General features: G+C 62.0%; 98 protein-coding genes and 3 tRNA genes (1 of these 101 running past the window's edge). 60 read left to right on the forward strand and 41 right to left on the reverse strand.

Going from position 1 to position 114227, the window contains the following annotated elements:
* Positions 1 to 303: aldehyde dehydrogenase family protein (locus ACT3UQ_RS06850; protein ID WP_444636767.1), on the reverse strand; the 303-nt coding region annotated here is incomplete at its 3' end.
* Between the two features lie 62 nt (positions 304 to 365).
* A complete protein-coding gene (betC, locus tag ACT3UQ_RS06855) occupies positions 366 to 1901 on the reverse strand; it encodes a choline-sulfatase (RefSeq protein WP_444636768.1) in 1536 nt (511 codons plus the stop codon).
* A gap of 40 nt (positions 1902 to 1941) precedes the next feature.
* Here betC and ACT3UQ_RS06860 point away from each other — a divergent pair, with 40 nt between their 5' ends.
* The gene (locus ACT3UQ_RS06860; protein ID WP_444636769.1) at positions 1942 to 2856 is read left to right on the forward strand and encodes a formylglycine-generating enzyme family protein; all 915 of its coding nucleotides are present in this window, start codon (positions 1942 to 1944) and stop codon (positions 2854 to 2856) included.
* Between the two features lie 21 nt (positions 2857 to 2877).
* On the opposite strand, the gene ACT3UQ_RS06865 is transcribed toward ACT3UQ_RS06860, so the two are convergent.
* Positions 2878 to 4854 carry a BCCT family transporter gene (locus tag ACT3UQ_RS06865; protein ID WP_105650328.1) on the reverse strand — a complete coding sequence of 659 codons (1977 nt, stop codon included), beginning with the start codon at positions 4852 to 4854 and terminating at the stop codon, positions 2878 to 2880.
* A gap of 579 nt (positions 4855 to 5433) precedes the next feature.
* On the opposite strand from ACT3UQ_RS06865, the gene ACT3UQ_RS06870 reads away from it, so the two are divergent.
* Positions 5434 to 7038 (forward strand): DUF222 domain-containing protein, encoded by a 1605-nt coding sequence (locus ACT3UQ_RS06870; protein WP_444636770.1) that lies wholly within the window; start codon positions 5434 to 5436, stop codon positions 7036 to 7038.
* 149 nt (positions 7039 to 7187) lie between these two features.
* Positions 7188 to 7769 (forward strand): dihydrofolate reductase family protein, encoded by a 582-nt coding sequence (locus ACT3UQ_RS06875; RefSeq protein WP_096284672.1) that lies wholly within the window; start codon positions 7188 to 7190, stop codon positions 7767 to 7769.
* A 96-nt stretch (positions 7770 to 7865) separates the two neighbouring features.
* On the opposite strand, the gene ACT3UQ_RS06880 is transcribed toward ACT3UQ_RS06875, so the two are convergent.
* The 3 genes from ACT3UQ_RS06880 to ACT3UQ_RS06890 all read right to left on the reverse strand — a co-directional run bounded on the left by ACT3UQ_RS06880 (position 7866) and on the right by ACT3UQ_RS06890 (position 12002).
* Positions 7866 to 9374 carry a carboxyl transferase domain-containing protein gene (locus tag ACT3UQ_RS06880; RefSeq protein WP_444636771.1) on the reverse strand — a complete coding sequence of 503 codons (1509 nt, stop codon included), beginning with the start codon at positions 9372 to 9374 and terminating at the stop codon, positions 7866 to 7868.
* A complete protein-coding gene (locus tag ACT3UQ_RS06885) occupies positions 9371 to 10570 on the reverse strand; it encodes a CaiB/BaiF CoA transferase family protein (RefSeq protein ID WP_444636843.1) in 1200 nt (399 codons plus the stop codon). The genes ACT3UQ_RS06880 and ACT3UQ_RS06885 overlap by 4 nt, the downstream gene beginning before the upstream one ends.
* 70 nt (positions 10571 to 10640) lie before the next feature.
* Positions 10641 to 12002: an SLC13 family permease gene (locus ACT3UQ_RS06890; RefSeq protein WP_444636772.1), complete on the reverse strand. Its 1362-nt coding sequence runs from the start codon at positions 12000 to 12002 to the stop codon at positions 10641 to 10643.
* Between the two features lie 146 nt (positions 12003 to 12148).
* On the opposite strand from ACT3UQ_RS06890, the gene ACT3UQ_RS06895 reads away from it, so the two are divergent.
* On the forward strand, positions 12149 to 12859 hold the full coding sequence (locus tag ACT3UQ_RS06895) for a FadR/GntR family transcriptional regulator (RefSeq protein WP_444636773.1): 711 nt from the start codon (positions 12149 to 12151) through the stop codon (positions 12857 to 12859).
* A 54-nt stretch (positions 12860 to 12913) separates the two neighbouring features.
* Here the strand turns inward: ACT3UQ_RS06895 and ACT3UQ_RS06900 are convergent, their stop codons facing one another.
* Entirely contained in the window at positions 12914 to 13810 is an 897-nt protein-coding gene (locus ACT3UQ_RS06900; RefSeq protein ID WP_444636774.1) for a LysR family transcriptional regulator, read from the reverse strand.
* Between the two features lie 127 nt (positions 13811 to 13937).
* Between ACT3UQ_RS06900 and ACT3UQ_RS06905 the strand changes: the two genes are divergently transcribed.
* Positions 13938 to 15353 carry a M20 family metallopeptidase gene (locus ACT3UQ_RS06905; RefSeq protein WP_444636775.1) on the forward strand — a complete coding sequence of 472 codons (1416 nt, stop codon included), beginning with the start codon at positions 13938 to 13940 and terminating at the stop codon, positions 15351 to 15353.
* Between the two features lie 8 nt (positions 15354 to 15361).
* Complete coding sequence (locus ACT3UQ_RS06910; RefSeq protein ID WP_444636776.1) at positions 15362 to 16714, forward strand: MFS transporter; 1353 nt, start codon at positions 15362 to 15364, stop codon at positions 16712 to 16714.
* A 150-nt stretch (positions 16715 to 16864) separates the two neighbouring features.
* Here ACT3UQ_RS06910 and ACT3UQ_RS06915 read toward each other — a convergent pair whose 3' ends face one another.
* The 9 genes from ACT3UQ_RS06915 to ilvD (ACT3UQ_RS06955) form a co-directional block, all read right to left on the reverse strand.
* Positions 16865 to 17104 carry a hypothetical protein gene (locus tag ACT3UQ_RS06915; RefSeq protein WP_444636777.1) on the reverse strand — a complete coding sequence of 80 codons (240 nt, stop codon included), beginning with the start codon at positions 17102 to 17104 and terminating at the stop codon, positions 16865 to 16867.
* Positions 17105 to 17234: 130 nt separating this feature from the next.
* Entirely contained in the window at positions 17235 to 19685 is a 2451-nt protein-coding gene (locus ACT3UQ_RS06920; RefSeq protein ID WP_444636778.1) for an NB-ARC domain-containing protein, read from the reverse strand.
* A 475-nt stretch (positions 19686 to 20160) separates the two neighbouring features.
* A complete protein-coding gene (gene hpaD, locus ACT3UQ_RS06925; protein WP_255248377.1) occupies positions 20161 to 21270 on the reverse strand; it encodes a 3,4-dihydroxyphenylacetate 2,3-dioxygenase in 1110 nt (369 codons plus the stop codon).
* Positions 21271 to 21305: 35 nt separating this feature from the next.
* The gene (hpaE, locus tag ACT3UQ_RS06930) at positions 21306 to 22811 is read right to left on the reverse strand and encodes a 5-carboxymethyl-2-hydroxymuconate semialdehyde dehydrogenase (protein WP_444636779.1); all 1506 of its coding nucleotides are present in this window, start codon (positions 22809 to 22811) and stop codon (positions 21306 to 21308) included.
* 77 nt (positions 22812 to 22888) lie between these two features.
* Positions 22889 to 23548 (reverse strand): GntR family transcriptional regulator, encoded by a 660-nt coding sequence (locus ACT3UQ_RS06935; protein ID WP_105554371.1) that lies wholly within the window; start codon positions 23546 to 23548, stop codon positions 22889 to 22891.
* Positions 23548 to 25050: a fumarylacetoacetate hydrolase family protein gene (locus tag ACT3UQ_RS06940; RefSeq protein ID WP_105554372.1), complete on the reverse strand. Its 1503-nt coding sequence runs from the start codon at positions 25048 to 25050 to the stop codon at positions 23548 to 23550. The genes ACT3UQ_RS06935 and ACT3UQ_RS06940 overlap by 1 nt, the downstream gene beginning before the upstream one ends.
* Positions 25051 to 25235: 185 nt before the next feature.
* Positions 25236 to 25535, reverse strand: coding sequence for a hypothetical protein (locus tag ACT3UQ_RS06945; protein WP_141393498.1), 300 nt, complete (start codon positions 25533 to 25535; stop codon positions 25236 to 25238).
* 341 nt (positions 25536 to 25876) lie between these two features.
* The gene (locus ACT3UQ_RS06950; RefSeq protein WP_444636780.1) at positions 25877 to 27496 is read right to left on the reverse strand and encodes a hypothetical protein; all 1620 of its coding nucleotides are present in this window, start codon (positions 27494 to 27496) and stop codon (positions 25877 to 25879) included.
* Between the two features lie 208 nt (positions 27497 to 27704).
* On the reverse strand, positions 27705 to 29624 hold the full coding sequence (gene ilvD / locus ACT3UQ_RS06955; RefSeq protein WP_444620731.1) for a dihydroxy-acid dehydratase: 1920 nt from the start codon (positions 29622 to 29624) through the stop codon (positions 27705 to 27707).
* An 84-nt stretch (positions 29625 to 29708) separates the two neighbouring features.
* Between ilvD (ACT3UQ_RS06955) and ACT3UQ_RS06960 the strand changes: the two genes are divergently transcribed.
* Positions 29709 to 30488 (forward strand): helix-turn-helix transcriptional regulator, encoded by a 780-nt coding sequence (locus ACT3UQ_RS06960; RefSeq protein ID WP_444636781.1) that lies wholly within the window; start codon positions 29709 to 29711, stop codon positions 30486 to 30488.
* A 256-nt stretch (positions 30489 to 30744) separates the two neighbouring features.
* Here the strand turns inward: ACT3UQ_RS06960 and ACT3UQ_RS06965 are convergent, their stop codons facing one another.
* The gene (locus tag ACT3UQ_RS06965; RefSeq protein WP_444636782.1) at positions 30745 to 31494 is read right to left on the reverse strand and encodes an alpha/beta fold hydrolase; all 750 of its coding nucleotides are present in this window, start codon (positions 31492 to 31494) and stop codon (positions 30745 to 30747) included.
* Between the two features lie 118 nt (positions 31495 to 31612).
* Between ACT3UQ_RS06965 and ACT3UQ_RS06970 the strand changes: the two genes are divergently transcribed.
* Genes ACT3UQ_RS06970 through ACT3UQ_RS06990 form a run of 5 tightly spaced genes read left to right on the forward strand, consistent with a single transcriptional unit; the run spans position 31613 to position 37280 of the window.
* Complete coding sequence (locus tag ACT3UQ_RS06970) at positions 31613 to 32338, forward strand: NUDIX hydrolase (protein WP_444636783.1); 726 nt, start codon at positions 31613 to 31615, stop codon at positions 32336 to 32338.
* 46 nt (positions 32339 to 32384) lie between these two features.
* On the forward strand, positions 32385 to 33668 hold the full coding sequence (nadA, locus tag ACT3UQ_RS06975) for a quinolinate synthase NadA (RefSeq protein WP_444636784.1): 1284 nt from the start codon (positions 32385 to 32387) through the stop codon (positions 33666 to 33668).
* Positions 33665 to 35278 (forward strand): L-aspartate oxidase, encoded by a 1614-nt coding sequence (locus ACT3UQ_RS06980; RefSeq protein ID WP_444636785.1) that lies wholly within the window; start codon positions 33665 to 33667, stop codon positions 35276 to 35278. Before nadA ends, ACT3UQ_RS06980 begins: the two co-directional genes overlap by 4 nt.
* Entirely contained in the window at positions 35275 to 36141 is an 867-nt protein-coding gene (nadC, locus tag ACT3UQ_RS06985) for a carboxylating nicotinate-nucleotide diphosphorylase (RefSeq protein WP_096288521.1), read from the forward strand. Before ACT3UQ_RS06980 ends, nadC begins: the two co-directional genes overlap by 4 nt.
* Positions 36138 to 37280, forward strand: a complete 1143-nt coding sequence (locus ACT3UQ_RS06990; protein WP_444636786.1) for a cysteine desulfurase family protein — start codon at positions 36138 to 36140, stop codon at positions 37278 to 37280. Before nadC ends, ACT3UQ_RS06990 begins: the two co-directional genes overlap by 4 nt.
* 110 nt (positions 37281 to 37390) lie before the next feature.
* On the opposite strand, the gene ACT3UQ_RS06995 is transcribed toward ACT3UQ_RS06990, so the two are convergent.
* Positions 37391 to 38329, reverse strand: a complete 939-nt coding sequence (locus ACT3UQ_RS06995; RefSeq protein ID WP_444636787.1) for an NAD(P)-dependent oxidoreductase — start codon at positions 38327 to 38329, stop codon at positions 37391 to 37393.
* Positions 38330 to 38462: 133 nt separating this feature from the next.
* On the opposite strand from ACT3UQ_RS06995, the gene ACT3UQ_RS07000 reads away from it, so the two are divergent.
* The 6 genes from ACT3UQ_RS07000 to ACT3UQ_RS07025 all read left to right on the forward strand — a co-directional run bounded on the left by ACT3UQ_RS07000 (position 38463) and on the right by ACT3UQ_RS07025 (position 44588).
* Positions 38463 to 39515 (forward strand): D-2-hydroxyacid dehydrogenase, encoded by a 1053-nt coding sequence (locus ACT3UQ_RS07000; protein ID WP_444636788.1) that lies wholly within the window; start codon positions 38463 to 38465, stop codon positions 39513 to 39515.
* Positions 39515 to 40333, forward strand: a complete 819-nt coding sequence (locus ACT3UQ_RS07005; protein WP_444636789.1) for an IclR family transcriptional regulator — start codon at positions 39515 to 39517, stop codon at positions 40331 to 40333. Before ACT3UQ_RS07000 ends, ACT3UQ_RS07005 begins: the two co-directional genes overlap by 1 nt.
* Before the next feature lie 200 nt (positions 40334 to 40533).
* Positions 40534 to 42012 (forward strand): MFS transporter, encoded by a 1479-nt coding sequence (locus tag ACT3UQ_RS07010; protein WP_444636790.1) that lies wholly within the window; start codon positions 40534 to 40536, stop codon positions 42010 to 42012.
* Positions 42009 to 42788, forward strand: a complete 780-nt coding sequence (locus ACT3UQ_RS07015; RefSeq protein ID WP_444636791.1) for an SDR family oxidoreductase — start codon at positions 42009 to 42011, stop codon at positions 42786 to 42788. Before ACT3UQ_RS07010 ends, ACT3UQ_RS07015 begins: the two co-directional genes overlap by 4 nt.
* Positions 42781 to 43824 (forward strand): zinc-binding dehydrogenase, encoded by a 1044-nt coding sequence (locus tag ACT3UQ_RS07020; RefSeq protein ID WP_444636792.1) that lies wholly within the window; start codon positions 42781 to 42783, stop codon positions 43822 to 43824. Before ACT3UQ_RS07015 ends, ACT3UQ_RS07020 begins: the two co-directional genes overlap by 8 nt.
* Before the next feature lie 329 nt (positions 43825 to 44153).
* On the forward strand, positions 44154 to 44588 hold the full coding sequence (locus ACT3UQ_RS07025; protein ID WP_219844269.1) for a hypothetical protein: 435 nt from the start codon (positions 44154 to 44156) through the stop codon (positions 44586 to 44588).
* Between the two features lie 42 nt (positions 44589 to 44630).
* Here ACT3UQ_RS07025 and ACT3UQ_RS07030 read toward each other — a convergent pair whose 3' ends face one another.
* Positions 44631 to 46046 carry a D-alanyl-D-alanine carboxypeptidase family protein gene (locus tag ACT3UQ_RS07030; protein ID WP_105570160.1) on the reverse strand — a complete coding sequence of 472 codons (1416 nt, stop codon included), beginning with the start codon at positions 46044 to 46046 and terminating at the stop codon, positions 44631 to 44633.
* A 241-nt stretch (positions 46047 to 46287) separates the two neighbouring features.
* Here ACT3UQ_RS07030 and ACT3UQ_RS07035 point away from each other — a divergent pair, with 241 nt between their 5' ends.
* Entirely contained in the window at positions 46288 to 46800 is a 513-nt protein-coding gene (locus tag ACT3UQ_RS07035; protein WP_444636793.1) for a GNAT family N-acetyltransferase, read from the forward strand.
* A gap of 1 nt (position 46801) precedes the next feature.
* On the opposite strand, the gene ACT3UQ_RS07040 is transcribed toward ACT3UQ_RS07035, so the two are convergent.
* The gene (locus ACT3UQ_RS07040) at positions 46802 to 47173 is read right to left on the reverse strand and encodes an ArsR/SmtB family transcription factor (protein WP_105554390.1); all 372 of its coding nucleotides are present in this window, start codon (positions 47171 to 47173) and stop codon (positions 46802 to 46804) included.
* Positions 47174 to 47336: 163 nt separating this feature from the next.
* Between ACT3UQ_RS07040 and arsB the strand changes: the two genes are divergently transcribed.
* Genes arsB through ACT3UQ_RS07060 form a run of 4 tightly spaced genes read left to right on the forward strand, consistent with a single transcriptional unit; the run spans position 47337 to position 50807 of the window.
* The gene (gene arsB / locus ACT3UQ_RS07045; RefSeq protein ID WP_444636844.1) at positions 47337 to 48389 is read left to right on the forward strand and encodes an ACR3 family arsenite efflux transporter; all 1053 of its coding nucleotides are present in this window, start codon (positions 47337 to 47339) and stop codon (positions 48387 to 48389) included.
* Between the two features lies 1 nt (position 48390).
* Positions 48391 to 48813 carry an arsenate reductase ArsC gene (locus ACT3UQ_RS07050; RefSeq protein ID WP_444636845.1) on the forward strand — a complete coding sequence of 141 codons (423 nt, stop codon included), beginning with the start codon at positions 48391 to 48393 and terminating at the stop codon, positions 48811 to 48813.
* A 21-nt stretch (positions 48814 to 48834) separates the two neighbouring features.
* Positions 48835 to 50286: an FAD-dependent oxidoreductase gene (locus ACT3UQ_RS07055; protein WP_444636794.1), complete on the forward strand. Its 1452-nt coding sequence runs from the start codon at positions 48835 to 48837 to the stop codon at positions 50284 to 50286.
* Positions 50287 to 50330: 44 nt separating this feature from the next.
* Positions 50331 to 50807, forward strand: coding sequence for an SRPBCC domain-containing protein (locus tag ACT3UQ_RS07060; protein ID WP_105554394.1), 477 nt, complete (start codon positions 50331 to 50333; stop codon positions 50805 to 50807).
* A 6-nt stretch (positions 50808 to 50813) separates the two neighbouring features.
* On the opposite strand, the gene ACT3UQ_RS07065 is transcribed toward ACT3UQ_RS07060, so the two are convergent.
* The 3 genes from ACT3UQ_RS07065 to ACT3UQ_RS07075 all read right to left on the reverse strand — a co-directional run bounded on the left by ACT3UQ_RS07065 (position 50814) and on the right by ACT3UQ_RS07075 (position 52950).
* Complete coding sequence (locus ACT3UQ_RS07065; protein ID WP_105554395.1) at positions 50814 to 51143, reverse strand: YciI family protein; 330 nt, start codon at positions 51141 to 51143, stop codon at positions 50814 to 50816.
* A 228-nt stretch (positions 51144 to 51371) separates the two neighbouring features.
* A complete protein-coding gene (locus tag ACT3UQ_RS07070; RefSeq protein WP_105570165.1) occupies positions 51372 to 51830 on the reverse strand; it encodes a MarR family winged helix-turn-helix transcriptional regulator in 459 nt (152 codons plus the stop codon).
* Positions 51814 to 52950: an LLM class flavin-dependent oxidoreductase gene (locus tag ACT3UQ_RS07075; RefSeq protein WP_096288554.1), complete on the reverse strand. Its 1137-nt coding sequence runs from the start codon at positions 52948 to 52950 to the stop codon at positions 51814 to 51816. The genes ACT3UQ_RS07070 and ACT3UQ_RS07075 overlap by 17 nt, the downstream gene beginning before the upstream one ends.
* A gap of 436 nt (positions 52951 to 53386) precedes the next feature.
* On the opposite strand from ACT3UQ_RS07075, the gene ACT3UQ_RS07080 reads away from it, so the two are divergent.
* Positions 53387 to 53665 (forward strand): helix-turn-helix transcriptional regulator, encoded by a 279-nt coding sequence (locus tag ACT3UQ_RS07080; RefSeq protein ID WP_096288557.1) that lies wholly within the window; start codon positions 53387 to 53389, stop codon positions 53663 to 53665.
* Entirely contained in the window at positions 53662 to 55062 is a 1401-nt protein-coding gene (locus ACT3UQ_RS07085) for a type II toxin-antitoxin system HipA family toxin (protein WP_105570167.1), read from the forward strand. Before ACT3UQ_RS07080 ends, ACT3UQ_RS07085 begins: the two co-directional genes overlap by 4 nt.
* Positions 55063 to 55636: 574 nt before the next feature.
* Here ACT3UQ_RS07085 and ACT3UQ_RS07090 read toward each other — a convergent pair.
* Together ACT3UQ_RS07090 and ACT3UQ_RS07095 are read right to left on the reverse strand one after the other, a co-directional pair.
* Positions 55637 to 56305: a response regulator gene (locus ACT3UQ_RS07090; RefSeq protein ID WP_444636795.1), complete on the reverse strand. Its 669-nt coding sequence runs from the start codon at positions 56303 to 56305 to the stop codon at positions 55637 to 55639.
* Positions 56306 to 56320: 15 nt separating this feature from the next.
* Positions 56321 to 57670: a sensor histidine kinase gene (locus ACT3UQ_RS07095; protein WP_444636796.1), complete on the reverse strand. Its 1350-nt coding sequence runs from the start codon at positions 57668 to 57670 to the stop codon at positions 56321 to 56323.
* A gap of 140 nt (positions 57671 to 57810) precedes the next feature.
* On the opposite strand from ACT3UQ_RS07095, the gene ACT3UQ_RS07100 reads away from it, so the two are divergent.
* Together ACT3UQ_RS07100 and ACT3UQ_RS07105 are read left to right on the forward strand one after the other, a co-directional pair.
* Positions 57811 to 58737: an ATP-binding cassette domain-containing protein gene (locus tag ACT3UQ_RS07100; RefSeq protein ID WP_444636797.1), complete on the forward strand. Its 927-nt coding sequence runs from the start codon at positions 57811 to 57813 to the stop codon at positions 58735 to 58737.
* On the forward strand, positions 58734 to 59528 hold the full coding sequence (locus tag ACT3UQ_RS07105) for a hypothetical protein (RefSeq protein ID WP_444636798.1): 795 nt from the start codon (positions 58734 to 58736) through the stop codon (positions 59526 to 59528). The genes ACT3UQ_RS07100 and ACT3UQ_RS07105 overlap by 4 nt, the downstream gene beginning before the upstream one ends.
* Before the next feature lie 105 nt (positions 59529 to 59633).
* Here ACT3UQ_RS07105 and ACT3UQ_RS07110 read toward each other — a convergent pair whose 3' ends face one another.
* From ACT3UQ_RS07110 to ACT3UQ_RS07120, 3 genes are read right to left on the reverse strand one after another with little or no spacing between them, the layout of a single operon-like run.
* Entirely contained in the window at positions 59634 to 60071 is a 438-nt protein-coding gene (locus tag ACT3UQ_RS07110) for a DoxX family protein (RefSeq protein WP_444636799.1), read from the reverse strand.
* A complete protein-coding gene (locus tag ACT3UQ_RS07115; protein WP_105554403.1) occupies positions 60064 to 60486 on the reverse strand; it encodes an organic hydroperoxide resistance protein in 423 nt (140 codons plus the stop codon). The genes ACT3UQ_RS07110 and ACT3UQ_RS07115 overlap by 8 nt, the downstream gene beginning before the upstream one ends.
* Positions 60487 to 60533: 47 nt before the next feature.
* Complete coding sequence (locus ACT3UQ_RS07120; RefSeq protein ID WP_181150563.1) at positions 60534 to 60974, reverse strand: MarR family winged helix-turn-helix transcriptional regulator; 441 nt, start codon at positions 60972 to 60974, stop codon at positions 60534 to 60536.
* Between the two features lie 219 nt (positions 60975 to 61193).
* On the opposite strand from ACT3UQ_RS07120, the gene ACT3UQ_RS07125 reads away from it, so the two are divergent.
* The 3 genes from ACT3UQ_RS07125 (at position 61194) to ACT3UQ_RS07135 (ending at position 63004) form a co-directional block, all read left to right on the forward strand.
* The gene (locus ACT3UQ_RS07125) at positions 61194 to 61631 is read left to right on the forward strand and encodes a hypothetical protein (RefSeq protein WP_444636800.1); all 438 of its coding nucleotides are present in this window, start codon (positions 61194 to 61196) and stop codon (positions 61629 to 61631) included.
* A 94-nt stretch (positions 61632 to 61725) separates the two neighbouring features.
* Positions 61726 to 62331, forward strand: coding sequence for a DUF305 domain-containing protein (locus ACT3UQ_RS07130; protein ID WP_444636801.1), 606 nt, complete (start codon positions 61726 to 61728; stop codon positions 62329 to 62331).
* A gap of 34 nt (positions 62332 to 62365) precedes the next feature.
* The gene (locus ACT3UQ_RS07135; RefSeq protein WP_444636802.1) at positions 62366 to 63004 is read left to right on the forward strand and encodes a CueP family metal-binding protein; all 639 of its coding nucleotides are present in this window, start codon (positions 62366 to 62368) and stop codon (positions 63002 to 63004) included.
* Between the two features lie 87 nt (positions 63005 to 63091).
* Here the strand turns inward: ACT3UQ_RS07135 and ACT3UQ_RS07140 are convergent, their stop codons facing one another.
* The 4 genes from ACT3UQ_RS07140 to ACT3UQ_RS07155 form a co-directional block, all read right to left on the reverse strand.
* The gene (locus ACT3UQ_RS07140) at positions 63092 to 66454 is read right to left on the reverse strand and encodes an efflux RND transporter permease subunit (protein WP_444636803.1); all 3363 of its coding nucleotides are present in this window, start codon (positions 66452 to 66454) and stop codon (positions 63092 to 63094) included.
* Between the two features lie 172 nt (positions 66455 to 66626).
* A complete protein-coding gene (locus ACT3UQ_RS07145) occupies positions 66627 to 66767 on the reverse strand; it encodes a hypothetical protein (RefSeq protein WP_444636804.1) in 141 nt (46 codons plus the stop codon).
* 438 nt (positions 66768 to 67205) lie between these two features.
* Positions 67206 to 67757: a DUF6036 family nucleotidyltransferase gene (locus tag ACT3UQ_RS07150; protein ID WP_444636805.1), complete on the reverse strand. Its 552-nt coding sequence runs from the start codon at positions 67755 to 67757 to the stop codon at positions 67206 to 67208.
* Complete coding sequence (locus ACT3UQ_RS07155) at positions 67754 to 68341, reverse strand: helix-turn-helix domain-containing protein (RefSeq protein WP_105554408.1); 588 nt, start codon at positions 68339 to 68341, stop codon at positions 67754 to 67756. Before ACT3UQ_RS07155 ends, ACT3UQ_RS07150 begins: the two co-directional genes overlap by 4 nt.
* A gap of 474 nt (positions 68342 to 68815) precedes the next feature.
* On the opposite strand from ACT3UQ_RS07155, the gene ACT3UQ_RS07160 reads away from it, so the two are divergent.
* Complete coding sequence (locus ACT3UQ_RS07160) at positions 68816 to 69364, forward strand: OsmC family protein (RefSeq protein WP_444636806.1); 549 nt, start codon at positions 68816 to 68818, stop codon at positions 69362 to 69364.
* 66 nt (positions 69365 to 69430) lie between these two features.
* On the opposite strand, the gene ACT3UQ_RS07165 is transcribed toward ACT3UQ_RS07160, so the two are convergent.
* The 3 genes from ACT3UQ_RS07165 to ACT3UQ_RS07175 form a co-directional block, all read right to left on the reverse strand.
* Complete coding sequence (locus ACT3UQ_RS07165) at positions 69431 to 70921, reverse strand: malate:quinone oxidoreductase (protein ID WP_444636807.1); 1491 nt, start codon at positions 70919 to 70921, stop codon at positions 69431 to 69433.
* A 59-nt stretch (positions 70922 to 70980) separates the two neighbouring features.
* Positions 70981 to 72822: an ABC transporter substrate-binding protein gene (locus ACT3UQ_RS07170; protein ID WP_444636808.1), complete on the reverse strand. Its 1842-nt coding sequence runs from the start codon at positions 72820 to 72822 to the stop codon at positions 70981 to 70983.
* Positions 72823 to 72995: 173 nt separating this feature from the next.
* A complete protein-coding gene (locus ACT3UQ_RS07175) occupies positions 72996 to 73934 on the reverse strand; it encodes a 2-hydroxyacid dehydrogenase (protein WP_444636809.1) in 939 nt (312 codons plus the stop codon).
* A 173-nt stretch (positions 73935 to 74107) separates the two neighbouring features.
* Between ACT3UQ_RS07175 and ACT3UQ_RS07180 the strand changes: the two genes are divergently transcribed.
* From ACT3UQ_RS07180 to ACT3UQ_RS07215, 8 genes are all read left to right on the forward strand, one after another.
* A tRNA-Lys gene (locus ACT3UQ_RS07180) sits at positions 74108 to 74180 on the forward strand.
* A gap of 534 nt (positions 74181 to 74714) precedes the next feature.
* The gene (locus ACT3UQ_RS07185) at positions 74715 to 75884 is read left to right on the forward strand and encodes an NAD-dependent formate dehydrogenase (RefSeq protein ID WP_444636810.1); all 1170 of its coding nucleotides are present in this window, start codon (positions 74715 to 74717) and stop codon (positions 75882 to 75884) included.
* Positions 75885 to 75982: 98 nt separating this feature from the next.
* A complete protein-coding gene (locus ACT3UQ_RS07190; protein ID WP_444636811.1) occupies positions 75983 to 76876 on the forward strand; it encodes a LysR family transcriptional regulator in 894 nt (297 codons plus the stop codon).
* 42 nt (positions 76877 to 76918) lie between these two features.
* The gene (locus ACT3UQ_RS07195) at positions 76919 to 77464 is read left to right on the forward strand and encodes an HPP family protein (protein WP_105650368.1); all 546 of its coding nucleotides are present in this window, start codon (positions 76919 to 76921) and stop codon (positions 77462 to 77464) included.
* Between the two features lie 283 nt (positions 77465 to 77747).
* Positions 77748 to 77820: transfer RNA gene (locus ACT3UQ_RS07200), tRNA-Lys, on the forward strand.
* A 66-nt stretch (positions 77821 to 77886) separates the two neighbouring features.
* Positions 77887 to 78381 carry a thioredoxin-dependent thiol peroxidase gene (bcp, locus tag ACT3UQ_RS07205; protein ID WP_105554415.1) on the forward strand — a complete coding sequence of 165 codons (495 nt, stop codon included), beginning with the start codon at positions 77887 to 77889 and terminating at the stop codon, positions 78379 to 78381.
* An 89-nt stretch (positions 78382 to 78470) separates the two neighbouring features.
* Positions 78471 to 78555: transfer RNA gene (locus tag ACT3UQ_RS07210), tRNA-Leu, on the forward strand.
* Between the two features lie 184 nt (positions 78556 to 78739).
* Positions 78740 to 79309, forward strand: coding sequence for a MarR family winged helix-turn-helix transcriptional regulator (locus ACT3UQ_RS07215; protein WP_105570181.1), 570 nt, complete (start codon positions 78740 to 78742; stop codon positions 79307 to 79309).
* 4 nt (positions 79310 to 79313) lie between these two features.
* Here ACT3UQ_RS07215 and ACT3UQ_RS07220 read toward each other — a convergent pair whose 3' ends face one another.
* Together ACT3UQ_RS07220 and ACT3UQ_RS07225 are read right to left on the reverse strand one after the other, a co-directional pair.
* Positions 79314 to 80783: an SDR family oxidoreductase gene (locus tag ACT3UQ_RS07220; protein WP_444636812.1), complete on the reverse strand. Its 1470-nt coding sequence runs from the start codon at positions 80781 to 80783 to the stop codon at positions 79314 to 79316.
* Positions 80780 to 81598 carry a tryptophan-rich sensory protein gene (locus tag ACT3UQ_RS07225; RefSeq protein ID WP_444636813.1) on the reverse strand — a complete coding sequence of 273 codons (819 nt, stop codon included), beginning with the start codon at positions 81596 to 81598 and terminating at the stop codon, positions 80780 to 80782. Before ACT3UQ_RS07225 ends, ACT3UQ_RS07220 begins: the two co-directional genes overlap by 4 nt.
* 118 nt (positions 81599 to 81716) lie before the next feature.
* On the opposite strand from ACT3UQ_RS07225, the gene ACT3UQ_RS07230 reads away from it, so the two are divergent.
* The 9 genes from ACT3UQ_RS07230 (at position 81717) to ACT3UQ_RS07270 (ending at position 89123) form a co-directional block, all read left to right on the forward strand.
* Entirely contained in the window at positions 81717 to 82184 is a 468-nt protein-coding gene (locus tag ACT3UQ_RS07230; RefSeq protein ID WP_444636814.1) for a MarR family winged helix-turn-helix transcriptional regulator, read from the forward strand.
* The gene (locus tag ACT3UQ_RS07235) at positions 82181 to 83281 is read left to right on the forward strand and encodes a polyprenyl synthetase family protein (RefSeq protein ID WP_444636815.1); all 1101 of its coding nucleotides are present in this window, start codon (positions 82181 to 82183) and stop codon (positions 83279 to 83281) included. The genes ACT3UQ_RS07230 and ACT3UQ_RS07235 overlap by 4 nt, the downstream gene beginning before the upstream one ends.
* Before the next feature lie 3 nt (positions 83282 to 83284).
* The gene (locus ACT3UQ_RS07240) at positions 83285 to 84163 is read left to right on the forward strand and encodes a phytoene/squalene synthase family protein (RefSeq protein ID WP_444636816.1); all 879 of its coding nucleotides are present in this window, start codon (positions 83285 to 83287) and stop codon (positions 84161 to 84163) included.
* On the forward strand, positions 84160 to 85749 hold the full coding sequence (crtI, locus tag ACT3UQ_RS07245) for a phytoene desaturase family protein (RefSeq protein WP_444636817.1): 1590 nt from the start codon (positions 84160 to 84162) through the stop codon (positions 85747 to 85749). Before ACT3UQ_RS07240 ends, crtI begins: the two co-directional genes overlap by 4 nt.
* Positions 85746 to 86096, forward strand: coding sequence for a lycopene cyclase domain-containing protein (locus ACT3UQ_RS07250; RefSeq protein ID WP_105554422.1), 351 nt, complete (start codon positions 85746 to 85748; stop codon positions 86094 to 86096). Before crtI ends, ACT3UQ_RS07250 begins: the two co-directional genes overlap by 4 nt.
* Positions 86086 to 86421 carry a lycopene cyclase domain-containing protein gene (locus ACT3UQ_RS07255; RefSeq protein WP_444636818.1) on the forward strand — a complete coding sequence of 112 codons (336 nt, stop codon included), beginning with the start codon at positions 86086 to 86088 and terminating at the stop codon, positions 86419 to 86421. The genes ACT3UQ_RS07250 and ACT3UQ_RS07255 overlap by 11 nt, the downstream gene beginning before the upstream one ends.
* Positions 86418 to 87278, forward strand: coding sequence for a prenyltransferase (locus tag ACT3UQ_RS07260; protein ID WP_105554424.1), 861 nt, complete (start codon positions 86418 to 86420; stop codon positions 87276 to 87278). Before ACT3UQ_RS07255 ends, ACT3UQ_RS07260 begins: the two co-directional genes overlap by 4 nt.
* Before the next feature lie 32 nt (positions 87279 to 87310).
* Positions 87311 to 87829, forward strand: coding sequence for an isopentenyl-diphosphate Delta-isomerase (gene idi / locus ACT3UQ_RS07265; protein ID WP_444636819.1), 519 nt, complete (start codon positions 87311 to 87313; stop codon positions 87827 to 87829).
* Between the two features lie 133 nt (positions 87830 to 87962).
* A complete protein-coding gene (locus ACT3UQ_RS07270) occupies positions 87963 to 89123 on the forward strand; it encodes a N(5)-(carboxyethyl)ornithine synthase (RefSeq protein WP_444636820.1) in 1161 nt (386 codons plus the stop codon).
* Between the two features lie 99 nt (positions 89124 to 89222).
* Here ACT3UQ_RS07270 and ACT3UQ_RS07275 read toward each other — a convergent pair whose 3' ends face one another.
* The gene (locus ACT3UQ_RS07275; RefSeq protein ID WP_444636821.1) at positions 89223 to 91871 is read right to left on the reverse strand and encodes a helix-turn-helix transcriptional regulator; all 2649 of its coding nucleotides are present in this window, start codon (positions 91869 to 91871) and stop codon (positions 89223 to 89225) included.
* Positions 91872 to 92206: 335 nt separating this feature from the next.
* The gene (locus ACT3UQ_RS07280; RefSeq protein WP_444636822.1) at positions 92207 to 93535 is read right to left on the reverse strand and encodes a glycosyltransferase family 2 protein; all 1329 of its coding nucleotides are present in this window, start codon (positions 93533 to 93535) and stop codon (positions 92207 to 92209) included.
* 337 nt (positions 93536 to 93872) lie between these two features.
* Here ACT3UQ_RS07280 and ACT3UQ_RS07285 point away from each other — a divergent pair, with 337 nt between their 5' ends.
* From ACT3UQ_RS07285 to ACT3UQ_RS07295, 3 genes are all read left to right on the forward strand, one after another.
* Positions 93873 to 95234 (forward strand): nucleotide sugar dehydrogenase, encoded by a 1362-nt coding sequence (locus tag ACT3UQ_RS07285; RefSeq protein ID WP_105554429.1) that lies wholly within the window; start codon positions 93873 to 93875, stop codon positions 95232 to 95234.
* A 91-nt stretch (positions 95235 to 95325) separates the two neighbouring features.
* Positions 95326 to 96345: an NAD-dependent epimerase/dehydratase family protein gene (locus ACT3UQ_RS07290; RefSeq protein WP_105554430.1), complete on the forward strand. Its 1020-nt coding sequence runs from the start codon at positions 95326 to 95328 to the stop codon at positions 96343 to 96345.
* Between the two features lie 143 nt (positions 96346 to 96488).
* Positions 96489 to 97886, forward strand: coding sequence for a polysaccharide deacetylase family protein (locus ACT3UQ_RS07295; RefSeq protein ID WP_444636823.1), 1398 nt, complete (start codon positions 96489 to 96491; stop codon positions 97884 to 97886).
* A 93-nt stretch (positions 97887 to 97979) separates the two neighbouring features.
* Here the strand turns inward: ACT3UQ_RS07295 and ACT3UQ_RS07300 are convergent, their stop codons facing one another.
* Positions 97980 to 98441: a hypothetical protein gene (locus ACT3UQ_RS07300; RefSeq protein WP_105554432.1), complete on the reverse strand. Its 462-nt coding sequence runs from the start codon at positions 98439 to 98441 to the stop codon at positions 97980 to 97982.
* A gap of 117 nt (positions 98442 to 98558) precedes the next feature.
* Here ACT3UQ_RS07300 and ilvD (ACT3UQ_RS07305) point away from each other — a divergent pair, with 117 nt between their 5' ends.
* The 4 genes from ilvD (ACT3UQ_RS07305) (at position 98559) to ilvC (ending at position 104060) form a co-directional block, all read left to right on the forward strand.
* Positions 98559 to 100262, forward strand: a complete 1704-nt coding sequence (gene ilvD / locus ACT3UQ_RS07305; protein ID WP_444636824.1) for a dihydroxy-acid dehydratase — start codon at positions 98559 to 98561, stop codon at positions 100260 to 100262.
* A 287-nt stretch (positions 100263 to 100549) separates the two neighbouring features.
* On the forward strand, positions 100550 to 102433 hold the full coding sequence (locus ACT3UQ_RS07310) for an acetolactate synthase large subunit (RefSeq protein WP_105554434.1): 1884 nt from the start codon (positions 100550 to 100552) through the stop codon (positions 102431 to 102433).
* A gap of 3 nt (positions 102434 to 102436) precedes the next feature.
* Complete coding sequence (gene ilvN, locus ACT3UQ_RS07315) at positions 102437 to 102955, forward strand: acetolactate synthase small subunit (RefSeq protein ID WP_096288635.1); 519 nt, start codon at positions 102437 to 102439, stop codon at positions 102953 to 102955.
* Positions 102956 to 103037: 82 nt separating this feature from the next.
* On the forward strand, positions 103038 to 104060 hold the full coding sequence (gene ilvC / locus ACT3UQ_RS07320; protein ID WP_096288637.1) for a ketol-acid reductoisomerase: 1023 nt from the start codon (positions 103038 to 103040) through the stop codon (positions 104058 to 104060).
* A gap of 186 nt (positions 104061 to 104246) precedes the next feature.
* Here the strand turns inward: ilvC and rfbA are convergent, their stop codons facing one another.
* On the reverse strand, positions 104247 to 105134 hold the full coding sequence (gene rfbA / locus ACT3UQ_RS07325) for a glucose-1-phosphate thymidylyltransferase RfbA (protein ID WP_444636825.1): 888 nt from the start codon (positions 105132 to 105134) through the stop codon (positions 104247 to 104249).
* Positions 105135 to 106142: 1008 nt separating this feature from the next.
* Between rfbA and ACT3UQ_RS07330 the strand changes: the two genes are divergently transcribed.
* The 5 genes from ACT3UQ_RS07330 to ACT3UQ_RS07350 all read left to right on the forward strand — a co-directional run.
* On the forward strand, positions 106143 to 106919 hold the full coding sequence (locus ACT3UQ_RS07330; RefSeq protein ID WP_444636826.1) for a hypothetical protein: 777 nt from the start codon (positions 106143 to 106145) through the stop codon (positions 106917 to 106919).
* A complete protein-coding gene (locus tag ACT3UQ_RS07335) occupies positions 106916 to 110440 on the forward strand; it encodes a PKD domain-containing protein (protein WP_444636827.1) in 3525 nt (1174 codons plus the stop codon). Before ACT3UQ_RS07330 ends, ACT3UQ_RS07335 begins: the two co-directional genes overlap by 4 nt.
* Positions 110441 to 110509: 69 nt before the next feature.
* Positions 110510 to 111952, forward strand: coding sequence for a glycerophosphodiester phosphodiesterase (locus ACT3UQ_RS07340; protein WP_444636828.1), 1443 nt, complete (start codon positions 110510 to 110512; stop codon positions 111950 to 111952).
* Between the two features lie 67 nt (positions 111953 to 112019).
* Entirely contained in the window at positions 112020 to 113042 is a 1023-nt protein-coding gene (gene rfbB / locus ACT3UQ_RS07345; protein ID WP_444636829.1) for a dTDP-glucose 4,6-dehydratase, read from the forward strand.
* On the forward strand, positions 113039 to 114227 hold the 5' portion of the coding sequence (locus tag ACT3UQ_RS07350; RefSeq protein ID WP_444636830.1) for a sugar nucleotide-binding protein. 233 nt of this gene lie beyond the right edge of the window; 1189 of the gene's 1422 nt are visible here — the first part of the coding sequence; its start codon is at positions 113039 to 113041; its stop codon lies beyond the right edge, outside the window. Before rfbB ends, ACT3UQ_RS07350 begins: the two co-directional genes overlap by 4 nt.

Consider the following 114227-nt stretch of genomic DNA (forward strand, 5'->3'; position numbering starts at 1 on the left):
TTTGCGTTCGGCCAGCCGATGAGCGACGCGCAGCAGGAAGTCACCGCGTTCCGGGGCGGGGAGCTGGGACCAGGTCCCGGTGTCGAAGGCGCGGCGGGCCGCGGCGATCGCGGCCTCGGCGTCCGCGGGCCCGGCCTCGGAGACGAGGGCTACCGGCTGACCATTGGCCGGGCAGAAGATCTGCCTGGTCGCGGCCGAGCTGGCCGGGCCAAAGCTGCCGTCAATGAACAGCGTTTCGCCGCCGTGCAAGCGCGGATTCTGGTTGCTTGGAAGGGGCTTGGCTAATTGAGGTTGCAGGTTCATGTGTTCTCCAGAGAAAGTTTCGAAAGTTATCGGTAGCGGCAGCGCCGGGTGCGGCAGTTGCCCTAGCGCTCGGGGTCAGTGATGGTTCCGTATTTCAGCGCGTTCCAGAAATCGCCGCGCACGTAGCGCTGTTCGGGCTCCGGATTGTAGTCCCAATGGTGCACCTTGCCCTGCTGCAGCGAGTTAGCGACCACCCGGCGGCTTGACTGGCTGGCCAGGATCTTGGACTCCAGCCGGGGCAGGTCGTACCGGGATTCCAACGCGCCGCGCAATGCCGCGACGACCTCGGCATGCTGCGGGTCGGTGGCTGCATTGCGCAGCTCATCGGGGTCGGCCGCCAGGTCGAAGAGCTGCTCCGGGTCTCCCGGGCAGAGCACGAACTTGTAGTTCCCGCGGACGATGGTCAGCTGCGGACGCAAGGTCCCTTCGGCCAGGTATTCGATGACCACATCGCGGTCTCCGGCGCCGGCTTCGCCGCGCTGCGCGCGGCGCATCGATTCCGTCAAGGAGCTGCCCGGAAGCTGCGCCGCTTCCATGCCGGCCAAGTCCAGGAGCGTCGGCGCGAGATCGAGCAGGGACACCGGCTCGGCGAAGCGGCCGGTGGGCACCAGATGCGCCGGCCCCTGCATGATCAGCGGGACCCGCGAAGACTGCTCATAGGGGGACATCTTGAACCACAGCCCCTTTTCACCCAGCATGTCGCCATGGTCGCTGATCACGATGATCACCGTGTTGTCGTCGAGATCCAGTGCTTGCAGCTGGGCGCGGATGCGCCCGATCTGGTCATCGATGTAGCTCACCGCCGCGTAGTAGGCGCGGCGCGCCCGGCGCACGCCGTCGATGTCCGGATAGCGCTGGTCGAAGCCGCTCATCGCGCGCAGGCGATGGCTATGCGGATCCTGGGCGGGGTCGGGAACCTCGGGGTGCGCCGGGTCGGGAATCTCGCCGTCGGCAAACCGGTCCCAGTGCTCGCGCGGCGGCTCATAGGGATCGTGCGGGTGGATGAAGGAGGTGACCATCAAGAACGGCAGGTCCTCGCCCGCGGCCTGGTTCGCCCGCACCCGGTCGTTGAGATGGCGCAAGGAACGGAACGTGACCTCATCGTCGAAGTCCTGCTGCACGCTTGCCTTGGACACCCCGGCCTCGAAGACCGCGGCGGCATCGTGGTACCACTGCAAGCGCTGCTCCAGCGGGCGGGTCCAATCCGGGATCATGTCCAGATCCGCCGGGTAGACATCCGTGGTGAGCCGCTGCTCGAATCCATGCTGCTGGTCCGGGCCGATGAAGTGCATCCGGCCAATGAGGGCCGTGTGGTATCCGGCCCCGCGCAGCCGGTGGGCGAAGGTGGGAATCGAGGCGGCGAAGTCGTCGCCGTTGTCGAAGCAGCCCAGATCCGAAGGCATCTGTCCGGTCATCATCGAGGCGCGTGACGGGGCGCACAGCGGGGTGTTACAGTAGGCGCGGTCGAAAACCGCCCCGGATTCGGCCAATGCGTCGATATGCGGCGTCTTGGCTGCCTGATCTCCGTAGGCGCCAAGCGCTTGGGCGGCCATCTGGTCGGCTTGGATAACAATGATGTTAGGTCGTTTGATTGACATCGTTTTTTCCTTTCGTAGTAACTGAAATTGGAGCTAGTTGATGAGTGCATGCTGTGGAGCCCAGCGATCGGGGAATACCCCTCCTGCGCGGCCGGTGCCGGCTGCGGCCCAGCAGGCAAGCCAGCTGGAGACCCTTGCGGCCCGGGCTCCGGAACAGCTGCGCCTGCTCGGATTGGCCGGCGGCAGCTTCCTGATGGGCAGCGAGGACGAACTGGCCTACCGGGCAGATGGCGAAGGCCCGGTGCGTGAAGTAGCCGTGCCGCCCTTCGCCATCGCCGCCACCGCGGTAACCGTCGCGGAATTCGCCGTTTTCGTCTTGGCCACCGGATACCGCAGCGATGCGGAAGTCCACGGGGATTCCCTGGTCTTCGCCGGGAACTTGTCCAACGAAACACGCAGGCTTGCAACGCCCGACGAGCATGCCCCGTGGTGGTGCACGGTCGCCGGGGCCAACTGGCAGCGACCCGAAGGTCCGGACTCGGATGCCCTGAAGCGGGCAAACCATCCGGTGACCCACGTATCCCTGCGCGATGCCCGAAGCTACGCGCAGTGGGTCGGAGCCCGGCTGCCCAGCGAGGCAGAGTGGGAATTCGCCGCCCGGGGCGGGCTGGAGCAGCAGCCTTATCCCTGGGGCGCCGAATTCGAGCCCGGGGGACAGGCCCGGATGAAGACCTTCGCCGGAGAATTCCCGCATGGCCCCACCAGCCCGGTCGGCACCGTGGAGGTGGCCGCATATCCGCCCAACGGATTCGGCCTCTACAACATGACCGGCAACGTCTGGGAATGGACCTCGGGGACCTTCTCCGCTGAGGATCCGCGTCCCGCCGTGCGTGGTGGCTCGCACATGTGCCACGCATCGTATTGCCGGCGATACCGGACCTCGGCACGCACCGCCGTCACCGCCGAGACCTCGCTGGCCCATACCGGATTTCGCTTGGCCGCCGACGTGAGCTGAGCTGCGCCGCCGGCGATCGGCTCAACGCCGCGGTTCGCCGCCGGGTTTATCCGGGGAGTCCACCACCGGCTGCAGTGAAATCTCCCCGGTTTTCGGATCCCAGCCGTCGGCCCACTCGCCCGTGGCGTAGCTGTACCCCACCGGCTGTCCGTTCTCGTCCGTGCGCTGATACCACTCGGTGTATTCCTCGCTGGTGGAATCCACATCGGCACCGGCTCCTTCGCCGGGCGTCGTGGCGACCACGTGCAGGGCGAAGTCGTCCCCGTAGCGGTCGACACCTTCGAATACCGCGTTGTTGATCGCATTTTCGGCGTAGTGGTGCCGCAGCGCGAACGGATCGGTCCGCAAATCGCGGAACCAGGCGACGATGATCAGCAGCATGATGAAGGCAAATGGGACCGCGCTGACGATGACCAGTTGCTGGAGCCCTGCCAAGGCGGAGGAATCACCGAGCAAGAGCATGACGACGGCGATCCCGGACATCACCAGGCCCCAGAAGACCACGATCCACCGGCTGGGTTCCTGATTGCCCCGGGAGGTCAAGATGCCCATCACCACCGAGGCCGAGTCAGCGGAGGTGATGAAGAAGATCGCCAGCACCACGATGGCCACGTACGGCAGCCACTGCAGGTACGGAAGGTTCTCGATCATGGTGAAGAACACCTGCGGGGCGGGCATATCGGCGCTGAACCCCGGCATTCCCTGCTGGTACATCCAGATCGAGGTGCCGCCCATGATGCCGTAGGCGACAAAGAGCAGCGACGAGGGAATCAGGATCGTGCCCAGCAGGAACTGCCGGATGGTCCGCCCCCGCGAGATGCGTGCGATGAACGAGCCGACGAATGGCGACCAGGAGATCCACCAGGCCCAGTAGTACACGGTCCAGACGGACTGGAACTCCTGGGTCTCCGCGCCCCAGGACAGCGAACGCCCCATCAGCTCGAACATCGAACCGAGATATTCCATCAATGACGAGGGCAGCAGATTGAGCAGAAACAGCGTGGGGCCAAGGAACAGCACCAGCCCGACGATGCCCACGGTGAGGATGATGTTGATGCTCGACAGATACCGGATGCCCCGCGAAACCCCGGAAACCGCCGAGATGATGAAGGCAACCGTCAGCAGGAGAATCAGGATGACCAGCATGTTATTGGTCAGTTCACCCGCGCCGGTGACGATGGTGATGCCGGTGCCGATTTGCATCGCCGCAATGCCAAGAGCCGCCGCGGTGCCAAATAGTGTGGCCACGATCGCGAACACATCGATGAGTTTGCCGGCGAAGCCTTCCGAATATCGCTGGCCGAATAAGGTGCGGAAGATGGAGGACATGAGCAGTGCCCGGCCGCGGCGGTACGCCGCGTAGGCGATGGCACCGCCAACCAGCGCGTACATGGCCCAGGCATGGAAGCCCCAGTGGAAGTAGGTCTGCGCCATGGCGCCGTGCATGGCCTCGGTAGTTTCCGCTTGGTGCGTCAACGGCGGAGGGGCAATGAAATGCGTCAGCGGCTCGGACGGGCCGAAAAACAGTACTCCGATGCCGATGCCGGCCGCAAAGAGCATCGCGACCCAGGAGAAAGTGCTGAATTCCGGCTTTTCTCCGTCCTTGCCGAGGCATATTTTTCCATAGGGAGAGATCGCCAGGCCTATCAGGGAGACCAGGGTGATGATAGCGACGGTATTGAACAGCCAGCCCAGGTTGAGCGTGGACCAGGAGAACGCGGCGGAAGCTATATTGGCAACGCCGGCCGGATCGAGGATTCCCCACACGACGAATCCAATGGTCAGTGCCCCGGTGAGGCAGAGGACAAACTTGCTGACCTGGTAGCGACGACGCTGTTCGTCGATTCCGATACCCGGAACAAGCGCCGGGTGGATATTATGCGGATATCCGGGTCGGCGAAAATCGAGATTGGGCAACCGCCGCCGAGACTTTTTCCGTTTTCGGTCCTGCGCAGTTTCCGCCCCAGGGGTGGGCCGGGTTTCATCGGTTTTGGACATGGAAATTCTACCTTTGGTGATGCAGGGGCACCCTGGCGGCGTGGGAACAGGCATGGCGGATGAGAGAGCGAACGACATGACTGAACGGCCAACGGGGGCGCGGTGCGGTTAAGGAGCTGGGATGAGTGAGCCGGCATCGAAGCCATGCTCAAGTGGAACCAAGCCATCGAAGCCTGGTTCAAAAGTGCCTACACGGGTGCCGTGTGGCTACGGCTCGCAGCCCCACCAGCCAATGGCATTGGATTCCCAGGAATCATTCTCGTAGCCTGCGGTTCGCCGAGGAGAGTTTATGCGAAGCTTCTCAGCTGCATTGATGCTGGACAGATTGCGCGCAACAGAGATCGACCAGTCCGTGGACTGTGTGTGGAAATCGACGTGGCGCATGACACAAGACCCTAGACGTGGCGCATCACGGAGTCAAGGAAGCCTGGAAAAATCTTCGTACCAAGAAGCCGCGTTCGGTCCTCGATCGGTTCCTGCGCCAGCGGATGTTCCAGCGCGGCGCCCGATCGAACGCACTTATCCACAGATTTTTCTGGCGCATCCCGGCAGGCCGCGCATCGGAGCACACTGGTCTGCATGAACACCACCGACCTGGATCAGGCCCTCGACGGGTACGGCCAGCTGCTGGAGACGCTGCAGCCGACCGACGCCGAGGCGTGCCGCCGGATCGACGGGGCCGCGCTGCGGGCGGTCATCGAACAAGAGACCCAGGTGCTCATCGGATTGCGGCGGGCGTTGCAGGACACCGCAGACCCACGTCTGGCCCTGGAACTTCTGGCCGCCGCGAAGCGGATCCAGGATGAATGCACCCGGATGAGCCTGGTGGCCGCGGATCGGCTGGCCGCCACCAACGCGCACCAGCTGGAAGCCGAAGAGCTCAACGAACTGCGCGTCCAGCCCGCCGACACCACCCGCGCCGCACGCCGCGCTTCCGGGCGCTCCTGCTTCAAAGACCCTGCAGAGCTGCTGGCCAGCTGGCTGAAGATCAGCTACGCCAAGGCCAAGCGGATGATGCTCGACGCCAGCGACCTGATCGGGCGTCGTGATCCCGCAGGGCAACCGGTGCCTCCGCGCTTCCCGCATCTGGGCCAGCTGCTCGATGATCCGAAGGTCAGCCCCGAGGCGGTCTGCGAGACCAGCAAGAAGATCTCGCGCCGCGAACCGGAAGACACCACCTTTGAAGGCACCCCGACCGAGCCGACGCTGCTGGACAACTCCGGAATCGCGGTTGAAGAACGTGCGGCACAGATCCTGCACGATGAGCTGACCGAGAAGGAAGCCGAGAAGAAGATCGGCAGCCTGATCACGATCGCCAGCTCTCATCCCGAGACCTCCACCGCTGCGGCGCTGTGCCGGGGCATGTATCGGCGGCAAACCAGCAACCCACAGGTCGTTGAATTCGTTTTGCGCGTCGGGTTGCTCGAAGCCGAAATGCTCGACTCGCTGATCGCCCAGGCGAACAACCCGAAAACCCAGGCCGGCCAGCGCGCACGGCAAAACCCGGGTCATTCCGGGACGGCGCAGGGATCGGACTCCCTGCCCGAACAGCCCCAGCTGCCGGACTTCCTGCCTCCCGAGGCGGCCGATGCCCGGTGGGAACCGGAGGCGCCGCAGATGCGGGTGAGCCCACCGGAACGAGCGTTGAATGCGCTCCTGGAACTGCTGGGCACTTCCGGAGAGGACGCCGGGAGACGCCGCATCGAACCCGAGGTCATCGTCCACATGAAGCTCGATGATCTGCGAAACCTGGCCGGGGCCCACGGGCGAACGGCCCATGGAGTGGATCTTCCGCCGGGGGAGCTGAGAAAGCTCCTATGCGATGCGAAGATCATTCCGGCGGTGTTCGGCGGGCGCGGTGAACTTCTGGACTTCGGCCGAGCTAAGCGGCTGGTTCCGCCGAGCCTGCGCAAGGCGGTGCTGGCGCGGGACCGTGGATGCCTGGTGCCTGGCTGCACCACGCCTCCGGAACGGGTGGAAATCCACCACATCAAATCCCACGCCGACGGCGGGGATACGAGCCTGGAAAATTCCGGGCCAGGCTGCGACGCGCACCATACGGCCTATGACCTCGGAATTATCAAGGTCATCTTCCAGGACGGGCTGCCGTGGGTGATCCTGCCCAAGCACATCGACCCGGAGCAAAAGCCGCGGCGCAATACCTACTGGGGCGAGGACGGCTAGCCGGAGTTCCCTTGCGCCGAACCGCGGCCTGGTCAATACGAGACCGAGCCCCACGAGCCGGTCGGCTGAGGCAAGGCAACGTCCGCCCGCTGCACCCTGATCTATGCGGAACTGCTACGATGAGGCACCCCAAAGCAAAGGAGCCTCCCGTGGGCAAGGTGGTCATGTACGGCTCGGTGTCGGTGGACGGTTTTATCGCGGATGCGAACGACCAGCCCGGAGCGCTGTTCGACTGGTTGACCGGCGGCGAAGTCCCGTTGGACGAGAGCGGCGCATTGATGGTGTCGCAGGCATCCTACGACTACACCCGGCCATACTGGGACCGGATCGGGGTGACGATCGTCGGCCGCCACGTCTTCGACATGACGGATGGCTGGGACGGGAAGCCGCCGAGCGGGGTCGAGCACATGGTAGTCGTGACGCACCGGCCGAAGCCCGAGGGCTGGGATCCCGAGGCGCCTTTTCACTTCGCCGACGGCGTCGCCGCAGCCGTGGCCAAGGCGCAGGAGCTCGCCGGCGAGCGCATCGTCGAGGTCTCCGCTGGCGATGTTGGCGGCCAGGCGCTGGCCGCGGGCCTGGTCGACGAGGTGCGCATGGACGTCGTTCCCGTCGTGTTCGGCTCCGGCAAGCGCTACTTCGGGCCGGCCCACGCCCAGCACCCGCTGGAGGATCCCGACGCGGTGATTCAGGGCGACCGGGTGCTCCACCTGCGCTACCCGGTGCGCCGTTAACCGAGCGTGCTGCAACGACAAAATCCCGGGGCGCTGGCGAATTCAATCGCTAGCGCCCCGGGATTCGCGCGGAGTAGCGCAGGCAAGCTGCGCCGGCTAGGTGCCTAAGGTTCCCAGGTTCTGGAACTTCTGCTGCCGGCGCTCCAACCTGTATTCGTCGGGAATCACCCGGGCCAAGGAAACCTCGGCGGCGATCGCCGCACAGAGCTTCTGCGCGAATTCACGCGGGTGCCCGGCGGCCTCATCGAGCTCGTCGACCACGTGGTCGACCAGCCCGAAAGCGCACAGCGAGCCGACTCCGATGCGTTGCGCGCGGGCCATCTGCGGCGCTTGCTCGATGCTGCGGTGGATGATGGCGCTCGCGCCTTCCGGCGGCAGCGGCGAGAGCCACGAATTCTGCGCGGCAATGGTCCGGTCGGCCGGGAGCAGCGCCAGGGCGGCCCCGCCGGTGCCCTGGCCAAGCAGCACCGATACCGAGGGGGAGCGAAGCCCGATCAGCTCGCTCAGCGACCGGGCGATCTCGCCGGCCAGCCCGCCTTCTTCGGCCTCGGCCGAAAGCTCGGCCCCGGTGGTGTCGATGATGGTCACCAGGGCCAGGCCGAGCTCCTGGGCCAATTGCATGCCGCGGCGTGCCTCGCGCAAGGAGGCTGGGCCCATGCTGGAGGTGCTTAGGTGGCGTGGACGCTGCTGGCCAAGTACCACGCATCGCTGGTCGCCGAAGCGCGCCAGCGCGAGAATCAGGCCGGGGTCCTTTTCCCCCTGCCCGGTCCCGTTCAGCGGCAGCGCGTCGTCGGCGGAGGCGAGAACCATGCGGGTATCCGGGCGGCGCGGATTGCGGCTGATCTGCACCGATTCCCACACATCAGGCGTGCTGCCGGGCGCCGTCCGGCCCAGCGGCGCGGGCAACGAAGAGCCCACCTCGGCCGGCTGCAGGATCCGCAACGCCCGCAGCACCAGCTCGGGCAGTTCCTGCGGGTCGACCACCGCGTCGATCAATCCCTTGCGGAAGAGGTTCTCGGAGACCTGCACTCCTTCGGGGAACTTTTCCCCAGATAGCGACTCATAGACGCGGGGTCCCAAGAAGCCGAGCAGCGCTTCGGGTTCGGCCACGGTGATATGTCCCAGCGAACCCCAGGAAGCCATCACCCCGCCGGTGGTCGGATGGCGCAAATACACCAAATAGGCCAGCCCGGCTTCCTTATGCCGGCGCACCGCAGCGGTGATCGCGACCATGCCGAGGAAGGCCAGGGTGCCTTCCTGCATCCGGGTGCCGCCCGAGGCGGGTCCGGCGAGCAGGGGCAGCCCTTCGCTGGTGGCCCGCGTGATCGCGGCGACGATGCGTTTCACCGCGGCTTGCCCGATGGACCCGGCCAGGAATTTGAACTCCGAGACGATCACCGCCACCGGCCGCCCTTGGATCATTCCCTTGCCGGTGAGCACCGATTCATCGGCACCGCTCTTGCGCCGGGCCGCGTCGAGATCCGCCGCGTAGCTTTCGCTGAGCTCGGGCTGGCGCGGGGTGCTGTCCCAGGATTCAAAGGAGCCTTCGTCCAGCACGATGCCGAGCAGTTCGGCCGCGCCGAGGCGAGCGGTTTTGGTGTTCATGACCGTTCCTCCCTTCCGGCGTCCAGCCATTGTTCGATGTCCGCGGCGTCGGCGTTCAGCAACGGTGGGGCGCTATGCCTGGTTTTGGTGGTTTCCGCGCTGGTGGCGGGGTCGAAGAAACGCAATGGCGGGCCGGGGAGGCTGATCTTGCCCAGCACCTCGTGCTCGACCTCGACGATGAGCCCCTGGGATTTGACCTGTTCCCATTCGTAGACTTCCTCGATGCTGCGCACCTTGCCCGAGGGGATGCCGGCCGAGTCGAGCCGGGCCAGAAGTTCGGTTGCCCCGTAGCCGGAGAAGGCCTGCTCGATCAGCGGGTTCAGCTGCGACCGGTGCTCCACGCGGGCGGCATTGCTGGCGAAGCGGGCATCGTCGGATGCCAGGCCGAAGGTCGCCGCGAATTTCTGCCAGAGTTTTTCGCTGCCGACGCTGATCTGCACCTTGCCTCCGTTGCAGGGGTAGAGGCCATAGGGGGCGATGGACGGGTGGTGGTTGCCGATGGCGTGGGGGTTCTGGCCGGCTACGGTGGCCCGGGTTCCTTGGAATGCGTGCACCCCAACGATCGAGGCGAGCAGCGAGGTGCGCACCACCTGTCCGCGCCCGGTCTGCTCGCGTTCCAGCAGTGCCGCCAGGGCGCCGAAGGCGCCGTACATCCCGGAGAGCAGATCCGCGATGGGCACCCCGACCTTCTGCGGATCCTCGGGGCCGGAACCGGTAATTGACATCAGCCCGGCCTCGCCCTGCAGGATCTGGTCGTAGCCGCTGCGGTGGGACTCGGGCCCGTCGTGGCCGAAGCCGGTGATGGACATGATCACCAGCCGCGGATTGAGCTCGTGCAGCACCGCGGTGCTGAATCCGAGCCGCTCCAGCACCCCGGTGCGGAAGTTCTCCATCAGCACGTCGGCGTGCTTGATCAGCTCAACGAGCTTTTTCTTGTCCGCCGCGGCTTTCAGGTTCAGCGACAGCGACTGCTTATTGCGGTTGCAGGAGAGGAAATAGGTGGCTTGCGGGTTGTCCTCCGGTCCGGCAAAGGGCGGACCCCAGCCTCGGGTGTCGTCCCCGGTTTCGACGGATTCCACCTTGATTACCTTGGCGCCAAGGTCTCCCATCATCATTCCCGCATGGGGCCCGGCCAGCGCCCGGGTCAGGTCGAGCACCACGTATCCGTTCAAGGGGCCGGCGGTGGTTGACTGCATTTTCTCGGCAACGGCCGTCGTAGAGCTCAAGGCTCCTCCTAGCAAATATTGGATTGAATGGGGTGCGGGCTTAGAGCCAGCCCGGCAGCACCAGCGTGGCCCAGGCCAGCAGCGGTCCGACCAGGACGACAATGCCGCCGTAGCCGAGGACCTGCTTGTAGAAGCGGTCCTTGTCCGTGCCTTCGGGCGCATTGGCCAGCACCAGCGCGCCGTTGGTGGAGAACGGGGAAACATCCACCACCGTGGAGGCGATGGCCAGCGCGCAGATCAGGCCGATCGCGCTGATGGATCCGGTGTTGAGGAAGGGGATGGCCAGCGGGATCAGCGCCGCGAGGATGGCGGTGGAGGAGGCGAAGGCCGAAACAAGTGCGCCGATGTAGCAGATCAGCAGGCCCGCCAGCAGCGGTGCGCCGAGGGTGGCCACGGCGTTGGAGGCATATTCGATGGTTCCGGCTTCTTGGAGCACCCCGACGAAGGTGAGCATGCCGCAGATGAGCAGCACCGTGGACCAGCTGATCTTGTTGACCGCGCCCTTTTGACCGGCCGGGCTGACCAGGGCGAGGAAGACCGCGATGGTGATGGATACGAATCCGACGTCGACCTTGAATCCCAGGGCTATGACGGCCAGGGCGATCAGCCCGATGATCGTCATGGTCTGTCCGAAACGCTGGCCCGGCGCCTTGGGCGCTGCGCCGTCTCCGGCCGGATCGCGCGGTCCGTAGGTGCCCGATCCGCTGCCTTTGAAGTCGACGTCCGCCCCGCGGGTGCCTACGGATACCGACAGGCGCGCCTCGGCGACGCGTTCGGCAATGGCGCCGGCGCGCTGTCCGGCAAGCTTCTTGCCGCCGAGCACCAGGAAGAGCACGACCGCGATGACGAGGTTGAATACGAAGCTGGTCAGGAACAATGCGGTGGGGCTGAAGGGGAAGCCGGCTTCTTCGATGAGGCCGTTGACGATGACGCCGTAGACGGCGATCGGGGAGAATCCTCCGGCCTGCGCGCCGTGCACGATGAGCATGCCCATCATCAGCGGGTTGATCTTGTATTTCTGGGCGAAGGTCAGACCGATCGGCGCGATGATCGCTACCGCCGCCGGGCCCAGGGCGCCGATGGAGGTGATGGCCGCGGTGATGGCGAACATGACCCAGGGGATCAGCGAGATTCGATTGTCGACGAGCTTCACCGCCTTGTCCACCAGGACGTCGATGGTGCCGTTATTCTGCGCGATGGCAAACAGATAGGTGACGCCGACCAGGGTCAGGAACAATCCTCCGGGGAAGTTCGCGAGGATGTCCTTGGCATCCATGCCGAGAAAAACCGTGCCGAGCAGAAATGCTCCGACGAAGGCCAAAGCCCCCATGTTGATCGGGAACATCGTGGCAATTATGAACATCACCGCCAGCACGATGATGGAAACAAGCGCGACAGACATGGGAATTCCTTTTATTGAAGGTTGCGTGGTCATTGACTTGGCTGTGATGGGGATCACTGGCCTAGCCTCCTAGACTCTCGGTGTCTTGTCAAGCGAATTTTCGGTGTAGGTTTGAGCTAGAACGCATTCGTGAGGAAGGAATGATGGTGGCTGAAGCCAAGAAGCCCAGGCAGTTTGCAAAGGTGCAACGCCCGCGGCTCTATGAGCAACTGATGCAGCAGATCCTGACTTTTGTGGAAGAAGAGCAGCTTGGCCCCGGCGACCATTTGCCAGCGGAACGCGAATTGGCGGAGCAGCTGGGTGTTTCGCGGGCGACTCTGGCCCAGGCACTGGTGGCTTTGGAAGTTCTCGGAGTCATCGACGTGCAGCACGGCACCGGAGCGGTGCTGATGTACCGGCCCAGCGTCGCCACCGTGCTGCGCGATCTGCGGGCGCACAAAAACCGCTTGCCGGATATCGTCGAGGCGCGCAGCACCTTGGAGGTCAAGCTGGCCGCGCTGGCCGCCGAGCGCCGCACGGAGGCCGACCTGCAGAAAATTGACCAGGCGCTGGAGGTGATGGCCGCAGAAATCGGCGATGGCGGACGCGGCGCGCGCGGGGATGAGCTGTTCCATGAGGCGATCACGGGAGCGGCGAAGTCATCTGTGCTGCAAAAGCTGATGACATTCATCGCCGAGATGGTCCTTGAAACCCGCATCGAATCCCTCGGGCAGCCCGGACGTCCCGAGCGTTCGCTGGAGTCCCATCAGAAGATCGCCGACGCCATTCGCCGTGCCGATGCCCAAGGCGCCGCCGACGCCATGGGTGAGCATATTGAAATGGTGTCCGATGTGGCATTGCTGAAGGACGATAACTAGTCGCATTGCAGGTGCCTTCGGCCCGTGGGACGGACGTGCCCCGGTGCCTCGGCTCTAGTATTCCTGCATGTGCGCGGCGATCTGCTGAATCAAGGCGCTGACCAGGGCAGGTTGTCGCCGCCTTGGCATCGTGAGGATCTGCGCGGTGCGTTCGGCCAGCGCCGGATGGTCGATCGGGATGAATTTCAGGCCGTGGCTCAGGCCGTCGCGGCGGGCGAAATGGCTCAATAGAGTCACCCCGGCTCCGGAGCGCGCAAACTCCATTGCCGGGTTGATATGATCCGTGGTCAGCACGATTTTAGGTGTCAGGCCTGCCATGGACGTGGCTATGTCGAAGAGCTCGCGTTGGGTGATGCCCTTCGCGGGCATGGACATCGGATAGTCGCATAGCTCGGCCAGCGACACCTGGGTGCGAACCGCCAGGGGATGCCCGGTGCTGACGACGGCATATGCCGGCGCAGGGCAGGAATGCTCGACGTTGACGCCGCGCTGCGGCCCCAGCGCAAAAATTGTGGCGAGGTCCGCCGTTCCTTCGATGACTTGCCGGGTGGCCTCCGCGGAGGGTAAGACGCTCAGGTGAACCGAAACCTCGGGGTGCTCCTTGCAAAAGGCCGACACCGCCCGCGGTGTCAGCGATGCCGCCAGCCCCTCCGAGCTGACCACCTCGATGATCCGCGATGCCCCGATGGACAGTTCGCTCAGATCATGGGTCAGCTGCTCGCCCTCGGCCAGCATGCGACGGGTATGCGCCAGCAGCAGCACCCCGGCATCCGTCAATTCCATTCCACGGGCGTGGCGGCGGAAGACCGCGGACCCGACTTGATGCTCGAGCTGAGTGATCTGGCGGCTAATGGCCGAAGCGGAAACATGCTGGGCTTCGGCCGCTTCGGAGATGGAGCCGGTGCTGGCCACTTCGTGGAAATAGCGCAGCGCGGTCGGCAACGTTTGCATTCCTGGGAACTCCGCTCGACTAGCATTTTGCGTTTAACTCAAACCTCATGCAGGAAACGGCACTGGTGCGCACGTAATTCATCTCCTACTGTGATCTACAGTACCTCACTGGGATAAGGGAGAAACCATGCAGAATAGACGAGATTTACTGGCTACTGCGGATCAATATGTCGACTCGGGCCAGCTGTTCGAGGATCTGTCCGAACTAGTTGCCTGCCCTACCGTCAGTACCGACGCAGCCATGAGAGTTGCAATGAACTCATATCTTGATGAGGCATTGCGCGCCAGGCTGGAGCGCATGGGTTTCACGGTGCAGTTGGATCTCGACTGGCAAGGTTCGGGCAATTCCTTCCTTCGCGCGGTGCGCACCGAACACCATGAGCACCCAACGGTGCTCTGCTATGGGCACGCCGATGTGGTTGATGGCCAAGCCGGCCAGTGGGACGAAGGACGCGAACCCTTCGTCCTGAGCGCCGAGGGCGACAGATGGTACGGACGCGGAACCGCAGATAACAAGGGCCAGCATTTGGTGAACCTCAAGGCACTGGAGATGGTTCTGGCCCAGCGTGGCGCGCTGGGGTTCAACCTCGTCTTCCTTTTCGAAGCCGGCGAGGAAATCGGTTCGCCGCACCTGCAGGAATACGCCGCCGCCCATCGTGGTCAGTTGGCCGCAGACGTGTTCATCGCCTCCGACGGTCCCAGGCTGTCCGCCGAGCAGCCCACGATATTTCTCGGCGCGCGCGGTGGAGCCACCTTCGAACTCAGCGTTCCGCTGCGTCCGGGCGGCTACCATTCGGGCAATTGGGGCGGGCTCTTGCGCAACCCCGCGACCACCCTCGCAGGTGCCATCGGAGTGCTCGTCGATGGCCATGGGCGCATCCAGGTGCCGGAGTTGCTTCCTAGCCAATTGCCTTCCTCGGTGCGCCAGTCGCTCGAAATGGTCAAGGTGGGCGGTGGCGCGCAGGATCCTGCGCTGGATCCCCATTGGGGCGACACCAGCCTGAGCCCCGCTGAGCGGCTCTATGGCTGGAATACCTTGGAGGTACTCGCCCTTCGCTCCGCCGATATTTCCCGGCCGGTCAATGCCATTCCCGGCGAAGCGCGCGCGGTATTGCAGCTGCGCTTTGTGGTTGGCACGGATATGCATGAGCTGGAGGGAGCGATTCGCCGGGCGTTGAACGAGGCCGGGTATCCAATGGTGCAGCTGAAAATGGGCCAGTGCTTCGCGGCGAGCCGAATCGACCCCGATAACCCGTGGGTGCGCTGGGCCAGCGATTCTGTCCAGCAGACCACGGGCATGCCCACCGTGGTACTGCCGAATATCGGAGGCTCGCTGCCCAATGAGGTCTTTGAAGCAACTCTGGGCCTGCCGACGTTGTGGATCCCGCACTCCTATCCGGGGTGCCAGCAGCACGGGCCCAATGAGCACGCCCTGGAATCGGTGCTGCGGCAGGGATTGAAAATGATGTGCGGACTCTTCCATGACCTGGGAACTCGCAATGACCTGCCACGCACGGTGGCGTTGACCAATGAGAAGATTTAGGACCCAGCATGGAAAATCACCAGCAATCACCAGTTGAGGAACAAGCCGGCCTGCATCAACGGCCGGAGCGTGCCGCCTCCGGCGCGCCGCAACGCCGCCAGTCAGCAGCCCGCGGGATTGCCGCGGCCACCGTTGGAAATGCGCTGGAATGGTACGACATGTCCATCTACGCGCTGCTGGCCATCTATATCGGCCACAATTTCTTCCCCTCGGATAATCCGGCGGTGGAAGTCATCCAGGCCTTTGCGGTGTTCGGCGTCTCCTATCTGATTCGTCCGCTGGGCGGGCTGGTGCTGGGGTCATATGCGGACCGCAAGGGGCTGAAAAAGGGGCTGATCCTGACCATCAGGCTCATGGTGCTGGGCACGGCGATCATTGCCCTGATGCCGGGCTATGACACGATCGGGATGCTGGCCCCGCTGGGACTCATCGTGGGCCGGCTCGTTCAGGGATTCTCCGCCGGCGGAGAGTTCGGCGCGGCCACCTCCTACCTGCTGGCGCAGAACAAGGAGCGCAAGGGATTCCTCGGCAGCTTTCAATTCGCCAGCCAGGGGTTGGGTGCCTTGATGGCCGCGATCACGGTGGTCGTCTTGACGAGCATTTTCACCACCGAGCAAATGAACGACTGGGCCTGGCGCATCCCATTCTTCATCGGCCTGCTGGTGGGACCCGCCGGCTGGTGGATACGGCGCCACGTCGACGAAGCACCGTTGCCGGAACGCCCTGCCACCGGCCCGCAGGGCGCGGCGCCCGCGGTGCATGCTCCGGTGCGCGAGCTCTTTCGCTCCAATAAGGTCTCGGTGCTCATGGCCGGAGGCGGGCTCGCCATTTCCACGGCGCTGAATTTTGTGCTGCAGTACATGCCGACCTTCGGCATCAACCACCTGGGGATGAACCCTACGATCTCGTTCTCCTCGCTGATTATTTCCGGGGTCATCCTGACCTTCGCCACCCCGGTGGTCGGGCACCTTTCGGATCGCTTCGGCAGGCTGCGCATCATGGTTCCGGCGGCGCTGGCGATCATGGTGCTGACTATCCCGTTGTTCCTCTGGCTGATCGCGGGCAAGACCTTCTTGGTGCTCGCGGTCGTCATGACGATCCTGGGGCTGCTGAAGGCGTTGTACTTCGGTGCGCTGCCCTCGGTGATGGCGGACGTCTTCAGCGATTCCACGCGGGCTACGGGACTTTCGTTCAGCTACAACGCGGCGGTGGCGGTCTTCGGCGGATTCACCCCGATGATTTGCGCTTTCCTCATCGAGGCCACCGGGCAGCCGATCGCACCAGGTTATTACCTGGCGGTGCTGTCCATCGTCAGCATCGTGGCGCTGGGTTCGGCATTCCGTTTCCGGGCGGTGCGGTAGCGCGGATGCCGCACGGATCCCGCCGTGGCGCCCCCGGCGGCCTGACGGGGGAGTGAGGGCAACGGCAAAAACCCGGGGCGCTAGCGAATTCAATCGCTAGCGCCCCGGGATTTTCACGTAGCAGCTCGGGGAAGCCGCTTCGGTGGGTGCTTAGACCTGGTTTCCGAGCTTGAAGCCCTTGGAAGCCTGGCCACGGTAGGTGCCGGTCTCGTCCTTCTCGCGGGTGTAGGAGAAGCCGTCGGTGCCGACGGTCACCGCCATTTCGGAGTCATCGGTGCGCTCGATGATTTCCTGCACGTTGCCTTCCAGGTCCAGCACCTTCGAGGCTTCGGTGTACCAGGACGGGACAACCGGGTTGCCCCACCAGTCGCGGCGCTGGTTGTCGTGCAACTTGAACTCGCCTGTAAACATCGCGACTTGGCGATGAAACTGCGGATAGGATTCGATTTTGATATGAACTCGGTGTCGGTAACGTGAACCTGAGGTGGGCCGTAGGTGTAAGAAAATCAGCCCGATGCAGCTATGAAGTATAACTTCTCGAAGGATGCGGCTGGCGTGCAGATAAATTCAGATTCTTTTGTGCTCTTCGAAGTTCGATAGTGAGGCCAACTTCATCCGTCAAACTTGGGAGGCAGCCCTCTATAGCATCGTTGAGGTAGAAAGCTTTTTTAGACTGGACTTTGGATCCCCATTGTTGAACTCCCTTTGCGATTCGTTCAAGTACCCGAATGCCCGAAGTGGAATTCTCCGTTCCCATTCTTCGCCAAGATTTGAGGCATGCCGTCGATGAGTCGGCTAGAACTACGATAATTCGCCAGTCATCGGGATGACTCGCGTAAAGGCCAAGCGCGTTATGTAGTCCTGCTGAAGCGGACGAAAATGCGGATCCGAAATCGCGCTTGACCTGATGATGCTCAGCCCAGCGGCGCCAACTATCCGCGAGAAGGGTTTTTGCCATCAGCAAATTTCTCCCCGTTAGCTTGTCTTCAGCCAGCTCAAGGAGTTGCTGCCCTTCGGAAAAATCAGACGTCCAAATTAGGATTTTTCCAAGTAAAAAGGCAGTATCTCCGCAAGGTTTGAGATTGTATGCCTCGCGCGCGAAGTCAACTGCTAACGGCGCATCGTGAATCTTCGTGGCTAAGACATCGGCTATTGCGTAATTTGTAATGGCCGCCGTGTGGTCGTCCTCCACGTATCGAAGCGCCGTTTTATAATTACTTACGGCGGATTCGAAGTGACTTTGAGCCTGTGCTATCAATCCCGAAACTCGATAGACTTCTGAGAATTCTGCATTGACGCTTCCAGCGCGTTCTACTTCTGTTGTTGCCTTTGCAAATTGTCTGGCAGACATTAACTTTAGTGCCTTGTTTAAAACGAAAACGGTTGGGTTATCCGATTCGGTACGTGGGTAGACGATACGCTGATCTATGCCGCGAGGTTCTGGGATTGCCTTCTCAAGAGACGCTCGATACGTCCGTTCCCGTTTTAAAACTTCACTTATGAATACACCAGAGTGATCGGGCTTAGCTAGGAATTCTCTGGCTGTGGGAGTCAGGGCGAGCATGCTACCCAGGCCACCGGCAGACTCTGACTCGACGACAACGAGGGCGCCCCTAGTTAGTTCTTGCGTGGACGCTCGAAGTTCGTCAACGCTGAACTCTGTTAAAATCGCGAACTCATCGAAGCTGATGCTCTTATCAAATACGCGAAGTACCGATAGAATGGCCTGCGATTCAGGAGTTAGGCCGGTATATACGTTTTCTACGCAGAACTTGAGAAGCTCGTCTTGATTGTGGATCAGGTCTGTTGGAAGGCTGCCAGCCTCACTCGAAAGGATATACCAGCGTATGGCGAGCGGGCTCCATCTGAGTCTTTTTACAACTTCAGTTAGAGCTGAATCCGTAAGGGACCGCAGATTCTTTTGATTACGTGCCGAGGCAAATTTTCGGAAAAGTAGTTTGGCCTCATCGTCAGACAATGGAGGCAGTGGGATCCGGCGTTCGAGTTCGCCAAGTCCTACCCTGCTCGTAAAAAGATACCTGACATGCATAGGAAGCGTATCGACCATTTCGATCACTTCTGAACCTTGAACAGATTCTAGATTGTCGATTATTACTAGCGTCTCGAGCCCGTCAAGTGCCTGCGCTAAATCGTCGAGGCTCCCCGAAAATGACTTTTCTATGCCTCGGCCAAGTGCAACTGTGGTTCCATCAATACTCCGAACTGCATCTTTTAGATCTTCGACTCCATACGCCGTGAGCTGTTCTGTTTTAAGCGAAACCCAGAGCATGAGCTCGTATGGGTTGTTCTCCGGGTCTTCTAGAAGCCGATAAGCAACGTCAAGTGCCAGGGCAGTTTTTCCAATACCGCCCTCGCCGGTCAGGGTAAGTACTGGGTTGCGTCGTTCTTGCAAAGATTTGAGTAATTTGTTTGCTTCGTTTTTTCGACCAATGAATGAAGTGTCGTCATAATCTACCGCTGGAAGATTATGGAGGGTTTTCTCGTATGGGGCGTCTTGGCGCTCGACGAAAGGTTCCCAAGTCGGATCTGAGTTAAGTTTCTGCAATATTTCGGCTGTTTTTGCCCAATAGTTACTCGGGAATCCCAAGACTAGAGTTGTCGCTACATCAGGATCGTCCATATTGAGAGGACGAAAGTGCATTACGCGGTTCCTGATGGGGACTAATGCAGCTACATCAGCGGATTTCTTAGAAATGACTTCCTCCAAGGCTGCCGGAAGAGATCTCTTGGAGCGTGTGAGGGCATCGAAAGCCGGCTTCAGGTCCATGTAGTGGACGATTGAGACATCTCGGCCGTTATCGTCTTTAGATTGCCGGTCCTCAGCCGAAGCTGTCTCAGTTGGCACGAATATCTCGGACTCGTCTTTGTGATCGAGCAAATGTGATTCGATCAGTATGCGGATGTCAGTCTCGAACGCCTCGAGAAGTAAGTACAGTCGTGCTCTGCTCATGCGGGCTTTGTGCGCCATAATTCGCTTGTCCTCTAAGGGTCCCTGAAGTAAGAAAGGCTCATTCATCTGAAATTGCGTCTAGTGCGATGTTTAGTTCTCAACTTTACGACCTAGGCTATTAGTTCGTTTACGATGTCACGATTGTGTCGGCAATTATTACATGTTGTTCCTTTGGTGAGTAGATTTCCAGGGGCGGTCAAAACTTTTGATTCAAAATTTTTGAAATGGAGTTTCCGTCGATCTTTATTAGGAAATCTAAAATCAGGTGTACAGAACATGATTCGGTATTAAAATATTAAGCGGTTTTCTGTTTCTTATCGTTATTCTCCTTCCCTGCTCGCTGAGTGCAAAATATGAAGTATTAGAAGATTACGCCTGAATGTGACAAAGCCCGGTGCGGTTCACAGCAAATCAGGGAAGAAATCTGTGATCCGCACCGGGCTAGGTGCCGGTAGCTAGAAACGACTCAGGTGGTTTAGACCTGGTTTCCGAGCTTGAAGCCCTTGGAAGCCTGGCCGCGGTAGGTGCCGGTCTCGTCCTTCTCGCGGGTGTAGGAGAAGCCGTCGGCGCCGACGGTCACCGCCATTTCCGAGTCATCGGTGCGCTCGATGATTTCCTGCACGTTGCCGTCCAGGTCCAGTACCTTCGAGGCTTCGGTGTACCACGATGGAACTACTGGGTTGCCCCACCAGTCGCGGCGCTGGTTGTCGTGCACATCCCAGGTGATGACCGGGTTGTCCGGGTCGCCGGTGTAGTAGTCCTGGGTGTAGATCTCGATGCGGTGGTCATCTGGATCCAGAATGTAGAGGTAGAACGCGTTGGACACACCGTGGCGGCCCGGGCCGCGCTCGATGCGGTCCGAGATGCGCAGCGCGCCCATCTTGTCGCAGATCTGGATGATGTTGTGCTTCTCGTGGGTGGAGAAGGCCACGTGGTGCAGGCGCGGGCCGTTGCCGCCGGTCAGCGCGGTGTCGTGCACGGTGCCCTTGCGGTGCATCCAGGCGGCGTAGGTGGTGCCTTCTTCGTCCTGGATGTCCTCGGTGACGCGGAAGCCCAGGTCTTCAAGGTACTTGCGGCCGCGTGGCACATCCGGGGTGACCTGGTTGAAGTGGTCCAGGCGGACCAGCTCGCCGGCGGAGTACAGGTCATAGCGCATATGCAAGCGCTCGACGTGCTCGGTCTCGAAGAAGAACTCGTAGGGGAAGCCCAGCGGATCCTCGACGCGGACCGCATCGCCGATGCCGCGCACGAAGCCTTCGCTGCGGCGCTCGGTGCGGCAGCCCAATTCCTTGTAGTACGCCTCGGCCGCGTCGACCTCGGCGGTGGAGCGCACACGGAAGGCCATGGCCTTCAGCGCGGCCACCGGGCCGAGGGTCAGCACCAGGTTGTGGTGGATGAACTCCTCGAAGGAACGCAGGTAGATCTGGGTGTCGTCCTCGTAGGACACGTGCAGGCCGAGCACGTCCACGTAGAACTTGCGCGAGGCGGCCAGGTCGGTGACAACCAGTTCGGCGTAGGCGCAGCGCAGGATGTCCGGCGCTGGAACGGATGGGGTGGCGATGGGGTTGGAAATCTCTTTGCTCATTGTGTTGCTCCTTTGCGAATGGGCAGGATAAGTAATTAGGCGCCGAACTTCGGGGTGTGCACATCTCCCAGGGTGATGTGCACGGCCTGCTGGTCGGTGTAGAAGTCGATCGAGCGGTAGCCGCCCTCATGGCCCAGGCCCGAGGCCTTTACTCCGCCGAAGGGCGAACGCAGGTCGCGCACGTTGTGCGAGTTCAGCCACACCATGCCGGCCTCGATGTCTTGGGCGAAGTTGTGGGCACGCTTCAGGTCGTTGGTCCACAGGTAGGCGGCCAGGCCGTACTTGGTGTTGTTCGCCAGCTCCAGGGCCTCTTCCTCGGTGTCGAATGGGGTGATTCCCACGACCGGGCCGAAGATCTCTTCCTGGAAGATGCGTGCCTCCGGGGCGACGTCGGCGAATACGGTCGGAGCAACGTAGGAGCCGTTTTCCTGGCCCTCGGGCAGGTTCTCCGGGCGGCCGCCGCCGGCGACCAGGCGGCCTTCGGACTTGCCGATCTCCACGTAGCTCATGACCTTGTCGTAGTGCTCCGGGTGGACCAGCGCGCCGACCTGGGTGGTCGGATCGTGCGGATCGCCGACCTTGATGTTCTTCGCCCGGGCGGCGTAGGCCTCGACGAACTTCTCGTAGATGCCGCGCTGGACCAGGATACGCGAGCCTGCGGTGCAGCGCTCGCCGTTCAGCGAGAACACGCCGAACAGGGTGGAGTCGATGGCCGCGTCGAAGTCTGCATCGTCGAACACGATGGCAGGGGACTTGCCGCCGAGCTCCATGGACATGCCCTTGAGGTTCTCCGCGCAGTTGCGGAAGATCAGCTGGCCGGTGGAGGATTCGCCGGTGAAGGAGATCAGCGGGACCTTCGGGTGCTTGACCAGTGCGTCGCCGGCTTCCTCGCCGATGCCGTTGACCAGGTTGAAGACACCGGCGGGCAGGCCGGCCTCTTCGAAGATGGTGGCCCACAGGGAGGCGGAGAGCGGGGTGAACTCCGCCGGCTTGAGCACCACGGTGCAGCCGGAGGCGATCGACGGGGCGAGCTTCCAGGATTCGAGCATGAACGGGGTGTTCCAGGGGGTGATCAGCCCGGCGACGCCGATGGGCTTGCGGTTCACGTAGTTCAGCTGCGAGCCCGGGACCTTGAGCGCATTGTCGTGCTGGGCGACGATCAGGTCGGCGAAGAAGCGGAAGTTCTCCGCGGCGCGCTGGGCCTGGCCCTTGGCCTGGGTGATCGGCAGGCCGGTGTCGAAGGTTTCCATCTCGGCCAGGCGGTCCTGCTGGGCGACGACCGCGTCGGCGATCTTGTACAGCACGTTGGCGCGTTCGCGTGGCTTCATCATCGGCCATGGGCCGTTGTTGAAGGCCTCGGTGGCGGCGGCGACCGCGGCGTCGATGTCGGCCTGCTGGCCGGCGGCGGCGGTGGCGTAGTCCTGGTTGGTGACCGGGTCCAGGACGCCGAAGGTTTCCCCGCCGATGGAATCGACGAACTTGCCGCCGATGTAGTGCTGCAGGTGGGTCGGCAGGTTTTCCGGAACGAAGTGCTTGCTCATGGATGTTTTCCTTTCGCGTGGCTTTCAACGGTGAAAGTCATGAAATTGTGAAATCTTTTTAGGTGGCTGGGCCGAGGCTAGATGACCGAGGGGGCCATTCCGGCCTGGTCCAGATAGGCGTTGAGCGTGTTGGTGCGGTGGGTGCGGGCGGCCTCTTCGATTTCCCGGGGGGAGGCGTGGGCGCGGATGAGTTCCAGCAGGTGCTGATGCTCTTCCACCGAGGCTCTGGCGCGGTGCGGGATGTGGGTGAAGGAGCTGGCTCGCATGGCCGCGAGCCGGCGCCATCCGCGCTGCACCAGGTCCAGGATGTGCGGGTTCGGGCACTGGCTGTAGAGCTGCTGGTGGAACTCGTTGTTCAACGCGGTGAAGGCCACCGGGTTGAAGTCCTCCAGGCACTGGCGCATCGCGTCGTTCAGCTCCTGCGCCCGCTTCAGCCACGCCTCGTCCATTGCCGCCGCCGCAAGTGCGGTGGCGGCCGGTTCGATGACCGCGAGGGTCTGCATGGTGTGCAGGTACAGGGTGGAGTCGACCTGCGCGACGGTGGCGCCCACATTGCGGGTGAAGTGCACCAGACCTTCGGCTTCCAAGCGTCGGATGGCCTCGCGTACCGGGACCACCGAGCAGCCCAGTTCTTCGGCGATGGTTCCCAGAACGAGTCGGTAGCCCGGGGAGTAGGCCCCGTTGACGATCCGTTCGGAGACCAGCGCGTAGGCGACCTCTGACTTGGAATTGCTCATTACAGTTCCCAGCTGGCCAGATCCGGGGATCCGGCGTCCTTCCAGGCGTTGTACTTGGTCTTCCACTCGGCGTTCATCGGGAACAGGCCCTCGATGCCGTGGCCGCGCTGGACCATGGCGAAGATGAACTCGTCGTTGGATTCGGTGATCATCGCTTCGGCGGCGACCTCTTCGACCAGTGCCGGCGGGATCACCACGATGCCGTCCGAGTCCGCCACGATGACATCCCCGGGCTGCACCGACACGCCGCCGCAGGCCACGGTCAGGTCCTTGTCCCAGGCCACGTGCTTGCGGCCGAGGACCGCGGGGTGCGCTCCGTTGTAGAAGACCGGGATCTCCAGGTTGCTCACCGCGTCAAGGTCGCGCACGCCGCCATCGGAGATGATCGCCGCGGCGCCCAGCTGCTGGCTGCGCAGGGCGAGGATGTCGCCCAGGGTGGCCGAGCCGGTTTCCCCGCGGGCCTCCATGACCAGGATTTCGCCGTCGCCGAGGGAGTCGATGGACTGCTTCTGCATGTTGTAGCCGGCGCCGTGGGCCTTGAACAGGTCCTCGCGGTTAGGGATGTAGCGCAGGGTGCGGGCGGTGCCGATCACGCGCTTCATGCCCTTGGTGGCGCCGGGGACTTCGATGTTCACGTTGTTCAGCCCGCGCTTGCGCAGGGTGGCGGACAAGGTGGCGGTGGCCACCGCGGCGAGCTGCTCGCGGACCTTGTCGGTGAGCACCGACTTGCCGGTGACAAGCGCTGGCATGCCGGCGGTTTCGCGGTCGCCGTAGGCATCTTCCTTGTCTTTGTCGGTGACCTTTGGCTGGTTGCCGAAGGCCGCGAAGGTCTGGGTGCCCTCGACCGCGGTGGTCTTCAGCCGGCCGGTGGTGGCGCCGGAGAGCAGGTCGGTGACCTCAACCTCGACGACGTCGCCCGGGAAGAAGACGGTGGAGCCGGCCGGGGTGCCGGTGAGGATGACGTCCCCTGGCTGCAGGGTCATCTGCTGGGAAAGATCCGCGACGATCTGCGCGAAGGAGAAGAGCAATTCCGAGGTGTCGGCGTCCTGGGCGATCTGGCCGTTGACCCAGGTCTGCACGCGCAGCTTGGCTGGATCCAGCTCGGCTGCCGCGAGGGCGGTGGGGCCCATCGGGGTGTAGCCGTCGCCGGACTTCGAGCGGATGTTCGAGCCCTTGTCCGCGTACTTGATGTCGTGGACGCCGAGGTCGTTCGAGGCGGTAACCGAGCCGACGTAGCTCCAGGCTTCCTCAACCGAGACGCGGCGGGCGGCCTTGCCGATGATCAAGGCGATTTCGCCTTCGAAGGCGAGTAGCTCGGTGCCGGCCGGGCGTTCAACGGTGGAACCGGTGGTCGCCAGCGAGCTGGTGGCCTTCATGAAGTAGCTCGGGAACTTCGGGGTGCGGCCACGCTGGGCTGCCCGCGAGGAGTAGCTCAGGTGCACCGCAAGAACCTTGCCAGCCTGGGCGAAAGTTTCTTCGCTCACCGGGATCGGATTACTCATCTTTGATCTTCCCACTTTCGTCGTACATCAAATCGTATACGATCAGTGTGCGCTGAATCTCAGTGACTGTCAAGTCACTGCGCGCGATTGCTTCGCCACTGGTTGCCTGAAGTTCCTGATTGGGTGGAATTTTCCCGTGATTCCGCGGAAGTTAACTCCGATTCTTCACCTGGGCGGTCGGTTAATCAACCACTTTTCCGGGCGCGAATCGGTTGTAGAAATAGGCGCAAGTCAGCGCGATGGAGCCAGAGATCGTATATATGATCCAGTTCAAAATGGGGCAGTTGAACAGAAATGATGGCGTTGTGCTCTTGCAGGACAAATGCCTGTAGCTGGAAAGCTGCAATCGGGGTGGGTGGCGAAAAAGTAGAAAATCCGTCGGTAGCGCGATTCTTCGCCAGAAACAGGACTTCTTCTGACCTGTAACCTGTCCTTTTCACAACAAGGAGACGGACGCGCGGGTGATCGCAATGGTCAGTAGCCATTACCTTGATTCGTACGTGATATCTGGTTCAGACTCATGCCAGAAGAATTAGGGTTGGTGGAGGTTTACCCACTTGTCTTGCGAACGAACAATGTCGGGCACAGAGAACCCTGGCGTCGTCTATTCGACGAATTCACAAGTCACGCCCAGTTAGGCCGGGCGCCTGAGCTGCTCGGACATTTGACTTGAAGAGCTTACTCCTGAGGTCAAGTGCTCGCACCGCCGTAGGGAGGGAAAGCCGATGACTGCCGCTAGATGCGTCATTTCAGAAATGCGAAACTGGTACGGCAGGCCCCTTGGAGTATTCGTGGTTAAACGGGCTGCCGTACCTGTGTCTTGCTTTTAGGACTCAATAGCCTTGGATGCCTTTGAATTCTCCAAGATTTCCTCCATGAGTGGATCGGTCCGCTGCTCGTGGGCAGGCAGGTTCATCACGCTGGAGAAGAGGTTTGCCATTCGACGGGCCGACTCCAACCCTTCGCCCTCGACGGCCCATGAGTCGAAGGTGAAGGTGAGGTTCTCGTCCTTGGTGATGATCTCCAAAGTAGGACCCTTTTTTGGCCTTTCAAGGAAGCGGACGTAACGGATATCGTTCAGCGGGGTGATGCGCTCAACGGCGCCTTCTTTAGTGAGTTCGCTCTGATCAGCCACAAAGAAATATTCTGAGGCAATTCCGAGATATACGTTGTTCGCGAGGAGTCTTTCCTGATTTGCATCGGCCAAGGCAAGAACCTGTGCAGGCTCAGGAAGGGACCAAGCAAGGATATCTGTCAGTTTGCTTGGGGTCTCGGACTTGAATACGGAAACCTTCGGAGCCACGGCCCTTCGTCGGGGGAGTACCTGGCTGCGCAGATCGGCGACGGAGGCCGAGAGGGCTTCTGCCATCGCCATGGCCTCGTCAATATTGCGACGCTTCGACGTGAAGGGAAGGCTGCGTGCGGAGGGCAACAATGACAGCAATCGCACGTTGCGTTCAACCTCGGCGAGCAAGTGGGCGATTTCCAACATGGCTTCGTCATGTTCGGACTTGGTTTCCTCAACGAGGTGGGTAAGCAGACGTTCGTTTGCGTCCAGATTTTGTGCGTCGTGGCTGATGAGGCTGCCGCGCAGCGCTTGGGCGCGGTACCAAGCGAATTCGGCCATGAGCATCCCGTGAGCATCGGCGATGATCTGGTCGAAATTTTTCTGGATATAGCTTCGACTGGTTTTGGCGTCCGCATCCAGTGCCTTGAGGTGATCCCGCACGAAATCCACGAACAACTTGCGGAACTTGCGCAGATCGGCCTGACGGCTGGCCAACGGGGCAAAGATGTGCTCGTTGACCGTTCCAGCCGCCTCGGCTTCGTTCAGGGCCTGGAGGCTAGTTTCATGCAGGCCGATTAGTGTGGCCCACTGGTCTTGGTGGATGGCACGCAACACGTCACGGGTCAGCTCGATGTTCTCGTCAACCCGACGCGAGATTGAGGCGAGCTGCATTTGTAGCGCCAGCAAGACCAAGGCCGGACCCAGCATCGGCGCCAAGAGTGCACCCTGAGCCCCTACTGCGGGAAGAAGGCGTGCGTGGGCAACTAACTTCCCGTTTGCAGTAACGATGGTTCCCAGACTTTGGCCACCGGATTGCATCAACGAATTTCCTGCCTGGTTCAGAAGCTGCAGCGATTCTGGAGCCAAGCGGACAAGCCCTTGGGCTTTAGGCAGGGCGCTGGCACCCAGTGCGGCGAGGTTCCCGACACCGGCCGCGGTCGAGAGGCGGTCGGTGAGCCGCTCTCCGGCTGCCTGGCCCAGCACATTGAATTCGAGCAGGTCCATACCCTTAGGGGCGTGGTCGGCAAAAAGTAACGCATAGCCGTCTCCGACGTTCAGCAAAGTCAGTTCGGACTCAGTGGCAGCCAATGCCGACTCTGACTTATTGTCCCGGACGACGTCGGAAATTTCGGTCGTTGGATCTACTGGAGTGGACATGAAGTTCCTTTGCTGGACAGGAAGCGAATGAAGGGCGGCAATAAGGCAGGATCTGATTGGGTGAGTATCCGTGTCGACACCAGCAGTCTATCGTTCCCAATGGTCCGGGGTTGGGCGTTTCATCCGCGGTGGTGCCGATCAAGCAGCGAAGCCCCCCGGAAGTTCCACTGACGTGTGAGCTCCGGGGGCCAAAGCCACAGAATTTTCCTTAGACAGCGGTGGTGCGCGCAACTGCCGCAGCGCGTTCATCGGCTTCGCGCAGGGCACGCTCCACACGGTCCACGTCTCGCACGGCGCCCTTATCTGCGGACAATGCCATGGCGGCATAGGCACGCAGTGCGGGGGAGACCACGCGCTCGCGGTTCGCCGGGCGGTAGCCGGTAGTTGCCAGCAAACGCTCGCGGCGCTCGGCCAAAACATCATCAGCTACATTCAGCGTCAGGTCGCGGGTCGGGATGTCGATGGAGATCGAATCGCCATCCTCAACCAGGGCGATGATGCCACCGGACGCCGCCTCGGGGGAGACGTGTCCAATGGATAGTCCCGAGGTGCCGCCGGAGAAACGGCCATCGGTGATCAGCGCGCATGACTTGCCCAGGCCGCGGCCCTTGAGGAAGGAGGTTGGGTAGAGCATTTCCTGCATGCCCGGACCGCCCTTGGGGCCCTCGTAGCGGATGACCACTACATCGCCGGCCTTCACCTGCTTGTTCAGGATCTTCTCTACCGCTTCGTCCTGGGACTCGCAGACTACCGCCGGACCGGTGAAGCTCCAGATGGAGGGGTCCACGCCAGCGGTCTTGACCACGGCACCATCCACGGCAATGTTGCCGCGCAGCACAGCCAATCCGCCGTCCTGGGAGTAAGCGTGCTCCACCGAGTGGATGCAGCCTTCGGCGGCGTCGGTATCCAGTTCTTCCCAGCGCGCGGACTGCGAACCGGCGGTGGAGGAACGTACCCCGCCCGGAGCGGCGTGCCACAATTCGAGGGCCACGTCGGTGGCTTTGCCGCCGCGGATATCCCAGTCGTCCAGTACCTCGCCCATGGTGGCGGCGTGCACGGTGTTCACCGTGTCATCGAGCAGTCCTCCGCGGCGCAGTTCGCCGAGGATGGCCGGGATGCCACCGGCACGGTGGACATCTTCCATGTAGTAGATCTTCCCTGCGCCGGCGGAGTTCGGGGCGACCTTGGCAAGGCAGGGTACCCGGCCGGAAATTTCATTGATTTCTTCCAAGCCGAACTCGACGCCAGCCTCGTGGGCGGCGGCCAGCAGGTGAAGAATCGTGTTGGTGGAACCGCCCATGGCAATATCCAGGGTCATCGCGTTGCCGAAGGCCTCGATGGTGGCGATATTGCGTGGCAGTACCGTCTCGTCGCTGTCCGCGTAGAAGCGGTTGGCGATATCCACGATGGTCTTACCGGCGTTTTGATACAGTGCGGTGCGTGCGGTGTGAGTAGCCAAAGTAGAACCGTTGCCCGGCAGGGCCAAGCCCATGGCTTCGGTGAGGCAGTTCATCGAGTTTGCGGTGAACATGCCCGAGCAGGAGCCGCAGGTGGGGCAGGCCGATTCCTCAATGCGCAGCAGGTCCGCGTCCGAGACGTTTTCGTTCACTGCCTCGGAGATGGCATCCACCAGGTCCAGGGTGCGCACGGTGCCGTCGACCAGGGTGGCGCGTCCTGATTCCATCGGGCCGCCGGAGACGAACACGGTAGGAATATTCAAGCGCAGGGCGGCCATGAGCATGCCCGGGGTGATCTTGTCGCAGTTGGAGATGCAGATCAGCGCGTCGGCGCAGTGTGCGTTGACCATGTATTCGACCGAGTCGGCAATCAGATCGCGCGAAGGCAGCGAGTAGAGCATGCCGCCGTGACCCATGGCGATGCCGTCGTCCACGGCAATGGTGTTGAATTCGCGGGGGATCCCGCCGGCCTCGATGATGGCATCGGAGACGATGCGGCCCACCGGCTGAAGGTGGGTGTGGCCGGGAACGAATTCGGTGAAGCTGTTGGCCACGGCGATGATCGGCTTGCGGCCGAGATCAGCGCCGTTGACGCCGGCTGCGCGCAGCAGTGCGCGGGCGCCTGCCATGTTGCGGCCGTGGGTAATGGTGTGCGAGCGATAAGTGGTCATCCTCAAATCCCATCATAGATTTGTTCGCTAACCCAGACGGCCTTGATACTAGTAGTACTACTACCACGTTGAGGAGAAGTGCCCATGGATGCCGAGCAGAGACGCCGCGATGAGCTGGCGGCTTTCCTCAAGGACCGCCGGGCGCGCGCAGACCGCGATGCGCATGGGCTGCCGGCGGTGGGCCGCAGCCGGCTGCGCGGCCTGCGCCGCGAGGAAGTCGCGACCCTGGCCGGCGTTTCGGTGACCTGGTATACGTGGCTGGAGCAGGCGCGGGATATCAACCCCTCACGCCAGGTGCTGGTCTCACTGGCCCGGCTGTTTCGGCTGACGCCAGTGGAGAGCACCTACCTGTTGTCTCTGGGCGGGCATCGGGAGATCGTCCGGGAATCCTCGGTCGGGATGACGCCGGCGCTGCAGCGACTGCTCGACGCCCTGGGCTTCCCGGCGTTCCTGCTCGGCTCGGACTGGTCCATCATCGGATGGAACGAAGCCTATGCGCAGCTGTATCCGCGGATCGTTTCGTTGGATGAGGGGGACCGGAACCTGCTCTGGCTGGTGTTCACCGACGCCGCGTTGCGCGAAATGCTGCCGGATTGGGAAGAGCAAAGCCGCAGCTTTGTCGGAAGCTTCCGCGCGGAAACCCGAGGGTGGCTGAACCCGGCGGGGGACAGCGGCATCGTTGCCCGGGTATCGGCGGCCTCGCCGGAATTCGCGGCGATTTGGAAGCAACGCGACGTGGCGGGATTCCGCACTGGAGAACGGCTATTCCGGCACCCGGCAAAGGGCGTGACCCGCTACGAACAGCACAATCTGGTCCCCGCGGAGGCCTCGGATCTCACCTTGCTCTGCTATACGCCGGTCTAGCGCTGCACGCTGCCTCTCCTGTGCCGCCCGCTAAAATGACTAGGCACGAAATCATGCATTCATGGAGCTCGGCAGGCAAAGCTGGATTTTGCAGGACCGGCGCGTCAGAAGTCACAACTGAAGCAGCTGGAGAGCATTCCTTTCGGCATTGCGTTCACCGTCGTCAAGTTGAAGGTGTAGGACCGCACCGGATGGAACCGGAGGATCCTTCGGCATGTCCGATCCTGTTCGCACCTTATCTTTCAGCGAACAACATTCAGCCCTTCAGGAACTCCAGCGCCTTCTCCTTGAACTCGTGGCTGGTCACCGCGTTTGAGTGGTTGCGTCCGGCGAGCCACAGCACCTCATTGGCGGTACCCGCATCCTTCAGCAGTCGGCGCAGATGGGGCATGGTCGTGGCCAGCTCATCTCGATCCCCGGCGACGAGCAGCGTCGGAACCGTGGGCACCTTGGCGGCTGGATCGTACGGCTCGGATTTGATCGCTTCGATCAGCTCGAATAACGCGGTGAGATCGTTGCTTGGCTCGGCCGCGGCGATCTTCATGATGGTCGCGGTGTAATCATCATTGATTTCTTCGCCGGTAGCCTGGTTGGCGCGTGCCTGATCCAAGGCGAAAGCGGCCAGCGGATCGCCGGCGCCGGGGCCGCCGATCACCAAATGCTCCACCAGATCCGGGTTGTAAGCGGCGAATTCCCACGCGAGGCGTGAGCCGAGAGAATAGCCGATCACGTCAACCGGACCCTCATCGCGATCCATGACGATCGCTGCCAATGCCTGGCGAATCTGGCTCGGTGCCCAGCTGCCGCTATTGCGGCGGGGACCCTCGCCGTGGCCCGGCAGGTCGATGAGCAGCACGTTACGTCCGGCATCGGTGAAATATTTCAGCCACCGCGAACGCGCCCAATTCAATTCGCCGGATGAGGCGAAACCGTGGATGAAAAGCACGGATGGGCCGTTCACCTCAGTCTTTGCGGGAATCACTCGAAGATTAAGATCCAGGGTCATGCCTTCGATCATAGGTCATTCTGATCAGCGATTGTGATCTGGAGCTAGCGCGGCAGTGGGGTTAATGTCAGAATGACTCTAACCAAAGTTGAAACACTGGAAATGAGGCAAGGCATAGATGTCATCGGCACCCGGATGGGCCAACGTCGACGAGCGGCGCAATCTGCCGCCCGCACTCGCCGTCTCCACCGTGATCCTCGGGATCCGGGAGGGGCAAGATGGCGGACCGGACAAGCTCTGCCTGCCGCTGGTGCGCCGGATCCGCCAGCCGCACGCCGGAAGGTGGGCATTGCCCGGCGGTCCGGTGGAACCCCGCGAATCCCTGGGCCAGGCCGCCGGACGGAGCCTGGCCGACACCACCGGACTGCGGCCCAGCTACCTCGAGCAGCTCTACACCTTCGGGGATATCGACCGCTCGCCCACCGGGAGGCTGGTGACCATCGCGTACTTCGCGCTGCTCAACGCCGACCAGGTGGGGACCACGGTGCGCGACGAGAACGTGGCCTGGTTCGATATCGATGACCCGCAGATCGCCCAGCTGGCCTTCGACCACCGCAAGATCGTGGACTATGCGCTGTGGCGGCTGCGGAACAAGACCGAGTACGGGCAGATCGCCCACCGGCTGCTCGGCGAGCGGTTCACCCTGGCGGCCCTGCGCGGAGTGTACGAAGCGATTCTGGGACGGCGCCTGGACCCGGCGAACTTCCGGCGCACGCTGAAGAGCACCGCGACCATCGAGGCCACCGACGAATACCTCGCCGGCGGGCAGCACCGCCCGCCGCGGCTTTACCGCTATGTGGGCCATGGGCCGGATCCGCTGGAAGTCGACCCGCAGCAAAGCTAAGCACCCCCGACTCACCGATTTTTTGGCAAGGAATGGACAACACACCATGAGCACGCAACTCACCGATAACAACTCCGGATCCGTGGCGCAGAACATCACCCGGCTGACCCTGCTGGCCCCGGGCTCCACCTGCTCCACCGAACTGGCCTCCAATCCCTGGGACACCCCGGCCGGATACGGTCCGGGCGCCTCGCAGGAGGACAAGATCCCGTCCGGCTACCCGGTGCAGGGCAGCTTGCCGGAGGAATACCTCAAGGCCAGCGATGCCGAACTCGATACCCGCATCCGCGCCGCCAAGGACACCCTGGGGGAGCGTGCGGTGATCCTCGGGCACTTCTACCAGCGCGACGAGGTGGTGCAGTATGCGGACTTCGTGGGCGACTCCTTCCAGCTGGCCAATGCGGCGCTGACCCGCGACAAGGCCGAGGCGATCGTCTTCTGCGGCGTGCATTTCATGGCCGAGACCGCCGACATTCTCTCGCGCCCCGAGCAGGCGGTGATCCTGCCGAACCTGGCCGCGGGCTGCTCCATGGCCGATATGGCCGATGGCCCCAGCGTCCAGCAGTGCTGGGATGAGCTCACCGAGCTGTACCTGGACGAAGAAGATGACGGCCGGATGCCGGTGATTCCGGTGACCTACATGAACTGCTCGGCCGAGCTGAAGGCCTTTGTGGGACGCAACGGCGGGCTGGTGTGCACCTCCTCGAACGCCGCGACGGTGCTTGAATGGGCCTTCGAGCGCGGGCGCCGGGTGCTGTTCTTCCCGGACCAGCACCTGGGCCGCAATACCGCCAAGGCCATGGGGATTCCGCTGGAAAACATGCCGATGTGGACCCCGCGCAAGGCGCTGGGCGGAAACAGCGAGGAAATCATGCGCGAGGCGCAGGTGATCCTCTGGCACGGGTTCTGCTCGGTGCACAAGCGCTTCAACACCAACCAGATCGCCAAGGCCCGCGAGGACTACCCGGGTGTGCGCGTGATCGTGCACCCCGAATGCCCGATGGAGGTGGTGGATGCCGCCGATGAGGCAGGGTCCACCGATTACATCCGCCGGGCTATCGCCGAGGCCACCGAGCCGACGGTGTTCGCCATCGGCACCGAGATCAACATGGTCAACCGGCTGGCGGCCGAATACCCGCAGCACACCATCTTCTGCCTGGATCCGGTGATCTGCCCCTGCTCCACGATGTACCGCATCCACCCGGGCTATCTGGCTTGGGTGCTGGAGGAACTCGTGGAAGGACGCGTGGTCAATCAGATCCGCGTGCCTCAAAACCAGCAGGCAGACGCCAGGATCGCCCTGGACCGCATGCTCGCGGCCAAGCCATGAATGAAAGCACCGGGAAGCGGATCGTCATTATCGGTTCCGGGGTCGCCGGGCTGAGCGCCGCACTGGAAGCGGTGCGCCTCGGCTTGACGGTGACGGTGCTGACCAAGGATGCGCTCGGGGACGGGAACAGCAAGCTCGCCCAGGGCGGGCTCTCGGCGGTGACGGCACAAGGTCTGGCCGCCGGAGACAGCGTGCAGACCCATGTGGCGGACACCTTGAAGGCCGGGGCCGGGCACTGCGGGCACCATGCCGTGCAGGAAATGTGCGGCGCGGCCGGGAGCCTGGTCGCCAGCCTGGAAGAGTACGCGGTGGCCTTCGACAAGAACACGGATGGAAGCTACCAGCTGGGGCTGGAGGCGGCGCATAGTGCGCACCGGATTCTGCACGTGGATGGGGATGCCACCGGTGCGGGGTTGATCCAGGCGCTGCGACGGGCCGTGCGCTCCGCCCAGGCGGCCGGGCAACTGGAGATTATCGAGCATGCGCTGGCCGCCGAGCTCGAATTTTGTGCCCAGCGGCTCGGCGCGGTCCGCTACCTGCACGGCGATGAAGAGCTAATGCTGGAAGCCGACGCGGTGCTGCTGGCCACCGGGGGATTGGGCACGCTCTACCAGGCGAGCACCAACCCGAAGGGCGCCACCGCGGACGGGATCGCTCTGGCCGCCCAGGCCGGCGCGGTGATTAGCGATGCCGAATTCATCCAATTCCACCCGACCCTGGTGGACCCCGAAGCCTACCCGGGAGCCGGAATGATCAGCGAGGCGGTGCGCGGCGAAGGCGCAATCCTGGTCACCGAAACCGGTGACCGCTTCATGCCGGGGATGCACCAGCGGGCCGAGCTCGCCCCGCGCGATGTGGTCGCCCGGGCGATCCACGCGCAAAACCTTGCCGGGCACCGGGTATTTCTCGACGCGCGGGGCGTGGAAGCAGAGCGCGGAGCCGGGTTCCTGGCGCGGCGTTTCCCCTCGATCTCTGCGCGGCTGAAGGACGCCGGGCTGGACCTGGCCGCGGAGCCGATTCCCGTGGTGGCCGCCCAGCACTATGCCATGGGCGGGATCCACACCGATACCCACGGACGCAGCAGCGTGCCCGGGATCTATGCGGCGGGGGAATGCGCGAACACCACCGTGCACGGGGCGAACCGGCTGGCGAGCAATTCGCTGCTCGAAGCGATGGTCTTCGCCCGCAAGGCGGTGGCGGCCATGGCCCGGGACGAGCCCGGAAGCGCCTGCGAGCTGGATAACGTGGAGCTCGGCGCCTTGCCGCCGGGGCGCAACGACGCGCCCTTGGAACTGCCGCAGCTGCAGGCGCTGGCCAGCGTGCACCTCGGCGTGCACCGCACCTGGCAGGGCCTGCAAGCCTTGATCCGGGTGCTGGGCTCCAGCGCCCCGGTGGCCCAGGGGCGGCGCGAACTGATCGAACTGGGCAACCTCTGGATCACCGCGCGGATAGTCGCCCAGGCGGCCGCCGCGCGCGGGGCCAGCCTCGGCGCGCACCATCGGCTCGACGGCGCGAGCCCGGGCGAGCACACCACCACACGATACGGCTGGGTTCTGGATGCTGCGCAGCACACCGGCAGCCGGCCACAAAGCAAGGAAGTCAACGCGTGAACCAGCCAATCCACCCGGTGCCCACCGCGGCCATCGACCGCATCCTCGAATTCGCCTTTGCCGAGGACAATCCGCGCGGGGATCTGACCGCTGATACCATCGTGCCCGCCGGGGCCAAGGCCACCGCCGCGGTGCGGGCCCGCGAGGCAGGGGTCATGGCCGGCGGCGCCGTCTTCGCCCGGGCGATGAAAATGGTCAACCCGGAGATCCACGTGGTCCAGCTCGTCAAGGAGGGGCACGTCTTCGAGACCGGGGATAGGCTGCTGACGGTGGCCGGTCCGGCCGCCTCGGTATTGACCGCCGAACGGGTGGCGCTGAACCTGCTGCAGCGGATGAGCGCGATCGCCACCGCCACGCGTCAGCTGGTGGACCTGGTGGCGCACACCAACGCAAGGATCGCCGATACCCGCAAAACCACCCCGGGGCTGCGCGTGCTCGAACGCTATGCGGTGCGCTGCGGCGGCGGAGTGAACCACCGCGACAACCTCTCCGAGGCGTTCATGGCCAAGGACAACCACCTGGCCTTGCTGGATGACGGCGAGGAACTTACCACGGCGTTGAAATCGGTGCGCGCCCGGCTGGGGCACACCACCGCCATGGAGGTGGAGGTGGACTCCATCGACCAGCTTCCGGCGGTGCTGGCGGCGAAGGTGGATGTGATCATGCTGGATAACTTTGCGCTGGCGGATCTGCCGGCGGCCATCAAGCTGATCGACGGGCAGGCGATCATCGAGGCCAGCGGCAATGTGCGCGCCGAGACGGTGGCGGGCATCGCCGAGACCGGGGTGGATATCATCTCCTCCGGGGCGATCACCCACTCGGTGCAGGCCATCGACCTGGGGCTGGATATGGTGGTTGCATGATCTACATGGATGCCGCCTCCACCGCTCCTCCGCGCCAGGAGGTGCTGGACCTGGTCACCCCGCTGCTGACCAGCAACTTCGGCAATCCCGCCTCGCTGCACGAGCTGGGGCACCAGGCCAAGCGCGCCAACGACTGGGCTCGCGCGCAGGTTGCGGCCGCATTGGGCGTCACCGAGCCGGAAATCTACTTCACCTCCGGCGGTACCGAGGCGGATAACACCGCGATCATCGGCGCCGCGCTCGCAGCGGCGCGCGGCAAGGTCGTGGTGACCAGCTCCATCGAGCATCCGGCGGTGCTCGAGGCCTGCGCCTATCTGGTGAACTTCCACGGATTTGAGCACCGGATGATTCCGGTGGATGCGTATGGAATGGTGCGCCTCGATGAGGCGGCGGCGCTGATCGACGAGCAGGTTGCAGTGGTCTCGGTGATGGCGGTGAACAACGAGGTGGGCACGATCCAGCCGATCGCCGAAATCGCCCAGCTGGCGCGGGCGGCCGGTGGGCTCATGCACACCGATGCGGTGCAGGCCGCCGGCTGGCTGGATTTGGCGCAGCTGGCCGCGCAGGTGGATGCCTTGAGCCTGTCCGGGCATAAGATCGGAGCGCTCAAGGGCAGCGGGGTGCTGTACTTCTCCAAAGATCACGCGCTGGTGCCGCTGCTGCACGGCGGCGGGCAGCAGGGCGGGGTGCGTTCGGGCACCGAAAATCCGGCCGCCGCGGTGGGCATCGCCCGCGCCCTGTCGCTCTGCGCCGAACAGCGCCTGGCCGGAGTGGGGGATAGCTACGGCGACTATCTGATCGAACGCATCAGCAAGGGCCTCAACTCCGAAGAAGAAGGCCTGGTCCAGCTGACCGGGCATCGAGAGCAGCGTGTGGGCGGGATCGTCTCCTTCGTCTTCCCGCGCACCGCGGGGGAGACCGTGCTGATCGAATTGGAACGCCGCGGGGTGCTCTGCTCCTCGGGTTCGGCCTGCTCGGCCGGAAGCACCGACCCCTCGGCGGTATTAACCGCGATGGGCTACGAGGCGGAACTGGCGCACACCGCCGTCCGGCTGTCCTTCACCCGGGGGATCAAGGAAAACGAAATCAGCCAGGTAGCCAGCGCCGTGGTGGCCACGGTCAAGGCGCTGGTTGGCTAAGTCCCCGAAGCAGGACCGGGACGATATAACAGTTCGCTTGTTGACCGCGAACTCAGGGCAACGGCAGCGGCTGCACGGTGCCCGAACTGTGCGGGATTCGTTGGGCGCGATTAGCGCTCGGCGATGAAGCGCTTGGTCACCGCCAGATCCCTATCACCCAGCCCGGCGTCGATGACCTCGTCCACCGCCTGCCGCAGGGCAGGCAGCAACACTGCGTGCGTACTGGTAGCCTCGGCGAGCTCCCGCGCGCAGTCGAGGTCCTTGCGCAGATACTTGATGACCCCGGATGGCGAATCGTCCCCGCTTACCAAGCGATCCCTGCGGCTGTCCAGCAACCGCGAAGAAGCGTAGCCGCCACCTAGCAATTCCCACATGGCCGCGAGATCCAGTCCCGAGCGTTCAGCCAAGACGGAGGCCTCTCCCAAAGCGAAGATCGTGGCGCTCACCACCAGCTGATTGCATGCCTTGGCCACCTGGCCCGCACCGAGCTCACCCAGCCGTACGGCAGTGCCGCAAGGTGCCAGCATTTGGGCGGCCCGGTGGCAGTGCTCCTCGACGCCGCCGAGCATGATCGACAACGTCCCCGCCTTCGCCCCGTCCTCTCCACCCGAGACCGGCGCGTCAACCAGGACAATGCGCTCGCCGTGCGTTCGGTGCAGTCGTCCGGCCAAGTTGCGCACTCCCGGAGCCGAGCAGGTGGAGCCAATGGCCAGCAACAAGGCCGGCGCCGCAGCGGTACGGCGCTCCAGGCCCGCCAACAGTCCGTCAACCGCGTCCAGGCATTCGATGATCTGTGGCAGATCGGGGAGCATCAGCAGGATTTCATCGCAGGAAGCTGCCAGATCCGCAGGGGTTTCGCACCAATGGATACTCCCCGATACCTGCGAACCTTCCGAATCGAGGTCGGATAGAACTTGCCTCGCCGGACGGCTTGAGGTGACATATGCGTCCCCATGCCCGGCCGCAAGCAGGCGGGCCATGGGCCAGCCCATGGCCCCCAGCCCGATAACTCCCACGCGGTTTGGCCGTTCTTCGGTCACAGCATTCATGGGCTAATCCTCTGTCTTTGGGCGCCGCAGCTAACTCTCGACACACGTGGTCAATATGTAGAACTCTGTTCAATATACTGTCTAAGCGGTTATGCTGTCATCTAAACGGAAGGATGAAGGAACCATGAATCCAATGAAACAGAAGCTGCGGGTGGGCATCGCCGTAGATTTGCCGGACGCAGACCTCGAATTGATCAGCGAATTTGAGCCCCGGCTCGACCTGGTCCACGAACCTGGGCTCTATCGTCCGCATCGCTGGAACGGCGACTGGGAAGGCGACCCGGATTTCACCCGGACACCAGCGCAGAACGAGCGCTACACCCGCATGCTGAACTCGGTGGACGCGCTGTTCGGAATCCCCGATGTCAACCCGGCCCTGCTGGGCGAGACGGTGCGCGCCAATGGGGATCTGCGCTGGGTGCACACCACGGCCGCCGGGGGAGGCGCGCAGGTCAAGGCCGCCGGGCTGACTGCCGCGGAGCTGGAGCGCGTAGCCTTCACCACGAGCGCCGGGGTGCATGGTTCCACTTTGGCCGAGTTCGCGCTCTTCGGGGTGCTGGCCGGGGCCAAGAACCTGCGCAAGCTTCAGGCAGACCAGGCGCAAAAGCTGTGGCCGGCCGAACGCTGGCGCATGCGCCATCTGGACGAGATGACTGTTCTAGTGGTGGGCCTCGGCGGCATCGGTGCCACGGTGGCCGAGCGCTTCAAGGCCTGCGGCTCCACCGTCTGGGGAACCTCGCGCAGCGGGAAGGCGGTGCCCGGGGTGGACCGGCTGATCGACCCGTCCCAGCTGGCGCAGGCCGCGGGCAAGGTGGATGCCATTGTGGCCACCCTGCCGGGGACCGCAAGCACCGAGGGACTACTTGGCTCCGAGGTCTTTGCCGCGGTGCGGCAGGGAACAATTCTGGTGAACGTGGGACGGGGCACCGTGGTGGACGAAGCGGCCCTGATCCCCGCTTTGAACGACGGGCGGATCGGCTTCGCCGCGTTGGACGTGGTGGCCCACGAACCGCTGGTGGCCACCAGTGCACTCTGGGATCATCCCAGCGTGCTCATTAGCCCGCATACGGCTGCGCTCAGCGATCAGGAGACTAGTCGGATCGCCCGCCTGTTCGCGCAAAACGCGACGTGCCTGCTGGACGGAAAGCTGTTGCGCAACCGGGTGGATACCGTAGAGTTCTACTGATGACAAGCGTAAATGAGGCGGAAAGCGAAGCAGCTGAACGTGCCACGCGTGACCCCGCGCCCGCGGTCAGCCGTGCACTGGGCATTCTGGGACTTCTGGCCGAGTCTGATGGGCGGGCGTTGTCGCTGAGCGAATTGGCCCGCACTCTGGGCATCGCCAAATCGTCCTGCGCCAATCTCTGCCAGGCCCTGGAAGATGGCGATATGATCCGGCGCACCAGCGAAGGATTCGGGCTGGGCCGCCGCACCGCCGAACTCGGCGGCGCCTATTCGCTGCAATTCAACCAGGTGCGTGAATTCTTCGGCCTGATCTCCTCCTCGCCAACCTTGCGCGGCGAGGTAGTGCAGATCGCCATGCTGGACGGCGCCGATGCGCTGTACCTCGCCCGCCATGAGGGTCGCGCCCCCTACCGGTTCGGCACGCCGCTCGGATCGCGCCTTCCCGCCGTATTCAGCGCCGCCGGCAACGCCCTGCTGCTTTCGCTAGATGCCCTGGAGCTGGAGCAGCTGCTCGCACCGGTACTGCCGCTGCGCAGCGGGGTAGACGGATTGGAATTGAACCTCGACGAGCTGCAGGGTCGACTGGAGATGGCTCGCCAGCGCGGCTACGCCGTGGACGAGGGGCATTCCACCGTTGGCGTGCTCGGAGTTGCCGTGCCGCTGCCGGCTTGGTCGCCCGGAGATCCGCCGCTGGCCCTAGGGGCTGCGATACCATCCGACCAAGCTGATCAGGTGCGCATCGCCGCCATTGGAACCGCGCTTCGCGAGGTCGCCGCGCGGCTGGAGAACCCTTGGCGAGCACGCACCGCACGCGACTGAGCAACTACGCGGGAATGTCCGCATTGCCGTCAAAGAGCAACCCCGTTGCCCCTTTTAGGGGCGGCGGGGTTGCTCTTTTTTGACCGTTCGGGGGTTCGGATCGCAAAAACGTCGTTCAGTGGGTTGTACGACGTTCGCTATGCTGATATCTTCGATGCACAGGAAGAAGTGATGCGACTCACTCGTTGAAGGAGACCTCCATGAACACCACACCAGCCACACCCACCGGGTTGGACGGACCCGCCGCGGATCCGAACTACGCCAAGAACCTGCAGCGGGCCACGCTCGCAGCCAGCATCGGCAGCGCCCTGGAGTATTTCGACTTCGCGCTCTACGGACTGGCCACCGCACTGATCTTCAACGTGCTGTTCTTCCCGCAGGCAGATCCCGCCATGGCCACGGTGGCGGCCTTCGCGACCTTCGGCGTCGGATTTGTCGCCCGCCCCTTCGGCGGCCTGTTCTTCGGAATGCTCGGCGATCGTCTGGGGCGCAAGCTCGTGCTGATCATTACGATCATGCTCATGGGCGGGGCCTCCACGCTGATCGGCGTGCTGCCCACCTACGAAACTGCCGGGATGTGGGCGCCGGCCCTGCTGGTGCTGCTGCGCCTGCTCCAGGGCTTCGGAGCCGGCGCCGAACAGGCCGGAGCTACCGTATTGATGGCCGAATATGCTCCGCCGGCGCGCCGAGGATTCTTCTCCGCGCTGCCATTCATCGGAATCCAGGCCGGTACCCTGCTGGCCGCGGTGGTCTTCTCGCTGCTGACCATGCTGCCCGAGGAAGCCCTGATGACTTGGGGTTGGCGTGTGCCTTTCCTCGCGTCCTTTGCCTTGATCATCCTGGCGGTACTCATCCGCGCCAAGCTCGAGGAGACGCCGACCTTCGTGGAGATGGAGAAGCGGGACCAGGTTTCCGAGCACCCGCTGCGGGAACTATTCCGCAACGGGCTGCCCGGCGTGCTGGTGGGCATCGGCCTGCGCATGGGGGAGAACGGCGGATCCTACATGTTCCAGGGGCTAGCGCTGAGCTTCTTCGTCACCGTTGTCGGACCGGAAGCCGACAAGGGCTTGCTGACCTGGGGCGTGACCATCGGTTCGCTAATCGGAGTGTTCACCGTTCCCTTCGCCGGGGCCCTTTCGGACCGCTATGGGCGGCGGATCATCTACCGTTTCGGTGCCGTCTTCATGCTGGCCTATTCCATCCCGGCCTGGTGGGCCCTGACGCTGGGCAACCATGCACTGGCCATCGCCGTGATCGCAGTGGGTATCGGGGTGGCCGTATGCACCATGCTCGGCCCGCAGTGCGCCATGCTGCCCGAACTCTTCGGCAGCCGCCACCGCTACCTGGGTGTGGCTATGGCCCGCGAGCTTTCCGCGGTGCTGGCCGGCGGCCTGGCCGGTGTGCTCGGCGCGTACCTGATCGCCATCACCGACGCGAACTGGCTGGTGCTTGGCCTCTACATGGCTGCACTGGCCGCAATCACCGTTGCCTCCACCTTCCTGGTACCCGAAACCCTGCGCCGGGACCTGACCCGCACCGATGACGCGGTCAAGATTTCCTCGGTGGAAGCCGGAGACGACGTCTGGCTGGCCGGGAGCCAAGGTGCGGGAGCCTCTGTGGTCACCGCGCACACCTCCTTCACCGCAGAACGCACGGTCTCCGCGGGAGAGAAGCATTGAGCCCGGCGGCGGAGCACGGCTTCGACCTGGGCGGAAAGCTCGCCTTGGTGACCGGAAGCTCGCGCGGCATCGGCCGTGCGCTGGCCGCGGGGCTTTCCGCGGCCGGAGCCACCGTGATCGTGCACGGGCGGAACGAGGGTGCGGTACGGGCCACCGCCACGCAGATCGCCGCCGGAACCGGGCGGCCGGTGCACACCACGGTCTTCGACGTCACCGACGAGGCTGCGGTGGAAACCGCGCTGGCTGCGCTGGCGGCCGAGCATGGAGTGCTGGACATCCTGGTCAACAACGCCGGCATGCAGCTGCGCGCACCAATCACCGAATTCTCGCTCAAGGATTGGCATACCCTGATCGAGACGAACCTGACCAGTGCCTTCCTCATGTCCCGCGCGGTGGCATCCTCGATGGCCAAGCGCGGGAGCGGACGCATCATCAACATCGGTTCGGTCCAATCCCAGCTGGCCCGCCCCGGAATCACGCCCTATGCGGCAACTAAGGGCGGGATTGTGATGCTCACCCGCGGGTTGTGCGCGGAACTGGCCCCGCACGGCATCACCGCCAACGCCCTGGCTCCGGGCTATTTCAGCACCGAGCTGACCGCCGCCCTGGTGGCGGACGCGGAATTCTCCGCCTGGGTGGCCCAGCGCACGCCGGCCGGACGCTGGGGGCAGGTCCAGGAGCTGGTCGGGCCGCTGGTCTTCCTGGCTTCGGACGCGGCCACCTTTGTCAACGGCCAGGTGCTCTACGTCGACGGCGGGATGACTTCCGTTGTCTAGTCCCGAAAACCTGGCGGTGGTAGCGCACGCTGCAGATGATGTGCGCCTGGAAATCCTTCCAGAGCCGGTTCCGGCAGCAGATGAAGCGGTAGTGGAGATCGCCTACGGCGGGATCTGCGGCTCGGATCTGCATTACTGGAAGCACGGTGCGGCAGGCGCCTCGATCCTGCGCGAGCCGATGGTGCTGGGCCACGAGGTGGTGGGCACGGTGCATACCGCCGCTGCCGATGGCTCCTCGCCTCCGGCAGGCACGAACGTGGCAGTGCACCCGGGCACCGCCCATGCCGACGGAGAGACCCGCTGGCCACAGGACAAGCCGCATCTGGCACCCGGTGCCACCTACCTGGGCTCGGCGGCCCGCCTGCCGCATACCCAGGGTGCCTTCGCCCGGCGGGTGGCTCTGCCCTCGCGGATGCTGCGGGTGCTGCCAGCAGGTCTGGAACTGCGCACTGCGGCTCTGGCCGAGCCTGCCTCGGTGGCCTGGCATGCGGTGCAGCGCGCGGGCTCGGTGGATGGCCGGAGCGTAGCGGTCATTGGCGGCGGGCCAATCGGCCTGCTCTGCGTGGCCGCGGCCAAGGCCCTGGGCGCGTCGCGGATTGTGCTCAGCGATTTGGCGCAGGCTCCGCGGGATCGCGCGGAGCAGCTTGGCGCCGACGAAACCATTGACGCGACGGACGCGCAGCAGATCGCGGCTATTGCCGCCGACGTGGTCATCGAGGCCTCCGGTTCGGTGCCTGGGTTGGCCTCGGCCATCAGCGCGGCACTGCGCGGCGGCACGGTCATCATGGTAGGCCTGCAACGCCAGGGCGAGGTCGCGGTGCCCATGGCGCATGCCATCGCACGCGAGCTGGATCTGCGCGGCGCCTTCCGCTTCAATGACGAGATGGACCGAGTGCTGGCGGCGCTGGCAGATGACTCGCTGGACGTGGATGGGATCGTGACTCACACCTTCGCGGCCCGGGACCTCCACGGTGCGCTGAAGACGGCGCTGAACAGTGAGGAATCGGGAAAGGTGCTGCTGGACTTCCGCGGCTGAACGGCGAATGTTGCTGGCTCCCAAGTGGTGGTGTCCCCACGGCAAACGCCGCGAGGACACCACCACTTTTATTTACTGCCGCCGGTAGCACCCGCGGTCCCAGAGGAACAAGCGGAGTTGGCCGAAAACCTCATGGTGACGATGCACTGCCTGCGCGGGGCTTTCGTGACCCGCTGAATGGCCCCCCTGATGCTTGCCTTCGTATTGAAATCCGGGGCATGGGACTGGAAGCGGAAGCTCCGCTATGTTTCCATGACTTCATGAGGATCGTGCTGGTCGAGGGGGAAAGCGACGCGGTGGCGGTGCGGACGCTGGCCGCAAGGCTGCAGATGCCCGTCCCGCGGGTGCTGCCGGTGGGCGGATCCAAGGGCGCCCGCCGTGCCGCCCAGCAACTGGCAGGCGCGCAGTTGTTCGGCTTGGTGGACGCCGCCGAGCGGCGCGACTTCGAACGCGTACTGGCAACGGTGTTCGTCTGCGACCCCGATCTGGAAGACGAATTCATCCGGGCGCTCGGACCGCTGGGCGTCGAATCGGTGATCGCCGGGCAGGGAGAGCTGGGGTCCTTCCGCCGCTTGCAGGCCCAGCCCTACCAGCGGAACCAGCCCGTGGAACGGCAGCTGGCCAGATTCTTCGGCGGGCGCAGCGGCAACAAGGTGCGCTACGCGCGGCTGCTGGCGCAGGCGGTGCCGCTGGAGGACATCCCGGCTGCGCTCGCGGCCTTGCTTGAGTGTCTTGGCTGCTCGCATGCTCCGGAGGAAGCCTGAGCACTCGAGTACGCCGCAGATCCACCTTGGAGACTGTGGATACTACCTGAGGTAAGTTCCCGAGACCCAGCCCGTCTTCGACTTGTACTTCACCGGGTACCAACCGGACTTCTTCGACCCGGTGACTTCGACCTTTTTGCCCTTCGGGATGGTCAGGATGATCTTTTTCTTGGTGCTGTTGCCGGTACGCATATTCAAGTTCGCCGTCGTCTGCTTGGCGCTGGTCTTTTTCTTTGGCGTGCTTTCGCTCTTCGGCTTGGACTTCTTCGGCGCGGAGGTATTGGCCAAGTACGTCCCGGAGACCCAGCCGGTCTTCGACTTGTAGGTCACCTGCAGCCAGCCGGAGGTGCTCTTGCCCGTGGCCTTGACGCGCTTGCCCTTCGGGATCGTGAGGATGACGCGGTTGCCCGTGCCGGCGTCGGTGCGCATGTTCAGGTTTGCGGTGGTCTTCTTCGTCGAACCGGTATTCTTCTTCGGCGCCGGTTTCTTCTTGGTTTCGGTCTTTGGCTTCGAGGTCTGCGGCATCGACACGTTGCTCAGGTAGGTCCCGGAGACCCAGCCGCTCTTGGACTTGTAGCTGACCTGGTACCAGCCGGATTTCTTGGAGCCGGTGAGCTTGATGGTCTTGCCTCGCGGGATCGTGAGGACAACTCGATTGCCGGTCCCCACTCCGGTGCGCATATTCAGGTTCGCGGTGGTTCGCGCGGTGCCCTTGCCGGACTTGGGAGGGTTCTTCTTCGTGGCGGCCACACCGTGGAAGTGCTCGAAGGTTTTGGCGCCCGAATTTGTGTAGGACTTGGCCAGCGAGGTGCCGACATAGCGGAAGTGCCACGGCTCGTACGCGTATCCGGTGACCGATTCCTGGCCTTTAGGGTAGCGCAGGATGAAGCCAAACTTGTGGGCGTTCTTCTTTGTCCATTTGCCGACGGGAGTGTTTTCGAAGCAGGACTGCAAGGCGCAGGCGCCATTGCTGTTACCTACGTCTGCGGCTAGTCCGGTCTGGTGCTCGCTGGTGCCGGGCCTAGCGGAGATGCGTTCGGCATACTTCTTGCCATACATCCTGGTGTATTGATTGAACAGCTGCGCTTGGCGGTCATAGGAGCGGTAGCCGCTGATCAGCTGGATGCGGACCCCGGACTTCTTGGCGTCCTTGACCATCTTGTTGTAGGCCTTGGCCGCCTCCGGGTGCAGCCGGATGCCGGTGCCCTGCACCTTACTGGTCTTCGGTACGTACTTCGCTGGCTTCAGCGGGTAGCTCTTATTGACGAAGACATCGAGGTGGCTTGGATTCCGGTCTAGCTTCCTGGCTGCGGCCACGGGCAACGAGGCGGGGTTCACCGCGGACTGTACTGCGCTTGGTTGGCCGGCGGCCATGGCCGGTCCGGGCAGTACTCCGAGCGCGAGGACCGTGCTGACGGAAAGAGCCATTAAAAGCTTGGTGCGAGAATATTTGGGCATCTCGTGTCGCTCCGTAGTCCGAGTGATGATGATTCATTCGACCATCCTTGACCATGTGTGGGCAAGGGTTCAAGTGACTTATTGCGCAAAGTTCGTCTGCCGATTGTTGTTTATTGCGGCGAGTGACAAAACTAAATTCACCTATAGGGCATGGATTTAATCGGCCTGATGCCACGTGAGCGTGAGATCCTGTGAACTATCGAGTCTTCATCGGACCCACAATTTTGGTAAGTTATCCATCATGCAGATCAGGCAAGAAGTCTTCGATGACAGGGCGGGAATCTACGCTGTGACGCATGCGGCCTTCAGCAAGGACGACCATCTGGTCGAGCCGATCGAGGTCGGATTAGTGCAACGGCTTTTTGATTGCAACGCCTATTCGCCGACCTTTTCGCTGGTGGCGACGAACGACAAAACGGTGATAGCGCATGTGATTGCCACCTGGGGTACGGTCGATGGGAAACACAGCCTGCTGGGCCTTGGGCCCCTTGCGGTAGCACCCGAATACCAGAATATGGGCGCAGGGACCGCGCTGATGCAGGCCATCTCGGACCGCGCGGAAAATGAACGCATTTCCGGGATCGTGTTGCTGGGCGCGACGAAGTACTACCAGCGCTTCGGCTACGAGCCGGCCATCGCCCGCGGCATTATTCCCACGCAGCGTTCGTGGGGAGATAACTTCATGGTTCGCGTTTTTGACGAGCGAAGCCTGCCCACCGGACAGTATCGGTACGCCTCCCCGTTTGGGTGTTGAGCTAACTCTTGAGTTCCAGGGTCCGGGCTAGTTCGCCCAGGGCTCCGGGCACCACGGAGTAGTAGGCCCAGACTCCGCGTTTCTCACGGTGCAAGAGGCCCGCGTCCACCAGGATCTTCAGATGGTGGGAGACCGTGGGCTGCTTGAGTCCCAGCGGTTCGGAGAAGTCGCAGACGCAGGTTTCGGCCTCGGCGCTGGAGGAAATGATGGACAGGATGCGCAGCCGGTTTGGATCGGCCAGCGCCTTGAAGCGCGCGGCCAAGAGCTCGGCATCGGAAGCGTTCAGCGACGGTTGGCCGCTCTCGGGCACGCAGCATCCGGGGCCCTGGGAAAGGTCGGTGCGGTTGGTTTCGAGTACGACGTTTTGTGGCATCCTTGTGTTTCTTCCTGAACGGCTACGGGCAGATCGATCATATTGACAACCTTCGATGCATCTCATCATACTAGGTATATCGATATTCTTCGATGTCTATGATTTGGATGTACTCGTGAGTCAATCTGTAGCGCCCGTTGACACCGCCAAGGTGGCAGCAAAAATGTCGACCCTTGATCGCTATCTAGCCGTCTGGATCCTCGCCGCAATGGTCCTTGGCCTTGCCTTGGGGCGCGTGATTCCCGGGCTGGGCGAGGCGTTGGACTCCCTGCAAGTAGCCGGGGTTTCACTGCCTATCGCCATCGGTTTGCTGGTGATGATGTATCCGGTTTTGGCCAAGGTGCGCTATGACCAGACGCATCGGGTAATCGGCGACAAGAAGCTGATGATTACCTCGCTGCTGATCAACTGGATCCTTGCCCCGGCATTCATGTTCGTGCTGGCCTGGGTATTCCTGCCCGATTTGCCCGAATACCGCACCGGCCTGATTATCGTCGGTCTGGCGCGCTGCATTGCCATGGTGCTGATCTGGAACGACCTGGCCTGCGGCGACAGCGAAGCGGCCGCGGTGCTGGTGGCGATCAACTCGGTATTCCAGGTATTCGCCTTCGGCGTGCTCGGCTGGTTCTACCTGCAGGTGCTGCCGGGCTGGCTGGGACTGGAAACCACGAGCGCGCAATTCTCCGTCTGGGCCATTACGCTCTCGGTGCTGGTCTTCCTCGGCATCCCGCTGCTCGCCGGATTCCTCACCCGCACGCTGGGCGAAAGGGCCAAGGGGCGCGAATGGTACGAGTCGCGCTTCCTGCCAAAGATCGGCCCGTTGGCGCTCTACGGCTTGCTGTTCACCATTGTGCTGCTCTTCGCGCTGCAGGGGGACACCATCATTTCCCGTCCGTGGGATGTAGCACGCATGGCCGTGCCGCTGCTGACCTACTTCGTGGTGGTCTTCGGGGCCAGCATGCTGATCGGTTGGGCGCTGAAGCTCGGATACGCGCGCACCACCACCTTGTCCTTCACCGCGGCCGGCAACAACTTCGAACTGGCCATCGCGGTGGCCATCGCCACCTTCGGCGTCACCAGCGGCCAGGCGCTTGCCGGCGTCGTCGGACCGCTGATCGAGGTGCCAATCCTGGTCGCCCTGGTCTACGTGGCGCTTTGGTCGCGCAAATTCTTCCCCACCCAAGTCCTCGCCAACTCGGCACCAAGCAAAGGCTAAGATCTTGTCTACTCCTCTAAAGAAGCCATCGGTCCTGTTCGTCTGCGTGCACAACGCCGGCCGCTCGCAGATGGCGGCAGCATTCTTGTCCAGCCTCTCGGATGGTCGCATCGAGGTCCGCTCGGCCGGCTCGGCTCCGGCCGCGGAAATCAACCCGTCCGCCGTGGCCGCGATGACCGAGGTGGGCATCGACATGTCCGCCGAGGTGCCGAAGGTGCTGACCGCCGAAGCGGTCAAGGAATCCGACGTGGTCATCACCATGGGCTGCGGAGACACCTGCCCGGTCTTCCCGGGCAAGCGCTACGAAGACTGGGTGCTTGAGGACCCGGCCGGGCAAGGCATCGATGGGGTGCGCCCGATCCGCGACGAGATTCGCGCACGCATCGAAAACCTCATCACCGAATTGCTCGAAAACAAAGCCTAGAGTTTGTAGCGAAGGAGCACCATGGAATCCCAGTTCCCCGTCGTCGTCATCGGCGCCGGCCCCATCGGCTTGGCGGCCGCAGCGCACCTGCTCGAACGCGGACAAGCGGTTCGCGTCCTGGAAGCCGGAGCAAGCGCCGGAGCCGCCATCAAGCAGTGGGGGCATATCAAGCTGTTCTCCACCTGGCGCTACAACATCGACGAGGCCAGCCGCCGGCTGCTCGAAACCCCGACCGAGCACTACGCTGGCGACTGGCAGGCGCCGAATCCCAAGCGCCTGCCCACCGGTGCGGAGCTGGTCTCCGAATACCTTGAGCCATTGGCCGCCCACCCGCAGCTGCGCGAAGCCATCGGCTACGGGCAGCGAGTCAGCTCGGTCAGCCGCGTGAGCGCCGAGGGCGGCGGGCTGGACAAGGGACGTTCGGCCGCGCGCGACGAATCGTTGTTCCTGGTCCGGGTCGAAACCGCGGACGGCGCAACCGAGCTGACGGCGCGTGCGGTCATCGATGCCTCCGGAACCTGGGAAACTCCCAACCCGATTGGCCGCTCCGGGCTCAGCGCGTTCGGTGAAGAAACGGCGAGAAGCGAAGGTTTCATCACCTCGCCCTTGCCGGATCCCTTGGGCGCCGATGCGCAGCGTTTTGCAGGCAAGAGGGTGCTGGTGCTCGGAGCCGGGCACTCGGCCGCCAACACCTTGATCCTCTTGGGACGGCTGAAGCAGCAGAATCCGGAAACCCAACTTCTCTGGGGACTGCGTGGGCAGGCTAACCCGGTTCGCCTCTACGGCGGCGGATCCGCCGATGAACTGCCGGCTCGTGGCCAGCTGGGCACAAGCCTGCGACGCCAGGTGGAGACCGGACAGGTGACCTTGCTCGAACACGTCTCGGTGCGCGAGCTGCACTCGGCAGAAAGCTTGCAGGTGTCGCTCGCCGATGGGCGCGAGCTCGAGGTTGACTTCGTGGTGCCTGCCACCGGCTTCCGCCCCGACCTGAGCATGCTTTCCGAGCTGCGCCTGGATCTGGACCTCGCGGTGGAAGCACCGCGTGAACTGGGCCCGCTGATCGATCCCGAGTTCCATAGCTGCGGCACCGTCTCGGCCCACGGCGAACGAGTACTGGGGCACCCGGAGAAGAACTTCTACATTGCCGGCATGAAGAGCTACGGCCGCGCCCCGACGTTCCTGTTGGCTACCGGATACGAGCAGGTTCGCTCGCTGGCCGCCGCCCTGTCCGGAGACCGCACCGCGGCGGATCAGGTGGAACTGGATTTGCCGGAAACCGGAGTGTGCTCCACCGACACCGGCAACTCCTGCGAGGTGCCGGCGGCCTCCGCCGCCGAAGCGGGCAGCTGTTCCGCAGAATCGGCCCAAGCGCCTGCGCAGGAGGACTCCTGCTGCTCGGCTCCTGTGCCGGTGAGCTTCGGGATAGCCACCGGAACCCAGCACGGATTCGCCGAACTGGTTGAGCGGACTTAACCGCAACCGTTGACGTGCGGAGGGCTGCCGGGTAAGGATGCAGTATGGAAACTAATCTGCCGTCCGAACCGCTGTCCTTCGACGTCACCGGCCGCATCTCCACCTCGTGCCACGAGGTCTACGAAGCCGTGGCGGATCCGGAAAAACTATCCGCCTACTTCACCACCGGGGGAGCGCAGGGACGCTTGGAAACCGGCGCCGAAGTCAGCTGGGATTTCCACGATTTCCCGGGCCGCTTCCCGGTGCAGGTGCTCGAAGCCATCCCGGACGAGCTCATCGTGTTGAAATGGGCGGGAGAAGGTGTCGCCGCGGACGACGGAATGAACACCGTCACCTTCGAATTCGAGGCGATCGACGATGCTGCGCGAACCAAGGTGAAGATCACCGAGTCGGGATGGCTCTCCTCGCCGCAGGGACTCACCGGGGCCTTCGGCAATTGCGAGGGCTGGACCGGGATGCTCTGCGCGATGAAGATCTGGCTGGAGCATGGAATTAATCTGCGCGAGGGCTTCTACAAGTAATTATGGCTACTCCATCAGGGGCCGGATCTCCACGCTCCCGTAGGGCAGATGCGGCATGCGCCGGGCAATTTCCTGGGCCTGCGCTTCATCGGAGACCTTGATCGCGTGCACCGCGAAGACGATCTCCGCTTCAGTGTCCAACTCGGCGTTGGTTTCCTGCGAGCACACCGAGCCGCGGTCCTGGAGGGCATAGGCCGAGATCAGGATGTCTTCGGAGCGCAATTGGGCATCCAGCGATTCCCACTGGAGCATTTCCGCATCGAACTCTTCGCTCGGCGGTTGCGGGCCGCTGCCCGGAAGATAGCGGTGGATCAGAAGGTGCGTTGCGATGTTCACGAGAACTCCTGCACGTCGGTTGGTTGCTGCCACAGACGATACCGGATCAGGCCTGCATGTACAGGGGAAGCTGTTCCGATTGGGCAAATCGTCGCCGGGAATTCATTTCTCGACGAATGCCGGGATAATTCTCAGCACGTCACTAGCGCTGGGGACCTAAGCTGAGTGGATACGCCAAAGGGCTACCAGTACTTAACTGGTAGCCCTTTTGGCATGAACTTGCAGTCCCTACTCCACCGCGTTGCGCAGCTTGGTGCTCAACCGCTGGAGCTCGATGAATTCTTCTTCGCTCAACGCCTCGCCCATCAGCCGATGCAGCTGCTTGACGTGAGCCCGGCCGATATCCCGCTGCGTGGCCAGACCCGCTTCGGTGAGCCTGATCCGGCTCGCCCGCTGATCGGTGGGATCGGTGCACCGGGAAACCAGACCGCGCTCTTCGAGGCGGGTGATCATCCGGCTCAGGCTGGGCTGGGAGATCAGCAGGTGCTTATTCAAATCCACCAGTCGGGTCTCGTTCTCCGGTGCGTGGCGCAGGTTGAACAACACGTCGTACTCCCGGATGGAGAGCTTGGCGAATTCGGGCATCGCGGTGATCTGGCGCATCACCGCGACCTGCGCCCGGAACAGCGCCTCCCACGCGTCGGTGGTGACCTTCAACGAGGCCTGGGTGCTACTGGTCCCGGTCACTGACTTCAGGCTCCTTCGGGGCGTTGGCTTGCTCGGCTTCCAGTTTAGCCTTGCGGGCAGCCACGCGGCCTGGGTGGGTTGGGGCATCGGCGATATCCGGGGCCGCCCGCGATGCCATTTCCTTCTTCAGCTCCGGCAATACGTACTCGCCGAACATATCCAGCTGGTTCAGCACGGTCTTCAGCGGCAACCCGGCGTGGTCGATGAGGAACAGCTGGCGCTGGTAATCGCCGAAGTACTCCTGGAAGCTCAGGGTCTTCTCCAATACCTGCTGCGGGGAGCCGACGGTGAGCGGGGTCTGCGCGGTGAAGTCCTCCATGGATGGGCCGTGTCCGTAGACCGGGGCGTTGTCGAAGTACGGACGGAATTCCTTGACCGCCTGCTGGGAATCCTTGGCCATGTAGAACTGGCCGCCCAAGCCCACGACCGCCTGGTGCGCCTTGCCGTGGCCGTAGTGCTCGTAGCGCTCGCGGTAGAGGTCGATCAGCTGCTTGTAGTGCTCCTTTGGCCAGAAGATGTTGTTGGCGAAGAAACCGTCCCCGTAGTAGGCGGCGATCTCGGCCACCTGCGGGGTACGGATCGAGCCGTGCCAGACGAACGGCGCCACGTCGTCCAACGGGCGCGGGGTGGAGGTGAAATTCTGCAGCGGGGTGCGGAACTTGCCTTCCCAGTTCACCACGTCTTCGTCCCAGAGGCGGCGCAGCAGGTTGTAGTTCTCCACGGTGAGGTTCACCGAGTCCTGCATGTTCTTGCCGAACCATGGGTAGACCGGACCGGTGTTGCCGCGTCCCAGCACCAGGTCCACGCGTCCGTTGGACAGGTTCTGCAGCATCGCGAAGTCCTCGGCGATCTTCACCGGGTCGTTCGTGGTGATCAGCGTGGTCGCCGTGGAGAGGATGATGCGTTCGGTCTGCGCGGCGATGTAGGCCAGCGTGGTGGTGGGCGAGGAGGAGAAGAATGGGCGGTTGTGGTGCTCGCCGATGGCGAAGACATCCATGCCGATCTCTTCGACCTTCTTGGCGATGGCTACCGAAGCGTCGATGCGCTCTTTTTCGGTAGGCATCTTGCCGGTGGTCGGGTCGCGGGTGATGTCGCTGACTGAAAAGACTCCGAATTGCATGTCCGCTCCTAAGCTGTCGAGATACGCTGTGTGCTTACCTCTAATTTATATGCGTATGCATGTAATAACAAGTTGATGCGTCAAATATTCCCTGAGGTGGAGTATGGCGTCGGACACGCGCCTGTGCGAGAGTTCGGAAAATTGCGCATTCGAAGCAGTGCCACCCTATGCGGATTGAATGCTTGGTAGTTGCCGGCGAGTGCGGGTTGCGGTGGTGGGTGGCGTGTTGACCCGAGGATCTGCAGTCCGCATTATTGGACCGCAGTAGTGGCCAACTTGCCCATTGCATCGTTGCGTGCCATCGGGGCCGTCGGCTGAAGCTTGGGCCGACCCTCATCCGTTAGTTGGTTATGAGGTGAATTCTAGGCATCGCAATGTAGCTATTTGCACTCACTGTATGCGATAATGTTTATAAGTAGCTACATTAGGAGCTTAAATGCTTGAGGCTCAAAAGCTCGGTGCAAGCCTGCAGGAATGGCGCATTATTCTTGGGTTGACTCAAGAACTGGTTGCCGAGCGGGCCGGCATCTCCAGGAGCACGCTGATCAAACTAGAACAAGGCGCAGGAGCAAAACTCGAAACCTTCCTTGTAGTCGCCAAGGTTCTCGGCATTGTCGACCGTATAAATGATGCTGTCGAGCCACTCAACACCGACTTGGGTCGTGCCAGATCACGACTGCTTAGTCGCCAGCGTGCACCAAGGGGGAGTTCATGAGCCGGCGGAACCGCATAAAAATCAGGCGTGTCGAGGTACTGACTGGCGAGACTGCAACGGGCACTTTGACGATCGAGTCCGATGCCCTCTCACCACTGGAGCATATAGCCTTCACGTACTCCGACTCCTGGCTTGCCTCTGACTGCTCCTTCGCTATCTCGCCCGAACTTCCGTTGATCAAGGGGCCGCAGCGCCCCACCTTGGGACGGGAGATGTTCGGCTCGTTCATGGATGCTGCACCGGATGCATGGGGTCAGCGACTCCTCCATGAGGAGGCACGGCTGCATTCCAAGGCAACTGGCGTACCAGCACCGAGGAATACGCAGATATCCCGGCTCTTCATGGTCAACGACCAGACGAGGCAAGGCGCACTGCGGTTCCGGGAAAACGGAAAATTCCTCTCCAGCTGGGGACAATGGGCGGGTGTTCGCGACCTGCCAGTGCTTGCCGAACAGTCACGCGCTTACGAGGAGACCGGGTACATAGACGAGCAAAACAGCTTGCTCATCGGGGCTGGATCATCTCCTGGAGGTGCTCAGCCAAAAGCTTGGGTTCGCGACGCGGATGGGTCGATGTTGCTCGCCAAATTCCCAAAGACCTCGGACCTGGGCAATGTCCAGCTCTGGGAAATGGTAGCGATACGCCTGCAGCAGCGAGCTGGAATCGAAGTCCAACCTTCCCGGCTGATGAGGCTGGATGAATACCACCAGATCTTCCTCACCAAGCGTTTCGACAGGTCGGGCGATGAGCGCATACCATACATGAGTGCACGCACGGCCCTCCAGCTAAACGACGGCGAGCACCCAAGCTATGTCAAGCTTGCCCGTGAAATTTCGATGGTCTCATCCAATCCCGTGGCAGATTCCAAGGAGATGTTCAGCCGAGCAGCGTTCGGCGCTATGGTCAACAATATCGATGACCACATGCGAAATCACGGCCTGCTCAAGATTGGCAGGGGCTGGAGGTTATCGCCGTCGTTCGACGTGAATCCCATGCGGACAGGCACCTCCGACACTCCTCTCGTGCCGGGTGGGGATACCTTCGACCGGAACGTACTCGAACTGCTGGACCACCTTGACTCGTTCCGGCTCACCCGTACCGAGGCCGTCACGCGTCTGCGCCGGATCAATGAAGCTGTCTCCCATTGGGCCGAGGAGGCGATCAGGCTCGGTGCCGAGGCCGACGCGGCCGAATCAATGCACCGCGCCTTCGAGGGCTCGAACCGCAACCGAGTCGCGGGCCTCAAAGACATTTCGCCACCCACTGCCATCAGCCTCGGGGAAGCGGCTGGAGAACCCGGAGATTCCGGCCAGCCGAAAACCGGACAGGTGTGGATCAAAGCCCACCACCGCGCAGGCAGGTACGTCCCAGGACACTACAGGTCCCGCCCTAAGTAGCAGCAGCACTGGATGGACGGGCAGCTTCCACCGGTCGCCGCTCGGCGCGCTGGGTTGCAGGAATGATCTATCCATGACGTCCTACGAGTTTTCTCCGGCCGAACTTCCGCCGATGTCAGCTAGGGATCCTCGGACCAGCTGAAAGTGCCAACAGCGAAGGCGTTTCGCGGGGTGGTTCAGCCTCGCTGGGAATCCACTTGGTTTGTCAAGGGAATCCCGATAATGCGGACGGACGGTATAGGGATAACTGGCACGAAACCCGAGCAGTTCTGGGAAAGTCGGCGGGCCTTCATCCCTGGTCTTCCAGAACGGATGAACGACCAATGGCCTGAATCCGAATAGCTCCTCTTCGGCATGCTTGAATATAGGTCGACCATTGTTGCCATATCATCTGATGGCGTTTAAATCCCTGCCGCAACCTCGACGAACTCAGTTTCGATGAACGTGTCGAGAAGGCCGCATGCTGCGATGAGATCAACGGGCTGCTGCGTCGTGAAAAGCCACCTTTTGGGATGAGCGGTGCGTTCAACATTCTCCGCCCCTGCCGGCAGCCTGCGAAACATGTCGTGAGCCGCTACGGGTGGACAACACCCGCGCGATAGGCAATCAGCGCGGCATCCACGCGGTTGCGCGCGCCGAGCTTAAGCAGGATCGCGGTCATATGCCCCTTGACCGTCGCCTCGGTGAGCACCAGCCGGGCGGCGATCTCCGCGTTGGTCAGGCTCGATCCCACCAGCGCCAGCACCTCGCGTTCGCGCACGGTCAGCCCTTGGACCAAAGTGCGGGCGCGGGCCAGCGAGGCGGTATCGATGCCGCGCACCTTGTCGATCACCCGACGGGCAATGCGCGGGGACAGCGCCGCGGCGCCCTCGGCCACCGCATGGATGGCTCCGAGTAGTTCCTCGGGCCCCGAGCTTTTGAGCATGAATCCGCAGGCTCCGCCGGACATGGCCCGGTCGATGTAGTCTTCCTCGCCGAAGGTGGTCAGGATCAGCACCTTGGCCTCCGGGGCGTGGGCCAGGATCGCTTCCATGGCGCCCAGCCCATCGAGCTGCGGCATGCGGATATCCATGAGGATTACCGACGGCGCCAGGCGTTCGGCCAGTTCGATGGCGCGCACCCCGTTCTCCGCTTCGCCGATAATCGAGATGCCTGGGTCGCTGGCGAGGATCGCGCGCAGCCCGGCGCGGATCAGGGCGTCGTCATCCACCAGCAGGACGCTGACTGGGGTATCCATGCTCATCTGCAGCTCCTTTGGCTAGCCGGCGGGGTAGAGGTGGTCGGTGGAGACCAATACGTCATCGGTGAAGCACAGGCGGAACATCTCGCTGCCCAGATCCAGCAGGCCGGTCCGCGCCGCATAGTAGCGGCACTGCGCATTCTCCGGCGGCGCCGGCTCGTCGATCACGGGAAGCGGTTCATCCAGGCCCGGGGCGCGGACCAGCGAAGCAACCTCGCCCGAGTCCATGCCCACTTTGAGTTTCTGGTACTCCGACGGGTGCAGGGCCGTGGCTTGGTAGGTGGCATGCTGCAACAGCAGCAGGGCCGCGGCAATCACCGTGACGGCGAGGATCGGCAACAGCACCAGCATCGAGGTGCTGGCGCGCTTAACCGGAGAGTGCACCCCGGCAGGCGCCGGGGGCGAGGATGACTGGGCAATGCAGGCGCGCAGTTCGAAGCGCTCCTTCGTGCGGTGCACCGCCAGCGAACCGCCGGCGGCTTCGAGGGCGCCGCGCAGCGAAGCGATTCCGGTGGCCCCGGGCCGGACCGGCGGGACAGGGCCATGCAGGGGATTGGAAATCCTCAGCACCGCCTGCTCCGAGCGCGTATCGAGTTCCAGCTCCACCTCGGCGTGCGGCGCGTACTTCGCCGCATTGGTCAACGCCTCCTGGGCCACTTGGCGCAGCACGGCGGCCCACCGGATGGATCCGGGGGCCTGCGGCGAGGGACCATGCCGGGTGAAGTTGATCTTCATGCCCTTGGCCCGGGCTTGCTCGACCAGCTGCTCCAGCGATGAACCTGCCGGACCCAGCGGCGCTTGGTCGCCGTCCTCGTGCAGCACCCCGATGATCTGGTGCAGATGCTCGATGGACTCATCGGCCTGCTCGCGGATCCGCGCCGCCTGCGCATAGGCCGGCGTGCCCTTTTCCAGGGACACCTGCAGCCCGCTGGAGGACAGCGCCAGCAGCGCCAGATCGTGGCCCAGCTGATCATGCATGGCTTCGGCGATGCGCGCCCGTTCGCGCAGCTCGGCTTGCACCACCACATGCCGGCGCTCCTGGCTGCGGAACAGCACCGCATTGCGCCGCGCCCGGCCGGCCCACCAAGGCAGCAGCGCAAAGAGCACCAAACCGGTGAGGATATTCAGGGCAAAGGTCAACAGGCTCAGGTGCGAGGACAGTGCCAGCGTCACCCCGGCGGCCAGCGTCCCCGCCCCAAGGGCCAGCAATCCATGGGCCAGAGAGGAAACATGCCGTCCGGCCAGGTAGCTGCAGGCCGCGGCCAGGGGAGCGAGCACAACCCAGGCCCCGTTCGTGGAGATGGGGACCAAATAGGCGCAGAGAGCCAGCAGCAGCAGGAGAACCAATTGCTTCCACGAGGTAGTCATGAACAACATGCTACGCAGAATCGCCGCGGGCAGACACCGACCAAGGTAGGGGTTCGGTGCCGCGAGAATGCAGACCTCCAGCCGGTGCACGGCGGCAGGGGCGAATCCTAGGGTGGAGAGCAGAACCCAAGGAGCACACCATGATCACACTCGAAGCGCTGAGCAAGGACTTCGGCGCCACCCGCGCAGTCAATGCGCTGACCGCAACCATAGAACCCGGGCAAGTGACCGGATTCCTCGGCCCCAACGGGGCCGGCAAATCGACCACCATGCGCATGATCCTCGGACTGGACGCACCAAGCAGCGGGCAGGCGCTGGTCAATTCGGTTCCCTACGCGCAGCTGCGCTACCCGCTGCATACGGTAGGTGCGCACATTTCCGGCACGGCGGGGCACCCGGGGCATAGCCCTCGCACCTTCCTGAAGGCCCTGGCGCAATGCAATCGGATCCGGGCCGACCGCGTGGATACGGTGCTGACCGAAGTCGGCTTGCAGCCGGTGGCCGGCAAACGGATCGGCGGGTTCTCCCTCGGCATGCGCCAGCGGCTGGGAATCGCCGCCGCCCTGCTGGGCGACCCGCAAATCCTGATCCTGGACGAGCCAATGAACGGGCTGGATGCCGAAGGCATCTCCTGGATCCGGCAGCTGATGCGCACCCGGGCCGAGCGCGGCGGAACCATCTTCGTCTCCAGCCACCTGATGAGCGAGGTGCAGCAGGTCGCGGACCAGCTGATCCTGATCGGACGCGGGGCGCTGATCACCCAAGCACCCACGCAGGAGCTGATCAAGCAATTCACCGAACCGGTCATCACGGTGCGCTCGCCGCAGGCCGCCGCGCTCGCCGGGTTGCTGCTGCAACCCGGTGTCGAGGTGAATGCCACCGCCGGAGACCGTCTGGAAGTGATTGGATTGCCGCTGGAAGCTATCGGCGCCTCGGCCTTTGCCGGTGGTATCTTGCTGCATGAACTCAGCGTTGCCCACGGGTCGCTGGAAAACGCCTACAACCAACTGACTCACGACACGGTGGAATACTCCACCGAGCTAGCAGGGAGAGTGGGAAGCAAATGAGCACGCTGCAGATCGGTGAATCCAGGACCGGTGACTTTGCCGGACCGCTGTTGCGGGCAACCGGCGCCGAGGCCACCAAATTCTTCGGGCTGCGTGCCCTGGTCGGGCTCTATGCCTCGGGAATACTGGTGACCATCGCATTGGGCTGGCTACTAGGGGCCAGCGCGAAAGCCAGCGGGGACAATGGCTTCGACACCGCGATGCCGGCGCCGCTGCTGGTGTTTGCGACCCTGCAATTCAGCCAGCTGTTCTTTGCCGCCGTGGCCGCCTTGCACATCACCAACGAGTACTCCAGCGGGAGCATCTACACCACCTTGCAGTCGGTGCCGCGCCGCTCGGTCATGCTCGGCGCCAAGGCGCTGCTGCTGGCCGGGCTCGGCTTGGTTGCCGGGGTCTGCATGATCGGCTTGGGAACCATTCCGGCAGCGCTGAGCGCAGGGCAGTACGGCGCCTTCACCTTCTCCGACCTGGTCTCCGCCTGCCTCGGCGCCGGTGCTTATCTGGCGCTGCTGAGCTTGATGGTGCTCGGCCTCGGGCTGCTCTGCCGGAACTCGGCGGGAGCGATTGTCTCGGCGATCATGCTGGTGATCGGGCTTCCGCAGATCCTGCAACTGCTTCCGTTCGAGTGGGTGCAGACGCTGGCCCAATACCTGCCGACAAACGCCGCGACGTTCATGGCCACCGGTGCCACCGAGCCCTATGGGCCGCCGGCGGCGCTGCTGGTGCTGATCGGCTGGACCGTGGTCCTGCTCGGAGCCGGATATATTGCGCTGAAACGGCGTGACGTCTAGTCGCGATCGGCACTGGGGAACCTGCCAACGCAGTTGCGCAGGCAGCGCAAAGCGAGGTATCCGGCGTTTAGCCTGATACCTCGCTTTGCGTCATGGCAACTGTAGCTATGCCTTGGACCGGAGCTGCGCCCGGTCGCGCCATGCGGCGGTGCTCCAGAGCGCAAGCGCGATCAGCACCGGTTGGACGAACAGCCGGGTGAGCCGTTTCCCGTCGGTATCCAGTCCGAACGCGTCGCGTCCCTCCTGCCATTGGGCGAAATTGCCGGGGAACACCGCGACGAAGAAGAACGCGGCAATCCAGCCGACGGCCACCCGCTTCCTGACCAGCGCCAGCAAGGATAGCCCCAGCCCGATTTCGGCCACGCCGGAGAGGAGCACCGTCAGGTCCGGATCCAAGGGGACAAAGTCCGGGACTTGGGAGCGGAATTCCTCGCGGGCAAAGGTCAGGTGGCTCACCCCGGCGAAGCCAAGGAATGCTCCGAGCCCGATGCGCGCGCCGTGCCGGGCGAACCCCAGCGGCTTCGCCTCCGGCGACTTAGTCATCGCTGACGGTCACCGTTACGTCGATGTTGCCGCGGGTGGCGTTGGAGTAGGGGCAGACCTGATGGGCCGCGTCGGCCAGTTCCTGGGCCTGGGCATGCTCCATATCGGGAATGACCACTTCCAATTCGACCGAAAGCTTAAATCCGCTCTCTCCATCGCGGTGCAGGTGGACTCGCCCGCCGACGCTGGAGTTCTCGATCTTGACCTTGCGGCCGCGTGCCACCACGTTCAACGCCGAGTGGAAGCATGCGGCATATCCCGCGGCGAACAGCTGTTCCGGGTTAGTTCCGGTGCCCGAACCGCCCAGCGCTACTGGGGGAGTGAGGTTCACGTCGAGAGTGCCGTCGTGGGTCTGCACTCGGCCCTCGCGTCCTTGGCCGGTGGACAGCGATTCTGCGGTGTATAGGGTTTCCATGGAACTGCCTTTCGGAGGTGGTGAAAGTTTGTAGCGTGTTTCCCGGACTAGTTGTCCGGTGAGGTTATTTCCTGCATGGATGCGGTGATGCGGTGCAGGGCTGCCAGCAGTGCCTGCGCGCTCTGGAGATCCGGGAGTCCGGTGCCGCAGGCAATCTGCGCCGGAATATGTGCCAGTTCTTTGCGCAGGGATGTTCCGGTGGGGGTCAGGCTGACGTTGACGACGCGGCTATCTTCCTCGTCGCGCCGGCGTTTGATGAATTCCTTCTGTTCCAGCCGGCGCAACAGCGGGGACAGGGTCCCGGAGTCCAGCTGGAGCATCTCGCCGATTTCCCGCACCGGCTTATCGCCTTCGGACCACAGCGCAACGAGCACCAGGTACTGGGTGTAGGTCAGCTGCCATGGGGCGAGCAGTTCGGCGTACGCCCGGGTGGTTGCCCGGCTCGCCGAGTAGAGGGAGAAGCAAACCATTTCGTCAACTATTGCCATGAAATAATGATTGCACGCAATTCAATTGCGCGCAACTTAAAGTCTTGATCCCTAGGGATTGATGCCGCGCGGGCTACCGATCGGGCTCTTGGCGATGGCGCTGAATTGGTTATGGATTCGGGGTGCTTAGCTAGCTGGAAGCATCGGGAGAGCTCCAGCCCTGTAGCTTGATCCGGTCGCGTTTCGCGCGGTTAGGCTGGCATCGCTAAGCTGGGATTCATGAACATCGGCAAGCATCTGGCGAATGCCGGCGGGCGCAGCTACCCCCGCCTGGCGATCGTTCGCTCGCTGTTGCTGATTAGCGCGGTGCTTTTCGGTTTGTTCTCGATGCACGTGATGAATCATGGACTCCCGGCTGATTCCTCGGCCCCGCAGGCGCAGGCGCATTCGGCAGAAGCCCTGCCCATGCACCACGCTCCGCTAGCCGATCCGGGCCATCCCTCCGAGCAGGGCTGCGCCGACTGCCCGCTGGGCCATGAGATGGCCGCCGCGGGTTGCGTATTGGCGCTGCTGGTCATGCTGCTGTTCTTGCGGCCACCGCATACCGTAGCCGTGGCCCGGACGGTGTTCCTGCGGACCTTGTGCGCGGCTTCGAAGCTTCGCGGGGTCGCGCCGCGCAAACCCGATCTGACGGCCTTGGGGATTTGCAGAACGTGAGAGCTTGGCGGGTCAACTGACCTGCCGCCAGCTAGTTCCGGCGCCGCCGCAGGCAGGCGCCGCTCACATTCCGAACCCATCAGGAGAACCACCCATGAACAAGCAGACCTTCTTTTCCAGCGCCCTCGCACTGGGCGCAATGCTCGCCCTCGCCGGATGCGCAGGGGAACCATCGAGCACTCCGGCGCCGAGCGCCTCGGCTTCCGAATCGCATTCCGGGCATTCCATGGAGCAGTCCCCATCGGCCAACGACGCCGATATGGCGTTCGCCTCGGGCATGAAGATGCACCACGAACAGGCGATCGACATGTCCGACATTTTGCTGGGCAAGTCCGAGGTTCCCGCCGAGGTGGTGGCCCTGGCCGAACGGATCAAGGCGGCGCAAGGCCCGGAGATCGAACGCATGGACCGCTGGCTTTCCGAATGGAACATGCCCGAGGGGATGGACCACGGGGGGATGGACCACGGCGACGGAATGGTTCCGGAAGATGAGATCAAGGCCTTAGAGGACGCGACGGGGTCCGAGGCTGCCCGGCTCTTCCTTGAGCAGATGATCATGCATCACGAAGGTGCCGTGGTGATGTCCGAGACCGAGATCAACGAAGGAAGCTACCCAGCGGCCATCGACCTGTCCAAGCAGATCGTTGATTCCCAAACCGAGGAAATCAACGAGATGAAGCAGCTGCTTGAAACGCTGTAGCCAGGGATTGAAGACAGAAAGGTTGGGATTGACCGTGCCCAAAAAATTTGAAGGCAGCAAAGCTACGCGCGCCGGGATTGTGGCCGCGGCGGCCGGCTCGGTGCTCGCGCTGGCCGTGTTGACCGGGTGCAGCACTGCACCGGCGCCCGTCGCGCAGCCCGAGCCTACGGTGGTTGCGGCCGAGCACACCGGGGAGTTCCTCGCGGAGCTTGGCCTGGCCGGGCTCGATGCCAGGGCGGCGATCGATCGGCTCGACCGGATGCCGGTGGCGCAGCGGCCCAGCGACTTCACCGCCTCGGTGCAGCCGGCCCAGCTGGTACTCACCGATGCGTCGGGACGCACCGCGGGTCTGCCGATGCCGGAAGATGAGTACTACCTTTCGGCGGCACCCTATGTGAGCCAGACCCACAGCTGCCATTTCCATAGCCTGACCACGTGTCTGGGGGAGCTGGCGGGAAAGGAAGTCCAGGTGAAGGCAACTGACGCCGACACCGGCGAGGTGCTGGTGGAGAAGAGCGCAAAAACCTTCGACAATGGATTCCTTGGACTCTGGGTTCCGCGTGGAATTAATCTGGATCTGGAATTCAGCTACGAAGGCAAAACCGCGAAGACCACCGTGTCCACCGCAGGCAGCACAAACGCCACCTGCCTGACCGAGCTGCCGCTGGTCTAAGACAGCGCATCTGCACAACCAAAAAAAGCATTCGGGCCTGCAACCACATCTAGTGGTTGCAGGCCCGAATGCTTGGCGCCGGAGAACTTAGTCCTTGGGCTCTTCGGCCGCCTTGTTCATCAATTCCTCGAACGCCCGGCGCTCCTTGCGGGAGACGGGGATCTGGCCGGTCAGCGGATTGACCACCTGGCCCGGAATCGCCTTGGGATTATCCGGATCCGCCGGCTTGGCGTCCGCCACCTTCGGCTCGGGCTTGGCCTGCTGCTTGTCCTTGGCCTGCACCGGCGTCTGCTTAGCTCCCGGGGTGATCTTCGCGGTGGCCCCGTTCATGGCCAGCGCAAGATCCTGGGCTCCCGTGTGCTGCTCGGTGGAGTGCTTGCGTCCCGCGCGGCGCAGCTCGCGCTTCTCTTTGCGCGACTCCACCAGGCGGTAGAGCACCGGTACCAGGATCAGGGTCAGCAAGGTGGAGGAGACCAGGCCGCCGATGACCACCACGGCCAGCGGCTGCGAGATGAACCCGGACTGGCCGGTGAGTCCCAGGCCCATCGGGATCAGCGCGAAGATGGTGGCCAGCGCGGTCATCAGAATCGGGCGCAAACGCTGCCGGGCACCTTGCATGATGGCCTCATCCAGCGCCATCGCCGGCCGCTCGGGGGTATCGGCCCGATACTGGTTGATCAGGTCGATCAGCACGATCGCGTTGGTGACCACGATGCCCACCAGCATCAGCATGCCGATCAAGGAAGGCAGCCCCAGCGGGATGCCGGAGATCAGCAGCAGGCCGATGGCCCCGGTGGCGGCGAACGGAATGGAGACCAGCAGGATCAGCGGCTGGATCAGCGACTTGAAGGTAGCCACCATGATCACGTAGACGATCGCGATGGCCGCCAGCAAGGCGAGGTAGAGCTGGTTGAAGGATTCGGCCTGCTCGGTGGCCGCGCCGCCGATTTCGGCACTGGCGCCCTCGGGCAAATCCACCGAGTCGAGGCGCTCGGTGACGTCCGTGGAGACCTTGCCAAGCATGTTCTCCGCCGGGGTCAGCGTGAGGGTGGAGATGCGCTCGCCATTGGAGGTGGTGACCTGCTGGACGACCTTGGTGCGTTCCACCGTCGCCAGGTCCTGCAGCTGCACCAGGCCGGCGGCGGTGGGGATCTGCAGTTCGCGCAGCTTGTTCAGCCCGTTCAGATCCATGGGCTCGCCGATCTGCACGGTCATGTCCGTGTAGTCCAGGCGCAGGGTGCCCGCCGGGACGGCGGAGACCTGGGAGGCGACCAGACCGGAAAGCTGCGCCTCGGTCAGCCCCGCCTCGGCTGCCTTGTCCGCGTCGATATCGATGGAGACCTGCTCGCGTTCCGCCGAGAGGTTGTCCGCGATGCCGGTGACATGCTCGGTGCCGGCCAGCGCTTCGCGCAGCTTCTCGGTGGCCTCGCGCAGAATATCCTCATTCGGGGCCTTGACCTCCACGGTGACGTCGCTGGACATCATCGCCGAGGAATTGGAGCCGAAGCTCAGGGTGACATCCTCGGACAACTCCAGGCCCTGGATCTGTTCGCGGACCGTATTGCTCAGCGCCTCCTGGTCGCGATCGGGGTCGGTGATCGCGGTGAAGCTTGCGGTGTCCGCGCCGGAGGCGAACATCGCCGCCATGCCGCTGGCGGTGCCCACGGTCATCTGCACATCTTCCAGGCCCTCGATGTCTTGCAGTTTCGTTTCCACCTTCTCGGCTTCGGCCAAGGTGGTCTCCAGCGCGGTGCCCGAAGGCATCTTCGCGGTGATGGAGATCGAGTTCTCCCCGGTGGAGCCGAGCAGGTTGGTGTTCAGCAGCGGAGTCATCATCACGGTGCCGGCCAGGATCAGCACGGAGGCCAGCAGCGTGATGACCGGGTGCTTCTGCGTGCCGTTGAGCACCGGCACGTAGGCGCGCTGCAGCCAGGACTTGTCCTCGGCCACGTGGACGGTGCGGGTTGCCCCGGTCCCCGGGCGGTGCGGCAGGAACCAGTAGGCGAGCACCGGAACGATGGTCAGCGAGACCAGCAGCGAGGCGAGCAGGGCGATGGTCATGGTCATCGCGAAGGGGCTGAATAGTTCCCCGGCCATGCCGCCGACCATGGCGATCGGCAGGAACACCGCCACGGTGGTCAGTGTCGCGGCGGTAATCGCCCCGGCCACCTCCCTGACCGCCAGCAGGATGGACTGGGCCTTGGATTCGCCGTGGGCCAGGTGGCGCTTGATGTTCTCGATCACCACGATCGAGTCATCCACCACGCGGCCAATGGAGATGGTCAGCGCGCCCAGGGTGAGCATATTCAGCGTGTACCCGAACACGTTCATGCCGATGAAGGTGGCCATCAAGGACAGCGGGATGGAGATCGCGGTGACCAGCGTGGAGCGCACGGAGAACAGGAAGATCAGGATGATGATCACGGCGAAGCCCAGACCCAGGGCGCCTTCCAGCGCCAGGTGGCTGATGGAGTCCTCGATGAAGGGCGCCTGGTCGAAGATGGTGGTCATCGTCGCCTTGTGGCCGAGCTCGGCTTCCAGATCCGCGATCATCGCGGTGACCGCGTGGGAGATCGCGACGGTATCCCCGTCCGGGGTCTTGGTGACCTGGATGGACAGGGTCTCATCCCCGTTGGTGCGCGTGACGCTGGTGGCCTCGTCGGCCTGCACGGAGACCTCGGCGAGATCCTTGAGCAGCACCGGACCGGTCTCGGTCACCAGCGGAATGTCTTCGATCGCAGCCAGGGTATCTGGGGAGGATCCGGCGATCACCGGAAGCTGCAGCCCGTCGACGTCCATATTGCCCACCGGCATGGGGGAGCCGGCGTTCTCGATGCCGTCCTTCAGGTCGGCAACGCTCAGCCCGGCGGCGCTGAGCTTGTCGTCGTCCGGGATCACCGCGATGTGCTGGGAAGCGCCGCCGGAGACTGCGGCTTCACGCACCCCGTCGATCTTCTGCAGCTTAGGCAGCGCGATGCGTTCCACATCATCGTTCAGCGCTTCCAGGGACTCGTTCGAGGAGACCGCGAGCATCAGCACCGGAAGGTCGGCAATGGAGCCGGCCAGCGCCGTGGGTTCCACGTCTTCGGGCAGCTGGGTCTTCACGTTGGAGATCGCGCGTTCCACCTGCGCGCGGGCACGGTCCATATCGGTGCCGTACTCGAAGGTCAGCGCGATGCGGGTGAACCCGGTCTGCGAGGTGGCGGTGGAGGATTCCAGGCCCTCGACCGCCTGCAGCGCGGTTTCCAACGGGGCTGCGACCTGTTCGTCGACCACCTCGGGGCTTGCGCCCATCTGGGTGGCCATCACGGAGATCTGCGGGAACTCCAGTGCGGGGATCAGTTCCTGCTTCAGCGATCCCATGGAGATCACGCCGAAAACGGCGGCGAAGATCGTGATGAGCGCGATGAGCGCCCGGTTCTTCAAAGACAAGATGGCCAAGCGCTGCATGCGTGTGTGGTCCTAGCTGTGTCGCAGTGGGAGGGGCTGAGCACAACTTTAGTTGGTTGTCATTGCTCAACAGTCACCGAGAGATGTTAAGCACGCAAAAATCATCCGAATGGATTACCCCGGAGTTGCCTGCAGCAGCGGTGCCGGATGCGGCAGCTAGTTTTCGGGGCGTCTACTGTTCTCCGCGCCATGCCTTGAGGAACCATGCGCCAGCGTCGTATGGAAGGAAAATGCGCTTGTAGAACTCTGGCTCTGCTTGGCGCGTTGTCCACGTTGTCCCGCCGCAGGACAAGGCCTGCAGCATGTGTTGCATCTTGCACTGCTTCCGCAGGGTCTCGCTGACGTGCGCCGAGCTTGTGATGTTGTCTTCGGACTGAGAACTTTGGCGGCGGCGCCCACCACTCTTAGACGGACGTGAGTAGGGAAGAACCGGGAAATTGAGATTGAGGCTCTACGTAGATCATTGGCCATCGAGAACGGCTTTTTACTCAGGGGGCCGCATCATTACCGCGAGCGCCACCGATGGCTTTGGCATGGGGTAGCCGAAGTTCACCACGGAACTCCGTTTCGGCTGGGATCGCACCAAGCGCCCTTGGATGGTCAGCCCGACTTGGAGGAGCTTAGTTGGAGCCGTTTCCTTGGGGCATGAGGTAGGCCAGAACGTCGCGAATATGAATCCTCGTTGGAGGGGTCCTCAAAGTTTCGCAACCTTCGTAGATCCACGAAGGTCGCCGCCGCGGAGGGCCAACGCCTAGTTAGGTTCGTTTTTTCGCTTCTGGTTTATGGCTTCTTCGGCAACGATAGGAGCATCTTCGCGGCTCGTCCTAGAATATGCGACGTCATCGTCTCCATAGAGCTCTGCGGCTATTTCCGTGGCCGCATCTACGTTTTGAATACCCAGCTTTTCCAGCAAGAAGCTGATGTCGAGCATATCCCGATCTCGTGCTGAACTCAGCTTCATGGCAAGCAGCGTATCAGGCGAAGCGATATATGCCTTGAGCCCGTCGCCAAGGTTGATACTGACCCATTTTGCTCCTGCGGGGATGAAAGCGGTCGCGCTGGAGTTCAGCCACCCGGATGGAAGATTGCGTTCCTGGGCCATTGATGCAATGACGCGTTCAACGTCGGCTTGGGGTGTATATGAGGCATCAATGTCTTGGGTCACCCGACGGTCGTTTCCCATGAATGCGACGGCTGCCCCGCCGACCAGTCGGATCGTCGGGGTAATTCCTTTGGCACACAGCCTTGCCCCAAGCTCGCCAAGAAGTTCGCGAATCTCATCGACCGTGAAGTCTTTACTCACGCCATCTCCAGCGAATTATCTTTGAGGAAAATATTAAAATCTGCCATTGTCTTCGGGGTGCGCTTTATTGTCAGTTCCCTGAATGCGTCGCTCATACTTCGCGTGTCATCACCTGGAAACCAAGGATCCTGTAGTTTTTTACCCCACCGAGGTTTTTGTGCAGAAACTCCTTCAAGTGCAATTCGCGCGCCTGCTGCAAGCAAAGCATCAAACCGTTCGCTTCCGGTGGGGCGGGGCTTCTTGAGGCGCTCCGGCTTCAACTTTTTCAATTGTTTTAATGAATCCATTGCAATTCGTAAAGCGAATTCACCGTCACCGGAGGACAACTCGCGGGCAATATCGCGGGCTGCCTCCTCGAGGATCGTCTGAGGCGTCAGAGGAGGGGCAGCCCAGCGGATGTTCAAGGCATCGGCAACTCTCAGCGAAGCGCCCAGTTCAGCCGTCTCTTTGCCGGATTCAAGATCAAAAATGAACTTTCGGGAAAGCCCTGTTTTGTTTGCAAGCCCCTGCTGGCTCAACCCGCTTTGGATTCGGGCGCCACGGATTGCTCGCCCCAGATCTCGCGCAGTACTAATCGTTGCCATGTCTACATTATGACACCGTTCGCTAACTAAATGTAAATATGCGAGTAGATAGATTGGAAGGGGGCGTAGGTTGTGATGAGAATTTTATGGAATTTCGCACTCACGCGTTTTTAAGCGTCGTTGCGTTGTGGTTTGGTGATTGTTCCCGCGCTCCCGGAACCGTCCATACGGCAGTGAATAAATCTTCAATGGCGCTCAGCCTTTGCCTCGGGGGTGCCAGATCATCGGCCCTGCGGCACTGGACTTTGTAATTCGCCCTGGCAACAATGTCGGGATAGGACTTTCGCCCTAATGATTTGTGGACGAACGCTAGTAGGAGATCATTACAAGGTGGGAAGTTCCTCCAAGGTCCATCAAGATTCGAAGGACACGGAACGGCGATCCTGACGTAACGAATCACGGTTGCCAACCAGCAGATGCTGAATCTCCCAAACGTTCGGATCCCACGGTGGGATTCGAGCGCATACTCGGTGTATGGGAAAGTCCCACGGAACTTCGCAGACGGGTAAGAAGACCATGGATCGGGACACTTTACGCAGCGTGCAGCGGCCGTTGAAGCAGCTGTACCGCGAGCAGCCTCAAGCCGGAAGCATCGTATTGGAAGCCACCGGAACACTCGGAGAAGAGGGGCTTTCCTGCTCGGTGCAAACCGGCCAGGCGCTGGTGAGCGCTGGTCTGCACCCGTCCACCGGCGGGGACGGGACGCTGGCCTGTTCGGGGGATCTGCTCTTGCAGGCGCTGGTGGCCTGCGCCGGGGTCACCCTGGCGGCGGTCGCGATCAACCGCTCGCTGAGCGTTACCGGCAGCGTCCACGCCAGCGGTGTGCTGGATGTGCGCGGCACCTTGGGACTGGACCCCGAAGCCGCGGTGGGATTCAGCTCGATCAAGTTGTCCTTCGAGCTGCAAACCGAGGCCAGCGAGCATGAAGTAGCGCAGCTGATCGAGGCGACGGAAAAATATTGCGTGGTGCTGCAGACCTTGCGATCCCCGCTAGCCATCGAGGTCACCGCGTTGGCAAAATGACAAAGGCCCGGCTTGCTTCCCCGGCCGCCAAGCGGCAGGAAACAAACCGGACCGTGCCGCAGCTGGCTAGATCAGTTCCAGGCTCTTATCGGTAGCCGCCTTGACCTCGGCGTAGAGCGCCGGGTTCTCGTTCAGCTTGGTGCCGTAGGAAGGGATCATTTCCTTCAGCTTCGCTTCCCAGCCGGCGAACTGCTTCGGGAAGCAGCGCGAAAGCAGGCCAACCATGATCGGGGTCGCGGTCGAGGCGCCAGGGGAGGCGCCGAGCAGACCGGAGATCGAACCGTCCGAGGAGGTGATGACCTCGGTGCCGAACTGCAGGACACCACCCTTCTTGGCGTCCTTCTTGATGACCTGGACGCGCTGACCGGCGGTGATCAGCTCCCACTGGGAGCCGTCTGCCGCGGGGAAGTACTCGGCCAGGGCCTCGTCCTTCTTGGCGCGCGACTTGAGCACCTCCTTGATCAGGTAGGTGGTCAGCGACATGTTGTCCTTGCCCACGGCAAGCATCGGGATGATGTTGTGCGGGCGCAGCGACAGCGGCAGGTCCATTTGCCCGGTGGACTTCAGGAAGTTCATCGAGAATCCGGCGTACGGGCCGAACATCAGCGAACGCTTGCCATCAACGAAGCGGGTGTCCAGGTGCGGCACGGACATCGGTGGGGCGCCGACCGAAGCCTGACCATAGACCTTTGCGTGGTGCTGGTTGATGACCGTTTCATCGGTGCAGCGCAGGAACTGGCCGGAGACCGGGAAGCCGCCGAAGCCCTTGATCTCATCGATGCCGGATTTCTGCAGCAGCGACAGGGCACCGCCGCCTGCGCCGACGAAGACGAACTTGGCCTTCACGGTCTTCACTGCGCCGTTGGCGTTGTCCTTGACGGTGATTTCCCAGCCGGCGCCATCGCGCTTGAGGGTTTTGACCTTGTGGCCGTAGTTCACCGAGGCGCCCGCGGCGCTCAGCGAGTTGGTCAGGTCCTTGGTCAGGCGGCCGAAATCAACGTCGGTGCCCGAGGCCACGCGAGAGGCGGCAACCTTCTGCGCGGCGTCACGTCCCTTGGCGACCAGCGGAGTCCACTCGTTGATGGTGTCTAGATCTGTGGTGTGCTCCATTTCGCCGAACAGCGCGTTCGGCTTCAGGGCGTCATAGCGTGCCTTGAGGTACTTGGAGTGGTCCTCGCCAATGACGAAGGACATGTGCGGCAGCGCGTTGATGAAATCCGCGTCTGCAACGCGCTTGTTCTCAACTGCCCACGAGTAGAACTGGCGGGACACCTGGAACTGCTCGTTGATGCCGATTGCCTTGGCTGGGTCAACGGTTCCGTCGGCCTTGGCCGGGGCGTAGTTCAGTTCGCACAGTGCCGAGTGACCGGTACCTGCGTTGTTCCATGGTGAGGATGATTCCTCTCCGGCCTTGTCGAGGTTTTCGAAAAGACCAATAGACCAGGTTGGTTCCAGCTGGTTGATCATGGTGCCAAGGGTGGCACTCATGATGCCGGCACCGATTAGTACTACGTCAAAAGATTCGGTTGACGTTTCAGAAGGCACGAGGATCTCCATCGACAGTGATACTTTGCTCTACTACAGACTAGACCTACTAGACCACCGGTTAAAAATCCTTAACTGGAAAGTGCGGGTGAGTTAGTCATCTGCACGTCCAGATAGCTCTCATTGAGCATGGGCGAAGAAGGATAGTAAGTGACATTCGGGTTGAAGGCCAACGCCGAAATCGGAAATACCAGTGGAACCAGCGGTAGATCGGTGTTCAACGTGGCCAAAATGGCGGTCATGGCCGCGGTGCGTTCCTCTCCCGGGGGCAAGGAACGAGCTACCAGCACCTGTGAGTCAAGTAACTTGGAGGTGTATCCGAACTCATGCTCCTTGGCGTCGAGAATTCCGGAGATAAAGTCATCCTCCAGACGGTATCCACCGGAGAAGCCCAAGAGATGCATTCCGTTGAATTCCGTCGAACGCACCGTATCCACATATCCGTCGGTCCACGCAATGGGGCGTGGCTTGATCCGAATGCCTACCGCCGCTAGGTCTTCGGCCAGTTGGGCGAAGGTGCGCTCGGGCAGCGGAAGGTAGTTTCGCGAGACCCGCAGCGGGTAGGCGAACTCGATGATTTCGCCTTTGTACTCGATGTCCGCCAACAGCTGCTTGGCCTTCTCGGAGCTGTGGTTCAGCGTACCTTCCGGTTCCGGGACGCCGAAGGCCGGCGGCAGGATGCTCTGCGCGGACTTGGAACCCTGGAGGAAGAGGTTGTCGGCTAGTCGCCCACGATTGACCGCGTGGGTGATGGCCATGCGGAATTCGGGCTTGGCCAGCCACTCGTTGCGGTGGTCCAATCCGAGATACAACACCGAGAACGGGTCGCGCTGCACGACGACTTTCGCATTGCGAACCAAGGTGCGCATGATGTCGACGGACACCATGTCGAAACCGTCGATTTCCTCGGCCATCAGCGCGCTTTCGCGGTTGTAGGGGGAGGGGATCGGGGAAACCACCACGGCTTCAGGATGGTTCGGGTTGTTGCTGAGCTTCGTTTTGTCCCAATAGTCGGCGAAGAGCTCCAGATTCACGGTGCCCTGGTCGTTGGACACGAACTTGTAGGGGCCGGTGCCGGAAGGCGCGGTGAGCAGCGCTTCGCTCGGGTTGCTTTTCGGGCCTCCGGTAAGCGAATCCGGTGCGGCGATCGCCATCCCCGGCAGGGTGAGCGCTTCGATGAGCCCGGCACGGGGTCGGCGCAGCTTCAAGGTGAGAACGTATGGCTCGGTGGCCTCGACTCCGGCAAAATAGCTTGCGCTGCCGCCGAGGGATTTCCCGGTGAAAAGGTCCTGAGCGTAAATGGCCTTGAGTTTCTCCAGCTCGGCCAGGCGCTGGGTTTCGGCCGCCTGCTGCTCCTCGGTGGCCGTGGTGTCCTTGTCCAGCTTGAGCTTCAGCTCCGCTTCGGTAGGCAGCTTGGGAATGTCTTTTTCGTGGTGGAAGACGTGCATGAAGCCTTGGCTGGAGCGCAGCTGCAGGTCCTTGGGCAGCTTGACCCAGCGGTTGAAGTTCGCCACGACGGCTGCGGCATTGAATTCGCTGCCGTCGTGGAAGCGCACCCCGCGCCGCAGGGTGAAGGTATAGCGCAGGCCGTCTTCGCTCTGGGTCCAGGCTTCGGCGAGACCGGCAATTGGGCTGCCGGTATTCGCGTCGATGGAGATCAGCGTCTCGTAGACCTGGCGGGTGATGCGGAAGGATTCGTTGTCATTGGCCAATGCGGGATCCAGCGACACCGGGGGAGCGGAAGCTGCCAGGCGCAGGGTACGCGGGATGGCAGGTTCACTTGCCGACGCACTGGCGGAGGCTACGCCTTCACCGGTCTTCGAAGTGCAGGAAGCCAGCGCCAGTGTTGTCGCAGCGAGCGATCCGGTGAGCAGCAAGCGTCGCGTCACGAGAAGTTGTTGCTTCGAAGGCACAGTGGTGGCTCGACTTCCTCTTGATTGCTCTCGGTTCCCAGCCGCGGTGGACCGGAAGCTTTCGCGGCGGTAAACGGTCTGGGTATTTATCAAAGATAGCGCACGCCACTAGCGGCACCCCCAGTAATTCTCGGGGTGCCGCAAAGTGGGATCAAATTGTTAGCTAAAAAGCATTAACTAGTGATCTGGTGCACAGCGTTCTCGCCAAGTTCGCCTTTTGACCATGCCGGGAGCTGCTTTTTGAGCAGGCGCACCATCCGCGGGAAGAAGGCGGCGGTATTTCCGCCGTTATGCGGCAGGATCAACGCGTTCGGGCATTGCCACAGCGGGTGGTCCGCCGGCAGTGGTTCTGGTTCGAAAACATCCGAGGCTACCGACAGTCGCCCGGAGGCAACCTCGGCGACCAGCGCGTCGGTGTCAACCACCGGACCGCGGGCCACGTTGACTATCAATGCACCATCGGGAAGCTTGGCGAGCAACTCGGCGTCCACCAGATGGTGGGTGGAGTCGTTGAGCGGAACAATCAGAATCAGCACCTCGATTTCACCTGCATGGGCGGATAGCTGGTCAACGGAGAGAATCTCACCGTGCTCGTCGGTGCGGGCGCGGGAACCGAAGCGCAACAAGTTCACCTCGAAGGGCTCCAAGCGTTTGCGGATTTCCTCGCCGATGCCGCCGACTCCGACAAGGCCCACCGTGCGGTCGGCCAAGCCGGGCCACTGCATGGGGTTCCATGCCCCTTCGCTCTGGTCGCGTACCGCCTGCGGGAAACCGCGCAGCGAAGCGATGGCTAGCCCCAGTGCCATCTCTGCGGTGGCTGCGGCGTGCACGCCGGCGGCCGTCGTGATATTTGCTCGGTCGCCAACGAGGTCAATCAGTCCGTCGTAGCCGGTGGTCTGCGTTTGTACGTGGCTGACGTTTGGTGCCCGATCGATGTTTCGCAGGCTGTGCGGTGAGGCCATATAAGGGAAGATCGTTATGTCGATCTCCTCCAGGTTGGTGGAAGGCTCGTTGACCAAGTCCCAAATAACCGGCTTGAGATTGCTTGGCAACTCGCCGACAGCGTCGAGAAGTTCTTGGGTGGGAAAGGAAACCGTGCGTTGGGTGATCATGGGATCACTGTATAAAGCAGGCGATGCCCATGGAAATAACCCCAAGTCATCTGCTGTAACGAAGGTCACCGGCCGAAGGGTCCCTCTCGTTTTGCACTCTCGCCGAAAGCTGGTAAAGTTTTATCTCGTTGCGAAAGCGCGAAGCACAAAAAGCTTCTAGAACATCGCAGCGGGCGCCTCTAGCTCAATTGGCAGAGCAACTGACTCTTAATCAGTAGGTTTCGGGTTCAAGTCCCGAGGGGCGCACAGTGAAAAAGGTCGGACTTCGGTCCGGCCTTTTTGCGTACCCGGGATAAATTTTGCTCGTCCCCAAATTATTCGCCTGACCGATGCACTGCACCGGATTCCCCTAACCGCCGAATGCCTCTGTGCGTTGAACCTCGTGAGCAACGAACAGTTGGGCGTGCCCATTGCGCCGGAAAGCTTGATGCGGGCTGGTGCGGCCAGGAGAAATTAATGGTCATTGCTCAATTGAAATGGGTTGAACGCGTCCGCTGAGAGGCTGCCTGGACCCCGATTGCAGAATATCGGTGCGGACCTTGGATCTTCAGCGGTCTAGCCATCTTCCACGGAGGCTTGGAAGCTCCAAGACCGCTGGTGGTGCCTGTCCTCGGGTTGCCCTTCGCCCGGCGAGCCGGATCTGCAGCTGCTCGGCCGGAACATTGTTCGGCCGTGCCGAACGGCCATGCGGAGCCGTGCCATTTACGTTGCCAATTTGCTGAAATAACCTGAAATAGAAGCGAAAACATCGCTTCACAGGCAAAAACAGAAAGCAGCGTCATGGCCAAGGTCGTACTCGTTCTCTATCCCGATCCCGTGAAAGGTTTCCCAAACTTCCCTGACGACTATGCTCGCGATTCCCTTCCTGCGGTGCCGGACTATCCCAATGGGCAGACACTGCCAAACCCAAAGGGCATCGACTTCACTCCCGGCGCCCTGTTGGGTTCGGTCACCGGCGAACTGGGGCTGCGCAAGTATCTGGAAGACAACGGGCACGAACTCGTAGTGACCAGCGACAAGGACGGAGAAGATTCGGTCTTCGAACGCGAGCTGGTCGATGCCGACATCATCATTTCGCAGCCATTCTGGCCGGCCTACCTCACCGCAGAGCGTCTGGCCAAGGCCAAGAACCTGAAGATCGCGGTGACCGCAGGCATCGGCAGCGACCATGTCGACCTGACCACGGCCAACGATCTGGGTATCACCGTTGCCGAGGTCACCTACAGCAACTCGCATTCGGTGGCCGAGCACACGGTCATGCAAGTTCTGGTGCTCGTGCGGGATTTCGTTCTCCAGCACAAGATTTCCGCGGACGGCGGATGGAATATCGCCGACGCGGTGGAGCGCTCCTATGATCTGGAGGGCATGGACGTAGGCATCTTCGCGGCCGGCCGCATCGGCCGCGCGGTGATCGAGCGGCTGGCGCCCTTTGGCGTGAAGCTGCACTACAACGACCGGTTCCGCCTTCCGGCCGAGTATGAGCAAAAGTACCACCTGCAGTTCCACGAGAGCATTAACGAGCTGGTCAAGCATGTTGACGTGCTCACCGTCCACGCCCCGCTGACCGATGAAACCACCGGTTTGCTCAACGACGATCTCTTGGGCACCATGCGGCGCGGTTCCTACATCGTCAATCCGGCACGTGGGGCCATCGCCGAGGCCGATGCCATCGTTCGGGCCCTGGAGTCCGGCCGGCTCGCCGGATATGCAGGTGACGTGTGGGCCCCGCAGCCGGCTCCCGCGGATCATCCCTGGCGCACCATGGCGCATAACGCGATGACCACCCACACCTCGGGCACCTCGCTCTCCGCCCAGGCCAAATACGCCGCAGGGACCCGGGAAATCCTGGAATGCTTCTTCGAGGGCCGCGAGATCCGCCCCGAATACCTGATCGTCCAGGGCGGGGACTACGCCGGGACCGGCGCGCATTCCTACGCCGAGCAGAAGTAGCTTCGGCTAGTGTATTCGGGCAAGGGCTTTGATACTTTGCGGGAGATTCGCTCAGGCCCGAATGCCTGCGCAGGCCGATGATGTGAAAGTAGGAGTCCATGCTTCTGACCCAGTTGGAGTACTTTGTCGCGCTGGCCCGGGAAAAGCATTTTGGACATGCTGCGGCGGCCTGCTTCGTCTCCCCGTCGGCGCTGTCCGAAGCGATCCGGAAATTGGAAACCGAGCTGGGCGTTCCGCTCGTGACGCGCGGAAGGAACTTCGAGGGACTCACCACCGAAGGCCAGCAGGCGCTGATCTGGGCACAGAAGATGGTGGCGAACCAGCATTCGATGCTGACCGAGCTCTCCGCGGCCCGCGGAAACCTCACCGCCCGCATTCGGGTTGGAGCCATCCCTGCTGGCGGTGCGCTGGCAGCTTCGGTTTTGTCCCAGCTGGGGCGGCAGCAGCATTCGGTCACGGCCACTCTTTCCACCGGATTGAGCAGTGAGCAGATCATGGCAAAATTGCGCCGCTTTGAACTCGAAGCCGGGGTGATTCTGCCCTCCGCCGCCGATGGGCCGGATATCTTGGCCGTGGCCATCAGCGAAATTTCCCATGTGGTGGTGGCGCCCCACGGAGTTTTTCCGGCCGAAACCAAGTACGTGACCGGCTCCATGCTCCGCGATGTCCCGTTGGCCTTGCTGTCTCCGGCGATGCGTGCCCGGCAGCAGCTGGATCTGCGATTTGCGGAGCATGGAATTGAACTGCGCCCGCGCTTTGACGTCGATTCCGTTGAGGCCCTGCTCAACCTTGTCGCCCAGGGTCCGTGGGTCACCGTGATTCCCGAATCTTCCATCACCAAGCATCCGCCACAGGCAAATATTCGAGTCCTGCCGCTCACCGAGCCGCATGTCGCAATTTCCTTGGCCGTAGTGCGACTGGCTCAAAAACCCGTTTCCGCAATTTCGCGAGCCCTCGACTCGGCGATTGGATCAGTGTTGCCCGCGACCTGACCCACTCGCTGCACAGGGCCCCTCACCTTGAAAGGCCCGCTTATGAGGCACTCGATTCACCCGTTACTCCGCCACCTGCAACCTGCGATGGCCTGGAGGCATGTCCTGTGGGCCTCGCTGGGTAGCTTTCTGGCCATCGCCGCCTTGTCCTGGGTGGGCAATAGCGTTGGATCACCGATTCTGATCGCAGCCTTCGGCTCTTCCTGCGTCCTGGTCTTTCTCCTGCCTTCCTCGCCCATGGCGCAACCGGTCAGCTTGGTCGGTGGCCACCTGGTCTCCGCATGCTGCGGATTGCTGGTCCGAACCTACTTGCCCTCCGCGTGGTGGAGCATCGCTTTGGCGGTGGGCTTGTCCATCGCAGCCATGGCGTTGCTGCGCGTGACCCATCCGCCGGCAGGGGGAAACCCCATTGGGATACTGCTCGCGAACGAAGGCTGGAGCTACCTGGTGGTTACGGTGCTACTCGGCTCCTTGATCGTCGCGGTATGCGGCATGGTGTTCCGCGTGTTCCCGCTGGCGAAGAGCGAGTCCCGAGCCGAACCCGAGCAGCAAATCACCGAAGAAGACCTGGATCAACTCACGCGGTGAGCCACCAGGGGTGCCGTCAATGCCCCGTGACGGCAACCCTTGGCGCCGCCGAAAAGCCGCAACTGAATGGCAGGACGCCCACTGTTGTGATCCATTGCACGGGCGAACTTTTAGTTAATTTTTGGAAATCCCGCTCGCCAGAATTCGCAAAAGCACCACTGACTAGGCATTATTATTGCTCCAGGGGTGCGGTTGGCCGATTTTCCTTTTTGGGTGCCTTCTGCCTATGATTATCTACGTCGCAACGACATGAACCGGAAACGGACTAGTCAGAGCGAAGTAAGCGCCTCTAGCTCAATTGGCAGAGCAACTGACTCTTAATCAGTAGGTTTCGGGTTCAAGTCCCGAGGGGCGCACAATGAGATCCGACCTGAACTATCAGGTCGGATTTTTTGTATATCCACGGAAAAGGGGTTCTACGAATGAGCAATGAAGCCACTACGCCAACTCGCTTGGCTGCGGGGGATCAGGCGCCAGACTTCACATTGCGCGATGCCGAAGGCAATGAAGTGACCTTGTCCAGCTTCCGCGGCAAGAAAGCGATCGTGTACTTCTACCCGGCGGCGTCCACTCCTGGCTGCACGAAGCAGGCCTGCGATTTCCGCGACTCGATCCAGTCCCTGAAGGGTCTGGGCTACGAGGTTCTCGGAATCTCCCCGGACGGTGTTACCAAGCTGGCGAAGTTCGCCGCCAAGGAAGAGCTCAACTTCCCGCTGCTGGCCGACGAGGACCATGCGGTCGCCGAAGCCTATGGCGCCTGGGGCGAAAAGAAGAATTATGGCCGCACCTACGAGGGGCTGATTCGCTCGACCATTGTGGTCGACGAGCAGGGTCTGGTTTCCCTGGCGCAGTACAACGTTCGTGCCACCGGTCACGTAGCAAAGCTGCGTCGTGACTTGGGGATTGATCCCAAGTAGAAGCATGGTTCGCCGATTTTATATCTGCGAATTATTCCGCTAGACTAGTTGAGGTCGAGTTACCGGACTTCGAGTCAGGTGTAGCGCGAGCGAGTATGGCGGAATTGGTAGACGCGCTGGATTTAGGTTCCAGTGTCTTCGGACGTGAGAGTTCAAGTCTCTCTACTCGCACCAACCACACAAAACCTCCCGAACTAGCAAAGTTCGGGAGGTTTTGTGCATCCTGCAAGGTGGACGCTGGCGCGCGGAGCGGTGCCGCGGCACGGATCCTGCTCGTTGCCGCGGGCCGGGGGAGTAGGCTTTGGAAGAGCAATCCTGCGATCGGGAATGCTGAAGGTGATTATTCAAGGGGTGGAATGTGGAGCGCGAAAAGCTGCCCACGATGTATAGCTTGGCGCAATCGGATCCGGAGCAAGCGCTCATACCCCGCGCTGGCATCCCGGCACAGGACCTCGCCCAGATCGAGCGCATCATGGCCGAACTGGGACGGCTGCGTGCGGTGGAGCGGCGCATCATGCATAGCGCGCAGAGCTTCATGAAGCTCAACGAAACGGATATGCGCGCCATTCGCCAGCTCATTTCCGCAAAGCATGCCGGGCAAGCGGTGACCCCAGGATTGCTCGCCCGCCATTTGGGGGTCACCACCGCCTCGGTGACCAAGATGATCGACCGGCTCGTGGCCGGCGGGCATGTGGTGCGCAAGGCGCACCCCACCGATCGGCGCTCCTGGCAGGTGGAAGTCAGCGAAGAAACGCATCTGGCCGCCCGCGAGCAGCTGGGGCGCCACCACGCCAAGCGATTCGACGTGGCCCTGGGATTGAGCGCCGAAGAACGCGATGTGGTGATCCGCTTCCTCGCCGGCACCTCCGATGCCCTGCAGGACAGCCTCTACGGGGTCGAGCCCGAAGCCTCCGAGTCCGGCGAATAACTCCCTAGGCCGGGGTGCTCTCATTTTCGGCCTGCGTTATGATGCTGCGCAGCATCGAGGAGAAGATCAGGCCGTGGAACGGGTACACGGACCACCAATAGAGCCGTCCGGCGAGCCCGCGCGGGAAGAAGATGGCCCGTTGGGTCAGCCGCACCTTTCCGGCCTCCTGGCCGCTGAGCCGGAATTCCAGCCAGGCCCGTCCGGGCACGCGCATTTCGGCGCGCAGGCGCAGCAGCTGGCCCGGTTCCAGGGCTTCGACCCGCCACCAGTCCACCACATCTCCCAGCGCCAGTTTTTCGCGTTGCCGCCGTCCGCGGCGCAGGCCCACCCCTCCGGCTAGCTTGTCCAGCAGCCCGCGGGCCTTCCAGAGCAGCGGGAAGGAGAAGTAGCCGGACTCTCCGCCAATGCGGCCAAGCACCGTGAACAGCCCGGCGGCGCTTGCCGCGCTGTCCTGGGTTCGCTCATCGACGTAGACCCGGTGCCCGGCCCACTCGGGGTCCGAAGGCAGCGGATCCGCGGGGGCCGAAACGGGGTGCGCCGTAGCCCAGTTGGTGTCCACCGAGTCGGTGCGGATCTTCTCCAAGGCCAGCGCGACCGCGCGTGGATAGTCCGTCAGCCCGCCTTCGGGGCGGTCTATCAGCGCATCGATGGCCCGGTTGCGCACCAGGCAATCGTGCTGCAGCGAATCAACCAGCGCGCCGGCGAGGGTATGCGGCAACGGAGTGACCAGATTAACCCAATGCGAGGCCAGCCGCGGCGTCAGCAGCGGAAGCGGTATCACCCACGGCTTGCGCAGTCCCGCCTGGACGGCGTAGCTGCGCATCAGCTCGGCGTAGCTGTAGGCAAGCGGCCCGCCGATGTCATAGGTCCCCCAGCTGCCGGCCGGCAGTTCCGCGCAGCGCGCCAGATAATGCAGGGCGTCGCGCACCGCGATGGGCTGGACCTTGTTCAGCACCCAGCGCGGCGCGGGCATCACCGGCAGCACATCGCTCAAATGCCGGATCATTTCGAAGCTCGCGGAGCCCGAACCGATCACCAGGCCCGCCTGCAAGGTGAGCAAGGGGACCGGGCCGGATCCGAGGATCCGGCCCACCTTGGCCCGGGAGGCCAGGTGGTCGCTGAGTTCGCCCTCGGGATGCAGCCCGGAGAAGTAGACCAGCTGTCCCACCGAAGCCTCGGTGGCCGCTTTCAGCATGCTGTGCGCGCAGCGTTCCTCGGCGGCCATGAAATTTTTGGTGCTGGACATCGAATGCACCAGGTAATAGACCACGTCCGCTCCGGCGCAGAGCCGTGCGACCGCCGAGCCGTCCTCCAGGGTTCCGGAGACAACCTCTACCTGCTCGCGCCAGGGGACGTCGCGCAGCCGGTCGGCGCTGCGTGTGAGCACGCGTACCCGGTGCCCGCGTTCGAGCAGCAAGGGGACCAGCCGCCCACCGATGTATCCGGTCGCGCCGGTGACCGCAATGGTGCTCATGGCTGGCTCAATTCTTCTCGGCCGCGCAAGCGCAGGGCGACTCCGGCCGCGCAGAGCAGCAGCAAGGCCGCGGCCGCCAGCGCCGAGTAGCCGACCAGTTGAGACTCATTGGACCCGGTGAGCCGGCTATGCCCAATCCAGGCAATGCCCCAAGCCATGGCCAGCGCCGTGTAGAGCTTTCCCCTGCAGTACCAGCAGACCGCCACCGCGATAATCACGGCAAGCGCGAGCAGAACCAGTGCCGCAACCGGAGCCCACGCGGCGTTTGCGCCCACGCCCCATGAGGAGAGCAGCGCCGAGACATTGGCAATGCTTGCCACGTTCACCCAGCCCAGATAGACGCCGTAGGTCAGCCACATGATCCAATGCTCGGCCCGCGAGCTGCTGGAGAAGCGCACCAGCCGGACCAGGATCCAGATCAGCACCAGCAGCAGCGCAAAAATCACCACGACGCTCAACGCCAGCAGGTCGAATTGCACCACCGCGATCCAGGCCGCGTTCAGCAGCGCGGAGGCCGCCACCGGCAGGCGCAGCGCCCTCAGGGTTTCCGAGCGCCGCCCCGCGGGCAAGGCCTGGTAGACGGCGAACACCGCAAGCCCCAGATAGATGAAGCTCCAGATGGAGAACGCCGGACCGGAAGGGGCGAGCAAGGTTGAATCGGCCCCGAGGTAACCGCCGGCGGCATCTTGGATGGAGGTGCCGCCCAGGGCGCCGCTGCCGATGAACGCCGCCGTGATCGCCGCGCCCAGGGCCGCGATTTCCAGGATCACCGTAGGCCAGGGGGCCATCGATGCGCTGCGTTGTGGTTCTTTCATGGTCCGCTCCTCGCGGTTGGTGGGCCAAAGATCTTGAAACTGGAGTCGACAAATGAAGATACTTAAACCATGATGTATCTAGCGAAGCTAATAATCAACCTAGCGAGAGAAGTTCTTCATGGCTACCACCGCGGACCCCAGGTCCTCTAGCGTGCTGCGACTCATGCGCCAATTCCAGCATGCCTACGCGGCGGCCGAGGACAAATACCGCAGGGAACTGGGCCTGAACGACACGGATCTGCGGGCGTTGAACGCGCTGGGAGTCGATAAGCAACTCGGTCCCGGACAGCTTGGTGCCAAGCTTTCGGTCTCCACGGCGGGAATCACCTCCGTGCTGGACCGGCTGGAGGCCCATGGCTACATTCGCCGCCAGGACCATCCCCAGGACCGGCGCAAGAAGCTGATCTTGCAGGGAGCGAACTTTCCCGGCCTCCCGGAGCAAGCCGCGGGAAGCCTGCGCGGAATCTACCGGGCCTTCCGGGAACTGGACGAGCAGCAACAGTACACGGTGCTTGGCTTCCTGCATGAGGCCTGCCAAGCGTTGGAATCCGACACCGAAACCCACCTATGGAGCAAAGGGCCATGACCATCCACGCCACCTCACACACGGCACCTTCGAGCAAAGACCCCGGATTGCCCGGCTTTGCCGACACCCGGACGCTGGCCGAAATCCGCCGGCATCTGGAAACCATCCTGGACCAGGCCAAGGCACGGGCCGGCGCCTATTCCCCGCACACCGCGCAGCTCTGGGAGGCGATCTCGCGCAGCGTGGAACACGGAAAACTCACCCGCCCGGCCCTGGTGTTCCTCGGATACCAGGCGTTCGCCGGGGCGGACCCGGGCCGCGCCAAGGATCTGGCCTGCGCCTTCGAATTGCTGCATACCGCCCTGCTGATGCATGACGACGTGATCGACCGCGACTACATGCGCCGCGGCCGGCCGACCCTGTCGGCGCACTACCGCGACCAGGCGCTGGCCGCCGGACGGTGCGCGGCCGATGCCGAGCACCTCGGCAACAGCGCCGCGGTGATCGCCGGGGACCTGCTGCTGGCGGAGGCGATCAAGCTGGCCGCCCGCGCCGGGCACGGACTGGACTGCGAGGCAGCCGTGGAGGAGGCCTTCCACCAGGCCATCGCGCAGGCCGGGGCCGGAGAGCTCGAAGACCTGCTCTACTCGCTGCTCGATGCACCGGCCACCACCGGGGAGGTCTTGCGCATGGAAGAGCTCAAAACCGCCGCCTACTCCTTCCAGCTTCCGCTGCAGGCCGGAGCCCTGCTCGCCGGAGCCAGCGCGCAGCAAGCCGCGCGGCTCGGCGCGGTGGGCTGCCAGCTGGGCATCGCCTACCAGGTGATCGACGACGTGCTGGGGACCTTCGGGGAGCCGGAGGCCACCGGAAAGCCCAACGACTCGGATCTGCGCGAAGCCAAGAGCACCATTCTGATCTCGCTGGCCAGCGAACAGGAGGGCTTCAGCTCGCTGCTGGCCTCCTACCGGACCGGGCACAGCGATATGGCCACCCTGCGCCACGCCCTGGAAGAATCCGGAGCCGAGCAGTTCGCCCGCAAACTCGCCAACGAGCTCTGCGCCTCCGCCACCCGTTCGGCCACCTTCCTGCGCCTGCCTGCCGCCGCGCAACGCATGCTGCACGAATGCACCGCCCTGATCCTCTCCCGGAGCAACTGAGCCATGGAACCCACAGATCTGGAGCGCTACGCGGACACCGCCCAGCGCAGCGCCCGCGTGGTGATCGGCTCCTACTCGACCTCCTTCTCGCTGGCCTGCAAAATGCTGGACCGGGGCACGGCCAGGCATATCGCCAACATCTACGCCCTGGTCCGGCTGGCCGACGAGGTGGTCGACGGGGTAGCCCGCGAAGCCGGGCTGGATGCCCGGCAGGTCGCCGCCGCCCTGGAGGCGCTCGAAGCGGAAACCGAGCAGGGCCTGGACAGCGGGTACAGCACCAACCTGCTGGTGCACGCATTCTCCGCCACCGCCCGGGCCACCGGCATCGGCACCGAGCTGACCCGCCCGTTCTTCGCCTCCATGCGCGCGGATTTGCTGCGCAGCGCGCACGACGCCGAATCCCTGGAGCAGTACATCTACGGATCGGCCGAGGTGGTGGGGCTGATGTGCCTGCAGGTGTTCCGTGCCATGCCCGGAAGCCAGCGAAGCCACACCCCGGAGGCCACCGCCGCCGCCCGGAGCCTGGGCGCGGCCTTCCAGAAGGTGAACTTCCTGCGCGATCTGGCCGCAGACAGCCAGCAGCTGGGACGCAGTTATTTCCCGGGCGACCCGGCGCAGGGTTTCTCCGAAGCGCAGAAATCCGCGCTGGTGGCCGAGATCTACGCCGACCTTGCCGTCGCCGAGCGCGGCATCGTGCTGCTTCCGCCCGGCGCGGCACGCGCGGTGCGCATGGCCCACGATCTGTTTGCCGAACTGAACCGGCAGCTCGAACGCACCGCGGCCAGCGAACTGCTCACCCGGCGGATCTCCGTCTCGACCCCGCGCAAGGCCCTGATCGCGGCCAGGACCATGCTCGGCACTATTTCTTGGAGCAGCAAATGAGCACTTCTTCCTCCCGCGTCGTGGTGATCGGCGCCGGGTTCTCCGGGCTGGCCAGCGCCGGGCTGCTGGCCGCCAGCGGGCACCAGGTGACCGTGCTCGAGCAGCACCCCACCCTCGGCGGGCGTTCCGGACGCCTGCAACGCGGTGGGTTCCGCTTCGACACCGGTCCCTCGTGGTACCTGATGCCCGAGGTCTTCGAGCACTGGTTCAACCTGATGGGCTCGCGCGTGGAAGAGCACCTGGAGCTGCGCGAGCTGCCGGTGGGCTACCGGGCCTTCTTCGAAGACGGCGCCGCGCCGGTGGACGTGGGCACCGGCGACGCGGTCCGGGAACTCTTCGAGGAGCTGGAGCCCGGATCCGGCGCGGCGCTGGATGAATACCTGGCCCAGGCCGGCACCAGCTACGCGCTGGCACTGAAGCATTTCCTCTATGACGACTTCCGCTCCTTGAAGGGACTGCTCAACCCTGGACTCGCGCGCCATGCGCGGAGCCTCGCGCCGCTGCTGGCCAGCAACCTGCAAAGCTACATAGCCAAGCGGTTCGGCAACCGGCAGCTGCGCCAGATCCTCGGCTACCCGGCCGTTTTCCTCGGCTCCAGCCCGCGGCGCACCCCGGCCCTGTACCAATTGATGAGCCACCTGGATCTGGTGGACGGAGTGAAATACCCGATGGGCGGATTCGCGGGCCTCGCGGACGCCATGGGCCAGCTGGCCATCTCCCGGGGCGCCACCGTGCACCTGGGCGCCACGGCGACGAAGATCGAAACCGGGAAACGCCCCGGACCCGCGGTGGAAGCGGTGCGCTGGGTCGATGATGCTGGCAACGTGCAGCGCACCGAAGCGGACTTCGTCATCGGCGCCGCGGATCTGCACCACCTGGAGGGCGAGCTGCTGGACCCGGAATTGCACAGCCACCCGGCGAAAAGCTGGAAGTCCAAGGACCCGGGCCCCAGCGCGGTGCTGCTCTGTCTGGGCATCTCCGGCCGGCTCCCGCAGCTGGAGCACCACAACCTGCTGTTCACCCGCGACTGGGATGATAATTTTGCCCGGATCCACGAAGGACGCGAACTGGGCGAACAGACGAGCATCTACGTCTGCAAGCCCAGCGCCACGGACCCGGGCGTTGCCCCGGACGGACATGAGAATCTGTTCATCCTCATTCCCGCGCCGGCGCTGCCCGAATGGGGCAGCGGGGGAGCCGATGGGCAAGGGGATCTCAGGGTGGAGCAGGTCGCGGACGCGGCCATCGACCAGCTGGCCGCCTGGGCACGGATCCCGGACCTGCGCGAGCGCGTGGTGGTGCGCCAGAGCATCGGACCGGCGGACTTCCTCACGCAATATGGCGCCTTCCGCGGTTCCGCCCTCGGCCTGGCCCACACCTTGGGGCAAAGCGCGATGCTGCGCCCTGGCAACCAGAGCAGCAAGGTGGCCGGGCTCTACTTCGCCGGAAGTTCGGTGCGCCCGGGGATCGGGGTGCCGATGTGCCTGATCAGCGGGGAGCTGGCCGCCAAGGCGGTAAACGGCATCGATACGCCCGGCGCCATCGACCAGGCGCAGTGGGCGCGATTGTGCGGAGCGGGCCAATGACCTATCTGCTGATCTTGCTCGGGCTCATCTTTTGCATGGGGCTGCTCGATGCGCGCTTCAGGCTCTTTGTCTTCGCCAAGCCCTTGGCCGCGCTGGCTAGCCTGGTGCTGGGGACTGCATTCTTCCTGCTCTGGGACGTGATCGCCATCGCCCAAGGCATCTTCCTGCACCTGGACTCGGCGCTGATGACCGGGATCATGGTGGCCGAGCAGCTTCCGCTCGAAGAGGTGTTTTTCCTGTTCTTCCTGTGCTATTCGACAATGATCGTGGTCAACGGGATTGCGCTGCTGCGCGAGCCGAAAGCCGCTGCGCGGCCACGCGGGGAAGGAGCGGGAAATGTTTCTTGAATTGGGCTTCTGGTTTGCGGCCCTCGCCGCGCTCGCCCTGATCGGTGCCCTGCTGTACCGGCGGATCAGGCCGGCCGCCGCGCTTCCGGAATTGGGGCTGGCACTGCTGATCATGGTGTTGCTCACCGCGATCTTCGACAACGTGATGATCGCGGCCGGCCTGTTCGACTACGGCGAGCAGACCTTGCTGGGAGTGCGCATTGGACGCGCCCCGCTTGAAGACTTCCTCTACCCGTTGTGCGCGGTACTGCTGATGCCCGCCCTGTGGTGGCTGCTTGGCGGGAAGCCCACGGCAGAGCATAAAAACCAGGGGAGCGGTAAATGATCCGCGCAATCCTCGCCACCTCCCGCCCCATCTCCTGGGTGAATACCGCCTACCCGTTTGCGGCCGCCTATCTGATCGCCGGGCAGCGCATCGATTGGCTGCTGGTGGTGGGAACGATCTTCTTCCTGTTCCCGTACAACTTGCTGATGTACGGGGTCAACGACGTCTTCGACTACGAGTCGGACCTGCGCAATCCGCGCAAGGGCGGCGTCGAGGGCGCGCTGCTGTCCAAGGATACGCACCGCAGGATCCTCTCCGCCTGCCTGGTCATTTCGCTTCCGTTCATCGCGGCATTGGCTATTGGCGGCACCGCACTGTCCAACGCGGTGCTGGCGGCCAGCGTGGCCGCGGTGCTGGCCTACAGCGCACCGCGCTTGCGCTTCAAGGAACGCCCGGGCCTGGACTCGCTGACCAGCGCGGTGCATTTTGTGTCCCCGGCGGTCTACGGCTGGGTACTGGCAGGCAGCGGATTGACCCTCACCCAGTGGTGCGTCTTCGGCGCGTTTTTGCTTTGGGGGATGGCAAGCCATGCCCTGGGCGCCATCCAGGACATCATCCCGGACCGGGCCGGTGCGCTGGGCTCGATTGCCACGGTGCTCGGCGCGCGGATCACGCTGTACCTGGTGCTGCTCGCCTATCTGCTGGCCGGGGCGGTGCTGCTGCTGGGCTTGTCCTGGCCTGCGGCCGGCGCGGCATTGCTGGCAGTTCCCTACGTGCTCAACGTGCTGCCGCATCTGGCGGTGAGCGATGCAAGTTCCGGGGCGGTGAACGCTGCGTGGAAGAGATTTCTCTGGATCAATTACCTCTGCGGCTTCCTGCTCACTATGCTGATTATTTACACCACCATGTTCGCGTAGCCCAGTAGGCAGAGAAGGAAGTACAACATTCTATGGACGTCATCTTGCTTTCCGAGGATGGCGAACCGATCGGTTCGTGCCCGAAGGAACTAGTGCACACGGAGAACACCCCGCTGCACCAAGCCTTTTCCTGCTACCTGTTCAACGCGCAAGGACAGCTGCTGGTGACCCGCCGCGCCCTGTCGAAGCTGACCTGGCCCGGGGTTTGGACCAACTCCTTCTGCGGCCACCCGATGCCCGGTGAGGAACTGGTAAACGCGGTGCGCCGGCACGCGGCCCATGAGCTCGGTGCGCAAATTGCCGACCCGCGGGTGGTGCTGGCGGAGTTCGCCTACCGCGCGGTGGATGCCAGCGGCATCGTGGAGAATGAACGCTGCCCGGTCTTCATCGCCACCCTGGAAAACGAGCTGGCGCCCAACCCGGAGGAGGTCATGGACTACCAGTGGGTCGAGGCGGACAAGCTGGAAGTCGCCGTGCAAGGCACCCCGTGGGCATTCAGCCCGTGGATGGGCTGGCAGCTGGCCGAATTCTCGCCGCGCCCCACTCCCTGAGTCCGCTCGTTTTCTCGATTCCCGGGCAGCGCGTTGATACCGAGGCAAGCCAGGCGTTTGGTAGGGCACTGTACCGTGGGTTGTATGGGGCGGTCCGTTGTGGCCTGTCCCACATAGAAAGAGAAAACCACGCATGGATTCGACTAATGGCCTTTCACTAGGTGTCATCGCAACTTCGCAGAAGACGGACGAACGGCGCCTGCCGATCCACCCGCTGCACTTTGAACGGATCGATGAGAACTTCCGAAAGCGGATGATGGTCGAGACCGGCTACGGCCTGCCCTGCGGCATCGACGACGAACAACTCGCCCCGCTGGTGGGCACCATCGCCACGCGCAGCGAAATCATGAAAACCGCGGACATCCTGCTCTTGCCCAAGCCGCAGCACGCGGATCTCGAAGAAATGCGGGTGGGGCAAACGCTGTGGGGCTGGCCGCACTGCGTCCAGGACCAAAAGCTCACGCAGCTGGCGGTGGACAAGAAACTGACGCTCATCGCCTTCGAAGCGATGAACCACTGGGGCAGCGACGGAAGCTTCGGCCTGCACGTCTTCCACAAGAACAACGAGATCGCCGGCTACGCCTCGGTGCTGCACGCCATGCAGCTGTGCGGGGTCACCGGCGACTACGGGCGCCGGCTCTCGGCGGTGGTCATCGGCTTCGGCGCTACCGCTCGCGGGGCGGTCACCGCACTGCGCGCCCATGGCATCAACGAGATCCAGGTGCTCACCTCCCGCGCCGTGGCGGCCGTAGCCTCACCGATCCACGCGGTGACGATGGTGCAGTTCGAACACGAAAGCGGGCCGCACCTGAGCGAAGTGATCACCGACGAAGGCAAGGTTCCCTTGGCTCCGTTCCTCGCCGAGAGCGATATCGTGGTCAATTGCACCCTGCAGGATCCGAATGCCCCGTTGATGTACCTGAGCACCGAGCAGCTGGATGCCTTTTATCCCGGAAGCATCATCGTTGATGTTTCCTGCGATGAAGGCATGGGTTTCGAGTGGGCGAAACCCACTTCCTTTGCCGAGCCGATGTTCAAGGTGGGGCCAAATATCAACTACTACGCGGTGGATCATTCGCCCTCGTATCTGTGGAATTCGGCCAGCTGGGAAATCAGCCTGGGGCTGCTTCCGTTCGTCGAGGAGGTCATGGGCGGTCCGCAGCAGTGGAAAGAAAACAAGACGATCATGCGCGCCATCGAGATCCAGGACGGTGTGGTCAAGAATCCGGCCATTCTGGAGTTCCAGAAGCGCCACGCGCAGTATCCGCACGAGCTGGCGCGAAGCCAAGCATAGGCTTGGGGGATCGCTAGCCACTAACGGTAGCTAGCCATCGAATGTGCAATGCCCCTGCGCCAGCCGGATTCATCCGGCGCAGGGGCAAAACACATGCTCCTAGGCGATGCGCAGCGCGAAATGCGCAGAGAGTTGTTGCCGATTGCGCGTCCCGGTCTTTCGAAATAGCCGCGTAAGCCTCGCTTCGACCGCGCTGACTGATATGAACAACTCATCAGCGATGCCCTTGTTTGTTAGGCCTTGGCGAACCATCGAGACCAACTGGTTTTCTTCATGAGTCAGCAACTCCAGCTCGGGTTCGGACGTCGGTGCGTCGTCTACCTTTGACAGTAGTTTTACAACGCTATCGGCCCAACCTAGGGCACCAATATTGCGGTAAATTGTCTTGGCCGCGATGAACTGCTTCACCGCTTGGCTTTGGCGGCCCATGAAGTCCAAGCGCACACCATAGCAGTGGTGGATTCTTGCAAGTTCCAACAAACTGTCGCCAGGCTGCCAGGTTTCCAGCAACGATTGAAAGCGTGAGAGGGCCACTTCGCCGGGCAAGGCAATGGCTTGGGCACGACGCAGGAGCAACTTCGCCTGGCGGCTCTTCACCGACGCCATCAGAGATTGCGTTGCACGAAATTCATTGGCGGCCTGTTCGGGATGATTGGCCGAGGCTAGGGCCTCGATCAGGTTCACGCAGGTTTCCACATACTGGGTATTAACTATCTTCCGGTACGTGAGTTGCGTGTGCTGGAAATGCGTAGCGGCTTCGTCGAATCTGCCGCTCATCAGTGCATGGAGACCCGCCAATTCGGTGACTCTGCTGGCGTAAATCGAGGGGATCTCGTCATGGGCGTAAGGACGAAGCGAATCAAGGATAGGCATCGCCTTGTCCGCGCGGTTCTTCATGAGCCAGTACCAAGCATTAATAATTCGAGGCAACGGACGCATCAACCCTGCGTTAGCCGAAGAATTCCACCGTTCAACGGCTTTCAAACCACGGGGAACATCGTGGGCCTTGATTGCCAATTGTGCGTCGTAGAGCAAGCCCAGAGATTTATATAAAGGTACGCCATGCGCACCACTTAATAGTCGTGCCAAGGTGGCTCGCGCTTGCTCGTGCTGACCGAGCTCCGAGAGCGCCGATGCGACAGTCAAGTAGGTGATTTCATCCACTTCGCCTGGCTTCGCGCGGCTGATCACTTGCGATTCCGACAGGATTGGATCAAAGTTTTGGGTGTATGAGTCGTGCACCATCCGCGCCTGCAAAAATCGTGGTGTCCCGTCTGAATCCGCTTTGGTGAATAGCTCTTTGGCGCGGCGCAGATCCGCACCGGCATCTTCCAATTGGCCGTTCAAACAAAGCGCGAGAGCACTCATGCTCAGCAAGTTTCCGCACAATGCGTGATGTTCGCATTGATGTTCATCAACTGCGCTATAAATCCTTGATGTCGGAATGAAGGTTCCTTTAAGAGCCATCAGTTCCAACTCCAGGGTCATTAGTTTGAGCTTTTCACTGGAAGTCATTTCCAGCGTCAAGGTGTATTGGGTGTAGCGCTGTGCAATTCCAAGTTGACCGCTGCGCAGCAGCTGCAAGATGTAGGCGAGTAGTTCGGGAACAGGGTTCTCTTCCTCGAGCCGGACTAGCGCCCATTCATCGAATTCGATGGCAGCGTGGATTCTGCCTCGTTTGAGTAGCTCAATGGCGGCGATGATGAGTTCTCCGGACGGGGCCATCGAATCGTCAAGGTGGCTTTCGTGAAAGAGCTTCAGCGCCGGCGTCTCAGATATCTCGGCGACATGCTTATGCAGTTGGATCCGGTTCGGACAATCGGCGCTCCAGAACAAACGGCTGCGCATCAAAAGATCCGGAAGGCTTAGCATATCCTCGTGCAGTGAGACGATCCCGGCAGTGACTAGTTCGCGGAGGTCGAAGCTGGTTACCTCCGGCAGCTTCAAGGCGCTGGCATATGAGATCAGAGGACCAATAGCAATATAACGCAACGCGTTGATCTGCGCAGGAGTAAACTGCGCATGCAAGTCACTCATAGTCGCGCTGGATTCTTGCCTTGGACGATAGGGAATCGCCAGTGGCCAGTGGTTCTCCAATTGCGCATCTGTTAGCGACTTGACATGTTCGACAATGGTTCCAGGATTACCGTGAGCGAATTGTGCTAGCACTTCGGCCACGGAATCCTGAAGGTCGACGATGCAGTGGTCTTTGGCGACCTGCTTCAGGGTTGTAGGATCCATTCTGTCCAAGCTGTACCTCCGAAAGGCTTCGAAGGGCTCGGGAACGCGATCCGTGCTGATTGTCGTAATAAAGCTGACGCGATTTCCCTGCATGCGACTGGCGAGAAAACCGATAATTCGCTGACTGGCAGCATCCATTAAGTCTAAATCGTCAATGAGAAAAACCATTTCGGGTTCTACCTTCTCAACGAGCTCTTGGTGCAGGGCCATAGCAATTTGGTAGCAGTCCACCTGGGCATCTACTGCGTTGGGAAATAGCTCGGTGACTTTTGGCGATAGTTTGAGCGGGACGGCGCAAAGAAACGACAAAAGTCCAGACAACGGCCATGAGGTTTCATGCTTACTCGATCGAATTAACCGGTGCGGTTGACCGTTGAGTTGTTGCCCAATCTGCTCTAAAGTCCAGGACTTTCCCAATCCCGGCCCTCCGGAAATGATCGCCGCACGATCGCGATATCCGTGAGTAAACTTTCGAAGCTTGGCCAGAAGCTGTTGGCGATTACGCATGGCAACCCCTCGCAGATTGAGAAGTTGTCGAAAAAATGGTGCTCAGAGGCAGAAATAGCATGGATAGTACTCCCCAAAGTACAGTTGTTGCGCCATCAACTTTGCGAGTTGTAGCGGTAGTGAATGCACTACTCCCCAGTAGGCAATTCACAAACGACTTGATTTTATAGCTATTTCAAGAATATGACCTAAAAACAATTTGCGCAAAAACTATAGCTCACTTGTCCGTAATATTTTCCTTCCTTCTCGCTTTAATTTATTAGAAATTATCCTCGGGTTTGCATGCACATGGTTGAAACGTTAAGTCGATCCGATTGCTGCGAGCAGGCCCCGGGCTAGCGGGCATCATCATAAAATGTTTCCCACTGATCGGATATGGCAGGGGGCAAGAAACGCCGGGTCGGGCTGTTCCAGATGCCAGTGGATCCCGAACGCAAGGATCGAATCAAGGTAGCAATGCACAGGTATGAATCCACCACGCGCAGAAACGGGAAGAGCGGCGCCATCCAAAGGTAAGACATGCGACGGGTCATTACCACAGCAAAGAGCGTCAGCAATAATTCAGGAATGAGAAGCCCCAGAAGGAGTGCATAAGGGGGCAATACTCCAGATAGCGTGGTGATCACACCGTTCGGGTCTGCCCAGAAGTTCAAAGCTACTTCAGCAGCGGCGCTGACCAGCAAAGCGGGAAGTAGTAGCAAGAAGAACAGCGAGCAGCTCACCAACTCAACAATGTACAGCGCCTGAACTGCCCAGAATTTGCCGATGTGTAGCCCATGGCGTCGAACAGTCTGCCAATAGCCCAGCGTCCAGCGTCGCACCTGATTGATGTAATCGCCGAGATTATCTGGATCTTGGGTGTAAGCCACGGCGGCACCAGGATGGAAAGCCACGCGTCCCAACTTCTTGGCGTGGACTTCGAAGGTCATGTTGAAATCTTCAATGGTTAGCCCTTCTGCCGCAATATCGATTTCAGGGAGTATTCGAGCCCGATACATGCTCGCAAATCCAGGAACAATGTTGACCACGTTGGCTTTCTTAGCCGCCTGGCCATACTTCACGAGCACCTGCACGAATTGGTAGAGACGTTCACGGTAAGCCACCAGCACCTTGCCCATGAGGGTTGCCGGTGCCGGGTCAAAGATCGTTCGGGCCCGCCCTGCGACTGCCACGACCTGCGGGTCTGCGAATTGCGGAAGACCGGTTGAAAAGTAATCGGGGGAAAGCTGGGTATCTGCGTCCAGCAGCATCACAACTTCGAATCCGGAGTCCAGCTGGAAATGCTCTACCGCAGCTGCCAACGCGCCAGCCTTGCCACGGTTTGGATTCAGGCTGATTACTTGTGCTCCAAAGGACCGGACTATGCCGGCGGTCTTATCCGTTGAGCCATCAGAAGCGACGAAGATTTGGGTGGCCGGCAGCAGGGCGAGTACCGATTGCAGAGTTTTGGCGATGACCAGTTCCTCATTGTGTGCGGCAATGAGCACCGCTACCTGTGAATAGTCAGGATAATCCCGCCCCGCTATCAGATTTTTACGTCCTCTGGCAGGTTCTTTCGGATACGGCGATACCTCGGTCACTAGACGAAGCAATCCGGCTGTTGACCACAATATGGTGGTCAGCCCCACGACCGTGACTGCCAAGGCGATGATGATTATTAACATGTTTCCCCCAAGGAACAAATGAACTTTCCATCACTCGACGCTAACCACTTACTTCTCGGTCAGCCAATGATTCTCAGTGGGGTTAACCCCACAGTTAAACAACCCCATGGGGTTAACCCCAAGTGTTCGCGCAGGACGTAGCCAGCAGCCTGGACCGTGGCCCAGTGTTGTTTTGGGCGGACCAGCGGTCACTGGGTCTTGGCTGCACAAGAACCTGTTCGTAAAGCTTTTTGGGGGCGAACAGACAGTCTTGCAACCCATGGAAATGGTCCGTCCAATCACAAAAGGCAAGCAATTCTTGCCTTGGGGCAATCGAAGAACTTCTTGGGGGAAGCATATGACCACACAATTGATTACCGACGGTCTTCAGGCTCAAAAACAACTCGACAGCGGCGAGCCGTGGGCAGTAAAAGTGAGAAACCGTCCACAGCCGGGCCGGGACTTCGACTATGACGTCGCGATCGTGGGAATGGGCTACGTTGGCTTGCCGACAGCCTTGGCGCACCATGTTTCGGGTGCCAAGGTACTAGGCTTCGACATCAGCGGTAAGCGTATTGGAGACATCAAGGCGCGCGAAGTTGATCTTCTGCCAACGGATCACCAGCGTTTGGCCAGTGCGTTGGCCTCAGATTCGTGGACGCTGAGCCAAGAATCGACGGATCTGTCTCGGGCGGCGGCGGTCATTGTCTGCGTGCCAACTCCTGTCGATGGGCATCATGTACCGGACCTTTCGATTTTGGCCAGTGCGAGCCGCATGGTCGTGCAACAAGCAGTCGCCGGACAATTGATCCTCATGACGTCGACGACTTATGCCGGGTGCACCCGCGAAATGATCGTTGAACCGCTGCGTAAGCGTTCTCTGGTACCAGGTGCCGATATCAGCGTGGCTTTTAGCCCTGAACGCATCAATCCGGGCGTTTCCGATTTCAGCATTGAAGATGTGCCTCGTGTCGTTGGCGGATACACCTCTAGGTGCCGTGAAGCGGCAGTGAAACTACTCGCTAGCTACACCGGTACCGTGCACCGCACCAGCGGAATGGAAGTCGCCGAGATGACCAAACTGCTGGAAAACACTTTCCGCGCAGTAAATATTGCCATGGCCAACGAATTTGCCCAGGCGTGCCAGGTGCTTGACTTGCCAGTACAGGAAGTTATTGATTCGGCCGCCACCAAGCCATTTGGATTTATGCCGTTTACTCCGGGCCCCGGTGTGGGCGGGCATTGCATTCCCTGCGATCCGCACTATCTGTTGTGGCAGCTTCGGGCCCACAACATGAGCCTGCCGGTGATTGCCGCGGCCATGGAAGGAATTGAACAACGCCCGGCGCAGACCGTAGCTCGTTGCGCCCAGGTTCTGTCGAATACCGGAAAGGGGCTCTTGGGGTCTCGTGTACTCGTAGTCGGACTTGCCTACAAGCCTGATGTGGCAGATTTGCGCGAATCGCCGGCGCTGCAGATCATCGACAAGCTGATCGCAGCCGGAGCCGACGTGGCCTTCTATGACCACCATTTTCCAGAGTCGGTCACTGTGAACGGCAAACAGATTATCGGCTGCGCGAAGCCTGCCGAATTCAACGCAGACTTGGTCCTGCTCCACACTCGTCACGCCGCGGCGGACCTGTCCTGGATCAACAAGGAAACCACTGTCCTCGACGCCACCTATCGCGCCGAGGAACTTACCCATCGGGTCCTGCTCTAGGCACAGCAACACACCTTTTCATTTCCACGTATCGCATCCATGAGGCGGAACGGGTACGAGGGATCCATTGCCATGATTATCAGGAGAAAACATGCGCACAGTCATTACCGGCGGAGCCGGATTCATTGGAAGCCACTTGGCAGACTACCTGCTGGCCGCAGGTGACGAAGTAACAGTTTTTGACGATCTGTCCACGGGCACAGTGGATAACCTCACAGAGGCTTTCAAAAGCCCGAAGTTCAACTTTATCGAGGGGACAGTTCTAGACAAAGAAGCTGTAAGCAGCGCAATCGCAGGGGCTGACAGGGTCTTCCATCTGGCTGCTGCAGTAGGTGTGCAACTCATTGTTGAGCAACCATTGGTGAGCCTGCGCACAAATATCCATGGAACCGAGAACGTGCTGGACGCTGTCAAAGCCGCCGGCGCGAAGCTGCTGCTAGCTTCCACCTCGGAGGTCTACGGCAAGAACTCAACCGATGCGCTCAGCGAGGATTCCGACAGAATTCTCGGCGACGCGTTGAAATCACGGTGGACCTACGCGGCCGCCAAGGGCATTGATGAGGCCTTCGCCCATGGTTACTGGAACGAATACGGAGTTCCAGTTTCAATTGTGCGCCTATTCAACACCGTTGGTCCACGCCAGACCGGTCGCTACGGCATGGTGGTGCCAAACCTTATTGGCCAGGCGCTGACCGGACAGCCGCTCAGCGTGTTCGGAGACGGCAAGCAGACCCGGTGCTTCTCTTATGTCGGCGATGTGGTGCCAGCGCTGGTTGCCCTGATTGAAAACGAGCGCAGTTACGGCCAGGCTTACAACCTCGGCGGTTCCCAAGAAATTTCCATCGGCGCGTTGGCAGAACAGATTCTGCAGCGCGTAGGTGGCCAAAGCACAATTGAACTAATTCCTTACGACCAGGCATATGCCCCAGGGTACGAAGACATGCGCCGCCGCGTGCCAGATAATACCAAGGCAAATCGGCTCATCGGGTTCGTTCCGCACACCAACGTCGAGCAGATTATCGACCACGTCGCGAAGGACTTGGAATCCCGTGGTGCACTCAACGAGCGGCTCATGGGACGGCCCGGCGCAATGCTGAAAATCGCCGTCTAGATCATCTGAAAGCAATTGCCGAGGGTCCGTCCTGCCCTACGCGGACGGACCCTCGGCAATTCCGAACTCAGTTTGCAACTACACCAAGACTTAATTGAAATGAGTGGGAGTACGTGAAATCTGCGTCAAAGCGTGGGATGAAGATGTTGGTGGCATTTCTTAGTGCGGGGGCTTTGCTCACAGGATGCGTTTCGGCCGACGTGCTGTTTAGCTCACCAACCATGAAAGCCAAAGGTCCAGCACCGGCTCCTCCGGAGCCGCGGTTAGATACGGTGCATCAATCGCCACCACAGCTTGAACGACGTGACTATGACCGCGACAAAACGGTTGTGTCACTGACTTTTGATGATGGGAATGCGAGCCAGCATGAAGCCGTAAAAATACTCGACGAGATTGAGCTTGAAGGTACCTTTTACGTGAATTCCTCGGTTCTCGACAGTCCGGGATACTTTTCGCGAGCGCAACTTGATGCCATGGCGAACACCGGTCATGAGATCGCTGGACACGGTGTGCAGCACCGCAACTTGAGCGACTTGGAACCGGTGGAAACCGTTCGCCAAATATGTATGGATCGTAAAAACCTCAGCAATTGGGGATACCAGGTAACTAGCTTTGCGTTCCCCGAGGCCGGGTCCAACCCGGCCATCGAACAGGCCGTAGCGGACTGCGGGTACAACAGCGCACGGGGATTAGGCGGGATAGAGTCCGTGACCGGTTGCGAAGGCTGCGGATACGCCGAGTCCTTTGATCCGAAGAACATCTGGCATACCTTGGCTCCGGCCATGGTGGATGCTGACTGGACCGTTGAGGACATGCAGAATCTGGTGCTGAACGCGGAAGAAAACGGGGGCGGGTGGATCCAGATTACCTTCCATCATTTGTGCCCATCGAGCTGCAATGAAATTTCTGTGCAGACCGAAGACTTTGCGCAATTCGTTTCTTGGCTCAAGGACCGAGAGCAAAAAACCGGGACCGTCGTTCGGACGGTGGATGAGGTGGTTGGCGGTCCGATCCGTCCGATCGTAGATGAACCAGAACTACCTGCTAACACCGAGGGCAACTTGGTGGTCAACTCAGGCTTTAGCGAGCAGCCTAGGGGTGATGATTTCTCTCGATGCTGGCAAGCGGCCGGGTATGGGAAAAATAATGGCCATGCTCGAGTAGAGCCGAAGGCAACCAACGATTCAGACGGTGTGAGGCTAGAAATCACCAACTATCGGGACGGCGATTTCAAATTTCTGCAGCGTCTGGATCTGGGCGAATGCGCTACCCAAATCATCCCGGGGGAGCGCTACGAAATGAAGGCGACCTATTCCGCGACGACGACAGCCCAATTTGTGTTGTACCTCCGCGATCCGCAGGGGGACTGGCTATATTGGACTGCTTCAGACTGGTTGGCACCGACCGATGCGGCCAAGGAAGCGGTATGGGTTGCTCCTGCGATACCGGAAGGGTTCACCGGTCTGTCATTTGGACTGTCTTTATTTAGCGAGGGTATCTTGCACGCCGATGACGTGGAAATGTCGGTGTACTCGGACTAAGCGTGCGGGATGAAGCATAAGGCGGATACGACGAAGCGCAGCGGCCGGACGGCCGCTGCGCTTCGCTGTGAACTGTCGTGAAAATGCCGGTGGCTAGACGAAGCTTTCGGTTCCCTCGATGGTGTTCATGAAGTGGTCCATGAAGTCCGCGAAGTCGCGCGCATCGACTTCCTGGTCGATCAGCGCACCGAGCGTCACCGCGTCATCGATATGGATGTCGATGCTGGGGCGGCTGGGGATGCTGAAGCGGAACACGCGTCCGGTGGAGGTGGCCACCTCATAGCCGCCGTCGCTGAGCAGCGCCAGCTGGTTCACGTTGGTGTTGTTGATCGTGATTGCCGCTTCGGAAGCGCGCAGGTCCGCCGAGGAGACCGGGGCGAGGACCAGCTCCGCTGGCTGACGCCGATATCCAATGACCTTGAGCCCACCAGAGCCAGCAATGCCGGTCCCTGCTACCAGGTTGTAACTGGCGAAGTTAGGGATCTGCGTATCAAAGGCCTCGTGCAGGAGGCGCTTGACGTGGTCGGTAGGATTTTCGTCTGGGCGTGGGTCCATAACTCACACTCTACCGATAATGCTGGACAATTTGATCAGTCTCCTCGTTTAGCGAAATATGTCATTGTCGCGTCATGGGTTGTCCAATTGGTCATATTGACTTCTAGAATTTGATTTATGAGCCAGGAGACTACCCCAGACATCAAACCACGTTCCCGTGTGGTCACCGATGGTATCCATGCGGCACCGGCGCGCGGCATGCTGCGTGCGGTCGGCATGGGAGACGACGACTTCGTCAAACCGCAAATCGGCATCGCAAGCTCGTGGAATGAAATCACCCCGTGCAACCTCTCGCTGAACCGCCTGGCGCAAGGCGCCAAGGAAGGCGTGCACTCCGGTTGCGGCTTCCCGATGCAGTTCGGCACCATCTCCGTTTCGGACGGCATTTCCATGGGCCACGAGGGCATGCACTTCTCGCTGGTCTCCCGTGAAGTCATCGCCGACTCGGTCGAGACCGTCATGATGGCCGAGCGCCTGGACGGTTCGGTGCTCCTTGCCGGCTGCGACAAGTCGCTGCCCGGCATGCTGATGGCCGCCGCCCGGCTGAACCTCTCCTCGGTGTTCCTCTACGCCGGCTCGATCATGCCCGGCTGGGTCAAGCTGGAGGACGGCACCGAAAAAGACGTCACCCTCATCGACGCCTTCGAAGCCGTGGGCGCCTGCGCCGCCGGCAAGATGAGCGAAGAGGACCTGGGCCGCATCGAACGGGCCATCTGCCCGGGCGAAGGCGCCTGCGGCGGCATGTACACCGCGAACACCATGGCCTCCATCGGCGAGGCGCTGGGCATGTCCCTGCCGGGTTCGGCGGCCCCGCCCTCGGCCGACCGCCGCCGCGACATGTTCGCGCACAAATCCGGCGAGGCGGTGGTGGAACTGCTGCGCAAGGGCATCCGCGCCCGCGACATCATGACCAAGAAGGCCTTCGAGAACGCCATCGCCGTCACCATGGCCTTCGGCGGCTCCACCAACGCGGTGCTCCACCTGCTGGCCATTGCCCGCGAAGCCGAGGTCGAACTGAGCCTGAGCGACTTCAACCGCATCGGCGACAAGGTGCCGCACCTGGCGGACCTGAAGCCTTTCGGCCGCTACGTGATGAACGACCTGGACCGCATCGGCGGGGTGCCGGTGGTCATGAAGGCGCTGCTGGATGCCGGCTTGCTGCACGGTGACTGCCTGACCGTCACCGGCAAGACCATGGCGGAGAACCTCGAGCACATTGCCCCACCGGATCCAGATGGCAAGATCCTGCGGGCCATGGACAACCCGATCCACAAGACCGGCGGGGTGACCGTGCTGCACGGTTCGCTGGCCCCGGAAGGCGCGGTCGTGAAGTCCGCCGGCTTCGACGCGGACGTCTTCGAGGGCACCGCGCGCGTCTTCGAACGCGAGCAGAGCGCCATCGAGGCGCTCGATGCGGGCAAGATCCAGGCCGGCGACGTAGTGGTCATCCGCTACGAAGGCCCCAAAGGCGGACCGGGAATGCGCGAGATGCTCGCCATCACCGGCGCCATCAAGGGTGCAGGCCTGGGCAAGGACGTATTGCTGCTCACCGATGGCCGCTTCTCCGGGGGCACCACCGGGCTGTGCATCGGTCACGTGGCCCCCGAAGCCGTGGACGGCGGGCCCATCGCCTTCGTCCAGGACGGAGACAAGATCCGCGTGGACATCGAGGCGCGCAGCTTCGACCTGCTGGTTGAGCCAGCCGAGCTGGAAGCCCGCAAGGTCGGCTGGGAGCCGCTGCCTGCCAAGTTCACCACCGGTGTGCTGGCCAAGTACGCGAAGCTGGTCAACTCGGCGTCAACCGGCGCCTACTGTGGCTAGCCAAAAGCTAGCGTGATCCATTGGTTGGACGCCAAAGCGTCCAACCAATGGACATCCATCTCGTATAATGAGATACAAGGGGTTTCTAGTTGCTCTTTACCTCCCGGTGGAGAAAACTAGAGATATGCAAACAACCTCCGAGGTTCTACTAGTTATCAGGCGCGAAGCCTGAAACGTTGTCCGCCAGGACAGAACGTCGGTAACGCGCCAGCCCCCTTTCGTCAATAGCGACGGCCGCGGGGCGTTTTTTATGCGCAAACGAAGAGATAGATCAGGAAAGGATCCCGATGAGCAACGTAACACCAGCCAATCCGGCCTCGGTTGCGAAATCAATTAATCGATCAAAGGATGCCGCCACCGCTGTCTCTTCCGTCGTGGAAGCTTCGAACCCGGTACAGGGTCCGAATACTATCGTCGCTGCCACAAAGATGACGGGGTCACAAGCCATCGTCCGCTCACTGGAAGAACTGGGCGTCAAGGACGTCTTCGGATTACCAGGCGGGGCCATCCTTCCCACCTATGATCCACTGATGGATTCGACCAAGCTTAATCACATCTTGGTCCGCCACGAACAGGGTGCAGGCCATGCCGCACAGGGCTACGCCATGGTTTCCGGAGAAGTCGGCGTGTGCATCGCCACCTCCGGTCCGGGCGCAACCAACCTCGTCACCGCGCTAGCCGATGCCAATATGGACTCGGTGCCGATGGTGGCAATCACCGGCCAGGTGCACAGCGCCTTCATCGGCTCGGACGCATTCCAGGAAGCCGACATTGTCGGCATCACCATGCCGATTACCAAGCATGCGTTCCTGGTGACCGACCCGGAAGAAATCCCACGGGTTATGGCAAGCGCCTTCTACCTCGCGCAGACCGGCCGCCCCGGTCCGGTGCTGGTGGATATCACCAAGGATGCCCAGCAGGGAGACATGACCTTCTCCTGGCCGCCGAAGGTGGACCTGCCCGGCTACCGCGTGGTGACCAAGGGACACAACAAGCAGTTGCGCGAAGCGGCGAAACTGATCGCCGGCGCCAGCCGCCCGGTGCTCTATGTCGGCGGCGGCGTGATCAAGGCCAACGCGCATGAGGAACTGAAGGCCTTCGCCGAGTTCATCAACGCTCCGGTGGTCACCACGCTCACCGCGCGCGGCGCCTTCCCGGATTCGCATGCCCAGCACGTGGGCATGCCGGGCATGCACGGTGCGGTCTCCGCCGTCACCGCGCTGCAGCAGGCCGATCTGCTGATCACCTTGGGTGCGCGCTTCGATGACCGCGTCACCGGCGTGCTCTCCTCCTTCGCGCCCAACGCGAAGGTGATCCACGCGGATATCGATCCGGCCGAAATCTCGAAGAACCGCACCGCGGACGTGCCGATCGTCGGCTCGCTGGATGAAATCATCCCGCAGCTGCAGGAGGCGTGCACCACGCGCTTCGAAGCGGACCCGCCGCAGGATCTGACCAGCTGGTGGGGCCTGCTCAACCGGCTGCGCGAAACCTACCCGATTGGCTACACCGAAACCCATGACGGGCTTTCCGCGCCGCAGAACGTGATCGAGCGGATCGGCGCACTGACCGGCCCCGAGGGCGTCTACGTGGCGGGCGTGGGACAGCACCAGATGTGGGCGGCGCAGTTCGTGAAGTACGAGCGCCCGCGCTCGTGGCTGAACTCCGCCGGCTTGGGCACCATGGGCTACTCGGTACCCGCGGCCATGGGCGCCAAGGTAGCCCAGCCGGACCGCGTGGTGTGGGCCATCGACGGGGACGGCTGCTTCCAGATGACCAACCAGGAGTTGGCCACCTGCGTGATCAACCAGATCCCCATCAAGGTCGCCATCATCAACAACTCCTCGCTGGGCATGGTCCGCCAGTGGCAGACGCTGTTCTACGAATCGCGCTACTCCAACACCGATTTGAACACCGGCCACGGCACCGCGCGGGTCCCGGACTTCGTGAAGCTTGCCGATGCCTATGGCTGCGTGGGCCTGCGTTGCGAACGCGACGAGGACATCGATGCCACGATCCAGCAGGCACTTGCAATCAATGACCGCCCAGTGGTGATCGACTTCGTGGTCTCCGCGGACTCCATGGTGTGGCCAATGGTGCCTTCCGGAGTGAGCAATGACCAGATCCAGTTTGCCAAGGGCATGACCCCAGAGTGGGAAGAGGAGGACTAGAACATGGCAAAGCATACGTTGTCGGTACTCGTCGAAGACGTTCCCGGCGTACTCACCCGAGTCGCCAGCCTTTTCGCCCGCCGTGCATTCAACATTCACTCGCTTGCGGTGGGTCCCACCGAGATCGAGGGAATCAGCCGCATGACCGTGGTGGTCGACGCCGAGGGGGACTCCCTGGAGCAGGTCACCAAACAGCTGAACAAGCTGATAAACGTCATCAAGATCGTCGAGCTGCTGCCGGAAACCTCGGTGCAGCGCGACCACATCATGGTCAAGGTACGCGCAGATGCGGCAACCCGCCTGCAGGTTACCCAGGCCGCCGAGCTCTTCCGCGCCTCCGTCATCGACGTGGCTCAGGACTCGCTGGTCATCGAGGCCACCGGCAATGCCGGCAAGATCGATGCGCTGCTGGCGGTGCTCGAACCCTTCGGCATCCGCGAGATTGTCCAGGCCGGTACCCTAGCGGTAGGACGCGGCGCCAAGTCGATGTCGGACAGGGCACTGAAAACCCTCTCCGCCTAAACGGCACCAAGCAAAATTACAGAACTTTCAATAACAAACTTCTTATTCGAAGAAAACCTAAGGAGCAATCACAGTGGCTGATATGTACTACGAAGACGACGCCGACCTCTCAATCATCCAGGGTCGCAAGGTAGCCGTCATTGGCTACGGCTCCCAGGGCCACGCACACGCACTGAGCCTGCGCGACTCCGGCGTGGACGTCACCGTCGGCCTGGCCGAGGGCTCCAAGTCCCGCGCCAAGGTCGAGGCCGAAGGCCTGAAGGTCGCCACCGTGGCCGAGGCCGCCAAGTGGGCAGACGTCATCATGATCCTGACCCCGGACCAGGTCCAGGCACAGGTCTACGCAGAGTCGATCGCCGAGCACCTCGAAGAGGGCAACGCCTTGTTCTTCGGCCACGGCTTCAACATCCGCTTCGGCTTCATCCAGCCACCGGCCAACGTTGACGTTGCGCTGGTAGCTCCGAAGGCACCGGGCCACACCGTACGCCGCGAATTCGAAGCAGGCCGCGGCATTCCCGACCTGATCGCAGTGGAGCAGAACTTCACCGGAGGCGCCAAGGAACTGGCACTGTCCTACGCAGCGGGCATCGGCGGCACCCGTGCCGGCGTCATCGAGACCACCTTCACCGAAGAGACCGAAACCGACCTGTTCGGTGAGCAGGCCGTGCTTTGCGGCGGCACCTCGCAGCTGGTTCAGTACGGCTTCGAGGTTCTCACCGAAGCTGGCTACAAGCCAGAGATCGCCTACTTCGAGGTATTGCACGAGCTGAAGCTGATCGTCGACCTGATGTGGGAAGGCGGCATCGCCAAGCAGCGCTGGTCGATCTCCGACACCGCCGAGTACGGCGACTACGTCTCCGGCCCACGCGTGATCACCCCAGAGGTGAAGGAAAACATGAAGGCTGTGCTGGCCGATATCCAGTCCGGCGCCTTCGCCACCCGCTTCATGGAAGACCAGAAGGCCGGTGCCCCGGAATTCAAGGCACTGCGCAAGAAGGGCGAAGAGCACCCAATCGAGACCACCGGCCGCGAACTGCGCTCGCTGTTCTCCTGGATCTCCGATTCCTCTTCGGATGACTACGTGGATGGTTCCGTAGCTCGCTAAGCTTGCGGTTACTCGCGTAAGAGCGAATTACTGGCCATGGGTCGGGTCACTTGAGAAAGTTGACTCGGCCCATGGCCGTTTAAGCACAGTTTTGTTTCTTGCAAGACATTGAACTGCCGATACCTAAATATTTATTCAATGACGTACGAATCGATGTCAGGCAAGCACCGCAAGGGCGCCGATGCCTTAGTGCCAGGGGTCAACGAATTCATGATCCAACAGTCCGTTGAGGTATGCGCCATAACCGCTCTTGCCTAAGGTGGCTGCACGAGAGCGAAGCTCCTGATCATCGATGAAGTCTTGACGCCAAGCGACTTCTTCTGGAACCCCAATTTTCAGGCCCTGGCGAGCCTCGACGGTTCGCACAAAATTGGACGCATCGTTGAGCGAATCGAAGGTTCCCGTGTCCAACCAGGCGGTGCCGCGCGCAAGCACGTTGACCTGTAGCTGCCCGTCTTCGAGGTACAGCCGATTGATGTCGGTTATTTCCAATTCGCCGCGCGCCGACGGCTTGAGCGTGCTTGCCTTTTCAATCACCGTATTGTCGTAGAAATACAGCCCCGGAACAGCATAGTGGCTGCGCGGTTTCTCAGGTTTTTCTTCAAGGGAAATGGCATTGCCATCCCTATCAAACTCGACAACGCCGTATGCCGACGGATCTTTGACCCAGTAGCCAAAAATGGTCGCGCCGTCCTGGCGGTTGTTGTAGTTCTGCAATTTTGTTCCAAAACCAGGTCCATGGAAGATGTTGTCTCCCAGGATAAGTGCCACCGAATCGTTGCCGATGTGCTCGCGCCCGATGATGAAGGCCTGTGCCAGGCCGTCAGGTGAATCCTGGACGGCGTACGAAAGGTTTGCCCCAAAATGGCTTCCGTCGCCTAGCAGCGTTTCAAACTGTTCCGCATCGTTCGGTGTGGTGATCAATAGAATATCCCGGATCCCTGCCAACAAAAGAGTCGACAGCGGATAGTAGATCATTGGCTTGTCGTACACAGGTACTAACTGTTTTGAAATCCCCTGTGTAATTGGGTGCAATCGCGACCCGGTTCCCCCAGCTAAAATTATTCCCCTCATACGCAGATGGTACCAACGGAAACCACTAAATGTGAGGCGGAATTGGATTGTACGGTAATGGAGAAAGAGTTCAGGAAACGCGAAAATATTGGGTCAGGTTATTCTCTATGCCGGTTGACTAGAGCATTAAGAACAAGCTGTAATGTGTCGACTCGACCCGGCGTGCTGTCTCAGGCGTTTAAGGTGGAATGTTTTTCTTCTGAGGCAAGTATTTTATGCACTGAATGAGTAGCCAATTACCCATGATAATTTAAATCCTGTTAATTAGTCTAAGAAGAAGCTTATTGGAAGTAGTGCATCGGGCGCTGTACGGGTGGGGCCGTTAGGGTTCGTGGACTTTCTGTGGACAAAAATAGCGTTGTTGAGATTCTTGGGGGAATAGCGTGCAACCAAAAAACATTCCTATGATCGTGTGGCGCGACCGTTACCGGTGCGCATGGATCCTTTCGGAATCGCTACGGGCCGGACCAACCACTCGCCATGTGGACCCGCTGAGCGCCTACGCGCCGTAGCCCAGCAATAATTTCTGCCTCCGATGGCAGGCGTGCGCAACGATCGCAACCTTCGCGGGGCTTCACTCAGCTTTAACCGGGAACCACGATGACCGGTAGCTAATATTCGAAAGATGCAGAGTCCGTCAGAAATTCGACGGAGTTGCGGCTCGTGGGGACTAGCGGTCGCTATTCGGGGAATTTCACCGCTTGCTCTGTGAGCTATTTCTTGGGGGAAACTAATGATTATTGGATATGCAGCCCGCGCTTTGGAACTGAACCACGTGGGGCATCCAGCTGTTCTGTCTCAGCACGAGCCTGCGCGATGTGACTGTCGCTGGCCTGGCACCTGTCGTGTGGCGAAATCTAAAGTGGATCTTCAAGTCAGCAGGCAGAAAATTCGAGTATTTTCCTCTCGTCAATCTAAGCTCCGATTCACGGGCACGGATCGCCTTGGGATCCTTGAACGTTTCCCAATGCCAGACCAGCTTTGCTCAAAGATCCTAAGGTAATTGAAATGAAAAATACCTGGCTACGCACGGGGCGGCCCACACCTCCAGCAAGAAGCTGGACTGTGCTGACAATCGTTCTATCCGCATCGGCACTGGCGCTGAACGGATGCGCCGCGGCTGACCACACCTTACAGCAGGCCAATCAGGTTAGCGTTCCAAGCACAAACGGGCCTGAGCAATTACCAGCAACGGGTGAAACCCGAGTTCCCGACAAAGTGGGAGCCAGCGACCGTGCAGCGAAGCAAACAGCAAATCCGAATGCCAAGGACAAAACCGAGACGCCATCAGACGTTGAGCCCCGCAAGGCTCCGCCTGAGTGGAAGAAGGCCAAGGGCGGACTCAAGGTCGGCAAAGACTCCGATGCAGCGGAGAAAAATCCCAAATCTGCTTCGAAGGTAGCACTTGATAAGCCCGTAGCCGCAGGGCCCGAAGCGCTAATGAGCATCTCGCGCATTGCATCTGTCAAAGGCGAGGCCAATGGCATCGGTGAAATAGCTGGTCCCGCGACGCTGGTGGAAATCACCGTCACCAATCGCGGCGACGAACGGCTGGACCTGGCCCAAGCGCAAGTGCGACTGTACTACGGAGCCGAGAAGACCCCGGCCGCGGCGCTCAACGATTTGCGCGCCAAGAACCTGAACCCAGTGCTTGCGCCTGAGGAATCCAGCAAGGCCGTGTATATCTTCGCGGCCACTGCCGCGGATATCGAGAACGTGCTCGTCGAATTCGAGACCGGCAGTACAGATGAAGTTCAACTACTCGCGGGTGAGGTAACACGATGAAAGCTGTACGGGCCGTCAAACTACGGCAACGCGTGATCGGCATGGTCGGTGCCCTCGCGCTGGCCGGAAGCATCACAATTATCGGAGCGCCCAGCGCGCTGGGTGATAGCTCACCGTCAGATCCAAACGATCCTGCCACCCCCGTCACGGTGACCGCCGACGCGCTGCCGACGGTGCAAATCAACGGCGTGGTGTGGAGCCAGGTAGTCATCGGCGACGTGGTGTACGCAGGTGGAAGCTTCAGCACCGCAAGACCTGCCGGTGCCGCGCCGGGGACCCAGGAGACACCGCGGAACAATATCTTGGCCTACGACATCCGAACAGGCGAACTGATTGGCGGTTTCGCCCCGGACTTCAACGCGCAGGTGCTTTCGTTGGCCGCCTCTCCGGATGGAACGCGGCTCTACGTGGGCGGAGACTTCACCGCATTGAACGGCCAGGGCGCAACACGCATGGTCGCGCTGGACCCGCAAAGCGGCGCAAGAATCCCGAACTTCGATCCGCAGCCCTCGAATTCCGTTCGGGCAATCGTCGCGACCGAAACCGAAGTCTACCTGGGCGGTAGCTTCTTCCGCCTCGGACAGGCCTGGCGCGAGCAGGTAGCCGCGGTGCGGGCCAGCGACGCGGCCCTGCTGGCCATGCGCCCGGTGGTCACCGGAGGAAAGGTCGATTCCCTGGCGCTCTCTCCCGACGGCACAAAACTTGCCATCGGTGGGCAGTTCACCGAGGTCAACTCGACCACCGAGAACGCCAGCGGATTGGCCGTCATCAATACCGATACGGCCGAAAAATACTCTTACCCGGCCGCCGAATACGTCCGAAACGGCGGAAACAACGGATCGATTACTTCGATCGCCAGCGATGCAGACACCTTCTACGCCAGCGGCTTTACCTTCGGGCGCACCAATACGCTCGAAGGCGTTGTCGCCATCAAGTGGAACGACCTTGAGACCCATTGGCTCGAAGACTGCCACGGCGACACCTACTCGGTGCACCCGGCCGGCGACCAGGTCTATATCGCCGGGCATCCGCACTACTGCGGAAATATCGGTGGCTTTGCCCAAGAGCCCAGCTGGGCCTATCAACGGGCCATGAGCTTCAGCAAGGTGAGCACGGGAATTATCGACCGTGAGATCCACGGGTATACCAACTTTGAAGGCCTGGAGCATCCGCAGCTGCAAAACTGGTTCCCGGCGCTGAACACCGGAACCTATACCGGCCAGAACCAAGGGCCGTGGAGCGTGACCGGCAACGACGAGTACATCGTTTACGGTGGGGAATTCCGCACGGCCAATTATCAAGGCCAGCAGGGGCTGACCAGATTCACCTTCAGCGATCAGGCACCGAACCTGCGCGGCCCGCTGCCATTTGGCCAGGACTTCCAGGTCAACGTGAGCTCAACGCAAACCGGAGAGGTGCGCCTGCAATGGCAAGCCGCCGAAGACATGGACAACAAGACGTTGACCTACAAGGTAATCAGGGACGGGAACATCGCGAATCCGGTGAAGACCTTCAACGCCGATTCAACATTCTGGAGCAGGCAGGGGCTTAGCTACATCGACAAGGAGCTGGCTCCGGGCAGCTCCCATAGCTACCGGGTGTTTGTCACCGACCCCAACGGACGCGAGGCGCGAAGCGCCACGGCGAACATCACCGTCGCGGCACAAGATACGCCAAGCAGCGGCTATGAGCAGGTGGTCAAGGCGGACGGACCGGTGAACTACTGGCCGATCAGCCCCGCGGATGGTTCGGTGCTGATCGACGCCGCACACAGCGACGATCCGCAGGTCACCGGAGGCGCAACCTTGAACGGTTCCAACGCGATTGACGGGGGATCCGGGGAAAGCCTGCGCCTGGGAAGCGGCGCGGTGCAAGACACCACCCGTCGCACTCGACCTCAGGAATTCAGCACCGAACTGTGGGTCAAGGCCGGTTTAACGCAGCGCGGACGGTTGATCGGCTTCGGCAACGGGCTGACCGGAAATTCAACGGACCACGACCGGTTGACCTACCTCAACGACATCGGGCGGCTGAGCTTCGGGGTCACCGAGCGGGGAACCAAGCGGGTCATTACCTCACCGCTGATCTACACCGACAACAACTGGCATCACGTGGTCTCCACCCTCGGCGAGGATGGCATGCGCCTCTATGTTGACGGCGCGCAGGTAGCAAGCCGTGCGAGCACCACCACTGCGTTGGAGCTCGATGGGTTCTGGCGTCTCGGCCAAGACCGGGTGCGAGGCTGGAACTCCGCCCCGACCAGCGGCTTTGCCGGATATCTCGATGAGGTGGCCATCTATGACAAGCAGTTGGATGCCGCCACGATCGCGAACCACTACCAGGCCGGGCTCGGCCAGGCGGCGAATATCAGTCCGCAAGCCGAGTATGAATTCACCGTCGACGGATTTGACCTTGCGGTGGACGCCGCGCAATCCACCGACCCGGACGGGACGATCGAGTCCTATGCCTGGGATTTCGGGGACGGAGCCACCGCCGCGGGCAGCACCGCGACGCATAGCTACGCCGAGCCGGGGGACTACCAGGTGGAACTCGTGGTCACCGACTCCGCGGGGGCCACGGATCAACGCACGCGCAGCGTTTCCATTACGGCGCCTCCGGAACCCAACCGGGCACCGCAAGCGGCCTTCGAGGCCACGGCCAGCGGCTTGACCGTCGACCTGGACGGAAGTTCGAGCAGCGATCCAGACGGAGACGCGCTGGCCTATGAGTGGACCTTCGGCGACGGAAGCCAGCCGGCCACCGGCCAGAGCGCATCCCACGGCTACGCCGAGCCCGGAACCTACCAGATCGGTCTGACCGTCACGGATCCCGAGGGATTAAGCGATACGACGAGCCAGAGCATCGAGGTCGAGCCGCCCGCCGGCCCATTGGCCGCCGATGCCTTCGCCCGTGAGGTCACCGGCGGGTGGGGAACCGCGGACATCGGCGGGGAGTGGACGCGCACCACGAGTGCGGCCGCCACCGAAGTCTCCGATGGCGTCGGTAAATTGATCGCCATAAATCCGGGTTCCGGCCCGCGGGTCTACCTCCCGCCGCTAGCCAGCGCACAGGTTACCGCGACCGTGGAGGTCGCGATGGAAAAGCCCTTGACCGGCGGCGGCGCCTACCTGTACTTCTCGCCGCGCTATGTCAGCGCGTCCAACCAGTACTACCTGAAGATCCATCTCATGAGTGATGGCGGGGCGCGCATACAGCTGGCGCGCGTACTCGACGGCGCAGAAACCATCCTTGACACGGACTATCAGCCCACCTTTGGCTACGAGGCAGGGCAGAAGCTCATGGCAAAGATAGCGGTCGCCGGAGGCAATCCGAGCGCACTGTCTGGCAAGGTCTGGGCGGCTACCGACACCGAGCCCGGCGACTGGCAAGTGACGGCCAGCGATTCGGCCGCCGGATTGCAAACTCCGGCGGGAATCGGTCTGCGAATGTACCTGTCGGGGTCGGCTACGAACGCTCCGAATACCGCAATGTTCGACAACCTGGAGGTGCTGGCCCAGTAGGCATTTGTTGCTCCGGCGAGGGCCGGCAAAGGGAAGTATGATTCGACAACTCTGATGGGGGATGAGTTTGTGGAAAAGCTAGCAAGGCAGGGGACGCTGCTGACGCGCAGGACCTTTTTGGGGGTAGTTGGTCTCGCGAGCCTCGCCGGATGCAGCAGCGTGTCGAGCGTGAACGGGGTCAAGGCCAGTGAACGTGGCGCAAAAGATCTGTTGGACTCCGCCTCGTTCTTCATCGCTCATCGAGGTTCGGGAGACAACTGGACCGAGCACACGATGCACGCCTACCGCGAGGCGGTCGCGCACGGCGCCTCGGCGGTTGAATTATCCGTGCAACGCACGGCAGACGGATACTTCGTCTGCCACCACGACCCGAGTTTGGAAAGGCTCTGCGGAAAAGATGTCCTGATCGAGGACCTTACGCTTGCGGAACTCGCCGAGTACCGAAATGACGCACGGATCTGGCTGGGCCCGTATACCCCCAGCGAACCGATCCCGCGGCTGCCGCATGTGCTTGAGCAACTCTCCGGCAAGGCGACCTTCTTCATCGAAGACAAAACGGGCAAGAACACCGAGGAGCTGCTCAAAGCGCTCAAGGATTCGCCGGTGGGCGAAGAGTCGGTGGTCTGGAAAATGGAAGCGACGGGGGCAAGCCATCGAGCAGCCGCGGAGGCAAACTACCTGACTTGGGGATACTTCGCTCCGCAGAATTTTGACCAAATCGAAAAGCTGGCCGGCGAATTTGATGCCATCGGCATCCATGATTCTGCAAATGAGTTGGTCATCGATCGAGCGGTGTCCACGGGTAAGCCGGTCATCGTCTGGGAAGTGCACACGCGGTCCCAGATGCAGTCGTTGCGGGCGCAAGGAGTCGCCGGCATGATGTGTTCGAACTTTCCCTATGTAACCGGCACGCCGGTGGAACTCGTCGACTCTCATGACACATTTGCCTCCGGGCGACGCGCCGCGGGCGACCTGCCCGACGTGCTGACTTGGAATTCACAACCGGAGTTCCTTCCCGAACAGGGGGCGCTGCGCCTCCCGGGTAGACGCAAGGCAAGCTACGTTCTAGGATCCATGGCCAGCCTGCGCCAGGGCGGATGGGCTTTGGAAGCCCAGATCCGCTGGCCAACGCTTGGTGACGAGAGGCAAATCGCCGGCTTGTCGTTCGGGACGCCGAATGACACCCCCTACCGCGCCTTCGAAAAGAGCCAACGCAACGGCTTTCATCTGCAGCTTGAAAGTTCCGGTGAAGCCTCCATCTGGCAAGCCCACGAAAACGGGCAAAAAGCCTTGGACCGCAGGGGGCAACTGAAGTTCGTGGCGAACCAGTGGATACCGCTGCGAATCACCGCAACCGATACCCGGCTCAACGTCGACGTAGCAGGCCAAGGGACGCTGTCGGCAGAAATTTCCGGGCCGATTGCTGCCGGATATCTCAACCTGTTGACTCTCCAACCAGCAGGCCTAGCCGTGGACTTCAAGGAAATTGGGCTGCAGCAAATGGGAGCGTAGCCGCATCTCCGTCCGCACGGCGGGACGGTTCCATCAACCACCAACTCTTCAAAGTAAGGCGAATTTCATGAATAAGGTCCTGGTAACTGGGGGTGCCGGATTTATTGGGGCAAACTTTGTGCGGCATCTGCTGGCGCACTCAGATTGCACCATGACGATATTGGACAAGTTGACCTACGCGGGAAATAGGGGATCCCTGTCTGGTCTTCCAGGGAATCGCGTCGAACTAGTCGTGGGAGACATCATCGACACCGAGCTGGTCGACCGGCTCGTCGCCGCACACGACACCGTTGTGCATTTCGCGGCCGAGTCGCATAACGATAATTCCTTGCGCGAGCCGACGGCCTTCGTGCGTACGAACGTCCTGGGAACCTTCGAATTATTGGAGGCGGTGCGGAAGCACGGTGCCAGATTCCACCATATTTCCACCGATGAGGTCTACGGAGATCTGGAACTTGAGGATCCACAGCGGTTCACCGAAACAACGCCGTACCAGCCTTCGAGCCCTTACTCTGCGACCAAGGCCTCTAGCGACCTGCTGGTCCGTGCGTGGGTGCGCTCATTCGGCATCAACGCCACGTTGTCTAACTGCTCCAACAACTATGGGCCCTATCAGCATGTTGAGAAGTTCATTCCACGCCAGATCACCAATGTGCTCACCGGTGCGCGGCCCAAGCTCTATGGCAGCGGGTCGAATGTTCGCGACTGGATCCACGTACATGACCACTCAAGCGCGGTGCAGCGTATTTTGGAGGCGGGCGAGCCCGGTCGCACCTATTTGATTGGCGCAGACGGCGAACGAAATAACCTTGAGGTGCTTCGCCAGATACTGGAACTCATGGGGCGCCCAACCGGAGAATTCGACTGGATCAGCGATCGTCCGGGCCACGATTTGCGCTACGCCATCGACGCCACGCCCTTGCGCCAAGAGCTCGGGTGGACACCGGAATTCCAGGATTTTTCTTCGGGGCTCGAACGCACCATCCACTGGTATGCGACGCACCGCCAATGGTGGGAAGCAAGCAAAGGGACAACCGAAACACAGTACGCTCAGCAGGAACAACTAGTGGAAGGGGTCAAAAGCTCATGAGCACTCAATTGGCAGAACTGACCGTCGCGGAAACAGCCATCCCAGGGCTCCTGATCCTTGATCTTCCATTGCATGGTGACGCTCGTGGCTGGTTCAAAGAGAATTGGCAGCGGGCCAAGATGACCGGCGCCGGACTCCCGGATTTTCGGCCCGTGCAAAACAATATTTCATTCAACGAACTGCGCGGGACCACCCGAGGTTTCCACGCGGAGCCATGGGATAAATACGTGTCGGTGGCGACGGGGAAGATCTTCGGTGCCTGGGTCGACCTACGTCCAGGGGAGTCATTTGGGGAATTGGTCACGGTGCAGGTCGGGCCCGGACAAGCGGTATTCGTGCCACGCGGGGTAGCCAATGGATTCCAAACATTGGAGGATCACACCGCGTATACCTATCTGGTGACCGAGCACTGGAGCGAAACTTCACGGGAGCGCTATAGCTACGTAAACCTTGGCGACCCGACGCTCAAGATTGACTGGCCGGTTCCATTGGCCCAAGCGATCCTCTCCGAAGCTGACCGCGGACACCCGAACCTGTCCCAAGCAACACCGGTGCCGGCCAAGAGAATCCTCGTGCTGGGGGGCGGAGGACAGCTCGGCCAGGCGCTAGCCCAGCGGGCGGCCTCCGACCAACGGCTGCATGTGCTTGCACGCGCGGAGGCTGATCTTTGCGATCCAGCATCCTTGGATCGACTTGATTGGTCCGCGTACTCACATGTCATCAATGCCGCCGCTTATACGGCAGTTGATGCAGCCGAAACCCCCTCAGGGCGAAAACGCGCGTGGCAGGTTAACGCACAAGCGGTACAGGAGCTGGCGGCGCGCTGCGTAGACCACCACCTCGGATTGGTGCACGTCTCGACGGACTATGTATTCGACGGGATGGACAAGGTCTATGCCGAAGAAAGCAGTATCGCCCCTTTGGGTGTTTATGGGCAGTCGAAAGCCGCCGGAGAGACAGCCGTCGGTTCGGTACCCCGGCACTACCTGGTGCGTACCAGTTGGGTCGTTGGCAAGGGCGCAAATTTCGTCGATACCATGACTCGCCTAGCGCATAGCGACATCGATCCTTTGGTCGTGGATGACCAGGTGGGCCGGTTGACCTTCGCCGATGACCTGGCCGCGGGGATTCTGCATCTTATCGATTCAGACGCCGGGTACGGTACCTACAATATTCAAGGCGGTG

It is taken from the genome of Glutamicibacter sp. AOP12-B1-11 (assembly GCF_052379245.1).
Lineage (GTDB): Bacteria > Actinomycetota > Actinomycetes > Actinomycetales > Micrococcaceae > Glutamicibacter.

Bases quoted from the DNA above. Each gene is read 5' to 3' on its own strand.
- ACT3UQ_RS07280 (WP_444636822.1), bottom strand. From the start codon at position 93,535: ATGTTAATAATCATCATCGCCTTGGCAGTCACGGTCGTGGGGCTGACC.
- ACT3UQ_RS06960 (WP_444636781.1), top strand. From the start codon at position 29,709: ATGGATGCCGAGCAGAGACGCCGCGATGAGCTGGCGGCTTTCCTCAAG.
- ilvC (WP_096288637.1), top strand. From the start codon at position 103,038: ATGTACTACGAAGACGACGCCGACCTCTCAATCATCCAGGGTCGCAAG.
- ACT3UQ_RS06900 (WP_444636774.1), bottom strand. From the start codon at position 13,810: ATGCAAACGTTGCCGACCGCGCTGCGCTATTTCCACGAAGTGGCCAGC.
- ACT3UQ_RS07250 (WP_105554422.1), top strand. From the start codon at position 85,746: ATGACCTATCTGCTGATCTTGCTCGGGCTCATCTTTTGCATGGGGCTG.
- ACT3UQ_RS07155 (WP_105554408.1), bottom strand. From the start codon at position 68,341: ATGGCAACGATTAGTACTGCGCGAGATCTGGGGCGAGCAATCCGTGGC.
- ACT3UQ_RS07270 (WP_444636820.1), top strand. From the start codon at position 87,963: ATGGATTCGACTAATGGCCTTTCACTAGGTGTCATCGCAACTTCGCAG.
- ACT3UQ_RS06865 (WP_105650328.1), bottom strand. From the start codon at position 4,854: ATGTCCAAAACCGATGAAACCCGGCCCACCCCTGGGGCGGAAACTGCG.
- ilvD (WP_444620731.1), bottom strand. From the start codon at position 29,624: ATGACCACTTATCGCTCGCACACCATTACCCACGGCCGCAACATGGCA.
- ACT3UQ_RS07185 (WP_444636810.1), top strand. From the start codon at position 74,715: ATGGCCAAGGTCGTACTCGTTCTCTATCCCGATCCCGTGAAAGGTTTC.
- ACT3UQ_RS06995 (WP_444636787.1), bottom strand. From the start codon at position 38,329: ATGAATGCTGTGACCGAAGAACGGCCAAACCGCGTGGGAGTTATCGGG.
- ACT3UQ_RS07075 (WP_096288554.1), bottom strand. From the start codon at position 52,950: ATGCAATTCGGAGTCTTTTCAGTCAGCGACATCACCCGCGACCCGACC.
- ACT3UQ_RS07285 (WP_105554429.1), top strand. From the start codon at position 93,873: ATGACCACACAATTGATTACCGACGGTCTTCAGGCTCAAAAACAACTC.
- ACT3UQ_RS06910 (WP_444636776.1), top strand. From the start codon at position 15,362: ATGGAAAATCACCAGCAATCACCAGTTGAGGAACAAGCCGGCCTGCAT.
- ACT3UQ_RS07140 (WP_444636803.1), bottom strand. From the start codon at position 66,454: ATGCAGCGCTTGGCCATCTTGTCTTTGAAGAACCGGGCGCTCATCGCG.
- rfbA (WP_444636825.1), bottom strand. From the start codon at position 105,134: ATGAGGGGAATAATTTTAGCTGGGGGAACCGGGTCGCGATTGCACCCA.
- betC (WP_444636768.1), bottom strand. From the start codon at position 1,901: ATGTCAATCAAACGACCTAACATCATTGTTATCCAAGCCGACCAGATG.
- ACT3UQ_RS06880 (WP_444636771.1), bottom strand. From the start codon at position 9,374: ATGAACACCAAAACCGCTCGCCTCGGCGCGGCCGAACTGCTCGGCATC.
- ACT3UQ_RS07145 (WP_444636804.1), bottom strand. From the start codon at position 66,767: ATGCAACACATGCTGCAGGCCTTGTCCTGCGGCGGGACAACGTGGACA.
- ACT3UQ_RS06860 (WP_444636769.1), top strand. From the start codon at position 1,942: ATGAGTGCATGCTGTGGAGCCCAGCGATCGGGGAATACCCCTCCTGCG.
- ACT3UQ_RS07310 (WP_105554434.1), top strand. From the start codon at position 100,550: ATGAGCAACGTAACACCAGCCAATCCGGCCTCGGTTGCGAAATCAATT.
- ACT3UQ_RS07300 (WP_105554432.1), bottom strand. From the start codon at position 98,441: ATGGACCCACGCCCAGACGAAAATCCTACCGACCACGTCAAGCGCCTC.
- ACT3UQ_RS07260 (WP_105554424.1), top strand. From the start codon at position 86,418: ATGATCCGCGCAATCCTCGCCACCTCCCGCCCCATCTCCTGGGTGAAT.
- ACT3UQ_RS07005 (WP_444636789.1), top strand. From the start codon at position 39,515: ATGACAAGCGTAAATGAGGCGGAAAGCGAAGCAGCTGAACGTGCCACG.
- rfbB (WP_444636829.1), top strand. From the start codon at position 112,020: ATGAATAAGGTCCTGGTAACTGGGGGTGCCGGATTTATTGGGGCAAAC.
- ACT3UQ_RS07290 (WP_105554430.1), top strand. From the start codon at position 95,326: ATGCGCACAGTCATTACCGGCGGAGCCGGATTCATTGGAAGCCACTTG.
- ACT3UQ_RS06970 (WP_444636783.1), top strand. From the start codon at position 31,613: ATGTCATCGGCACCCGGATGGGCCAACGTCGACGAGCGGCGCAATCTG.
- ACT3UQ_RS07035 (WP_444636793.1), top strand. From the start codon at position 46,288: ATGCAGATCAGGCAAGAAGTCTTCGATGACAGGGCGGGAATCTACGCT.
- ACT3UQ_RS07295 (WP_444636823.1), top strand. From the start codon at position 96,489: ATGTTGGTGGCATTTCTTAGTGCGGGGGCTTTGCTCACAGGATGCGTT.
- ACT3UQ_RS07090 (WP_444636795.1), bottom strand. From the start codon at position 56,305: ATGAGCATGGATACCCCAGTCAGCGTCCTGCTGGTGGATGACGACGCC.
- ACT3UQ_RS06905 (WP_444636775.1), top strand. From the start codon at position 13,938: ATGCAGAATAGACGAGATTTACTGGCTACTGCGGATCAATATGTCGAC.
- ACT3UQ_RS07030 (WP_105570160.1), bottom strand. From the start codon at position 46,046: ATGCCCAAATATTCTCGCACCAAGCTTTTAATGGCTCTTTCCGTCAGC.
- ACT3UQ_RS06935 (WP_105554371.1), bottom strand. From the start codon at position 23,548: ATGAGCAATTCCAAGTCAGAGGTCGCCTACGCGCTGGTCTCCGAACGG.
- ACT3UQ_RS07275 (WP_444636821.1), bottom strand. From the start codon at position 91,871: ATGCGTAATCGCCAACAGCTTCTGGCCAAGCTTCGAAAGTTTACTCAC.
- ACT3UQ_RS07110 (WP_444636799.1), bottom strand. From the start codon at position 60,071: ATGACTAAGTCGCCGGAGGCGAAGCCGCTGGGGTTCGCCCGGCACGGC.
- ACT3UQ_RS06945 (WP_141393498.1), bottom strand. From the start codon at position 25,535: ATGGCTACTGACCATTGCGATCACCCGCGCGTCCGTCTCCTTGTTGTG.
- ACT3UQ_RS07130 (WP_444636801.1), top strand. From the start codon at position 61,726: ATGAACAAGCAGACCTTCTTTTCCAGCGCCCTCGCACTGGGCGCAATG.
- ACT3UQ_RS07120 (WP_181150563.1), bottom strand. From the start codon at position 60,974: ATGGCAATAGTTGACGAAATGGTTTGCTTCTCCCTCTACTCGGCGAGC.
- ACT3UQ_RS07115 (WP_105554403.1), bottom strand. From the start codon at position 60,486: ATGGAAACCCTATACACCGCAGAATCGCTGTCCACCGGCCAAGGACGC.
- ACT3UQ_RS07040 (WP_105554390.1), bottom strand. From the start codon at position 47,173: ATGCCACAAAACGTCGTACTCGAAACCAACCGCACCGACCTTTCCCAG.
- ACT3UQ_RS07160 (WP_444636806.1), top strand. From the start codon at position 68,816: ATGGGAAAGTCCCACGGAACTTCGCAGACGGGTAAGAAGACCATGGAT.
- ACT3UQ_RS06950 (WP_444636780.1), bottom strand. From the start codon at position 27,496: ATGTCCACTCCAGTAGATCCAACGACCGAAATTTCCGACGTCGTCCGG.
- ACT3UQ_RS06940 (WP_105554372.1), bottom strand. From the start codon at position 25,050: ATGAGTAATCCGATCCCGGTGAGCGAAGAAACTTTCGCCCAGGCTGGC.
- ACT3UQ_RS07060 (WP_105554394.1), top strand. From the start codon at position 50,331: ATGGAAACTAATCTGCCGTCCGAACCGCTGTCCTTCGACGTCACCGGC.
- ACT3UQ_RS07165 (WP_444636807.1), bottom strand. From the start codon at position 70,921: ATGGAGATCCTCGTGCCTTCTGAAACGTCAACCGAATCTTTTGACGTA.
- ACT3UQ_RS06990 (WP_444636786.1), top strand. From the start codon at position 36,138: ATGATCTACATGGATGCCGCCTCCACCGCTCCTCCGCGCCAGGAGGTG.
- arsB (WP_444636844.1), top strand. From the start codon at position 47,337: ATGTCGACCCTTGATCGCTATCTAGCCGTCTGGATCCTCGCCGCAATG.
- ACT3UQ_RS07105 (WP_444636798.1), top strand. From the start codon at position 58,734: ATGAGCACGCTGCAGATCGGTGAATCCAGGACCGGTGACTTTGCCGGA.
- ACT3UQ_RS07125 (WP_444636800.1), top strand. From the start codon at position 61,194: ATGAACATCGGCAAGCATCTGGCGAATGCCGGCGGGCGCAGCTACCCC.
- ACT3UQ_RS07225 (WP_444636813.1), bottom strand. From the start codon at position 81,598: ATGAAAGAACCACAACGCAGCGCATCGATGGCCCCCTGGCCTACGGTG.
- ACT3UQ_RS07235 (WP_444636815.1), top strand. From the start codon at position 82,181: ATGACCATCCACGCCACCTCACACACGGCACCTTCGAGCAAAGACCCC.
- ACT3UQ_RS07095 (WP_444636796.1), bottom strand. From the start codon at position 57,670: ATGACTACCTCGTGGAAGCAATTGGTTCTCCTGCTGCTGCTGGCTCTC.
- nadA (WP_444636784.1), top strand. From the start codon at position 32,385: ATGAGCACGCAACTCACCGATAACAACTCCGGATCCGTGGCGCAGAAC.
- ACT3UQ_RS07080 (WP_096288557.1), top strand. From the start codon at position 53,387: ATGCTTGAGGCTCAAAAGCTCGGTGCAAGCCTGCAGGAATGGCGCATT.
- ACT3UQ_RS07000 (WP_444636788.1), top strand. From the start codon at position 38,463: ATGAAACAGAAGCTGCGGGTGGGCATCGCCGTAGATTTGCCGGACGCA.
- hpaD (WP_255248377.1), bottom strand. From the start codon at position 21,270: ATGAGCAAAGAGATTTCCAACCCCATCGCCACCCCATCCGTTCCAGCG.
- ACT3UQ_RS07190 (WP_444636811.1), top strand. From the start codon at position 75,983: ATGCTTCTGACCCAGTTGGAGTACTTTGTCGCGCTGGCCCGGGAAAAG.
- ilvD (WP_444636824.1), top strand. From the start codon at position 98,559: ATGAGCCAGGAGACTACCCCAGACATCAAACCACGTTCCCGTGTGGTC.
- hpaE (WP_444636779.1), bottom strand. From the start codon at position 22,811: ATGAGCAAGCACTTCGTTCCGGAAAACCTGCCGACCCACCTGCAGCAC.
- ACT3UQ_RS06920 (WP_444636778.1), bottom strand. From the start codon at position 19,685: ATGAGCAGAGCACGACTGTACTTACTTCTCGAGGCGTTCGAGACTGAC.
- ACT3UQ_RS07195 (WP_105650368.1), top strand. From the start codon at position 76,919: ATGAGGCACTCGATTCACCCGTTACTCCGCCACCTGCAACCTGCGATG.
- ACT3UQ_RS06980 (WP_444636785.1), top strand. From the start codon at position 33,665: ATGAATGAAAGCACCGGGAAGCGGATCGTCATTATCGGTTCCGGGGTC.
- ACT3UQ_RS07010 (WP_444636790.1), top strand. From the start codon at position 40,534: ATGAACACCACACCAGCCACACCCACCGGGTTGGACGGACCCGCCGCG.
- ACT3UQ_RS06965 (WP_444636782.1), bottom strand. From the start codon at position 31,494: ATGACCCTGGATCTTAATCTTCGAGTGATTCCCGCAAAGACTGAGGTG.
- ACT3UQ_RS07335 (WP_444636827.1), top strand. From the start codon at position 106,916: ATGAAAGCTGTACGGGCCGTCAAACTACGGCAACGCGTGATCGGCATG.
- ACT3UQ_RS07230 (WP_444636814.1), top strand. From the start codon at position 81,717: ATGGCTACCACCGCGGACCCCAGGTCCTCTAGCGTGCTGCGACTCATG.
- ACT3UQ_RS07330 (WP_444636826.1), top strand. From the start codon at position 106,143: ATGAAAAATACCTGGCTACGCACGGGGCGGCCCACACCTCCAGCAAGA.
- idi (WP_444636819.1), top strand. From the start codon at position 87,311: ATGGACGTCATCTTGCTTTCCGAGGATGGCGAACCGATCGGTTCGTGC.
- ACT3UQ_RS06870 (WP_444636770.1), top strand. From the start codon at position 5,434: ATGAACACCACCGACCTGGATCAGGCCCTCGACGGGTACGGCCAGCTG.
- ACT3UQ_RS07025 (WP_219844269.1), top strand. From the start codon at position 44,154: ATGCCCGTCCCGCGGGTGCTGCCGGTGGGCGGATCCAAGGGCGCCCGC.
- ACT3UQ_RS07100 (WP_444636797.1), top strand. From the start codon at position 57,811: ATGATCACACTCGAAGCGCTGAGCAAGGACTTCGGCGCCACCCGCGCA.
- ilvN (WP_096288635.1), top strand. From the start codon at position 102,437: ATGGCAAAGCATACGTTGTCGGTACTCGTCGAAGACGTTCCCGGCGTA.
- ACT3UQ_RS07175 (WP_444636809.1), bottom strand. From the start codon at position 73,934: ATGATCACCCAACGCACGGTTTCCTTTCCCACCCAAGAACTTCTCGAC.
- ACT3UQ_RS07085 (WP_105570167.1), top strand. From the start codon at position 53,662: ATGAGCCGGCGGAACCGCATAAAAATCAGGCGTGTCGAGGTACTGACT.
- ACT3UQ_RS07255 (WP_444636818.1), top strand. From the start codon at position 86,086: ATGTTTCTTGAATTGGGCTTCTGGTTTGCGGCCCTCGCCGCGCTCGCC.
- ACT3UQ_RS07240 (WP_444636816.1), top strand. From the start codon at position 83,285: ATGGAACCCACAGATCTGGAGCGCTACGCGGACACCGCCCAGCGCAGC.
- ACT3UQ_RS06885 (WP_444636843.1), bottom strand. From the start codon at position 10,570: ATGCAGTCAACCACCGCCGGCCCCTTGAACGGATACGTGGTGCTCGAC.
- crtI (WP_444636817.1), top strand. From the start codon at position 84,160: ATGAGCACTTCTTCCTCCCGCGTCGTGGTGATCGGCGCCGGGTTCTCC.
- ACT3UQ_RS07220 (WP_444636812.1), bottom strand. From the start codon at position 80,783: ATGAGCACCATTGCGGTCACCGGCGCGACCGGATACATCGGTGGGCGG.
- ACT3UQ_RS06890 (WP_444636772.1), bottom strand. From the start codon at position 12,002: ATGTCTGTCGCGCTTGTTTCCATCATCGTGCTGGCGGTGATGTTCATA.
- bcp (WP_105554415.1), top strand. From the start codon at position 77,887: ATGAGCAATGAAGCCACTACGCCAACTCGCTTGGCTGCGGGGGATCAG.
- ACT3UQ_RS07055 (WP_444636794.1), top strand. From the start codon at position 48,835: ATGGAATCCCAGTTCCCCGTCGTCGTCATCGGCGCCGGCCCCATCGGC.